A 115,343-nucleotide genomic window follows, 5' to 3' on the forward strand; every position below is an offset into this window, starting at 1 on the left:
GTGCTGCTGAAATTAAGGCGGCAATTAAAGCTGTTCAAAAAGGAACTGGACAAAAAGGTAAGAATCTTTTCATGCCAATTCGTGCGGCTGCAACAGGTCAACTTCATGGACCTGATCTGCCACAAGCAATTCATTTACTAGGAAAAGAAAAAATAATTTCACGCCTAATTAGTTTAATTAGTTAACATCTTGTTGAAAATGTAATATAGTATAGGTAATCAATTATATAATCTAAAAGTGTTGATAAGGAGAGTAAATAAGTGATTGACATTAAAGTATTTGCACGTTTCGGGCAAATATGAACAGAGAGAACCATCACCGGCTGAAAGTGGTTTATGGGAAACGCTTATTGAAATGCACCTTTGAGTCTTTTATCGAACCATTTTTATAATAGTGGTTCAAAAAGGAGGATGAAAAGGACCAAGAAGTTCAAGGCGGCGCAGTTTTGGGTAGCGGAGCGTATGGGTTTAATACGTGAGCAACGGAAAAACAAGCCAACGAAGAAATTCGATGTGTCATTTTCACCGGACTTTTTTGAACTTCCTGTAGTAGATAAAAGCGGAGTCTCACCGTTACGAGATGAAGTTGAGGTAATAGACACCATTGATTACCTAAACAGAGTGGAACCGCGCGATTAAGCGTCTCTGTGTTTTTACACAGGGGCGCTTTTTATTTTGGTGAAAAAGTATTGTCTAGCTTCAGCGCCTAGCCCCTCGAGGTCACAATCCAATCGCTTCTGAAGGCAAAGAGCACCTTCTGTCAGCGCTTGTCTTGTGCTGTTGGGGCTGAGCAAGGCGCTTACGCTTTTCTTATAAGGAGGGTTGATTGTGTTTAAGCGAATGAAAGAGGATATCGAAGTTGTGTTTGAACAGGACCCAGCTGCAAGAACCCATTTTGAAGTGATGCTGACTTATTCCGGATTGCATGCAATTTGGTCACACCGAGTCGCACATTTTCTTTATAAACGTAAGTTGTTTTTCTTAGCTAGAACTGTTTCGCAAATAAGTCGTTTTTTCACAGGAATTGAAATTCACCCTGGTGCAAAAATTGGCCGCCGATTTTTCATTGACCATGGGATGGGCGTGGTGATTGGTGAGACCTGTGAAATTGGGGATAATGTGACAGTGTTTCAGGGTGTAACCCTAGGTGGAACAGGGAAAGAAAAAGGAAAGCGGCATCCAACGATTAAGGACAATGCACTGATCGCAACAGGAGCCAAAGTATTAGGATCGATTACAATTGGAGAGAATTCAAAAGTAGGAGCGGGTTCAGTTGTTCTGCAAGATGTTCCTCCGAATTCCACTGTTGTCGGGATCCCTGGTAGGGTTGTAATCCAGGATGGTATCAAAGTTAGAAATAGCAAGGATTTAAATCACCGTGATTTACCAGATCCGGTTTTAGATAAAATCAGAGAACTAGAAAAAGAAATAGAAAGCCTAAAAGAGGTAATCCAACATAAGGAAGGAGCAACGGATAATGTCCATTCATCTTTATAATACGCTAACTCGGAAGAAGGAAGAGTTTAAACCACTTGAAGAAAATAAGGTAAAAATGTATGTGTGCGGTCCAACTGTTTATAATTATATCCATATTGGGAATGCACGTCCTGCCATTGTATTTGATACTGTTCGTCGTTATTTTGAATTTAGAGGCTACGATGTTCATTATGTATCCAACTTTACAGACGTTGATGATAAATTAATTAAAGCAGCAAATGAGTTAGGTGAAGAGGTACCAACTATTGCGGAGCGTTTTATCGGTGCTTATTTTGAGGATGTGTCTGCATTAGGATGCAAAAAGGCGGATGTTCATCCAAGGGTTACAGAGAATATGGATATTATTATTGATTTTATTCAAGCTCTCATCGAGAAAGGTTTTGCCTATGAATCTGAAGGCGATGTTTACTATCGTACAAGGGAATTCAAGGAGTATGGAAAGCTTTCTCACCAATCCATTGACGAACTGCGCGTGGGTGCAAGAATTGAAGTGGGGGATAAAAAGCAGGATGCCCTTGACTTTGTTTTATGGAAAAGTGCGAAGCCTGGAGAGATTTATTGGGAAAGTCCATGGGGTAATGGTCGCCCAGGTTGGCACATCGAGTGCTCGGCAATGGCTAAAAGATACTTAGGTGAAACAATTGATATTCACGCAGGTGGCCAAGACTTAGCGTTTCCACACCATGAAAATGAAATTGCACAATCCGAGGCAGTGAATGGAAAAACCTTTGCAAACTATTGGATGCACAACGGCTATATTAATATCGATAATGAAAAAATGTCAAAGTCTCTTGGAAACTTTGTATTGGTTCACGATATTATCAAAGACGTGGACCCACAGGTATTACGCTTTTTCATGCTGTCTGTCCATTATCGACACCCAATTAACTATAGTGTTGAATTACTAGAAAGCACAAAAAATGCATTAGAACGATTACGTACTTCTTACGCAAACTTAAAGCATCGTCTGCAAAGCAGTACGAATCTAACAAATGATGATGATACATGGCTAGAAAAAATCACTGCTTTCCGCAATGATTTCATTGAAGCAATGGATGATGATTTTAATACGGCAAACGCAATATCTGTATTGTTTGAGTTATCGAAACAGGCTAATTATTACTTGCAGGAAAAAAACACGGCAGAAAAGGTAATCGAAGCCTTTATCCAAGAATTCGAGGTATTATTTAATACACTAGGTCTTAAATTAGAAGATGAACAATTACTTGATGAGGAAATCGAAGAACTAATTGCAAAGCGAAACCAAGCACGAAAAGATCGCGACTTTGCTTTATCCGATCAAATTCGTGATCAATTAAAGGCAATGAATATTATTCTAGAAGACACTCCTCAAGGAACAAGATGGAAAAGAGGATAATAAATGAAGTTTTTATCAGACAACCAAATTGATAGCCATCAATTAAATAGTCTTGCCCTAGCTTATATGGGGGATGCCGTATACGAAATGTATGTACGGCATTACCTCTTGCAAAAGGGGAGTGTCAGACCCAATCAACTTCATAATCAGGCGAAGCGTTATGTATCGGCTAAAGCACAGTCGGCCGTAATCCATGAGATGCTTGATGAAGAGTTTTTTTCAGAGGAAGAAAAAGCTGTAATCAGAAGGGGTCGCAACGCAAAGAGTGGAACAGTTCCTAAAAATACAGATGTCCAGACATACCGATACAGTACCGCGTTTGAAGCGTTACTCGGCTTTCTCTTTCTACAAAATGATACTGACAGAATCCATTCGATTATTGAAGAGGCATTTCGAATTATCGAATCTTAAGAAAGGAGGAAAAAGAAATGGCTAGTGATTATATTATTGGAAAAAATCCTGTAATTGAAGCATTGAAATCTGAGCGTGACATCAATAAAATTTGGATTGCAGAGGGGTCCAACAGAGGGCAAATGAACCAAATTACTTCTCTTGCTAAAGAAGGTAACGTTTTGGTTCAATTTGTTCCGAAAAAAAAGATTGACCAGATGTTTGAAGGCAACCACCAGGGAGTTGTCGCACAAGTAGCGGCGTATGAGTATGCAGAAGTTGATGATATTTTAACAGCAGCCGAAAAGCGAAACGAAGCACCTTTTATCATCTTGTTAGATGAGCTAGAGGACCCTCATAACCTTGGTTCAATCCTTCGTACAGCTGATGCAGTTGGAGCGCATGGGGTAATCATTCCCAAAAGAAGAGCAGTAGGGTTAACAGCAACCGTTGCAAAGGCTTCAACAGGGGCGATTGAATATATACCAGTTGCACGAGTAACGAACTTAGCAAGAACGATTGATGAATTAAAGGACCGTGGGGTATGGATTGTTGGTACAGATGCGAAAGGAAAAGAAGATTATCGAAATGTTGATGGTAAAATGCCGATTGGCCTAGTTATTGGCAGTGAGGGCAGAGGTATGGGACGCCTTGTAAAAGAAAAATGTGATTTTCTTTTACATTTACCGATGCAGGGAAAAGTAACCTCTTTAAATGCTTCTGTTGCTGCTAGTCTACTTATGTATGAGGTTTATCGTAAGCGGAATCCGTTGGGAGAGTAAATTAAATGGATATTCTGCTGGTAGATGGCTACAACATTATAGGTGCATGGCCAGAACTACGTCATCTTAAAACAAAGGACTTTTCAGCAGCGCGTGATTTGTTAATCGAGAAGATGGCTGAATATCAGGCATATACAGGATTTAAGGTGATCGTTGTATTTGATGCACACCTCGTACCAGGAATTGAATCAAAAATGAAAAGTCGAAAAATCGAAGTTATTTTTACGCGTGAAAATGAAACGGCGGATGAACGGATAGAAAAGCTAGCACAACAATTAAATAATATTAAAACACAAATCCATGTAGCGACTTCTGATTATACCGAACAATGGCAGATATTTGGACAAGGTGCCCTAAGGAAATCGGCCCGAGAATTACTAACTGAGATGGAAGTAGTAGAGTCTGGAATTCAAAAAGACGTCAAGAAAACATATCAAGAAAAAAGTGTATCAAAAATACCACTTTCCGACGAAATTGCAGAAATATTTGAAAAATGGCGTCGAGGACAGCGTTGAGCGGGTTGACGCTTGGAAAAGCACTCCTGTATAATATTTCTAGAAGATGTTTAAAAAGTCGGATAAAAATGACGCGTCCAATTTCTTCGTTGGCTTGCTTTTGCGTTCCTCACGTATTAACTGCATACGTTCCGGTACTCAAAGCTTCACCGCCTCGAAATTCTTGGTCCTTTTCATCCTCTTTTTAAAATCGTAATTTTAGGATAAAGAATTTTACGAACATTACGTATTAACTTTATTCATTAGCGTTTTTGGCAAGAAACAACTTCTAAGGTAGGTCGGAGGGATCGGTGTGAGTTCAAGCTTCGATGATTATGGCAACAGATTATATTATGACCGACTAGATGATGAGGAAGTCGTGGAATTGGTCCATGCTGGTGAAAGTGAAGCATTGGACTATTTGATTAACAAGTATAGAAATTTCGTGCGTGCAAAGGCCAGATCATACTTTTTAATAGGGGCAGATCGTGAAGATATTGTTCAAGAAGGTATGATCGGGCTATACAAGGCAATTCGTGATTTTAAGGAGGACAAACTTTCCTCTTTTAAAGCGTTTGCAGAACTTTGCATTACACGTCAGATTATTACTGCAATCAAAACCGCGACAAGGCAGAAGCACATACCTCTTAATTCTTATGTTTCTTTGGACAAGCCGATATACGATGAAGAATCTGACCGTACATTAATGGATGTTATATCAGGTGCGAAGATTTTGGATCCTGAAGAATTAATCATCAACAGGGAAAAGTTTGATGACATAGAATTAAAAATGGCAGAGCTCCTAAGTGATCTAGAGCGTAAGGTATTATCCTTATATCTGGACGGAAGGTCCTATCAGGAAATATCAGAGGATTTAAATCGTCATGTGAAATCTATAGATAATGCTCTCCAACGAGTCAAACGTAAATTAGAACGGTACTTAGAAATTCAAGAGATTAAGTTATAAACGAAACCGTTTTTAACCATTATTTACAGTCAGGTCCTAGTATTGACATATAAATCATGCCTGTGTTACATTTTTAAGGAAATTGAGACATTTCTCATAAATAAAGATGCAAGCTGCATTTTAACTTTTATTCAGAAGTCCCTATCTTTTTAAGTGAAGGGCCGATAGGAGTAATGATATTCAATTCAGTGGGATGCACATACCATAACTGAATAAAGATAAGCCTCCGGCGGATGCCACGATTTTCATCGGGCGCAAATACGCCAAGGCGTATTTGATAGTGTAGGTGATAAAATGCGTAAAAAGGTAATTTTAGCCTGTGTGGAATGTGGTAGTAGAAATTATACGACCATGAAGAATAGCGCTTCAGCTGAACGACTTGAAATGAAAAAGTTTTGTAAGACTTGCAATTCTCACACGAATCATCGTGAAACGAAATAGATTAGGATTGTTTTGATAAAGTTGGAGGTTACATGGATGAAAAACATAACCAAGTTTTTTCGTGAAATTGTTCGAGAAATGAAGAAAACAAGCTGGCCGAAAAGAAAAGAACTCACACGTTATACAATTGTAACATTAACAACAGTAATTTTTGTATCGGTATTTTTTGCAGTGGTTGATCTTGGAATTTCCGAATTAATTCGTTTAGTACTTGAATAAACCCCGTTCACTCATGGTATAATGATGAATAGAGAACAAAGAGTGTTTACGAAAGCCCGGTTACGGGTTTTTTTAATTGCAAAAAATAGAATGTCAAGAATGTTTAAACCCAGTAAAGGGAGGGAAGGACAAGCAGTCCTAAACTTATGGAAAAGAATTGGTATGTTGTTCATACGTATTCAGGGTATGAAAATAAAGTAAAAGCAAATTTAGAGAAACGTGTCGAATCAATGGGCATGCAAGATAAAATCTTCCGCGTTATTGTTCCGGAAGATGAAGAAACTGATATCAAGAACGGAAAAAAGAAAATTGTTAAGAAGAAGGTATTCCCTGGTTATGTTCTAGTAGAATTAATCATGACAGATGATTCTTGGTATGTAGTACGTAACACTCCAGGAGTTACAGGTTTCGTTGGTTCTGCGGGTTCAGGCTCAAAACCAACACCACTTTTACCTGAAGAAGTAACATTCATCCTTAAGAGAATGGGAATGGATGAAAGACCTATTGATATTGATTTTGAACTAAAAGAAACAGTTCGTGTAAAAGAAGGTCCATTCACAAACTTTACAGGTGCTATCGAAGATTTAGATGTAGATAAGCAAAAGGTAAAAGTACTTGTCAATATGTTTGGTCGTGAAACCCCAGTTGAATTGGACTTTACACAAATTGAAAAAATCTAATGAAGAAAAACTTGATATTGTAAATCAAAAGTGGTAATATTGCATAGGTCAGTATGTCTCAAAATGTTGAGACTAACTATGCTAACGTTCTTTATTGATTATAAAGAATAGATGAGTGGGAGGGTAAAACCCTATTACCACATCACGGACTTTAAGGAGGTGTGTCTCGTGGCTAAAAAAGTAATTAAAGAGGTTAAATTACAAATTCCAGCGGGTAAAGCAAACCCAGCACCACCGGTTGGGCCAGCACTAGGTCAAGCAGGTGTTAATATCATGGGATTCTGTAAAGAGTTCAACGCTCGTACAGCAGAACAAGCTGGTTTAATTATTCCTGTTGTAATCACAGTTTATGAAGATCGTTCATTTACATTTATTACAAAAACTCCTCCTGCTGCAGTTCTTTTGAAGAAAGCAGCTGGTATTGAGTCTGGTTCTGGTGAACCAAACCGTAATAAAGTTGCAACAGTTAAGCGTGATAAAGTACGCGAGATTGCAGAAACAAAAATGCCTGATTTAAATGCAGCAAATGTTGAATCTGCAATGCGTATGGTTGAAGGTACTGCTCGTAGCATGGGAATTGTTATCGAAGACTAATTCCTATTTGTTACAATTTGTTCGGGGGTTGCGGATGGAACATTACTTTTCTTTCGTTCGCAACCTTTGTTCTGTCTAGCGTCAGTACATAAAATGTACTGTCACGCTTGGCGTGGGAGGTTATTCCGTTAAAACCACAATTGAGGAGGAAATTAAAATGGCAAAAAGAGGTAAAAAGTACGTAGAAGCTGCTAAATTAGTAGACCGTACAAAAGCTTACTCAGTTGCAGAAGCAATTGAATTAGTAAAGAAAACAAGTACAGCTAAATTTGATGCGACTGTAGAAGTTGCATTCCGTTTAGGAGTAGACCCTAAGAAAGCTGACCAACAAATTCGTGGTGCAGTTGTTCTACCAAACGGTACTGGTAAAACTCAACGTGTATTAGTTTTCGCTAAAGGTGAAAAAGCAAAAGAAGCAGAAGCTGCTGGAGCTGATTATGTTGGCGATAGCGAGTTCATCAACAAAATCAACCAAGGTTGGTTTGATTTCGATGTAATCGTAGCTACTCCTGACATGATGGGTGAAGTTGGTAAACTCGGTCGTGTATTAGGACCTAAAGGTTTAATGCCAAACCCTAAAACAGGAACTGTTACTTTTGATGTAACAAAAGCAATCAATGAAATCAAAGCTGGTAAAGTTGAATACCGCATTGATAAATCTTCAAACATTCACGTTCCTATTGGTAAGATCTCATTTGATGATCAAAAACTAATTGAGAACTTCACTACAATTTATGAAACTATGCTTAAGGTTAAACCATCTGCAGCAAAAGGAACTTACATGAAAAACGTTGCTGTATCATCTACAATGGGACCTGGCGTAAAAGTTGACGCTTCTACATTCTAATTAGAAAAAAGTGGATATTGACTTTTACAAGAGCATTTCATATAATAGATTTTGTTGTTAACAAATGAATAGCATTTGTACCGTAGACAGTAGGTGCTTCGATAGCTTAATTTTCCTACCGAGGTGTAGTATATATTACTTGATCATTACTACCTCTATGTCTACTCGACATAGAGGTTTTTTAATCTAGAAACGTGTTCTTCATGAACGCCCTCTAACACCGAACGGTTTCAAGTGTTGCGAAAATACTCACAGGAGGTGTAAAAGAATGAGTCATGCAGTAGAACAAAAGAAACAAATCGTAACTGAAATTGCAGACAAATTACGTGAAAGTAAATCAACTATCGTTGTCGACTATCGCGGTCTATCTGTTGCAGAAGTAACAGAACTACGTAAGCAACTTCGTGAGGCGGGCATTGATTTTAAAGTGTACAAAAACACATTAACTCGACGTGCTGCAGAACAAGCTGAACTTGCTGGTTTAAATGATGCATTAACAGGACCAAACGCAATTGCATTCAGTAATGAAGATGTAGTTGCTCCTGCTAAAATTCTTAATGATTTTGCGAAAAAGCATGAAGCATTAGAAATCAAAGCAGGTGTTATTGAAGGAAATGTTGCAACTCTTGAGGAAGTTAAAGCTCTTGCTGATCTACCATCACGCGAAGGTTTACTTTCTATGTTGCTTAGCGTACTTCAAGCTCCGATTCGTAACCTTGCACTTGCTACTAAAGCAGTTGCAGACCAAAAAGAAGAGCAAGGCGCCTAATCGTAATACAATTATACAATTCGAAATTCAAATAGGATAATTAACTAAGGAGGATTTTCTAATGACTAAAGAACAAATCATTGAAGCAGTTAAAAGCATGACTGTTTTAGAACTAAATGACCTAGTAAAAGCAATTGAAGAAGAATTTGGTGTAACTGCTGCTGCTCCTGTAGCTGTAGCTGCTGGTGGCGGAGCTGAAGCTGCTGCTGAGCAAACTGAATTTGATGTTGTATTAGCAGACGCTGGTGCACAAAAAATCAAAGTTATCAAAGTTGTACGTGAAATCACTGGTCTTGGCTTAAAAGAAGCTAAAGAACTTGTTGACAACACTCCAAAAGCAATCAAAGAAGGCGTTTCTAAAGAAGAAGCTGAAGAAGTTAAAGCTAAACTTGAAGAAGTTGGAGCTGGCGTAGAAGTTAAGTAATTTTAAGTAACGTAAGAAAAAGCTCGCTATTAAGCGGGCTTTTTTTATCAAGTATGAATGAAATGGGTATACTGTTCATATACTCTTATGTTGGGAGATATATTAATGGCCGAACATTACTATACTAGTAAACCCACTGTGGCAAGTAATCAAAAAACTCAAGTCTTTGTCTTAAAAGGAAACTCATTTTCTTTTACAAGCGATAGTGGAGTTTTTTCAAAAAATGAAGTTGATTTTGGATCTCGATTATTAGTGGAGGAGTTTAAAGCCCCTACAGTTCCTGGTCCGTTTTTAGATGTTGGTTGTGGGTATGGTCCGATTGGTCTTGCGCTTGCAAAAGTACATAATGATCGTCTTGTAGAAATGATTGATGTGAATGAACGGGCAATCGAGCTTTCAATAAAAAATGCGGAAATAAACAAGGTCACAAATGTTGATATACACCAAAGTGATCTATTTGCAAGCGTGGAAAAACGAGGCTTTGCGGCTATTATTTCAAATCCTCCAATCCGCGCAGGGAAAAAAGTGGTGCATCATATCTTAGAAGAGAGCTATCAATATTTAGTTACTGGCGGTGAATTGTGGGTTGTAATTCAAAAGAAGCAAGGCGCTCCTTCTGCAATTGAGAAGCTTGAGATGGTATTTGAAGAAGTAGAGATTGTTGAAAGAAAAAAAGGTTACCATATTATAAAAGCTAAGAGAACGAAATAATCTATATGGAAATTTCCACTTGACAAATGAAAAAATAGGTTGACTGCGTATTTCTCGTGTGGTAGCATTATATAATGCCGATATGTAGTTTTTCCATGTATAACTAAAAAATTAAATATATGTATAAATATAGTATGTATGGAAAAACTGATAAAATCAATAGTTTGTTTTTTAGAATTGTGGTTTTCATAGTAGAAACCCTTTTTCTTTTTGTCTATAAAATAGGCTTTTTTCGGCTTGAAATAGCTGATTTTGGTCTTTTTAGACAAAGAAGAACAGCATTTATTTGGCTTGGAAAAGTCGGATTTGATAGGCTGCTTTATGTGTCCTATCATTTTGATTTGCGGTTTACTTCTTACTATTTATATTAGTTTATTTGTAGGCTTTTATAACTAGTAAGTATTTATAAAATAGCAAGATTAATAACGCTTGATATGAGGGGTGAATGGGTTGATAGGTCAACTAGTTCAGTATGGACGACACCGCCAACGAAGAAGTTATGCTCGTATTAGTGAAGTTTTAGAATTACCAAATCTTATTGAGATTCAAACCTCTTCTTATCAGTGGTTTCTTGATGAGGGTCTTAGGGAAATGTTCCAAGATATTTCCCCAATTGAAGATTTTACAGGTAACCTATCTCTAGAGTTCATTGATTACAGTTTAGGTGAGCCAAAGTATTCTGTAGAGGAATCAAAGGAAAGAGATGTTACTTATTCAGCGCCACTTAGAGTAAAGGTGCGTTTGATCAATAAAGAAACTGGTGAAGTAAAAGATCAAGATGTATTTATGGGTGACTTCCCACTCATGACAGAAACAGGTACGTTCGTTATCAATGGTGCAGAACGTGTAATTGTTTCACAATTGGTTCGTTCACCAAGTGTTTATTTCAGTGGCAAAGTTGATAAGAATGGTAAACGCGGCTTTACAGCAACGGTAATACCAAACCGTGGTGCATGGTTAGAGTATGAAACAGATGCGAAGGATGTTGTATACGTTCGTATCGACCGTACTCGTAAATTACCGGTAACGGTCCTTTTGCGCGCGCTTGGGTTTGGCTCTGATCAAGAAATCATCGATTTATTTGGTGAAAATGAATATCTACGAAACACGCTTGAGAAAGACAACACAGAAAGTACAGAAAAAGCATTACTAGAAATATATGAACGTCTACGTCCTGGAGAACCGCCAACAGTCGAAAACGCAAAAAGTTTATTGGAATCACGCTTTTTTGATCCAAAACGTTACGACCTTGCGAGTGTAGGACGCTACAAAATCAACAAAAAACTTCATATTAAGAATCGTTTGTTTAATCAGCGTATTGCAGAAACGCTTGTTGATCCTGAAACTGGTGAGATTATCGTGGAAAAAGACACGCTTCTCGACCGCAGAACGCTAGACCGTATCATCCCGTACTTAGAGAATGGTATTGGTTTTAAAGCACTTCAGCCAGCAGGTGGTGTTATAGATGAAGAAATCACACTTCAGTCTATAAAGATTTACGCTCCAAATGACCCAGATGGCGAACAAGTCATTAATGTCATTGGTAATGCCTACATCGAAGAAGGCGTTAAGAATATTACACAAGCGGATATTCTTTCTTCAATTAGCTATTTCTTTAACTTGTTACATCAAGTTGGAGATACAGATGATATCGACCATTTAGGTAATCGTCGTTTACGTTCAGTTGGTGAGCTTCTACAAAACCAATTCCGTATCGGATTATCAAGAATGGAACGTGTTGTTCGTGAGAGAATGTCAATTCAAGATACGAATACAATCACTCCACAACAATTAATCAATATCCGTCCAGTGATCGCTTCTATTAAAGAGTTCTTTGGTAGCTCTCAGCTTTCACAATTTATGGACCAGACAAATCCATTAGCAGAATTAACACATAAACGAAGATTATCAGCATTAGGACCTGGTGGTTTAACACGTGAACGTGCAGGATTCGAAGTTCGTGACGTTCATTACTCTCACTATGGTCGTATGTGTCCGATTGAAACACCAGAAGGTCCAAACATCGGTCTAATTAACTCATTATCATCGTATGCAAAGGTGAATCGATTTGGGTTTATTGAAACTCCGTATCGAAGAGTTGATCCTGAAACAGGTAGGGTTACAGATAGAATTGATTACTTAACAGCAGACGAAGAAGATAACTATGTAACTGCTCAGGCAAATTCTCGTTTGGGTGAAAATGGTGAATTTTTAGATGAAGATGTAGTCGCTCGTTTCAAAGGTGAGAACACTGTTGTACACCGTGACCGAATTGACTATATGGATGTATCGCCAAAGCAAGTTGTTTCTGCAGCGACTGCATGTATTCCTTTCTTGGAAAACGATGACTCAAACCGTGCACTAATGGGTGCGAACATGCAACGTCAAGCTGTTCCACTTATGCAACCGGAAGCTCCATTCGTTGGTACAGGTATGGAGTATGTATCTGGTAAGGACTCAGGTGCAGCAGTAATTTGTAAACACCCTGGTATTGTTGAGCGTGTTGAAGCAAAACAAATCTGGGTTCGTCGCTATCAAGAAGTTGATGGTCAAAAGGTAAAAGGCGACCTTGATAAATACCGTCTATTAAAATTTATTCGTTCGAACCAAGGTACATGTTATAACCAACGCCCGATTGTTACAGAAGGCGATGAAGTTGTTAAAGGAGAAATCCTTGCAGATGGTCCTTCTATGGAAAAGGGTGAACTAGCATTAGGGCGTAACGTTCTTGTTGGTTTCATGACTTGGGATGGATATAACTATGAAGATGCCATCATCATGAGTGAAAGACTTGTAAAAGATGATGTTTATACATCTATTCATATTGAAGAATACGAATCTGAATCACGTGATACAAAATTAGGACCAGAAGAAATTACACGTGATATTCCAAACGTTGGGGAAGACGCATTACGTAATCTCGACGAGCGTGGAATTATCCGTGTTGGTGCTGAGGTAAAAGACGGTGACTTACTTGTAGGTAAAGTGACGCCAAAAGGTGTAACTGAACTTACAGCTGAAGAACGTCTATTACATGCCATTTTTGGTGAAAAGGCACGTGAAGTTCGTGATACTTCTCTTCGTGTACCACACGGTGGAGGAGGAATTGTTCTTGATGTGAAGGTATTCAATCGAGAAGATGGAGATGAATTACCACCAGGTGTAAACCAGCTTGTTCGTGTCTATATCGTTCAAAAACGTAAAATACACGAAGGCGATAAGATGGCTGGTCGTCACGGAAACAAAGGGGTAATTTCAAGAATCCTTCCGGAAGAAGATATGCCATACCTTCCAGATGGAACGCCAATTGACATCATGCTAAACCCATTAGGGGTTCCGTCACGTATGAACATCGGTCAGGTTCTAGAGCTGCACTTAGGAATGGCTGCTAGACAACTTGGTATTCATGTTGCGTCTCCAGTATTTGACGGTGCAACTGAAGAAGATGTTTGGGATACTCTAGAAGAGGCTGGAATGTCACGTGATGCGAAAACAGTTTTATATGACGGGAGAACGGGTGAACCGTTTGATAACCGAGTATCTGTTGGTGTCATGTATATGATTAAACTAGCACACATGGTTGATGACAAACTTCATGCTCGTTCAACTGGACCTTATTCTCTTGTTACACAGCAACCACTTGGTGGTAAAGCTCAGTTCGGAGGACAACGTTTCGGTGAAATGGAAGTTTGGGCGCTTGAAGCTTATGGTGCTGCATACACGCTACAAGAAATCCTGACAGTTAAATCCGATGATGTTGTTGGTCGTGTGAAGACATACGAAGCGATCGTGAAAGGTGAAAATGTACCTGAACCAGGTGTTCCTGAATCGTTCAAAGTATTGATTAAAGAACTACAGTCACTGGGATTAGATGTGAAGATTCTCTCAGGTGATGAAGAAGAGATTGAAATGCGTGATTTAGAAGATGATGAGGAAGCTAGTCAATCAGAGGGAATATCTCTTGATTCTGACCAACAAATCGACCCAGAATTAGAAAAGAACGCAGTAGTTAAGGAATAGATCTCATTATTCAGCAGTGGGTTATACTCCTGCTGAATAATGAATTAAGCCTCCGGCGGATGTCACGATTTTTCAAACAATTTTTCAAGTACGCTTGAAAACAATCGGGCGCAAGTACGCCAAGGCACGTTTTTTGATTGTCATTCAAAGCAAAGGTCAATTAGGGTAATCCTGTAGATCAAAAGGGAGGTAGGCCCCTTGCTAGATGTTAATAATTTTGAATACATGAGCATTGGCCTCGCTTCTCCAGATAAGATCCGTTCATGGTCTTTCGGTGAAGTGAAGAAGCCAGAAACAATTAACTATCGTACATTAAAACCAGAAAAAGATGGGTTATTCTGTGAACGAATCTTTGGACCACAAAAGGACTGGGAATGTCACTGTGGTAAATATAAACGCGTTCGCTACAAAGGTGTAGTCTGTGATCGTTGCGGCGTAGAAGTTACTCGTGCAAAAGTTCGTCGTGAACGCATGGGGCATATCGAACTTGCAGCACCAGTATCACATATTTGGTATTTTAAAGGAATTCCAAGCCGAATGGGACTTGTCTTAGATATGTCCCCTCGAGCTCTTGAAGAAGTAATCTACTTTGCTTCATACGTTGTAACAGAAACTGGAGATACTCCTTTAGATAAAAAGCAACTGCTTTCTGAAAAGGAATATCGTGCATACCGTGAAAAATACGGAAACACATTCCATGCTGCAATGGGAGCTGAAGCAATTAAAAAACTTCTTCTTGATATCGATTTAGAAAAAGAAGTAGATGGTTTAAAAGAAGAGTTGAAAACCTCTCAAGGACAAAGAAGAACTCGTGCAATTAAACGACTTGAGGTATTAGAGGCATTCCGTAACTCAGGCAATGAGCCTTCATGGATGATTCTTGATGTACTACCGGTTATTCCTCCTGAACTTCGACCAATGGTTCAGCTAGATGGTGGTCGTTTTGCAACTTCAGATTTAAACGACTTATACCGTCGTGTAATTAACCGTAACAATCGCTTAAAGCGTCTATTAGACTTAGGCGCACCAAGCATCATTGTTCAGAACGAAAAGCGTATGCTTCAAGAAGCGGTTGATGCACTGATTGATAACGGACGTCGTGGCAGACCTGTAACAGGTCCTGGTAACCGTCCATTAAAATCACTTTCACATATGTTGAAAGGTAAGCAAGGCCGTTTCCGTCAAAACCTTTTAGGTAAGCGTGTTGACTATTCTGGTCGTTCCGTAATTGTTGTAGGTCCGAACCTTAAAATGTATCAATGTGGACTACCAAAAGAGATGGCGTTAGAACTATTCAAACCATTTGTGATGAAAGAACTAGTTGAAAAAGGGCTTGCTCATAACATTAAGAGTGCGAAAAGAAAGATTGAACGTGTGCAACCAGAGGTATGGGATGTGCTTGAGTCAGTAATTAAGGAGCATCCGGTTCTCTTAAACCGTGCCCCTACATTGCACCGTTTAGGTATTCAAGCATTCGAACCTACATTAGTTGAAGGACGCGCAATCCGTCTTCACCCACTCGTATGTACTGCGTATAATGCAGACTTTGATGGTGACCAAATGGCGGTTCACGTACCACTTTCTTCAGAGGCGCAAGCTGAAGCAAGATTATTAATGTTGGCAGCACAAAACATTCTAAATCCGAAAGACGGAAAGCCAGTAGTTACACCATCGCAGGATATGGTATTAGGTAACTATTACTTAACTATGGAGCGTCCCGGCGCAGTAGGTGAAGGAATGGTATTCAAGGATACGAATGAAGCTATTCTTGCTTATCAGAATGGGTATGTGCATCTTCATACAAGAGTTGCGGTTCATGCTAGTTCCTTAAAGAACCCAACATTTACAGAAGAACAGAATAACATGTTGCTAATGACAACAGTAGGTAAGTTGATTTTTAATGAGATTTTACCAAAGTCATTCCCGTATATTAACGAACCTACAAAAACAAACCTTGAAGTGAAAACACCTGAAAAATATTTTGTTCCTAAAGGTGCGAATGTTAAAGAACTAATTCAAAATCTAGAACAGATAGATCCATTCAAGAAGAAAATACTCGGTAATATTATTGCTGAAATCTTTAAACGTTTTAAAATTACTGAAACCTCTAAAATGCTTGATCGCATGAAAGATCTTGGATTTAAGTATTCAACAAAAGCTGGAATCACTGTTGGTGTAGCAGACATTGTTGTATTAGCTGAAAAAGAAGAGATTTTAGCGACGGCACAATCAAAGGTTGATAACGTACTAAAACAATTTAGACGTGGTTTAATTACAGAAGATGAGCGTTATGACCGAGTTATCTCAATCTGGAGTGCGGCAAAAGATACAATTCAAGGTAAGCTAATGGCTTCACTTGATAAGCGCAACCCAATCTTCATGATGAGTGATTCCGGTGCCCGTGGTAACGCATCTAACTTTACACAGTTAGCTGGTATGCGTGGACTTATGGCGAACCCGGCTGGTCGTATCATTGAACTTCCGATTAAATCTAGTTTCCGTGAAGGTCTAACGGTACTAGAGTACTTTATTTCTACGCATGGTGCTCGTAAAGGTCTTGCAGATACTGCCCTTAAGACCGCTGACTCTGGTTACCTAACAAGACGTCTAGTAGACGTAGCACAAGATGTAATTGTACGTGAGGACGACTGTGGTACAGATCGTGGCTTACTTGTGAGCTCTTTAAAAGAGGGAACTGAAATTATCGAACCTCTAGAAGAGCGTCTCAATGGCCGTTATGCAAGAAAGAAAGTTGTTCATCCTGAAACAAATGAAGTGTTAGTAGCGGAAAACGAACTAATTACAGAAGATATCGCAAAAATAATTGTTGATGCTGGTGTTGAAGAAGTTACGATTCGCTCTGCGTTCACATGTAACACACGCCACGGCGTATGTAAAAAATGTTATGGCCGTAACCTAGCAACTGGATCAGAGGTTGAAGTTGGTGAGGCAGTTGGTATCATTGCAGCACAATCAATCGGTGAACCGGGAACACAGCTTACAATGCGTACATTCCATACCGGTGGGGTTGCAGGAGACGATATAACTCAAGGTTTACCTCGTATTCAAGAACTATTTGAAGCGAGAAATCCAAAAGGTCAAGCTGTTATCACAGAAATCAACGGTATTGTTACCGCGATTAATGAAATAAAAGACAGACAGCAAGAAGTTGTAATCCAAGGTGACGTAGAATCTCGTTCTTACACCGCACCATATGGCGCTCGTTTGAAGGTCGCTGAAGGTCAACAAGTTGAAAGTGGTCAGGTGTTAACGGAAGGTTCTGTTGATCCGAAAGAATTATTAAAGGTTACTAATACAACTGCTGTTCAGGAATACCTCTTAAAAGAAGTTCAAAAAGTATATCGTATGCAGGGTGTTGAAATTGGTGACAAGCACGTCGAAGTGATGGTAAGACAAATGCTTCGTAAGGTTAGGGTTACTGATGCAGGCGAGACAGATGTATTACCAGGTTCATTACTTGATATACATCAGTTCACGGATGCCAACACTAAGGTATTACTTGAAGGTAAAGCTCCTGCTACTGGTAGACCGGTACTTCTAGGTATTACTAAAGCTTCACTTGAAACTGATTCGTTCCTTTCTGCTGCGTCATTCCAAGAGACAACTCGTGTCCTAACTGATGCTGCAATTAAAGGAAAACGTGATGAGTTACTAGGACTAAAAGAGAATGTAATTATTGGTAAACTTGTTCCTGCAGGTACTGGTATGAATCGTTATCGACGAGCAGAACCGGTAGTTGTAGAGCAAGAAGAAGACACTGTTGGTGTTGAATAAAGGTTAGAAGAGCATATCTAAGATCACGGATGTCTACTACAAGCCCAAATAATTTTATTTACTTGTAGTTGACATCCCTCTCTTAGGGTGTTAATATATCTAAGGTGCTCCTTAAAACCTGTTACTTTGGAGGATATTTTAGATGTCTTATGAAAAAGTATCACAGGCAAAGAAGATTATTATAGGTACTAAGCAGGCAGTAAAAGCAATCCAAGCTGATATGGTAACAGAGATTGTTGTAGCAGAGGATGCTGATCGGCGTGTGATCAATAAAGTATTACAATTAGCCGAAGCACAACAAATTCCGATATCAAAGGTAGACTCGATGAAGAGGCTAGGAAAAGCATGTGGAATCGAGGTAGGAGCTTCTACTGTTGCGATAATTAATTAAAAACTGTTTTTGTGGAGGAATGAATCTACAAGAACTTTGTTTTTTGTAAAAAAATGAACCACCTGGATATGTGGTCTTGATGAAAGAAGAAGGGAGGAAACAAATAATGCCTACAATTAACCAATTAATTCGTAAGGGTCGCGAAAGCAAAGTTCAAAAATCCGACTCTCCAGCATTAAATAAAGGTTACAACAGCTTCAAAAAGTCACAAACTAATGCAACTTCACCTCAAAAGCGTGGTGTTTGTACACGTGTTGGTACTATGACTCCTAAGAAGCCAAACTCAGCACTTCGTAAGTATGCTCGTGTACGTTTAACGAACGGAATTGAGGTTACTGCTTACATCCCAGGAATTGGTCACAACTTACAAGAGCACAGTGTTGTACTAATTCGTGGTGGACGTGTTAAGGACTTACCAGGGGTACGTTATCACATCGTTCGTGGTGCACTTGACACTGCTGGTGTTAATAACCGTATGCAAGGTCGTTCTAAATATGGTACTAAGAGACCAAAAGCAGCTAAGAAATAATAGACTAACATATTTAAGATTGAAAGGAGGAAATATTAATGCCTCGTAAAGGACCTGTTACTAAAAGAGATGTATTACCAGATCCAATTTATAATTCTAAGCTTGTAACTCGCTTAATCAACAAAATGATGGTTGATGGAAAAAGAGGTAAATCACAAGCGATTTTATATAATGCGTTTGAACTAGTTCAACAACGTTCAGGTAAAGATGCTATGGAAGTGTTTGAACAAGCACTTAAAAACATCATGCCTGTACTAGAAGTAAGAGCACGTCGTGTAGGTGGTGCAAACTATCAAGTTCCTGTTGAAGTTCGCCCTGACCGTCGTACTACTCTAGGTTTACGTTGGTTAGTAAACTACGCTCGTCTTCGTGGAGAAAAAACAATGGAAGAGCGTTTAGCTAACGAAATTCTTGATGCAGCTAACAACTCTGGTGCATCAGTTAAGAAACGTGAAGATACTCACAAAATGGCAGAAGCAAATAAAGCATTTGCTCACTACCGTTGGTAATAATTTGATTCAGCTTTTGCTGGATTAAATTATAACTACGATAAAGGCCTTTAAATTAAACAGCTCTGTTAAGTAGATTAACAGAGCCATTCTTACAATAAAAAAATCATACTTAAACATTAGGAAGGAGAAAGACCCAAATGGCAAGAGAGTTCTCCTTAGAAAAGACTCGTAATATTGGTATCATGGCTCACATTGATGCTGGTAAAACAACAACAACTGAGCGTATCCTTTATTATACTGGTAAAATTCATAAAATCGGTGAAACACATGAAGGTGCTTCACAAATGGACTGGATGGAGCAAGAACAAGAACGTGGTATTACGATTACTTCTGCAGCAACTACTGCACAATGGAAGAATCACCGCGTTAACATCATCGACACACCAGGACACGTAGACTTCACAGTTGAGGTTGAACGTTCACTTCGTGTACTTGATGGTGCTGTAACAGTTCTTGATGCACAATCAGGAGTTGAGCCTCAAACTGAAACTGTTTGGAGACAAGCTACAACTTATGGTGTTCCACGTATTGTATTCGTAAACAAAATGGACAAGATTGGTGCTGACTTCTTATACTCTGTTAGCACATTGCATGATCGCCTTCAAGCGAATGCACATCCAATCCAATTACCAATTGGTGCAGAAGATCAATTCAGAGGTATCATTGACCTTGTTGAAATGAATGCAACATTTTATGGTAATGACCTAGGTACTGATATCGAAGTAGGTGAAATTCCTGAAGAATATCAAGACCAAGCAAACGAATATCGCGAAAAGCTTGTAGAAGCAGTTGCGGAATTAGATGAAGATTTGATGGAAAGATACCTTGGTGGAGAAGAAATCTCTAACGAGGAATTACGTGCAGCTATTCGTACAGCTACACTTAAGGTAGAATTCTACCCGGTAACATGTGGTACTGCGTTCAAGAACAAAGGTGTTCAAAAAGTACTTGATGCGGTTATCGATTACCTACCTGCTCCAACAGATGTTGCATCTATCCAAGGTCACCTGCCAGATACAGGTGAAGAAGTTGAACGTCATTCAGACGACAGTGAGCCATTCTCAGCTCTTGCGTTTAAAGTAATGACTGACCCATTTGTTGGTAAATTAACATTCTTCCGTGTATATTCAGGTACATTAAATTCTGGATCATATGTACAAAACTCAACTAAAGGCAAGCGTGAGCGTATCGGTCGTATCCTTCAAATGCATGCGAATAGCCGTCAGGAAATTTCAACTGTTTTTGCAGGGGATATTGCTGCAGCTGTAGGATTAAAAGATACTACAACTGGTGATACATTATGTGATGAGAAAGATTTAGTAATTCTTGAATCTATGACTTTCCCAGAACCAGTTATTCAACTTTCAGTTGAGCCAAAATCAAAAGCTGACCAAGATAAAATGTCTACAGCTTTACAAAAACTTCAAGAAGAAGATCCAACATTTAGAGCACATACTGATCAAGAAACAGGTCAAACGATCATCGCAGGTATGGGTGAGTTACACTTAGACATCCTAGTAGATCGTATGAAGCGTGAATTCAAAGTAGAAGCTAATGTTGGTGCTCCACAAGTTGCTTACCGTGAAACTTTCCGTCAATCTGCACAGGTTGAAGGTAAATTCGCTCGTCAATCTGGTGGACGCGGACAATACGGACACGTTTGGATCGAGTTCTCACCGAACGAAGAAGGTAAAGGTTTTGAATTTGAAAACGCAATTGTTGGTGGGGTAGTTCCACGTGAATATATTCCTGCTGTACAAGCTGGTCTTGAAGACGCTCTTGATAGAGGGGTTTTAGCCGGTTATCCATTAGTTGATATTAAAGCTAAACTTTATGATGGTTCATACCATGATGTTGACTCAAGTGAAATGGCGTTTAAAATTGCCGCTTCAATGGCACTTAAGAACGCTGCATCAAAATGTCAGCCTGTAATTCTTGAACCTGTTATGAGGGTTGAAGTTGTTATTCCTGAGGAATACATGGGAGACATTATGGGTGGTATCACATCTCGTCGTGGACGTGTTGAAGGTATGGAAGCACGCGGTAATGCGCAAGTAGTACGTGCGATGGTTCCACTATCTGAAATGTTTGGTTATGCTACTTCTTTACGTTCAAACACACAAGGTCGTGGGGTATTCACAATGCACTTCGATCATTATGAAGAAGTACCAAAATCAATTTCTGAAGAAATTATCAAAAAAAATAAAGGTGAATAATTGATTTTCGCCTTTACATCAAGTATAACTACTTATGTAGGCCTCGAAAGTGGGACAAACTCACTTTCGGGATATCATACTTAATATAAAAATAACTAATACTTAAGGAGGCTTTTCAAATGGGAAAAGAGAAATTTGACCGTTCGAAACCACATGCTAATATTGGTACAATTGGACACGTTGACCATGGTAAAACAACTTTAACAGCAGCTATTACAGCTGTTCTTGCTAAAAGAAGCGGTAAAGGTACTGCAATGGCTTATGATCAAATCGATGGTGCTCCAGAAGAGCGTGAGCGTGGAATCACAATCTCAACTGCACACGTTGAGTATGAAACTGACAACCGTCACTATGCACACGTTGACTGCCCAGGACACGCTGACTATGTTAAGAACATGATCACTGGTGCTGCTCAAATGGACGGCGGTATCCTAGTTGTTTCTGCAGCTGACGGCCCAATGCCACAAACTCGTGAACACATCCTTCTTTCTCGTCAAGTAGGTGTACCTTACCTTGTTGTATTCATGAACAAATGTGACATGGTAGACGACGAAGAATTATTAGAATTAGTAGAAATGGAAGTACGTGACCTTCTTTCTGAATATGAATTCCCTGGTGACGACATTCCTGTAATCAAAGGTTCTGCTCTTAAAGCTCTTGAAGGAGAAGCTGAGTGGGAAGAAAAAATTATCGAATTAATGGCAGCTGTTGACGAGTATGTTCCAACTCCAACTCGTGACACTGAAAAGCCATTCATGATGCCAGTTGAGGATGTATTCTCAATCACTGGTCGTGGTACAGTTGCTACAGGTCGTGTTGAGCGTGGACAAGTTAAAGTTGGTGACGTAGTAGAAATCATCGGTTTAACTGAAGAACCAAAATCAACAACTGTAACAGGTGTTGAAATGTTCCGTAAGCTTCTTGATTATGCTGAAGCTGGTGACAACATCGGTGCACTACTTCGTGGTGTTGCTCGTGAAGAAATCCAACGTGGTCAAGTACTTGCTAAGCCAGGTACAATCAAGCCACACACAAAGTTCAAAGCTGAAGTTTACGTATTATCAAAAGAAGAAGGTGGACGTCACACTCCATTCTTCTCAAACTACCGTCCTCAGTTCTACTTCCGTACAACTGATGTAACTGGAATTTGTAATCTTCCAGAAGGTGTAGAAATGGTAATGCCTGGCGACAACATCGAAATGACTGTTGAACTAATCGCTCCAGTTGCGATCGAAGAAGGAACTAAGTTCTCTATTCGTGAAGGTGGACGTACAGTAGGCGCTGGCGTTGTTGCTTCAATCCAAGAGTAATAATTCCAATATGTTTAGAAAACAGGCGGATGATTCCGCCTGTTTTTTTGTGAAATATATTCTATATATAATAGAAGAAACTCACAGCAGATTAGTTTCCAAAATCTAACGTAAAAATATATTGGGACTTTTGTTGAAATGTATACTGATGGTGTGTATAATTGAAAAAGTGCGAAAGACATGCATAAAACAAAGATTTATGTTGCATTTCGTATTTGGTTTCTGTATAATAGTCAATGTTGGTCTTTGACTGCGATGATGTGGAAGGTTGCTGATACACCCGGCCGCTTTGCCATGGCGAGTGTAAGGAAATTTCCACGGAGAAGGTCTATTTTAAAAGTAGGCGATAAAGGAGGGAAAATAATGGCAAAACAAAAAATTCGTATTCGTTTAAAAGCTTATGATCACAGAATTCTTGATCAATCTGCAGAAAAAATCGTAGAAACAGCAAAACGTTCTGGAGCAGCTGTATCTGGTCCAATACCACTTCCAACTGAGAAGTCTGTTTATACGATTCTTCGTGCTGTTCACAAGTATAAAGATTCTCGTGAACAATTCGAAATGCGTACACATAAACGCTTAATCGACATCGTTAACCCAACACCACAAACTGTTGATTCATTAATGCGTTTGGATTTACCATCTGGTGTTGACATTGAAATTAAACTTTAATTTTAAACTGAAATAAATTGTAAATATATTAGGAGGTGTGACTAATGACCAAAGGAATCTTAGGAAGAAAAATTGGTATGACTCAAGTATTTGTAGGTAACGGTGAGCTTATCCCTGTAACTGTAATCGAAGCTTCTCCGAACGTAGTTCTTCAAAAGAAATCAGTTGAAACTGATGGATATGAAGCTGTTCAAATCGGTTTTGATGATAAGAGAGAAAAGCTTTCAAACAAACCTGAAAAGGGTCATGCTGCAAAAGCAAATACTGCACCTAAGCGCTTCGTACGTGAATTACGTGGAGTTAACTTAGATGAGTTTGAAGTTGGTCAGGAAGTCAAAGTTGATATCTTCGCAGAGGGAGATATTGTAGATGTAACAGGAATTTCAAAAGGTAAAGGATTCCAAGGTGCGATCAAGCGCCACGGACAATCTCGCGGACCTATGAGTCACGGTTCACGTTATCACCGTCGTCCTGGTTCAATGGGACCTGTAGCTCCAAACCGTGTATTCAAAAACAAACTTCTACCTGGTCGTATGGGTGGGGACCGTATCACAGTACAAAACTTAGAGATCGTGAAAGTAGATACAGAACGTAATCTTCTTCTAGTAAAAGGTAATGTACCTGGTGCGAGAAAATCAGTTATTACAGTAAAAAGTGCTGTAAAAGTAAAATAATTTACTAGGAAAGGAGGACATTTGAATGCCTAAAGTATCATTGTATAACCAATCCGGTTCAGCTGTAGGAGAAATCGAATTAAACGATTCTGTATTCGGTGTTGAACCAAATAAACAAGTATTATTCGATGCAGTAATTATGCAAAGAGCTTCCTTACGTCAAGGAACTCACAAAACAAAAATCCGTTCTGAAGTAGCTGGCGGAGGACGTAAACCATGGCGTCAAAAGGGTACTGGTCGTGCTCGTCAAGGTTCTATTCGTTCACCACAATGGCGTGGCGGTGGAACAGTATTTGGTCCAACTCCAAGAAGCTATAGCTACAAATTACCTAAAAAAGTACGCCGTTTAGCGATCAAATCAGCATTATCTACTAAGGTGTTAGAGGAAAACATTCTAGTATTAGACAATCTAGTATTAGAAACTCCTAAAACAAAAGAAATGGTTGCGGTACTGAAAGGATTAAACGTTGATCGTAAAGCGTTAATCGTAACTGCAGATGCAAACGAAGCAGTAGAACTTTCAGCACGTAACATTCCTGGAGTAACAGTTGTTGTTGCAAATGGAGTAAATGTTCTTGATGTTCTTAACCATGATAAGCTTGTGATTACTAAAGCTGCGGTGGAAAAAGTAGAGGAGGTGCTCGCATAATGAAAGATCCTCGTGATATTATTAAGAGCCCTGTTATTACTGAACGTTCATCAGACCTTATGGCTGAAAAAAAATACACATTTGATGTTGACGTGAAAGCTAATAAAACCGAAGTTAAAGATGCTATTGAGCAAATTTTCGGTGTGACAGTTGAAAAAGTAAACATCATGAACTACAAAGGTAAGTTCAAGCGTGTAGGACGTTACAGTGGATATACAAATCGTCGCAGAAAAGCAATCGTTAAGTTAACTGCAGATAGCAAAGAAATCGAATTCTTTGAAGTTTAATTTTATAGAGAAGGAGGGAAATAGAGATGGCGATTAAAAAATATAAACCAACCTCTAACGGTCGTCGTGGTATGACAACATTAGACTTCGCTGAAATCACTACTGACAGACCAGAGAAATCATTACTTGCGCCTTTACACAAAAAAGGTGGACGTAATAACCAAGGTAAAATCACAGTACGTCATCAAGCTGGCGGACATAAGCGTCAATATCGTGTAATTGACTTTAAACGCGATAAAGATGGTATACCAGGACGCGTTGTTACGATCGAATATGATCCAAACCGTTCAGCAAATATTGCTTTAATTAACTATGCAGATGGAGAAAAACGTTACATTCTTGCTCCTAAAAACCTAAAAGTAGGTATGGAGGTAGTGTCAGGATCAGACGCTGACATCAAAGTAGGTAATGCACTTCCATTAGTTAACATTCCAGTAGGTACAGTAATCCACAACATCGAATTAAAGCCTGGTAAAGGTGGACAATTAGTTCGTTCAGCTGGAACTTCTGCACAAGTACTTGGTAAAGAAGGTAAATATGTTCTAGTTCGTTTGAATTCAGGTGAAGTTCGCATGATTCTAGCTACTTGCCGCGCGACAGTAGGTCAAGTTGGTAACGAACAACATGAACTAGTTAACATTGGTAAAGCAGGTCGTTCACGCTGGTTAGGTAAACGCCCAACAGTTCGTGGATCTGTTATGAACCCTAACGATCACCCACACGGTGGTGGTGAAGGTAAAGCACCAATCGGACGTAAGTCACCTATGACTCCATGGGGTAAACCAACTCTTGGATTCAAGACTCGTAAGAAGAAAAACAAATCAGATAAATTTATCGTACGTCGTCGTAAAAAATAACGGGATTGTGCTACGGTTCATCGGAACCGTAGGTCAATCACGAAGGGAGGTTCACTTATGGGACGCAGTTTGAAAAAAGGACCTTTTGTAGATGACCACTTAATGAAAAAGGTTGAAAATCAAAATGGATCTGAGAAGAAACAAGTTATTAAAACTTGGTCACGTCGTTCAACGATTTTCCCTCAATTCATCGGTCATACAATTGCGGTATATGATGGTCGTAAACATGTACCAGTCTATGTTACTGAAGATATGGTAGGTCATAAACTTGGTGAATTCGCACCAACTCGTACTTACAAAGGCCACGCAAGTGACGATAAGAAAACAAGACGTTAATGAGAGGAGGATTATCTATGCAAGCTAAAGCTGTTGCGAGAACAGTTCGTATTGCTCCTCGTAAAGTTCGTTTAGTAGCAGATTTAATTCGAGGCAAGCAAGTAGGTGAAGCAATCGCGATCCTACGACACACACCAAAGGCTGCTTCTCCTGTTGTAGAAAAGGTATTAAATTCTGCGATTGCGAATGCAGAGCATAACTACGAAATGGATGCTAATAACTTAGTTATTACTGAAGCATATGTAAATGAAGGTCCAACATTAAAAAGATTCCGTCCAAGAGCTATGGGACGTGCTAGTCAGATCAATAAGCGCACTAGCCACATTACAATCGTGGTATCAGAAAAGAAGGAGGGATAAGTAGTGGGTCAAAAAGTTAATCCAGTCGGACTGCGTGTCGGCATCATTCGTGATTGGGAGTCAAAATGGTACGCAGGTAAAGACTATGCAGATTTATTACATGAAGACCTTAAAGTTCGCGAATATATCGCAAAACGTTTAAGTGATGCTTCTGTATCAAAAATTGAGATCGAACGTGCAGCTAATCGTATTAACGTTACTGTCCATACTGCAAAACCAGGTATGGTTATTGGTAAAGGTGGTACTGAAGTTGAAGCACTTCGTAAAGCATTAAACCAATTAACTGGCAAGAGAGTACACATCAACATCCTTGAAATCAAAAAAGCTGATGTTGACGCAACTCTAGTAGCTGAAAATATTGCTCGTCAATTAGAAAATCGTGTTTCATTCCGTCGTGCACAAAAGCAAGCTATCCAACGTGCTATGCGTGCTGGTGCTCAAGGTATCAAGACACAAACTTCAGGTCGTTTAGGCGGAGCTGATATCGCTCGTGCAGAACACTACAGTGAAGGTACAGTTCCACTTCATACACTTCGTGCAGATATCGACTATGGTACTGCTGAAGCTGATACAACTTATGGAAAGATCGGCGTAAAAGTATGGATCTATCGTGGAGAAGTCCTTCCTACTAAGAAGAAGACTGTGGAAGGAGGAAAATAATATGTTATTACCAAAACGTGTTAAATACCGCAGAGAACACCGTGGAAAGATGCGTGGTCAAGCAAAAGGTGGTACTGAAGTACATTTCGGAGAATACGGTTTACAAGCTCAAGAAGCATCTTGGATTACAAACCGTCAAATCGAAGCTGCTCGTATCGCGATGACACGTTATATGAAACGTGGCGGTAAAGTTTGGATTAAAATTTTCCCATCAAAACCATATACAGCAAAACCTCTAGAAGTACGTATGGGTTCCGGTAAAGGTGCTCCTGAAGGATGGGTAGCTGTTGTTAAACCTGGTAAAGTTATGTTTGAAATTGCTGGTGTATCTGAAGAGATCGCTCGTGAAGCTCTACGCCTAGCATCTCATAAGCTACCAGTTAAAACTAAGTTCGTAAAACGTGAAGAAATTGGTGGTGAATCAAATGAAAGCTAATGAAATCCGTGACCTTACCACTGCCGAAATAGAACAAAAAGTAAAATCATTAAAAGAAGAGTTATTTAACCTTCGCTTTCAATTAGCTACTGGCCAACTTGAGAATACTGCACGTATTCGTGAAGTACGTAAATCAATCGCTCGTATGAAGACAGTAGTCCGCGAAAGAGAAATCGGTCGTAAATAATCGATAACCAGGAAGGAGGTCTACGATAGTGAGTGAACGTAACCAACGTAAAGTCTACACTGGACGTGTTGTATCTGACAAAATGGATAAAACAGTAACTGTTCTAGTAGAAACCTATAAGAAACATTCTCTTTACGGTAAACGCGTAAAGTATTCTAAAAAATTCAAAGCACATGATGAAAACAATGTTGCGAAAATCGGCGACATCGTTAGAATTATGGAGACTCGCCCATTATCTGCTACAAAACGCTTCCGTCTTGTTGAAGTAGTAGAAAAAGCAGTTATTATCTAAATATATATTGTTCGGATCAATCAATAATCCGAAGGGAGGTTTCATGAATGATTCAACAAGAAACTCGTTTGAAAGTTGCTGACAATTCTGGAGCACGTGAAGTACTAACTATTAAAGTATTAGGTGGTTCAGGTCGTAAAACAGCAAATATTGGTGATGTTATCGTATGTACAGTAAAACAAGCAACACCAGGTGGCGTTGTTAAAAAAGGTGATGTTGTTAAAGCTGTAATCGTACGTACTAAGCGTGGTGTGCGTCGTAATGACGGTACTTACATCCGTTTTGACGAAAATGCCTGCGTTATAATCCGTGATGACAAGAGTCCACGTGGAACTCGTATCTTCGGTCCTGTGGCACGTGAATTACGTGATAGCAACTTTATGAAAATTGTTTCATTAGCTCCAGAAGTATTATAATTCGAAATCGACTAGCCTTTAAGGAGGTGCGAAATAGATGCATGTAAAAAAGGGTGACAAGGTACAGGTTATTTCAGGTAAAGATAAAGGTAAACAAGGTGTGATCCTTGAAAGCTACCCTAAGAAAGACCGTGTTCTTGTAGAAGGCGTTAATATCGTAAAGAAACACTCAAAACCGTCTCAAGTGAATCCACAAGGTGGAATCATTAGCCAAGAGGCACCTATTCATGTATCAAATGTAATGCCATTAGATCCTAAATCTGGTACTCCAACACGTGTTGGTTACAAAGATGTTGATGGCAAAAAGGTACGTGTAGCAAAAAAATCTGGTGAAGTTTTAGATAAATAGTAAACAAAGAAAGGAGGTACTTACATGAACCGCCTAAAAGAAAAATTTCAAAAAGAAATTACACCTGCTCTAATGAGCAAGTTTAACTATAAGTCTGTTATGCAGGTTCCGAAAGTAGAAAAAATCGTGATCAACATGGGTGTTGGTGACGCAGTTCAAAACTCTAAAGTATTAGATAACGCAGTAGAGGAGTTAGCAGCTCTAAGTGGTCAAAAGCCAGTTGTAACTAGAGCTAAGAAATCTATCGCTGGTTTCCGTCTTCGTGAAGGTATGCCAATCGGTGCTAAAGTTACATTACGTGGTGAACGTATGTATGATTTCTTAGATAAGCTTGTTTCTATCTCACTTCCTCGTGTACGTGACTTCCGTGGTGTATCAAAGAAATCTTTTGATGGCCGTGGTAACTACACTTTAGGTGTAAAAGAACAATTAATTTTCCCTGAAATTGATTACGATAAAGTAAGTAAAGTTCGTGGTATGGATATCGTTATCGTAACAACTGCAAATACTGACGAAGAAGCTCGTGAGTTATTAACAGCGTTCGGTATGCCGTTCCAAAAGTAAAGGAGGCGAAAACGTGGCTAAGAAATCAATGATTGCGAAACAAAAACGCACACAGAAATTTAAAGTACAAGAGTACACTCGTTGCGAACGTTGCGGCCGTCCACACTCTGTATTACGTAAATTTAAATTATGCCGTATTTGTTTCCGTGAACTAGCTTATAAGGGTCAAATTCCTGGTGTAAAAAAAGCAAGTTGGTAAACCCCGAATTGGGAAGGAGGTAAAAATACTATGGTGATGACAGATCCAATTGCAGATATGCTTACTCGCATCCGAAATGCGAACATGGTTCGTCATGAGAAACTTGAAATCCCTGCATCTAATATCAAAAGGGAAATCGCCGAAATTCTAAAGCGTGAAGGTTTCGTTCGTGACGTTGAATATATTGAGGATGATAAACAAGGTATTATCCGTATCTTCTTAAAGTACGGTGCAAACAATGAGCGCGTAATTACTGGTCTTAAGCGTATTAGTAAGCCTGGTCTACGTGTTTATGCAAAATCTAACGAAGTACCACGTGTGTTAAACGGTTTAGGAATCGCGATCGTTTCAACTTCACAAGGTGTGTTAACTGATAAAGAAGCTCGTCAAAAGCAAGCCGGCGGAGAAGTATTAGCTTACGTTTGGTAATAGCTTGAAAAGAATGGAGGTGTAGTACATGTCACGTATTGGTAAAAAACCAATCGAAATACCATCAGGTGTTACTGTAACATTCAACGGTAATACTGCTACTGTTAAGGGACCAAAGGGCGAGTTAACTCGTGCTTTCCATCCTGATATGCAAATCAATGTTGAAGAGAACGTAATTAACGTTACTCGCCCAACTGATAATAAAGAACACCGTGCTCTTCACGGTACAACTCGTAGTCTTTTAGGGAACATGGTTGAAGGTGTATCCAAAGGTTATGAAAGAGGTTTAGAGCTAATCGGGGTCGGATACCGTGCTCAAAAATCTGGTAACAAACTTGTTCTAAACGTTGGATATTCTCATCCAGTGGAAATCGTTCCAGAGGCTGGTGTAGAAATCGATGTACCTTCTAACACAAAGATCGTTGTTAAAGGTATCGATAAAGAACGTGTTGGAGCGTTAGCTGCTAATATTCGTGGTGTACGTCCGCCTGAGCCTTATAAAGGAAAAGGTATTCGCTACGAAGGTGAATTTGTACGTCGTAAGGAAGGTAAAACTGCGAAGTAAGCCTTTTTAGGTAAAAGAAAGGAGAGACGTAAATGATTACGAAACAGGATAAAAATGCAGTTCGTAGAAAAAGACATGCTCGTGTTCGTTCTCGTGTTTCAGGAACTGCTACTCGTCCTCGCCTAAATGTGTTCCGCTCAAATAAACACATTTACGCTCAATTAATCGATGATGTGAACTCAGTAACAATCGCAAGTGCTTCTACATTAGATAAAGAACTTTCTGTTGAAGGTGCTGGTAACGTAGATGCAGCTACAAAGGTTGGAGAACTAGTTGCAAAACGCGGAATTGAAAAAGGAATCAAAGAGGTTGTATTCGACCGCGGAGGTTACCTATATCACGGACGTGTTAAAGCACTAGCAGATGCTGCTCGTGAAGCTGGATTACAATTTTAATAAAAAAGGAGGGACATTATAGATGCGTCGCATTGATCCAAATAAATTAGAACTTGAAGAACGCGTAGTTACCGTTAACCGTGTAGCTAAAGTTGTTAAAGGTGGTCGTCGTTTCCGCTTTGCAGCACTAGTTGTTGTCGGTGATAAGAACGGACATGTTGGTTTTGGAACTGGTAAAGCTCAAGAAGTTCCAGATGCAATTCGTAAAGCAATTGAAGATGCTAAAAAGAATCTTGTTTCTGTACCAATGGTTGGAACAACAATTCCTCACCAAGTAATTGGTCAGTTTGGAGCAGGTGAAGTACTATTAAAACCTGCATCTGAAGGTACTGGAGTTATCGCTGGTGGACCAGTTCGTGCGGTATTAGAACTTGCTGGTATCGGTGATATCCTTTCTAAATCATTAGGAACAAATACTCCTGTAAATATGATTCGTGCTACAATAGAAGGATTAACTCAATTAAAGCGTGCTGAAGAAGTAGCTAAGTTACGTGGTAAATCAGTAGAAGAACTGTTAGGATAGGAGGGAAAACACATGTCAAAGAAATTAGAAATCACCCTCACTCGCAGTGTCATTGGACGTCCTGAAGACCAACGTGTAACTGTTCGTACTCTTGGATTGAAAAAATTACATCAAACTGTTGTTCATGATGATAATGCTGCGATTCGCGGTATGATTAATAAAGTTGCTCACCTAGTTACGGTTAAAGAACAATAATCGAATTTTTTTCTGAAATAAGGAGGTGCCCAAATGAAACTTCATGAATTACAACCGGCTGAAGGTTCTCGTAAAACACGTAATCGTGTAGGACGTGGAACTGGTTCAGGTAATGGTAAAACATCTGGTAAAGGTCATAAAGGTCAAAAAGCGCGTTCTGGTGGCGGTGTTCGTCCTGGATTTGAAGGTGGTCAAACCCCTCTATTCCAACGCTTACCAAAACGTGGTTTTACAAACATCAATCGCAAAGACTTTGCAATTGTTAACCTAGAAACATTAAACCGTTTCGAAGACGGAACAGAAGTTACACCTGAACTTTTAATTGAAACTGGCGTTGTAAGTAAACTTAATGCTGGTGTTAAGATCCTTGGAAAAGGTACTCTTGACAAAAAGCTAACAGTTAGAGCTCACAAATTCTCCTCTACTGCTCAACAAGCTATTGAAGCTGCTGGCGGAAAAACTGAGGTGATTTAATGTTTCAAACAATCTCCAATTTTATGCGCGTTGGTGATATAAGAAACAAGATTATATTCACCTTACTAATGTTAGTAGTATTTCGAATCGGCACCTTTATTCCAGTACCAAATGTAAATGCCGATGTTTTAAAAGCGACTGATAGCAATACAGCGTTTGGCCTTTTAAATACATTTGGTGGTGGAGCATTGTTTAACTTCTCAATCCTTGCAATGGGGATCATGCCTTACATTACTGCTTCAATTATTATTCAATTGTTGCAAATGGACGTTGTTCCTAAATTTACGGAATGGTCTAAGCAAGGAGAAGTTGGACGTCGTAAATTGGCACAATTTACTCGTTATGGCACGATCGTGCTCGGTTTTATCCAAGCATTAGGTATGTCATACGGTTTTAACAATATGTCAAACGGGATGTTAATTGAAAATCCAAACATAGGTACTTACCTGCTAATTGCTGTAGTTCTTACTGCCGGAACAGCATTTTTAATGTGGTTAGGTGAACAGATTACAGCTAAAGGTGTTGGTAACGGAATTTCAATTATTATCTTTGCTGGTATTGTTGCCGGAATTCCTACGGCTGTAAATCAATACTATGTACAACAGTTTGAAGATGCTGGAGACCAATTATTCTTACGTATCATTACTGTTGTATTATTGTTAATTGCCGTTATAGCTGTGGTTGTAGGTGTAATATTCGTACAACAAGCTTTACGAAAAATTCCAATCCAATATGCAAAGCGATTAGCTGCTAATAGCCCGGTTGGAGGTCACTCTACTCATTTACCTTTAAAAGTAAATGCGGCTGGTGTTATTCCTGTAATCTTTGCAGTTTCCTTCATTATTACACCACCAACGATTGCTTCGTTCTTTGGTCCTAATGCGGTAACTGAATGGATTCAAAAATATTTTGATTATACTCAGCCTGTTGGGATGATCATATATATTGCACTAATCATTGCGTTCACATATTTCTATACATTTGTTCAAGTTAATCCTGAGCAAATGGCTGATAATTTAAAAAAGCAAGGCGGTTATATTCCAGGGATTCGCCCAGGAAGAAATACGCAAGAGTATGTAACGAAAATTCTATATCGATTAACATTTGTTGGTTCTATTTTCTTAGCAGCTATTTCTGTTCTTCCTGTATTCTTTATAAAATTTGCGAATTTACCGGAGTCTTTACAAATTGGTGGAACGAGCTTGCTCATCGTTATCGGTGTTGCACTCGAGACAATGAAGCAACTTGAAAGTCAACTTGTAAAACGCCATTATAAAGGATTTATCAAATAAGGTACTGGGAATACAATTCCCAGCACCTCTAAGATAAAGAGGCTGAGGGGGCAAATCACTTGAACTTAGTATTAATGGGGCTTCCGGGTGCTGGTAAAGGTACTCAAGCTGAAAAAATCGTAGAAAAGTACAATATCCCTCATATCTCTACGGGAGATATGTTCCGTGCTGCAATAAAAGATGGAACAGAACTAGGGCTTCAGGCAAAGTCTTTTATGGATAAAGGTGAGCTTGTTCCTGATGAAGTTACGATCGGAATTGTCCGTGAACGATTAAGCAAAGATGATTGCAATAATGGTTTCTTACTTGATGGATTTCCACGTACAGTTCCACAAGCAGAAGCACTTGAGACAATTCTTACTGATCTCGATAAAAAGATTGATTATGTAATTAACATTGAAGTCAATTCTGAAATCTTACTTGAGAGATTAACTGGTCGACGAATTTGTAAGGAATGTGGTTCTACTTACCACTTAGTATTTAACCCACCGGCTCAGGAGGGTAAATGTGATAAATGTGGCGGTGAACTTTATCAACGTGCAGATGATAATGCGGAAACTGTTGGAACTCGTCTACAAGTAAATATCGAGCAGTCAAAGCCACTTCTTGACTTTTATCAGGAAAAGGGATATCTTCGCAATATCAATGGGCAACAAGAAATAAACAAAGTTTTTGGTGATGTAGAGGAGCTTCTTGGGGGATTACAATAGATGATTATTTGCAAGTCACCAAGGGAAATCGAAATTATGCGCGAGGCTGGAAAGATCGTCGCATTGACGCACCAAGAACTACAACAATATATTACTCCAGGGATTTCTACGAAAGAACTGGATACAATTGCTGAAAAGTTTATTCGTGGATTTGATGCAATTCCTTCTTTTAAAGGGTATAATGGTTTTCGCGGTAGTATCTGTACCTCTGTTAATGAAGAGTTGGTGCATGGTTTGCCAGGTGATCGCGTTTTACAAGATGGAGATATTATTAGTATCGATATCGGGGCGCAATACAATGGCTATCATGGTGACTCAGCTTGGACATATCCTGTAGGTACGATTCATAAGGAAAATCAAAAACTTCTTAGTGTAACCGAAGAATCCCTTTATCGAGGATTAGAGGAAGCAAAACCTGGTGTGCGTCTTTCAAATATTTCTCATGCAATCCAAGTTTATGTCGAAGCGAACAATTTCTCGATCGTTCGAGAATATGTTGGTCACGGTGTGGGCAAAGAATTACATGAGGAGCCGCAAATTCCACATTATGGTCCTCCTAATAAAGGACCACGTTTAAAACCAGGAATGGTACTTGCCGTTGAACCGATGGTAAATGCAGGTAGTCGATACGTGAAGACGTTAGCAGATAACTGGACTGTTGTAACAGTCGATGGCAAAACGTGTGCGCATTTTGAACATACGATTGCTATTACAGAAACAGGGTATGAGATCTTAACAAAATTGTAAGGCACAAACCCTATTCATTAGAATAACATTCATCTAATTTTTGATTACGTATCTCCGGAAGTTCAGAGCAGTATTAAGGAAACTGGTCGATGGCAAACGTAAAGCAATGTTAGTGTGTATCGAGTTTGTCAATGAGCAAGTTACTGATTTGAAGAAGGGAGAACATTCCAATGGCGAAAGACGATGTAATTGAAGTTGAAGGTACTGTTGCTGAAACATTACCTAATGCAATGTTTAAAGTTGAATTAGAGAATGGTCATACTGTTTTGGCCCATGTTTCTGGTAAAATTCGCATGCACTTTATTCGTATTTTACCCGGAGACAAGGTAACGGTTGAATTATCACCTTATGACTTGACTCGCGGTAGGATTACGTACCGTTTTAAATAAATGCGCTCCGAACTATCAAGGAGGTTTGAAAAATGAAAGTGAGACCATCAGTAAAACCTATCTGCGAAAAGTGTAAAGTTATTCGTAGAAAAGGTAAAGTAATGGTAATTTGTGAAAACCCAAAACATAAACAAAAACAAGGCTAATTAATAAGGAGGTGTACGTCTAAATGGCACGTATTGCTGGTGTTGATATTCCGCGTGAAAAACGTGTGGTTATATCTTTAACATATATTTTTGGAATCGGACGTCCAACTGCACAAAAAATTCTTGCAGAAGCTGGTGTTTCTGAAGATACTCGCGTTCGCGATCTTACTGAAGACGAATTAAACAAGATTCGTGACATCGTTGACCGCTACAAAGTAGAAGGTGACCTTCGTCGTGAAGTTTCACTTAACATCAAACGTTTAATCGAAATTGGTTCTTACCGTGGTCTACGTCATCGTCGTGGATTACCTGTAAGAGGTCAAAATACAAAAAATAACGCTCGTACACGTAAAGGACCTCGTCGTACTGTAGCAAACAAGAAGAAATAGTAAGGGAGGTAATGGATAATGGCACGTAAAACGAATACTCGTAAACGTCGTGTAAAAAAGAATATTGAATCTGGTGTTGCACACATCCGTTCAACATTCAACAATACGATCGTAACAATTACAGATGCACACGGAAATGCAATTTCTTGGTCAAGTGCTGGTGCTCTTGGTTTCAAAGGTTCACGTAAGTCTACTCCATTTGCTGCACAAATGGCTGCTGAAACAGCTGCTAAAGCATCAATGGAACATGGTATGAGAACTCTTGAAGTAACTGTAAAAGGCCCTGGTGCAGGACGTGAAGCTGCAATTCGTGCTCTTCAAGCTGCTGGTCTTGAAGTTACAGCTATTAAAGATGTTACTCCAGTACCACATAACGGATGTCGCCCACCAAAACGTCGTCGTGTATAACATAATTACAAATACGACAAGACATATTTGATCTTTTTCTGTATAAGATTTTTTATCCATGGCTATAATGGATTAATGGGTTTTGATAAACTTTTTTACTGTGTAAGGAAGCTTCAAATACTTTCTTATCTTATAAGTGTAACAAAGGCGTGAGTGAGTATTTCTTGCAAATCGCCGTGTTTTCTTTATAAGTTCTTTACAGAATAATCGAGTTGTTGTGCACAGTTAGGGAACTTAACTTTTGGGAATTTCGGTTAGACGTCTTTGATCATGGTCTAGCCGAGGTTTCGACGTTTTGAAGGAGGGTTTATAAATGATCGAAATTGAAAAACCAAAAATCGAAACGGTTGAAATCAGCGAAGATGCCAATTATGGTAAATTCGTCGTCGAGCCACTTGAGCGTGGATATGGAACAACTTTGGGTAACTCCTTACGTCGTATCCTATTATCTTCTCTCCCTGGTGCCGCTGTTACGTCTATCCAAATAGATGGGGTACTGCATGAGTTCTCAACAATCGAAGGCGTCGTCGAAGATGTAACATCTATTATCTTAAATGTGAAGAAATTAGCTCTTAAAATCTACTCAGATGATGAGAAGACTCTTGAGATTGATGTTCAAGGTGAAGGTCCAGTTAAAGCTTCTGACATCACGCATGACAGTGATGTTGAAATCTTAAACCCAGATCTACACATTGCAACACTTGCTAAGGATGCACATTTTCGTGTGAGATTAACTGCAAAGCGCGGACGAGGATATTCTCCAGCTGATGCAAACAAGCGTGATGATCGACCAATCGGTGTTATTCCGATTGACTCCATCTATACACCAGTTGCACGTGTTAATTACCAAGTGGAAAATACACGTGTTGGACAGGTCGCGAACTTTGACAAACTGACTTTTGATGTTTGGACAGACGGCAGTACTGGTCCGAAAGAAGCGATTGCACTAGGTGCGAAAATCCTAACAGAACATTTAAATATTTTTGTAGGATTAACAGATGAAGCTCAAAATGCAGAAATTATGGTTGAAAAAGAAGAGGATCAAAAAGAGAAAGTCCTCGAGATGACAATTGAAGAATTGGATCTCTCAGTTCGTTCATATAACTGCTTAAAGAGAGCAGGAATTAATACGGTTCAAGAGCTTGCTCATAAAACTGAAGAAGATATGATGAAGGTACGTAACCTTGGTCGTAAATCTTTAGAAGAAGTTAAGGCTAAACTAGAAGAGCTTGGTTTAGGCTTACGTAAAGATGACTGACTCGGTTTGAATTATGCGAATTAGAGGCATCTTTCTCATCACGAAAGTCTATTGTTACAAGAGCCTAGTTATCTAATGCTTTGTCTTTCATAATAATTCAACAAAGGAGGGAATACCTCATGTCATACCAAAAACTAGGACGTACAAGCGCGCAACGTAAGGCGTTATTACGTGACCTTACTACTGACTTAATCATCAACGAGCGTATCGAAACAACTGAAGCTCGCGCGAAGGAATTAAAATCAGTTGTAGAAAAAATGATTACATTAGGTAAGCGTGGTGACCTTCACGCTCGTCGTCAAGCTGCATCTTATATCCGTAATGAAGTAGCAAACGAAGAGACTGGTCAAGATGCGCTACAAAAATTATTCAGTGACATCGCAACTCGCTATGAAGAGCGTCAAGGTGGATACACTCGTATCATGAAAATCGGACCTCGTCGTGGTGACGGTGCTCCAATGGTTATCATTGAATTAGTTTAATTTTATTTTTCTTTTAAGGGCGGGACAGTTTTTCAAACTGGTCTAAGCCCTTTTTATTTTACATTCATTATTTTTCGAAAAAGATAGAATTATCTATAAATAGTATACTACAATCCTATTTGAACGTACTATGTATAGCGCTTTTCCTAAAAGTTAGGAATAATGCGTTCTAATTCCCTTGACAGATAAGGAAGAAACGAATAATTTTTAAGGTAGTAAGTTGGATTAAGAAATAATATTATTTCTATGGAAATAATTTTATATAGCGATTAGATTAAATAAAATTAAGACGTCTGCGAATGGCGTGGATTTTTAAATGAGTGTTTTCGAGCAATACCAAGAAGTTTTAGGCGATATTCGCCTAGCGTATTTGATAAGAAGGTAGAGGGGGATGAGAATGGGCGAGAACCTTTTAGTCGTTGACCAGATAAGCTATCAATATGCAGAAAATGCTAGCCCCGCACTAGAAAATCTATCTTTCTCTGTTCAAAAAGGAGAGTGGCTTGCGATTGTAGGTCATAACGGTTCTGGAAAATCAACCCTAGCACGTATTCTCAATGGGTTATTGTTACCTCAAACCGGTGCAGTAACAATTGAAGGAGTACAGCTAAATGAAGATTCAATTTGGGATTTTCGAAGGAAGATTGGGATGGTCTTTCAAAATCCAGATAATCAGTTCGTTGGAACAACTGTACAAGATGATATTGCTTTTGGAATGGAAAACAACGGGATCCCACGAGAAACGATGGCTTCACGAATTGAAAGAGTTATTGATATGGTTAATATGAGGGATTTTCTAGAACATGAACCGCACCAACTCTCAGGTGGTCAAAAACAGCGAGTTGCAATTGCTGGTGTTCTTGCTGTTCAACCAGATTTAATCATCTTGGATGAGGCAACCTCTATGTTAGATCCAATCGGTCGTACAGAGGTTCTAGAAACAATAAGAGAAATTAAAAATGAAAGTCAGATTACAGTTATGTCAATTACCCATGACTTAGAGGAAGCAGCAAGAGCCGATCGAATTATAGTAATGAACCAGGGGCAATTGTTCGCAGAAGGGAAACCTGAAGAGATTTTTGCGTTAGATGATAAGCTTGTAGAAATAGGTTTGGATTTACCCTTTTCTGTAAAAGTATCTAAAAAACTACGAGCAATCGGTGTTCCGCTCTCTAAGAATCATATAACAGAAGAAGGCTTGGTGGATGAGTTATGGACATTACAATTGAAAATTTAGAACATCGCTATCAGATTCGTTCACCATTTGAAATGCTAGCCTTATATGATGTTAATGCACATATCAAATCTGGTTCATACACCGCTATAATCGGTCATACGGGTTCTGGAAAATCAACCATCCTCCAGCATTTAAATGGACTCTTGCAGCCAACCTCAGGATCAATCACCATTGGAGAACGAACAATTAGTTCCAAACAAAAAGAAAAAAAACTTAAGTCATTACGCAAGAACGTTGGGGTTGTATTCCAATTTCCCGAACATCAACTTTTTGAGGAAACGGTTGAGAAAGATATTTGCTTTGGACCGCTGAACTTTGGGGTACCATTAGAAGAAGCTAAGAAAAGAGCTAGACAAACCATAAAAATGGTCGGTCTATCTGATGAATACTTAATGAAGTCACCCTTTGATTTAAGTGGGGGACAAATGCGGCGAGTTGCGATCGCAGGAATATTGGCAATGAACCCACAGGTTTTGGTCTTGGACGAGCCTACTGCCGGGCTAGACCCAAGGGGGCGGTTTGAGATTATGGAGATGTTTTACAAACTTCATAAAGAAAACGGTCTAACAACAGTTCTTGTAACCCATAGTATGGAAGATGCATCCCGTTACGCTGATCAAATACTTGTCATGGAAAAAGGAACGATAAAATTCCAAGGAAGTCCTGTAGAGATATTCTCAAAACCTGAACAAGTTCTTCATTTAGGATTAGATGTCCCTGAGGCAGTTAGATTAAAAGGACTGCTCGAAGAAAAGTTAGGAATTGAAATTCCGCGAGCAGCTAGTCTGTCGGTAGATGAAATTGTTCAATATGTAGGAAATGCCCTTAAAGATAAGGGGGTCCTGAAATGAACATTATTATAGGTCGTTATATACCTGCACATTCTCTGATTCACCAAATGGATCCTAGAGCAAAGCTATTATTAATTTTTTTCTATGTGTTTATCGTCTTTTTAGCTAATTCAGTTCTTACCTATGTACTATTAGGGATTTATACCTTAGGAATTGTATTACTAACAAAGGTTCAATTACGCTACATTTTGTCGGGATTAAAACCAATTTTGTGGGTTATTCTCTTTACATTTATCCTTCATATTTTTTTAACTAAAGAAGGAGACTTATTAGTCGACTTTGGTTGGCTACAAATTTATGAAGGTGGCGTAACACAAGGGATTTTTATTTCGTTACGGCTATTATATTTAATTATTATGACTACAATATTAACATTAACAAGTACTCCGATTGAAATCACTGATGGCATGGAAAGCTTATTAGCACCATTTAAAAAAATCGGCCTCCCTACACATGAGCTTGCGTTAATGATGTCGATTTCACTTCGATTTATTCCGACATTAATGCAAGAAACAGAGAAAATCATGAAGGCACAAGCTGCAAGAGGGGTCGAATTTACGAGTGGACCGATAAAAGATCGCATGAAGGCGGTTGTTCCTTTATTAATTCCGTTGTTTATAAGTTCATTTAAACGGGCAGAAGAACTGGCTATTGCGATGGAAGCAAGGGGTTATCGTGGCGGAGAAGGACGTACAAAATTACGAGTGCTACAGTGGCGAGGCCTCGATACACTTATGTTAGTCTTACTATTTGCAATGGCAGTGGTTTTATTTTTACTACGAGGATAATGAGGAGAAAAATGAGAAGGTACAAATGCATCATATCCTATGATGGAACCCATTTTTCAGGGTATCAGGTACAACCGAATAAACGAACTGTGCAATCTGCCTTTGAACTTGCTTTACAGAAAATGCATAAAGGAGAACAGGTGAAAACAGTAGCTTCTGGTCGAACAGATGCAACTGTACATGCCCGTGGACAGGTTGTTCATTTTGATTCACCATTATCTATTCCAGTCGAAGGCTGGAAACGAGCTCTAAATTCGATGCTCCCTGAAGACATCCGGGTTCGATCTGTTGAGGAAGTTGATCCTGACTTTCATGCACGTTTTGATGTGAAGGCGAAGGAATATCGGTATCGATTGTTGATGAGTGAAGAGCCTTGCGTTTTTAAACGTAATTTTACTTATCATTATACTTTTCCAATAGATCTTCATGCAATGAGAGAAGCGTCATTACGATTATTAGGCACACATGATTTTACGAGTTTCTGTGCTTCAAAAACGGAAGTACAAGATAAAGTTCGAACCATATACGAGATTCATATTGAAAGTCATGATGATGAACTTATTTTTTCGTTTATAGGAAATGGATTCTTATATAATATGGTAAGAATATTAGTAGGCACGTTACTAGAAGTCGGAAGAGGCCAAAAAGACCCAAGTATGATGGAAGCCATTCTTTCCGGAAAAGACAGATCGCTTGCAGGAAAGACCGCGCCAGGTCAAGGATTATACCTTTGGCAGGTTTTCTACGAAGAGTGGAAGGGTATAGGAAGCTGAAAGATCGTTATAACAACTAATCCTGGTGTAACATTTTCTTGACATTACATCCTGAAAGTTATATTATATTTTAGTATGATATTTAAACACCACGTTAAAGCCCCGGAACTTTAATCGTGATTAAATACAAAATGAAACGTTAGTGAAATTAGGAGGGAAATTCATGCGTACAACATTTATGGCTAATGCTAGCAATATAGAGCGCAAATGGTATGTTGTAGATGCTGCAGGCAAAACTTTAGGTCGTTTATCAACTGAAGTTGCAACATTACTTCGTGGAAAACACAAACCAACTTACACACCACATGTTGACACTGGTGATAATGTAATCATCATCAATGCTGAAAAAATCGAATTAACTGGTAATAAATTAAATGACAAGATTTACTACCGTCACAGTCAATTCCCAGGTGGTTTAAAATCAAGAACGGCATTAGAAATGCGTACAAACTATCCAACAAAAATGCTTGAACTTGCAATCAAAGGAATGCTTCCAAAAGGTTCACTTGGTCGTCAAATGGCTAAGAAATTGCACGTTTATGCTGGAAGCGAACATCCACATCAAGCACAACAACCTGAAGTTTACGAACTTCGCGGTTAATTAATAAGGAGGGTATTAATTTGGCACAGGTACAATATTATGGCACTGGTCGTCGTAAAAGCTCCGTTGCACGTGTACGTTTAGTTCCTGGCGACGGACGCATCGTAATCAACGGTCGTGACATTGCAGACTATATTCCATTCGAAGCTTTAAGAGAAGTTGTAAAACAACCTCTAAACGCTACTGAAACTTTAGGTAATTATGACGTTCTTGTTAACGTTAATGGCGGAGGATACACTGGTCAAGCTGGCGCTATCCGTCACGGTATCGCTCGTGCATTGCTACAAGCTGATCCTGAATTCCGTCCAGCATTAAAATCTGCAGGACTATTAACACGTGATCCGCGTATGAAAGAACGTAAGAAATACGGTCTTAAAGGCGCTCGTCGTGCACCTCAGTTCTCAAAACGTTAATTTTGGCGTTTCAAGACTCTTTTCACTTTTGTGGAAAGGGTCTTTTTGTGTGCCAGGCATGTTCATTAACTTGGCGGTGAGAGTCCGCTATGGGCGTTGGGATATGCGAACCATTAGCCAAAGGCAAGGGTGTCCGTGGCGACGCGGAATCTGAAGGAAGCCCAAGGCAAATCCTCGGTCTGAGGTACACGAATCACATTTGAGGTTTACGTTTCAGGACGAGTTTGCAAAACAAAACAAAGTCCAAAATATCCCCAGATGAACCGTAAATAAATGTGGCAGATATATGAGGAGAAAGTGAATGAACTTACCCTGGGAGGTCTCTTGGTATCCTGGAAAGGAACCCACTTAGTGATAAGTAGCTGAATCAAGAGAAGTCAGCTGATGTCATAGTATCAACCTTGCGGTTGAGAAGGACGGAACGAAAGGAGTGGCCATGTTAGACTACTTTACAAAGGAACGAAGACACAGCCAATCGTAAGACTACATTAGAGCTAGAAGGGCGGAAACCGACGAACTCTATTGTAGAGTGGAGTTCTCTTTGTGCAAAGTCAAGAACATGGGAACGATATGGAATATAATAACGAATTAATTGAGAGAATCATAAGCCGAGAGAACATGAATCGAGCCTTTCAGAAGGTAAAGAGAAACAAAGGAGCAGCAGGAGTCGATGAGAAAGATATAGAAGCTACTCGCCTTTATTTGAAAGAACACGGACAAGAAATCATTCGACTTATACGGGATGGGCAATACAAACCTCGAGCAGTTAGAAGGGTAGAAATCCCAAAACCTAACGGTGGTAAGCGTAATTTAGGAATCCCTACAGTAACCGATCGAGTTATCCAGCAAGGAATTATTCAGGTGCTGACCCCAATTTTCGAGAAACAATTTAGCCCTCATAGCTATGGATTTAGGCCTAATAAGAGTGCTCATCAGGCTATTGAGCAAGCTAGATTATACATCGAAGATGGGTACCAATATGTTGTAGATATGGACCTAGAAAAATTCTTTGATAAAGTACAACACGATAAATTAATGTCTATCGTAGCTAAGACCATTACTGATAAACCGACATTAAAACTTATACGTCGGTACTTACAAGCAGGAGTCTTGGAACATGGTGTTGTGTCTGTAAATAAAGAAGGTACTCCACAAGGAGGACCACTTAGTCCACTACTTAGCAATGTCATCTTAAATGAGTTGGATAAAGAACTTGAAAAACGAGGGCATAAATTTGTCCGTTACGCCGATGACTGCAACATATACGTGAAGAGTCAAAAAGCTGGTGAACGAGTTAAAAGCGGAATAACCGACTTCATAGAAAAGAAGCTAAAACTCAAGGTGAATGAAGAGAAAAGTGCGGTGGGAAAGCCCTTAGCACGTATATTCTTAGGGATGAGTTTCTACCGAAGTAAGGGAAAAGTCAGGGTGTACGTGCCAAAGAAATCTAAACAAAGGTTTGAAGGTAAGCTAAAGAAACTTACAAACCGCAATTGGGGAGTAAGTATGGAGTATCGCATTCAAAAGATAAACCGACTAATTCAAGGGTGGGGAAACTATTTCAAAATCGCTGATATAAAGAGATATACATATCTATTAGACGCACATATCAGAAGAAGATTGAGAGCCTGCCGATGGAAAGAATGGAAGAAAACGAGAACCAAATACCGAAACCTAAAGAAATTAGGCATCTACTCAAGAACTGCTTGGAAATGTGCAAACTCCCGAAAGGGATATTGGAGAACGTCTAATAATCCTGTCTTGGATTCAGCTATGAATAAAGAATACTGGTTGAAACAAGGACTGAAACAATTGAATCAAATTATTACATAAACTTTCGAACCGCCGTATACCGAACGGTACGTACGGTGGTGTGAGAGGTCGGCGCGGTAACGCGCCTCCTACTCGATTGTGTATTGATTTAATGAAGTGTATAAAGAGTTCGATTTAATTCGGATATCCTACTCAAGCTCCGAATTTTGGACAGTGAGTCCGATTAGTTTTGTGAATGAGTCCGAATTATGGGTGTATTTTGACACGAATCCCATTATTTCATTAAGTGGTGTATGAATCAGGTGTGTATATTCAGACAGAGTTTGTATATTTTGAGGAAGAGTCCGAATCAAGAGTGTATTTGGACACGAACCTCAATGTTTTATCAAGTGGTCCTAATCAAGGGTGAATTTGGACACGAACTTCAAGGTTTCATCATGCTGTGTCCGAATCAAGCACTTATCCGGACAGAGCGCTAGTTTTTTTTAGAAGAAGTGTCTAAATCAAGTGGTATTTAGACACGAACCCCAGGATTTCATCAAGCTGTGTCTGAATCAATGGAAAACAGCGTGAGGTTTACTAAGTACTCGATCAGAGTGGATATAATAAAGCATGCGACGTTCAACTAATTTTGGAACAAAAAAGTCATGAGTTAGGGGAATAATACAATTATTCTTATAAGATTAGCGATGATAATTAATACAAATAAGCAAGTTATAGCGAAAAAAGCAAAGAGGGCCACTAGTCAAAAAAAGTCTCACTTTTAAATTTGGTAGTTCTTACAATGACCAACTTTCATGAATGTTATGTATAATGAATGTTAAAGGCTTGTAAATAGGAGGTTTGAAAAATGAGTGGGTTTCCTAAAGATGCGATGCGTATGCTAAAAGAGACGAGTCGTACATTTTATATTCCGATTACTTTTTTGCAAAAAGAGTTGAAGTATTCGGTTGCATCTGCTTATTTAGTATTTCGTGCGATTGATGAAATTGAAGACCATGAAGAGATAGACAATGATGTGAAATATACAGTTTTAGCAAAGTTAAGCGATTTATTTAAACAACCATTCGATAATGAAGAATATCTAAGAATACTTGGACCAATAAGAGATAAAATGCCTGAAGTGACAATTCGTTTAGAAGAGTGGTTACAGGCATGTCCGAAGGATGCTTTGACGATAGTTACCAACGCTGCTGGTGAGATGGCATTAGGAATGGCAAAATGGTCAAAAGCAAATTGGAGTATTCGTACACGTGAAGATTTGGATGACTATACATATTACGTTGCAGGACTTGTTGGAGTGATGCTATCAGATCTTTGGGAGCATTACGGCGGAGAAAAAACCGATCGGGAATTAGCGATTGGTTATGGTCGTGGACTTCAGGCTGTAAATATCTTGCGCAATCAGAAGGAAGATTTGGACGAACGTGGTGTAAGTTTTGTTCCTGACGGTTGGAATCGTGCGGACTTATTCGAATACGCTGAGGAAAACTTGGCAAAAGCAGATTTGTATATGAAATCTCTTAAAAGGAAAAGCATTATTTTATTTTGTCGTCTACCTCTTGCTCTGGCACACAAAACGTTACAAGCATTGAAGGATGGTCGGGAGAAAATGACGCGTGCTGAAGTAGAGCAAACAGTGGAAGAAGTACAGACCAAATAGGACAATGGTTCTTTAGACTTAAGACAGTGTTTGCTGTGGCGTAACATGAGTGTGTGATCATTTTGAATTTAGAATAAGGGCAGGTGTTGGTGATGGCCAACTCAATTGAGGAAAGAAAATCTCAACATATTCAAATTACTCTGAACGAGAAGGTTACGGGGGATTCAATTTCAACTGGATTAGAGAAGCTTGTGTTTGTTCATAATGCACTTCCTGAAATTGATTTTGATGAAATCTCTATTAAAACCACATTCCTTGGCTTTGAATGCCAAACTCCGTTTCTCATCAGTTCGATGACGGGTGGGACAGGCCTTGCGGAGGCGATTAATCGAAACTTGGCTATTGCTGCTGAGGAAAGGGGTTGGGCTCTGGCACTCGGATCAACCCGGGCGCTGCTTGACAGTGACGGACATGCTTCCTCTTTTCAGGTAAGGGAGTATGCACCAAGCGTCCCAATCATAGCTAACTTAGGAGCTGTTCAGCTAAATTTCGGATATGGAGTCGAGGAATGCAGGCGAATTATCGAGATCACCGATGCAGATATGCTCGTTCTTCATTTGAACAGTATCCAAGAAGTGATTCAAGATAATGGAGATACGAATTTTAAAGGGTTATTAAAGAAGATTGAACAACTATGCAAAACACTGGAGGTTCCCATCGGGGTCAAAGAAGTCGGATGGGGAATTGATGATCAAACGGCTAGAAAGTTAGTTGATGCAGGAGTTGCGTTTATTGATGTTGCAGGAGCCGGTGGGACTTCTTGGAGCCAGGTTGAAAAATTCAGGTCTAATGACTCCATTCGGCGGGTTGCTGCGGAGGCATTCAGCGAATGGGGGATTCCAACGGTGGAATCAATCAGAATGGTTCGAGGTGAAATTGGTGAACGTTCATTGATTGCTAGTGGTGGAATGCAGACAGGTCTAGATGCTGCAAAAGTCATCGCATTGGGGGCCGATCTTGTCGGGTTCGGACGATCTATCCTGAAAGAAGCGACCCAGAGCGTGGAAGATGTAGTTGAAGTAATGAAAATTCGGGAAATGGAACTAAGAATGTCAATGTTCGGAATCGGTGCGGCAAAGATTCAAGAGCTTAAGGACACCCCAAGGTTAAAGGGGAAATGATCAGACGTCCTGCGATAATGTCATAGTTTCATCTTTTGTTTATAATGAAGGACTCTCAACAATTGGTTGGGAGTCTATTTTGAGTAATTAAAAATTTCTTCTACTTTAGTCGACTAACTGATTTTTGACTGCAAAAAGGGCTGCCTGTGTCCGGTCCGCTAATTCGAGTTTTGCCAATAGGTTTGAAACATGGGTTTTGACTGTTTTTTCAGTGATGAATAAGGAGCTTGCAATTTCCTTATTGCTTTTTCCTTTGGCAATTTCCTTTAACACATCTACTTCCCTTTTAGTTAATGCCTCAAATACATGTTTCGCCTGGTTCCTGTTAGAGGATAAATTGGCCAGGAGGTGCGAGGTTGCTTTTGGATGAATCTGATTTTCACCGCCCATGATTCTTTTAATTGAAGATATCAGCTCATCGGGCTCAATATCTTTTAATTGATACCCAGACGCTCCAGCTTCCAGGGCAGGTATGACGTGGTCTTGATCAGAAAAACTAGTCAACATCATGATTTTGATTTCAGGTTGTTCCTTTTTGATTTCTCTTGTTGCCTGAATACCGTCCATCTCAGGCATTACTAAGTCCATGAGAATTAATTCTGGTTTTAATAATTTCGCTTGTTTAATGGCCTCTTTCCCATTTGCTGCTTCTCCGACAATCATCATATCTCTTTGTGTACGGAGGAAAAAAACGAGGCCCCGCCTGACGACATGATGGTCGTCTACTACTAATATTCGTATACTCATTTACTTATCCCCCTAAAGCGGGATCTGGACCTGTATTTCTGTTCCAATTCCCGGCTTACTTTGTAAAGAAAAAGTCCCGTTTAAGCTTTCCGTCCTTGTTTTCATATTTCGTAACCCCAACGAGAGTATTTCGCGATCTACTTCATAGTGGAAGCCGCATCCCTTATCCCTAATGTTCATTTTTACACCGGCTTCAGAAGCTTGTAATTCTAATTCTACTTCAGTTGTCTGTGAATGTTTTTTACAATTGGCCAGAGCCTCCTGCCCAATACGCCACAAGGATTCTTCTACTTTTCCGGATAGGTTAACTGCACCTGTCAGCTTTGTTTTGATAGAAAGGCCTAACATCTCAGCATAGCTTCGTAAGGCGCTAACAAGACCATTTTCAAGTCCTTCTGGACGTAGCTGCCAGATTAATGCTCTCATTTCTCCAAGTGCTTCTTGTGCCATATCTTGTATATAGGTGAACGTTTGCTGGACTTCATTGATTTCCGTCAACTCAACCCCAGCCCTTGCGGTAAGACTTAATGAAAAGAGGAGTTGATTTACTGAGTCGTGAAGGTCCCGTGCCAAACGGTTTCGCTCAGCAACGAGCGCTGTATTTTGCTCACGTTGGGTAAGTTTAATTCTTTTTAAGGCAGTTCCGATTTGGTAGGCTACTGCTTCTAGCAGTGCGAGTTCATTTTTCTCGAAATTTGTTTTGTTTGGAGCACCTACATTTAAGATCCCAAACCTTTCTTGGCCAGCACGAAGCGGGACGGTGGCGTGATGAGTCAGACCACCTGTTTCTCCGGCTTCTTCATCAAGAGCATCTTCAATTCGTTTACATTCGATAATATTCGTTGCTTTATTGAGTTGTTGATTATTGTACTTGTTTACACACCAGCACTTACCATGGCACATGCGTCGCTTATGATCATTGGCTAAAGCGGGCGGCAGGGCTTCATCAGCAATAAGATGATGTTTGCCATCGTCATCAATTAAAAATATCCAACCTGTTTGAAGGCCAGTTACTTGAAGAAGTTTTTTCAAGACAACCTTCAATACTTCTGTTGTATCTGTTCCTTCGTTTAAAAGCTCAGCTATCTCTTTTAAAATGTTGAGTTGTTGATATCTATCCTTACCAGACATTGTTTCTCCCTCCGCCACGAAGTATCTGCTTCCATTATACAGTATTTCTAATTTTCAGACTCCGGTTTATCTAATAAGTTTACTGTTAGCACTCGAAACCTGCAATAATTCTACTATTTCTTGATTAGGCCCTTCATAGAAGACTGTTTGCCACCCATTATCAAGTTCATAGGGTCCTTCCATTTTACGGAGTGTTTTAGATTTGGCCATTACATCAGTCAAATTATTGACCTCAAAACAGATATGAGTGTTTAACTGATTTTCTTCATTACTAGAGACTAACTCAAGTCGAAAGTCACCTAAAGTTAAAAATACAATTTCTTCTTCCATGAATATAAAATGTGATTCTTCCTCAAAACCGAATTGGCTTTTATAAAATTCAATCGATTTTCTAAGATGACTGACATTAACGCCAATATGATGAAGTTTCATGGCTAAACCTCCATTTATATAATCAAATTCATATCACCGAATTCATGCCATAAATAACCTGCATCAATGGCATGGCCGTAAGCCTGGAGAAGATGCTGTTTAGAAATAAAGGCGGTAAGCATATCAAGATGGCTAGCCTCTGGCTCATGTAACCCCGTTATGATTCCGTCAGCAATTCTTAGAGGAAAGTGCTCATTGATATATAAATTTGTTACCCCTGAAAGTTCACCCGATATCGCATACGTTTCAAGTGTTCTAACTACGGTTGTACCAACGGCTATAATTCTTTTACCAGCAGTTTTTGTCGCAATAATCTTTTGTTGGGTCTGTTCAGATATATGGTATTCCTCTTCGTTCTCTTCTGGAGTTTGGTGCCACTTGTCATCAAGCAAATAACTAAGCCCAGTATGAAGTTGAATAAAATCAACCTGAATTCCTTTTTGCTTTAGTGTAAATAACAGTTCCCAGCTAAAGGCTCTACCAGCTGAGGGCATCTCGACTGAGCCGGGATGGCTTGCGAAAACCGTTTGATAATAATCCAAATCCCAGGGGTGATTGATATATTCGTAACGAACAGGTTCTCCGAGGCTATAGAACATGTTTAATAGGTCGGAACCTTTCTTCTCAAACTTCAATATTGCTAGTGGAGTTTTCTCCTTTAGACCAATTACCATTGCCGAAAGCTCAGGTGCAAATATAAAAATGTCACCAATCTTTGTATAATCCTGAACAATGAGTGCCTCCCATGTATCTTCAGTAATTCGTCTGGCCAGCCTAACTTCGACGTTGGCTCTCATTTTCCCGTTACTTAGATTCTTTGCTTGGAAAACTGCTGGTATGGTGCGGCTATTATTTAAAATAACAAGGTCTCCTGGCTGTAAATATTCAGGTAAATTGAAGAAAAGGTCATGTTGGATCTTACCGTAATTCCGGTCAAGCGCCATCATCCGGACGTGATCTCTTCTGATGCCACGCTCTTCAGGTGGAAGGGATGCATTTAGTTCATTTGGAAGGTAAAAATCTAGAGTGTTGTCTACCATGTCCTACCCCTCCTCCTCAGATTGGGCTGAGAATCGTTTTCCATTAATGCTTTTTGCTCGATCAGATGCTAAATATAAGAATATATCAACGACTTCTTCAGGTTTTGCTAACGGATAATCGCAATCTGGAACAGCGAGTTTGTGCATGTCAGTGTCCATTTCGCCAGGGTCGACCATATTAATCCGAATTCCAGTCTCACTAAATTCATCGGCCCATGTTTGGGTAATGCCTTCTACAGCGAATTTAGAGACCCCATACGCTCCCCAGCCTGCATAACCAATGTGACCAGCCTCTGAAGTAACATTGATAATGGAACCTTGGTTCCGTTCAAGCATACTTAAGGAAACCCTTTTTGTAACTAGAAAAGTTGATACTGCATTTACTCTTAATACTTCAGCAAAGTCTTCTTCAGGATAATCAAGGAGTAGTGGCATTGGGCTCGGGCCTAACATAGAAGCATTGTTAATCAAAACATCAATCTGTCCATAAGCCGCCTCGGTAACTGAAACGAATCGATCTACATCTTGGGAGCGGGAAACATCAGCGGTAACTGCAACTACTTTTGCCCCTAAACTCTCTGCTTCTAGCTTGACTTTTAATAAATCACTTTCTGACCTTGCACAAATTGAAAGTTTTGCTCCTTCCTTGGCAAAAGCTAATGTCAGTGCTCTCCCTAAACCCTTTGAAGCACCAGTAATCATTACAACTTTATTTTTCATTCTTTATCTCTCCTTTTAGCTATCGATGGTTTAAGCATACCGATTTCTGAAAAATCCTTCTTCGTAAAAAAGCTTGAATTTTTCTACGACTTTTGGATGAGATAATCTCCTTATTCAATTGAGGATAGGAGGAATAGTGCCGATATTGGACAACCTTTCGTCAAAATTCAGGTTATTTCGAGCAACCTGGCTACATAAGATTAGTTAAGAATGTACACAAATTGAAAGGGTAGGTGGAGAATGAGTCGAATCCAAAAATCAATGCTAGGTGCTTTTATTGGTGCTTCTTCGGCAGGTATGTGGTTGGTTGTCGATCTTTTACTTCCGGAACCAATCGGGGACTACTTATTGTTTTTCATAATGGGGGTAGTCCATATGGTCATTGGCTGGCAAGTGGCAAGGCTTGTTGGAAAACAAAAAGAAAGTCCATCATTGGAAGGGCAAGATAGTCTTAATACATCCGATATATAGAAGTGAAGGCTCTCAGATTTTATGATTGAGGGCCTTAAACATATCTAACTGCAAGCACCATCGTTTTTTTTGAAAGGTGCACCTTCTGTCAGCACTGTTTGTCGCCAATAAACGAGCTGTGCATATCTTGAGTATGCATAGTTTATTTTGGAAGTTAAGGTAGTTTGTGTTTGGCGCATGTTTACGCGGGTGCGGTAGGAAACTATCTGTCAAAGGGGGTTTCTTATACGATGAATGTAATTACAACCTTCAAGGAAAAGCGGAAAGAGAAGCAGATCAAGTATGAACGGAAAATGTTACGTGAGCTTTCATTAGAAGACTTAAAGAAGAATGTCGTCGACTCATTTAGTAGCTTTTTTAGAATGGACTCTATACTTGGCAGTGCCATTGAAGAAGGCTGTATTGATGTTGCAATAGAAGCATATTTATTAGGAGCTAAATATAGCAAATTTGGTTATTATGGAGAATCAGTAGAAGAAGTGCGGATGCGCTGCTACCGATTTGAAAAGAATCTAATTGATGCGTTATATGAGTTCATTTGCTATTGGGGGCATATTGGCGACCAAGGCTTCGTCAATGAGTCACTTTACTATGCATGCGAATACTATGTAACCTATTGGTGGACGGAAGGTTTTCAGAAAGGAGAAAAAAGATACCGGCTAAAATTGCATTAGAATTTTTAATCATATATACTCTCCTTGTCCCATATATTTAACTTAGGGACATGCAGGAGGTAAATGATGAATAAGAAACTTAAAATTGCTGGTATCCTATTGGGAGCTGTTATTTTATTTTTATTTATACAATATCGATTTATGGACAAAGATGTTTGGGATCCGTGGAGTCTACCCTTATCAGGGAAGGTAATTATAATTGACCCTGGTCACGGTGGCCCAGATGGGGGTGCCGATAATGGCGACGTACAAGAAAAAGACATTGCCCTCGAAATCTCAAAGAAGCTCCGTGACTACCTACAGCAACAGGGTGCTTTTGTACAAATGATACGGGAAGAAGATACAGATTTAGCCCCTGATGGAATGAGAGGATACAGTAAACGGAAGACTGAGGATTTGAAGAAACGAGTTCAAATCATCAATGAATCAGATGCGGATTTATTTATTAGTATTCATTTAAATGCCATTCCATCTCCTCGATGGAGAGGTGCACAAACTTTTTATTTTAGTACTTACAAGGAAAATGAGGCAGTAGCCAAGTTTATTCAAGACGAGCTTCGAAACAATCTCGGAAATACAACACGACAAGCCAAAGCGATCAATGGTGTTTACTTATTAAAAAGTGCGAAAAAACCTGGAGCACTTGTAGAGGTAGGATTCCTTTCAAATCCGGATGAAAAAGCCCTACTAGTTCAAGATAAATACCAAGACAAGGTCGCAGCCTCCATTTACACAGGAATCAACCGCTATTTCTCCAATGAATCAAATCCACCTGAATAAGAAGGTGGTTTTTTTATGTAGCTATGACACTCCTCACACTGTAATTTGGGACAGGTATGGTATAATGAGGTTGAGTGAAACCGAATACAGTAATTAGGTGGTGTTTGTTATGTTAACTGAGCAACAAGTGAAGGAAGTATTATATCAACTGCAAGATCCATTCTTACATAGAACATTCGAGGAAACGAATGCAATCAAAGAAGTTAAAATAAAAGAAGAAAAGAAACATGTTAGCGTAAAAATTGCTTTATCAAAGACTGGTACTGGTGAGCAACTACAGCTTCAATCTACAATTGTAAATGCCTTAAAACAAGCGGGAGCAGAATCTGTAGGTCTTCGATTTACTGACTTATCGCCAGAGGAACTGGCGAAATTTAAGGCTGAATCAGCGGAAGAATCAGCTCCTTTATTATCTCCAGTAAATCAAACGACCTTTATTGCGGTAGCAAGTGGTAAGGGTGGTGTTGGTAAATCTACCGTTTCTGTAAACTTAGCGGTGTCTTTAGCTAGACTTGGTAAAAAGGTCGGTATTATTGATGCAGATATTTACGGATTCAGTGTTCCCGACATGATGGGAATTACAAAGCGCCCTGTCGTTCGTGGCGAAAAGATTATCCCTGTTGAAAGAAAAGGGGTTAAAGTCATTTCAATGGGCTTCTTTGTGGAAGACAATTCACCCGTTATTTGGCGTGGTCCAATGCTCGGAAAAATGTTAAATAACTTCTTTAATGAAGTTGAATGGGGAGATCTAGATTACTTAGTTCTAGACTTACCGCCTGGTACAGGTGATGTAGCACTAGATGTTCATACTATGCTTCCTCATTGTAAAGAAATTATAGTAACAACACCACATCCTACAGCTGCATTTGTAGCTGCCAGAGCGGGTGCAATGGCTTTACGTACAGAACACGAAGTACTTGGTGTTATTGAAAATATGTCTTATTTTGAAAGTAAAGTAACAGGCGAAAAAGAATATGTGTTTGGTAAAGGCGGCGGAGAGAAACTTGCGGAAGAGCTTCAAACATCCTTGCTAGGAAAAATTCCATTAGGTCAGCCTGATTGGAATGATGAGGACTTTGCCCCATCTGTTTACGACGAAAGTCACCCAACTGGAAAGATCTATAACGAAATTGCAAAACGAGTAATTGATGCTATTTAAATTAAAAAGAACCTCCTGAGTTTCAGGAGGTTCTTTTATATAGGAAGGAGGGTTAGCTATTTCCAGTTCCTTCTCCTTCATCTTTTTTCGCTTTTTCTTCTTTTTGCATATCCTCAGCTGCTTTAATGAGAATATCTTCAATTTTAGCTTTATATAACGGACTTTCAAGTGTTTCACTGATGACTGTTTGAAGATGTTTTCTGTATTCTTGGCTTTTCAGAACATCCATGAATTGTTCTTCCATCTCAGGATTTTTCAAGATGTCCATCATCATTTTTTGATAGTCGGGATCCTTCATCAAGTCCTTAATGAGCTTTTCGTGCTCCGTTTGCATACTCTTTGCAAAGTCTTCTACAAACTTGGTATCCTCAAACGTCTTTTTCCAAAACTCAACCCCGTTGTCAGAGGTAAGAGTTTCACGGATGGCATCTTTAACAACGACTTGGTCCATGACGAGATGCTGCTTTATTCTTTCATCTCGCATGAGTTCTTCAACTGCCTTTTTACCGTCATCGGTTTTCAATATATCGACAACCATTTTTTTTGTTTCTTCATAATCCATTCGGTTTTGTTCGACATTTGCTGGGGCACACCCAACTATTACTAATAGAAAACTAAAAATGAGGAGGAGCGACATCCATTTTCTCATTTATAAAGCTCCTTTCATAAGGGATCCTTAGTTGTTAATATGCTTTTTTTTGTTAAAAAATATTCACTGATTGGATGGTGAGAAACTGGCATTTATCCCCGACATTTTGGTACAATCATATTTGAATATAAAGAGTGGGGGATTTTGTCGTGAAAAGTCGAAATTGGGTAAGGTTATTTCTATCTACCTTACTAGTAGGCGCCATTAGTGGAATCATTACTGGATTTGCTGTTAAATGGAGTGAATATAAAGATTTATTTATAGCTTCGGATTACGTCGAAATACTTATGGTTGCATTTTGGCTCGTCGGAGTTGGATTTACTTTTAGTATTATTAGCCAAATGGGTTTCTTTGCCTATTTATCAGTTCACCGATTTGGACAAGGGATGTTTAAAGGTGCATGGAATCCTGCTCAAGTAGTATTGATTGCTTTTGTATTATTTGACTTAATTTATTTCCGTATTCAAGTATTTGCAACCGAGGGTGAGAGTATCTCCTCATATGTATGGGTTCCAATAGGTATATTAGTTTTCTCATTAATCATTGCATTCTTTAAAAGCAGACAGACCAATCGTAAAGCATTCATTCCAGCTGTATTTTTTATGTTTGTTGTTACTGTAATTGAATGGGTGCCAGCAATTAGGGCAAATGATGGAAGTTGGCTGTACCTAATGATTTTTCCTCTCTTAATTTGCAATGCGTATCAATTATTGATACTTCCAAAATTAACAAAACAAAAAAGCTGACCCTATGGGATCAGCTTTTTTACTACAATTCATTCGACAACTTCACTTTTTACATCCGCATTATTTAGCATGTCGCTAACTGTTACAAATGACAGGCCTTTACCTTTAATTCCTTTCAATACTCCAGGAAGTGCTTCCGCAGTCTGTTTAGCTGAATCTGAAGCGTGGAATAAAATAATGTCTCCACTCTTTACCCTGCCTATAACATTGCTTGTTATTTTAGCTACACCTGGATTGTTCCAATCATTTGAATCAATACTCCAGTGAATGAGAGTATATCCAAGAGAATCCAAGACCTTTACTACTCTAGAGTCAAAATTTCCATCAGGTGTTCTAAAGAAGGAAATAGTTTTGACACCCATTTTCTTAAATGCATCTTGGGCCTTATAGACATCCTTTTTAATTTGGACATCCTCTAATTCAGTATAGTTTTTATAATCATATCCTTTAATGCCAATCTGGTGCCCGTCTTTCACAATCCGTTCAACTATCTGCGGGTGGCGCTCAGCCCACGAAGCGGATAGGAAGAAGGTCGCATTTGTTACACCTGAATTCTTTAAGGTATCGAGAATCGGTAAGGCCTTCGTGTCTCCCCAACTAATATTAAAAGTAAGTGCAACTGTCTTTTCGCTTTTTTCTCCTGAATAAATCACTCGTGGGCCGTTTTCGGTTGAAAAAACAGGAGCAATATTGCCTTTTTCTATATAAAAGATACTGGCGGTAAATAATGAAGCGAAAAGAATAATTAATGTTTGCTTAATCCTCTTGCTACTAAGGATGTAGAAAAAATTCATATTTATCCTCCTTGTCCAAAGAATCTTCTGTCTAAATAATATGCTTGTCATCCAATTTTATGTGCAAATATCTTCGTAAAAATCGATTCATAAAATAACTAAATCTGGTAATAACTAGAATTACAACAAACATGAGGTGAAACTATGATTGGATTATTAGTTAATCAGGTGGAAGTCAAAGAATTAGAATACCTTCTAAAAAGAGAGATGGACGAAATATTGTTTGATGTAGAAGATGCACGAATAGACCATATAGTAAAACGTGCAATGGAAGAAAGATATCAGATCTTATTTCGCTTATTTAAAAGAATTGCTGATCCATCAGAGTGCAGTAGGTATATTCGCACAAAGAAACTAAACAGTAAAAAGGGTTAGATAGAGGGGCAGAGGATTATATCAGGCTAATATGGTCCTCTTTTAATATTTAATCATTTTTTTATAAAGATTGTTGACATGAGAATCAGACGATGATATATTAATAAACGTCGTCGCTGACGATAAACATTTTCAAAAAAAGTTTTAAAAAAGTGTTGACTACAAACAGTTGGCATGCTATATTAAAAAGGTCGCTTCTGAGCGACGAGCTAAAAAAGTTCTTTGAAAACTGAACACAATACAAGCGTCAACGTTTAATTCTAAAGTAACAAACTATTGAGCAATCAATACTCTTATTGGAGAGTTTGATCCTGGCTCAGGATGAACGCTGGCGGCGTGCCTAATACATGCAAGTCGAGCGAACTTTTGGGAGCTTGCTCCCAAAAGTTAGCGGCGGACGGGTGAGTAACACGTGGGCAACCTGCCTATAAGACTGGGATAACTTCGGGAAACCGGAGCTAATACCGGATAACATATGAGACCACATGGTCTCATATTGAAAGATGGCTTTTAGCTATCACTTATAGATGGGCCCGCGGCGCATTAGCTAGTTGGTGAGGTAATGGCTCACCAAGGCGACGATGCGTAGCCGACCTGAGAGGGTGATCGGCCACACTGGGACTGAGACACGGCCCAGACTCCTACGGGAGGCAGCAGTAGGGAATCTTCCGCAATGGACGAAAGTCTGACGGAGCAACGCCGCGTGAGCGAAGAAGGTCTTCGGATCGTAAAGCTCTGTTGTTAGGGAAGAACAAGTACCGTTCGAATAGGGCGGTACCTTGACGGTACCTAACCAGAAAGCCACGGCTAACTACGTGCCAGCAGCCGCGGTAATACGTAGGTGGCAAGCGTTATCCGGAATTATTGGGCGTAAAGCGCGCGCAGGCGGTCCTTTAAGTCTGATGTGAAAGCCCACGGCTCAACCGTGGAGGGTCATTGGAAACTGGGGGACTTGAGTGCAGAAGAGGAGAGCGGAATTCCACGTGTAGCGGTGAAATGCGTAGAGATGTGGAGGAACACCAGTGGCGAAGGCGGCTCTCTGGTCTGTAACTGACGCTGAGGCGCGAAAGCGTGGGGAGCGAACAGGATTAGATACCCTGGTAGTCCACGCCGTAAACGATGAGTGCTAAGTGTTAGAGGGTTTCCGCCCTTTAGTGCTGCAGCAAACGCATTAAGCACTCCGCCTGGGGAGTACGGTCGCAAGACTGAAACTCAAAGGAATTGACGGGGGCCCGCACAAGCGGTGGAGCATGTGGTTTAATTCGAAGCAACGCGAAGAACCTTACCAGGTCTTGACATCCCGTGACAACTCTAGAGATAGGGCTTTCCCCTTCGGGGGACACGGTGACAGGTGGTGCATGGTTGTCGTCAGCTCGTGTCGTGAGATGTTGGGTTAAGTCCCGCAACGAGCGCAACCCTTGATCTTAGTTGCCAGCATTCAGTTGGGCACTCTAAGGTGACTGCCGGTGACAAACCGGAGGAAGGTGGGGATGACGTCAAATCATCATGCCCCTTATGACCTGGGCTACACACGTGCTACAATGGATGGTACAAAGGGCAGCGAAACCGCGAGGTTAAGCCAATCCCATAAAACCATTCTCAGTTCGGATTGCAGGCTGCAACTCGCCTGCATGAAGCCGGAATCGCTAGTAATCGCGGATCAGCATGCCGCGGTGAATACGTTCCCGGGCCTTGTACACACCGCCCGTCACACCACGAGAGTTTGTAACACCCGAAGTCGGTGGGGTAACCGCAAGGAGCCAGCCGCCTAAGGTGGGACAGATGATTGGGGTGAAGTCGTAACAAGGTAGCCGTATCGGAAGGTGCGGCTGGATCACCTCCTTTCTAAGGAAACTGAAGTTCTACGAACTTCATAAAAAGACGTTTTGTATTGTGGTCAGTTTTGAGAGTGCTTTTTTGTGCTTTCAATATTGCACTTGCGTCTGCTAGGTTAATCGAAGATGATTGATTCCTCAGCGCAAAGCTGCATGAAGATTACTCACTGATGTTTAATCACGATGTGATTGAAGTCAGTAGCTTCGTTCCTTGAAAACTAGATAACGTAACAAAACATTCATTGAAGTAAAGTTCTTTAAAACTTGAAGGCGCACGAGAAGCAAGAAGTTCGAGGCGATGAGTTTTCGAGCAGCGGAGTGCACTTTAGGGTGCATGAGCAGCAGAGAAAGCGAGTCAACGAAGAAATTCGCAGCTTATCGAAGCCGAATAGGTTAAGTTATGAAGGGCGCACGGTGGATGCCTTGGCACTAGGAGCCGATGAAGGACGGTACTAACACCGATATGCTTCGGGGAGCTGTAAGTAAGCATTGATCCGAAGATTTCCGAATGGGGAAACCCACTGCTCGTAATGGGGCAGTATCCTTACCTGAATACATAGGGTAAGAGAAGGTAGACCCGGGGAACTGAAACATCTTAGTACCCGGAGGAAGAGAAAGCAAACGCGATTTCCTGAGTAGCGGCGAGCGAAACGGAAGATAGCCCAAACCAAGAGGCTTGCCTCTTGGGGTTGTAGGACACTCTATACGGAGTTACAAAAGAGCGAAGTAGACGAAGTGACCTGGAAAGGTCCGTCAGAGAAGGTAACAACCCTGTAGTCGAAACTTCGTTCTCTCTTGAGTGGATCCTGAGTACGGCGGGACACGAGAAATCCCGTCGGAAGCTGGGAGGACCATCTCCCAAGGCTAAATACTCCCTAGTGACCGATAGTGAACCAGTACCGTGAGGGAAAGGTGAAAAGCACCCCGGGAGGGGAGTGAAATAGAACCTGAAACCGTGTGCCTACAAGTAGTCAAAGCACATTTATGTGTGATGGCGTGCCTTTTGTAGAATGAACCGGCGAGTTACGATCCCGTGCAAGGTTAAGTTGAAGAGACGGAGCCGCAGCGAAAGCGAGTCTGAATAGGGCGAAATAGTACGTGGTCGTAGACCCGAAACCAGGTGATCTACCCATGTCCAGGGTGAAGTTCAGGTAACACTGAATGGAGGCCCGAACCCACGCACGTTGAAAAGTGCGGGGATGAGGTGTGGGTAGCGGAGAAATTCCAATCGAACTTGGAGATAGCTGGTTCTCTCCGAAATAGCTTTAGGGCTAGCCTCGAGTATAGAGTCTTGGAGGTAGAGCACTGATTGGACTAGGGGCCCTCATCGGGTTACCGAATTCAGTCAAACTCCGAATGCCAAAGACTTGATTCTCGGGAGTCAGACTGCGAGTGATAAGATCCGTAGTCAAGAGGGAAACAGCCCAGACCACCAGCTAAGGTCCCAAAGTATACGTTAAGTGGAAAAGGATGTGGAGTTGCTTAGACAACCAGGATGTTGGCTTAGAAGCAGCCACCATTTAAAGAGTGCGTAATAGCTCACTGGTCGAGTGACTCTGCGCCGAAAATGTACCGGGGCTAAACGTATCACCGAAGCTGTGGATTGTTCTTACGAACAATGGTAGGAGAGCGTTCTAAGTGCCGTGAAGTCAGACCGTGAGGACTGGTGGAGCGCTTAGAAGTGAGAATGCCGGTATGAGTAGCGAAAGATGGGTGAGAATCCCATCCACCGAATGCCTAAGGTTTCCTGAGGAAGGCTCGTCCGCTCAGGGTTAGTCGGGACCTAAGCCGAGGCTGAAAAGCGTAGGCGATGGACAACAGGTTGATATTCCTGTACCACCTCTTTACCGTTTGAGCGATGGAGGGACGCAGGAGGATAGGGTAAGCGCACTGTTGGATATGTGCGTCCAAGCAGTTAGACTGGTAAGTAGGCAAATCCGCTTACCGTAAGGTTGAGCTGTGATGGCGAGGGAAATATAGTACCGAAGTTCCTGATTCCACACTGCCAAGAAAAGCTTCTAGCGAGGTAAATGGTGCCCGTACCGCAAACCGACACAGGTAGGCGAGGAGAGAATCCTAAGGTGATCGAGAGAACTCTCGTTAAGGAACTCGGCAAAATGACCCCGTAACTTCGGGAGAAGGGGTGCTTTTTAGGGTGCATAGCCCTGAAGAGCCGCAGTGAATAGGCCCAGGCGACTGTTTAGCAAAAACACAGGTCTCTGCGAAGCCGCAAGGCGAAGTATAGGGGCTGACACCTGCCCGGTGCTGGAAGGTTAAGAGGAGGGGTTAGCGCAAGCGAAGCTCTGAATCGAAGCCCCAGTAAACGGCGGCCGTAACTATAACGGTCCTAAGGTAGCGAAATTCCTTGTCAGGTAAGTTCTGACCCGCACGAAAGGTGTAACGATCTGGGCACTGTCTCAACGAGAGACTCGGTGAAATTATAGTACCTGTGAAGATGCAGGTTACCCGCGACAGGACGGAAAGACCCCGTGGAGCTTTACTGCAGCCTGATATTGAATTTTGGTACAGCTTGTACAGGATAGGTAGGAGCCTTGGAAGCCGGAGCGCCAGCTTCGGTGGAGGCATCGGTGGGATACTACCCTGGCTGTATTGAAATTCTAACCCGAAGGCCTTATCGGCCTTGGAGACAGTGTCAGGTGGGCAGTTTGACTGGGGCGGTCGCCTCCTAAAAAGTAACGGAGGCGCCCAAAGGTTCCCTCAGAATGGTTGGAAATCATTCGTAGAGTGTAAAGGCACAAGGGAGCTTGACTGCGAGACCTACAAGTCGAGCAGGGACGAAAGTCGGGCTTAGTGATCCGGTGGTTCCGCATGGAAGGGCCATCGCTCAACGGATAAAAGCTACCCCGGGGATAACAGGCTTATCTCCCCCAAGAGTCCACATCGACGGGGAGGTTTGGCACCTCGATGTCGGCTCATCGCATCCTGGGGCTGTAGTCGGTCCCAAGGGTTGGGCTGTTCGCCCATTAAAGCGGTACGCGAGCTGGGTTCAGAACGTCGTGAGACAGTTCGGTCCCTATCCGTCGTGGGCGTAGGAAATTTGAGAGGAGCTGTCCTTAGTACGAGAGGACCGGGATGGACACACCGCTGGTGTACCAGTTGTTCTGCCAAGGGCATAGCTGGGTAGCTATGTGTGGAAGGGATAAGTGCTGAAAGCATCTAAGCATGAAGCCCCCCTCAAGATGAGATTTCCCATAGTGTTAAACTAGTAAGATCCCTCGAAGATGACGAGGTTGATAGGTCAGAGGTGGAAGCATGGTGACATGTGCAGCTGACTGATACTAATCGATCGAGGACTTAACCAAAATACTTTGAAGATGAATGTACGTACGTTATCTAGTTTTGAAGGAATGAATCCTTCATATAGTCTAGTGGCGATAGCGAAGAGGTCACACCCGTTCCCATACCGAACACGGAAGTTAAGCTCTTCAGCGCCGATGGTAGTTGGGACTTTGTCCCTGTGAGAGTAGGACGTCGCTAGGCTTTTATTCCGCAGTAGCTCAGTGGTAGAGCTATCGGCTGTTAACCGATCGGTCGTAGGTTCGAATCCTACCTGCGGAGCCATTGCTTCCATAGCTCAGCTGGTAGAGCACTTCCATGGTAAGGAAGAGGTCAGCGGTTCGAGCCCGCTTGGAAGCTTAAAAAAGAGAAATTTACAAATTGGCCCGTTGGTCAAGCGGTTAAGACACCGCCCTTTCACGGCGGTAACACGGGTTCGAATCCCGTACGGGTCACCATTTTTGGAGGATTAGCTCAGCTGGGAGAGCACCTGCCTTACAAGCAGGGGGTCGGCGGTTCGATCCCGTCATCCTCCACCATTTTAATATATATTTGCCGGTGTAGCTCAGTTGGTAGAGCAACTGACTTGTAATCAGTAGGTCGTGGGTTCGACTCCTATCGCCGGCACCATCTTCATTTAATGATGGAGGGGTAGCGAAGTGGCTAAACGCGGCGGACTGTAAATCCGCTCCCTCCGGGTTCGGCGGTTCGAATCCGTCCCCCTCCACCATTTACATATCCTTATAAGCCTTTATTCTTTCTTTGGACAAGTTCAAAAGGTTGAAATAGGCTATTTTTATGAAGTGACATATTTTATTTCCTTAGATTCACATAATTTGTATGCTATATGAGCAAGATACTAGGGTAATAAAAAAATATAATTCCGTGTTATGATAACTTTTGAAGATGAAAAAGACATATTAAGTTAAGGATTACATTAATACTTAGTATTGTCGACGATATTTCCTACTGAAATATCCCAAAATATCCTCTTGCGTTGATTTTTCTTGATGTTTATTCAAGGAAGACTAATCACGTAGTAAAATCAATGGGCTATAGCCAAGCGGTAAGGCAACGGACTTTGACTCCGTCATTCGTAGGTTCGAATCCTGCTAGCCCAGCCATTTTAGAGCCATTAGCTCAGTTGGTAGAGCATCTGACTTTTAATCAGAGGGTCGAAGGTTCGAGTCCTTCATGGCTCATTTAAGCGGAAGTAGTTCAGTGGTAGAACACCACCTTGCCAAGGTGGGGGTCGCGGGTTCGAATCCCGTCTTCCGCTCCATGAACTACTTCTTTTTTATATTTGGGGCCTTAGCTCAGCTGGGAGAGCGCCTGCTTTGCACGCAGGAGGTCAGCGGTTCGATCCCGCTAGGCTCCACCAATTACATACAGAACTAACAATAAACCTATTAGGGTTTATTTTTTTTGCATAAACCCTACATTTATGTTCATTCTGTTCCCTTTATTCCTGCATATATATACATGTTTTTGTTGAGTTGAGTCATTCTATTAAAAGTAGGTACAATAGGGTATGGGAGAAGGAGGTTCATATAACATGAAGAAGGATATTTCCATAATTGGTGTGCCCATGGACTTAGGCCAAATGCGTAGGGGAGTAGATATGGGGCCAAGTGCCATCCGCTATGCGGGTGTCGTTGAACGATTAGAAAGACTTGAATATGATATAGATGACTTAGGTGATATTGAAATTACACGCCCCACTCGTGAAGAAATTGCAAAGGATCAGAACTTAAAGAACCTTGAAAAAGTTTCAGAGGCGAATGAAAAGCTTGCTGCAACAGTGGACGAGGTCATTAATGCTGGTAGGTTTCCGCTTGTCCTAGGTGGTGACCATAGTATTGCGATTGGAACTCTTGCGGGTGTTGCGAAGCATTATCAAAATCTAGGAGTTATTTGGTACGATGCCCATGGAGATTTAAATACAGCAGATACTTCACCGTCAGGTAATATCCATGGAATGCCACTCGCTGCAAGTCTGGGCCTTGGTCATAAGAGATTAACAGACATCTTTGGGTATGGTCCTAAAATAAAGCCTGAAAACATTGTCATTATTGGTGCAAGATCACTTGACGATGGTGAGAAGGAGTTAATTAAAAAGTTAGGAATCAAAGTTTATACCATGCATGAGATAGATCGTATAGGTATGACAAAGGTTATGGAAGAAACGATCTCTTATTTAAAAGACAAGACAGATGGTGTTCACTTATCATTGGATTTAGATGGTTTAGATCCACATGATGCACCAGGTGTAGGGACTCCAGTTCTTGGAGGCATTAGTTATCGTGAAAGCCATCTTGCAATGGAAATGTTAGAGGAATCAAAATTGATTACTTCTGCTGAATTTGTAGAAGTGAATCCAATCCTAGATGATAAAAACAAAACGGCTTCTGTTGCAGTTGCTTTAATGGGATCCTTATTTGGAGAAAAACTTTTATAATACTATACAGTATCTCGATACACGGGATGCTGTCTTTTTTTTATTTTTAAAGATTTGATTTCCTAGCACATAAACCAACCAAAATTTGTTAAAATGAAAATTATGGAGAAAATGAAACCTTTTAAGAAATGAATCGTAAATAATGATACCCGCGAGTAGAGCGGAGGTATACAAATGGAGACAATTATAAAAAACAGAATAAGACAGTTAAAAAATGGAGACCAGAATGCATTTGCGGAGATAGTAGAATTTTACAAAGACAAGGTTTTTCAGATATGCTATCGTATGCTTGGGAATCGACATGAGGCGGAGGATATTGCACAGGAAGCCTTTATTCGTGCATATGTAAATATCCATAGCTATGATTTGAATAAAAAGTTTTCAACATGGCTATACCGTATTGCAACGAATCTGTCGATTGACCGTATTCGAAAGAAAAAACCGGATTACTATTTGGATGCCGAGCTTGCAGGATCAGATGGACTAACAATGTATTCGCAAGTTGCCGCAGATGTAACACTACCAGAGGACGAGCTTGAGACAATGGAGCTACAAGAGTTAATCCAAGCAGAAATATTGAAGCTTCCAGATAAGTACCGTTCTGTTATTGTTTTAAAATACATCGAGGAGTTTTCACTAAAGGAAATTGGTGAAATTCTTGACCTGCCAGTAGGTACGGTAAAAACGAGAATTCATAGGGGCCGCGAAGCTTTACGAAACCAACTTCGACATGTATAGGGGTGAGAAAAAAATGAACTGTTCAGAAAAAAGCATGGTTACGTTAATGCATAATTACCTAGATGAGGATATTTCTGAAGAGGAAGAGAAGCTACTACGTGAGCATTTGCATGCCTGCGAATCCTGTAATCAACATTTTCATGAGCTAAAGAAGACAGTTGCGTTGGTACAAAGTACTTCTCATATTTCTGCACCTGACGATTTTACATTAATGGTCATGCAAAATCTGCCGAAGGAAAAACGCACAGTAAGCTTTAGACGTTGGTTCAGGGAACACCCAATGCTATCAGCTGCCGCTCTCTTTCTTGTATTAATGGCAGGAAGTCTCTTTTCCGTCTGGAATGAAAGTGATCAATTTTCCGTTTCGAAACAACCCAATCTAATTGTTGAAAACAATACCGTCATTGTTCCAGAAGGTGAAACAGTGAAAGGGGATGTCGTTGTCAAGAATGGGAAGCTTGTGATAGAGGGAGACGTAGATGGGAATGTCACTGTGATTAATGGTGAGAATTATATGGCCTCTGCTGGAAATGTAACAGGCGAGGTTAAGGTAGTCAATCAAATGTTTGAGTGGCTTTGGTACCATATAAAAAAAGTTGGTATAGATGCTATCCACATTTTTGATAATGAAGAATAGGTCATCGGACACGGTGGCCTTTTTTTCGACGCTAAAATTAAGCTTATCCACCTACCAATTTGTAATCGGTTAGGGAAAGATATATGATATAATATTATAGCTAACTATGTATGTTTGGATTATTTCATAGAGGAAGTGTGAGAATGTCATTTAATGAACTCCCATTACTAGGTTACCTTGGCATTTTTCTAGATGTTCTCCTTGTCTGGTATGTGATATATAAAATTTTATCCCTTATTCGCGGAACAAAGGCTGTACAGCTTTTGCAGGGGATTATTGTTATTGTTTTTATCCGCTTATTAAGTAGCCTGTTAGAGTTACATACTTTGTTTTGGTTAGTAGACCAGGTAATGGACTGGGGATTCTTAGCGATTATCGTTATTTTCCAGCCTGAATTGCGAAGGGCATTGGAACAGCTTGGCCGTGGAAAAATATTTTCAAGAAGTGGTAATGATGAAGAAGATCATCAGGTAAAATTAATTGAGGCTATTACAAAAGCCACTGATTATATGGCCAAACGCCGCATTGGTGCACTCATCTCAATTGAACGACAAACGGGGATGGGGGACTATGTGGAAACAGGGATTCCATTAAATTCAGCGATTTCTTCTGAGTTACTAATCAATATCTTTATACCAAATACGCCTTTACATGATGGAGCCGTGATTATTCAAAGAAATCAAGTAGCGGCTGCTGCGTGTTATCTGCCACTTTCAGAAAGCCCATTTATATCAAAGGAATTAGGAACTCGGCACCGAGCAGCACTTGGGATTAGTGAGGTAACAGACAGCATTACAATCGTTGTATCAGAAGAAACAGGAAGTGTGTCTTTAACAAAGAACGGTGAACTGCACCGGGATTTGAAACCTGATGCATTTCGAGATTTATTAAAACAAGAAATAATTACAAATGAAAGCATTACCTCTCATTCACTATGGCAATGGAGGGGGAAAAAGAATGGATAGATTAATTGATAACCGTTGGGTTACTCGGATTATTGCATTGTTCCTTGCATTACTCTTATTTGCGTCTGTCAGCTTTGAGAACCAACCTGCTACCAAGAGTCCTGCGGGATTGCCACTATTTTCAAATTACACAGAAACATTAACGGAGATTCCGGTAAATACATACTATGACGATCAGAATCTAGTTGTATCTGGAGTTCCTCAATATGTAAATGTAACAATAGAAGGTCCATCTGGGGTTACCAAAAGAGAAGGTCTCCAAAAGGAAATCGAAGTGTATGCAGACCTAACACAGTTATCAGTTGGTACCCATAAAGTAAAACTACAATATCGGAATATATCTGAAAAAATAAAAGTAAAAATTGATCCTGCTGAAATTACAGTCGTCATACAGGAAAAAGTAACAAAGGAATTCCCGGTTGAAGTCGATTTTGTCAACCGTGACCAAGTAGCAGAAGGGTACTCCATTGGAGATCCAGTGGTCTCACCTCGAGTAGTGAAAATAACTGGCGCTTTAGAGGAAATTGAGAGAGTAGCTATTGTAAAAGCTGTTGTCGATCTTAAGGGAGTAACGAAAGACTTTACACAGGAATCAAGGGTAGCTGTTTATGATAAAAATCAAAATGTATTATCTGTAACAGTTGAACCAAACGTTGTGGAAATTGCGGTTCCGATTATTAGTCCAAATAAATCAGTATCTTTTGCCCTTAAGCAAAAAGGAAAACTTCCGGATGGATTAAGTTTAGTGAATATCACACCAACGACTAATCAAGTTACGATATATGGTCCGAAGGATGTGATTGACGAAATTTCATCGATTGAGGCAGAAATTGACTTAGATGATATAAGAGAAGACTCTAAGATTGAAGTGAAGGTTCCGATACCAAAAGGGGTTTTCAAAGTATCCCCTGAAAAAATTGAAGTTGCAGTTGATATCGAAGAAGAGTTATCGGAAACCTTCTCGGATTTATCAATTAGAAGTTTAGGCTTAGGAGACCAATTTGCACTTACTTTTTTAGACCCTGAAGCGGGGACACTTAATTTAGATGTGCAAGGTGCACCAAGTATCTTAGAAGGGACAAGTCCTACAAATTTTGATGTGTTTATTGATGTGACCAATCTCGGGGTTGGTGAGCATGATGTAGATATAGAAATCAAAGGCCCAGACAATGTTACGTGGGCATTACCTCAAGAAAAGGCAAAGATACGAATTACGGAAATGGAAGAGTAATTGGGTATCAGCAAAAGGAGAGATCATTTAAAATGGGAAAATATTTTGGTACAGATGGTGTACGAGGTGTTGCAAATAGTGAACTAACTCCAGAGCTTGCATTTAAGGTTGGAAGATTTGGCGGTTATGTGTTAACAAAGGATAAAGAACGACCAAAGGTAATAATTGGCCGCGATACTCGTATTTCCGGTCATATGCTAGAAGGTGCACTCGTTGCAGGTCTATTATCAATTGGAGCAGAAGTTATGCGTTTAGGTGTTATTTCCACTCCAGGTGTTGCATTTTTAACAAAGGCTCTAGGTGCGGAAGCGGGTGTTATGATTTCTGCTTCACATAATCCAGTACAAGACAATGGGATTAAGTTCTTTGGACCAGATGGCTTTAAGCTTTCTGATGAACAGGAAAATGAAATTGAGGCACTTTTAGATTTACCAGAAGATCAGCTTCCACGTCCAATCGGGGCTGATTTAGGTCAAGTGAATGATTATTTTGAAGGTGGCCAAAAGTATCTTCAATTCTTAAAACAAACAGTGGACGAAGATTTCACTGGAATCCATGTAGCGCTGGATTGCGCTAATGGTGCGACATCATCCCTAGCTACGCATTTATTTGCTGACTTGGATGCAGATATTTCGACAATGGGAACATCCCCAAATGGTCTAAATATTAATGATGGTGTAGGTTCTACACATCCTGAAGCCCTTGCTGCCTTTTTAAAGGAAAAAGGAGCAGATGTTGGACTAGCTTTTGATGGTGATGGCGACCGACTCATTGCGATTGATGAAAATGGTGATATTGTTGATGGTGACCAAATCATGTACATATGTGCAAAGTATATGAAAGAACAAGGTCGTTTAAAGCATCAAACCGTTGTATCAACGGTGATGAGTAATTTAGGCTTTTACAAAGCGTTAGAAGAAAACGAAATCGAAAGTGTTCAAACAGCGGTGGGTGATCGCTATGTTGTTGAAGAAATGAAGAAGAGTGGATATATTCTAGGTGGAGAACAATCAGGACATATCATTTTCCTTGATTACAATACAACGGGTGACGGACTTTTAACAGGTCTACAATTAGTGAATATCATGAAAAGCACAAAGAAACCTTTATCCCAGCTTGCAAGTGAAATGACAAAGTTCCCGCAATTGCTAGTGAATGTAAAGGTAACAGATAAATATCATGTAACCGATAATCCAGTCATTAAAGCGGTTATCGAACAGGTTGAAGCTGAAATGAATGGAAATGGCCGTATTTTAGTACGTCCTTCCGGAACCGAGCCATTAGTAAGGGTAATGGCAGAGGCTCCAACTGAAGAGCTTTGTAAAGAATACGTAGACCGTATCGTTTCTGTAGTAAAAAAAGAAATGGGAACGGAATAAAAAATAATATACGTGTTCAAAAAGGAGGGTGAAAAGGACCGCGTCGACAAAAACGCCACGGCCTCATGTCTTGTCGACACTAGCACGTCCTGTACGTCGAAATTTCAAGGCGGCGCGGCTTTGAGTACCTGAGCGTATGCAGCTAATACGAGAGTAACGGAAAAGCAAGCCAACGCAGAAATTCGATGCGTCATTTTAAGCCGACTTTTTGAACTTCATACATTTTCATTAAAAATATGCAAACTTGACACATAAAGGTCCAAGTTTGCATATTTTTTTAGTATACATGGAAAATATATACCATGTTATGATTGACGAGTATGGAGATTATGTTGTATTATTGTTCTTGTTCAATTTTTTGTAAAGGAGGGTTAACAGTAATAGTTTTAATTAAAGCGCCAGAACTAAACCATGAACGGAAGAAGTAACAATGCATAGGCTATTGTTATAGGTTTAGTTGACGAGGTGGAGGTTTATCGAAAATTCGGCGGATGCCTCCCGGTTGACCTCAATCACGACCGTAAGTCCTTTTCGTCAAAACAGAGGGGTGACTCTCTGCACAAACGGGAGGATATGATTGAGTAAAAGAGATAAATATGGAAAAAAAGGGGCAAGATAGCCCCGTGCTTTCTTGTTCCCTTTTTTAGGGAGGAACTTAATTATGTGCGGAATTGTAGGTTTTATTGGACATCAAGACTCGAAAGAGATTTTGTTAAAGGGACTAGAAAAGCTTGAGTATCGTGGCTATGACTCAGCTGGAATTGCAGTGATGAATGATGAAGGTGTTCACGTTTTTAAGGAAAAAGGTCGTATTGCGATTCTTCGTGAGACTGTAGATCAAAGTTTATTTGCTACTGCAGGGATAGGACACACTCGTTGGGCTACACATGGTGTGCCTAGTAGAGTCAATGCCCACCCACATCAGGCATCAACTGGACGATTTACTCTTGTTCATAACGGTGTAATTGAAAATTACAGTCAGCTTAAGAGTGAATATTTACAAAGTGTTGAGCTACTAAGTGATACGGATACAGAAGTTGTTGTTCAGCTATTAGAGCAATTTGTGAATCAAGGGATGGAAGTTGAAGAAGCTTTCCGAAAGACATTAAGCCTTCTAAAGGGGTCTTATGCAATTGCAATGCTTGATGAGCAAAACAACGAAACAATCTATGTAGCGAAAAACAAAAGTCCACTTCTTGTAGGTCTTGGCGACAACTTTAATGTTGTAGCAAGTGATGCAATGGCAATGTTACAGGTAACCGATCAATATATCGAGTTAATGGATAAAGAAATTGTCGTTGTTAAAAAAGAGTCTGTTACAATTAAAAATTTAGCGGGTGAAACAATCAGCCGTGACCCATATACAGCAGAGCTTGATGCAAGCGATATAGAAAAGGGAACTTACCCACACTATATGCTTAAGGAAATTGACGAGCAACCTTTAGTCATGAGAAAAATTGTTCAAGAATATCAAGCCGAGAGCGGCAAGTTAGCAATTGATCCTTGTATTGTTGAAGCAATGAAGGATGCAGATCGAATCTATATTATCGCTGCTGGTACTAGTTATCATGCTGGTCTTGTAGGGAAACAATTCATTGAAAAAATAGCGCACATTCCTGTAGAGGTTCATATTTCTAGCGAATTCTCATACAATATGCCGTTATTATCGGAGAAACCATTATTTATCTTTATTTCACAAAGTGGTGAAACAGCAGACAGCCGTGCTGTGTTAGTACATGTAAAGGAAATGGGTCACAAGTCTATTACAATTACAAATGTACCTGGTTCAACACTTTCTCGTGAAGCAGATTACACATTGTTATTACATGCAGGACCTGAAATTGCAGTTGCTTCAACAAAAGCGTATACAGCACAGTTAGCAGTCCTTTCAATCCTTGCGTATGTAACAGCTGAATCAAAGGGAATAAAGGTTGGTATGGACCTTGTCAAAGAGCTTGGGATTATCGCAAACAGTATGGAGGCTTTATGTGATGACAAAGAAGTTATGGAAGCTATTGCTTGGGAGTACTTCACAACTACTCGTAACTGCTTCTTCATCGGACGTGCGATGGACTTCTTCGTTGGACTAGAGGGTGCCTTAAAGCTTAAGGAAATCTCCTACATCCAAGCAGAAGGTTTTGCAGGAGGAGAATTAAAGCACGGAACAATTGCCTTAATAGAAGAAGGGACACCGATTATCGCTCTAGCTACTCAAGAGCATGTTAACCTAAGCATTCGAGGAAATGTGAAAGAGGTTGTTGCACGTGGTGCACACCCATGTATCATTTCAATGAAGGGCTTAGAAACAGATGAGGACCGTTATGTGCTTCCAGCAGTTAACGAAATGTTAACACCACTAATCTCTGTTATTCCGTTACAACTTATCTCTTACTACGCAGCACTACACCGTGACTGTGACGTAGATAAGCCACGAAATTTGGCGAAAAGTGTGACAGTGGAATAAAGATTATACACTAAAAATTTTGGTGTTGAAAGACGAAAAAGTTAGGAACTGACTTGACAGTGTCTCATCAGCCTATTTGTAAAATTATCACTGAAGTAAGACTCAATCCAATTAAGGGATTGAGTCTTTTTTGTTTTTTAGTTTTGTGTTACTAAAAGATTGGAGTGTTGCTCACTTCCTTGACTTTGAACGACTTAATATAATTAATATGGCACTACCTAAATATCCGAATCCAACTGAACCAACCAAGATGTTATAGGCATCCATCACTGTTCCAGGATTTTCAAATACACTATTTTTAATGATCATCATGACGATATAGGCAATGATTATGATTCCAAGACCGAGTAGACTTGCCCAAACAGATACCTTTGTCGAATGGACTTCCTTGTTTAATACCTTTGGTGATGAAAGGATGAAAATTAATGATGATAAAATAGCAATGATAAACAGGTACTGTTTCAATGAAAAGGACAAGTAGTGAACGTTCTCGTGAATAGTGCCTTCCTCAACACTAGCTTCATACATAACATTTGAGGTTAAGAAAAGCGAAATGCTAATCACGATGGCGTAAATCCCACTGAAGTTCCCCAGAGGTCTATTACCGCTAGCTTTGCTTCGTAACCAAAATCCATATGTGAAGAATAGGACACTGATAAACATCATAATATACACAGCGTTAACTAACGTCTGATTAGAAACTTCGTCTGAAAATTGATAGGAGATTAATGTTGCGAATGCTGTAAATGCAAAGAATGCCACATTTACAATAAGTAAACTTTTCTTTAGCGTAGCCAGTTGGATATCAGATTGTTTTTGTTTTTTCATTGCGAGTCTCACTTTCCAAAAATCTAGAATGAGTCTAGTCATCCTCTCTGGAAGGCATTGGATTAACGACTTCCTCCGAAGTAATCACTTTAACCAGCTTAAGTATATCAGAATCATTCGCTATTTTTGTGGTGATTGTCTGTAGTGGCTAGTAATATCCCAGCATCTTCTTTTTATTAGTCCTTTTTTTACAATTCTGAATAATATACATGTAATATTAACTTTAAATGGGGGATGTAATGGGGTTAAGAGGGAGAGTAAGTTTAAGTGTGGGTTGGGTAACTTTGTTTCTTATGGGGACTGATTTATTTGTAGTGTCTCCGTTACTACCGTTCATTTCGGAGGCGTATAATGTTAGTTCAGCAATTGCAGGATGGATGGTAACTGTTTTTGCTGTAACATATGCTATTGCAGCACCTTTCTTTGGCTGGCTTTCAGATAAAAATGGAAGGAGAGCATTGATTACATTTGGCTTAGTGTTGTTCTTTATTTCTAACATACTAACAGCTTTTGCACCTTCATTTTTTTTGTTAATTGTTAGTCGAATTTTATCTGGTTTATCGGTTGCTTCAATAACTCCTTTGATATATGCCATCATTGGAGATATTGCCCCACCAAATCGAACAGGGACATGGCTTTCAATTGTTGTTTCAGGGCACCTAACAGCTCTTTGGGCAGGAGCACCATTTGGTACGTTATTAGAGCACTTTCTTGGTTGGCGTTCAGTATTTGTTGTAATGGCTATTATAGGAGCTATGTTGGCGATAGTAAATTTCAGTACTTGGAAATATACTCCTAAAAGCGATTTAACAAGAAATCCAATAGGAGGAAGTCTGCTAAGAATATTGGGTTCGGTAAGTGTTACAACCTTTTGGGCGATATCAATGTATGCTCTATATGTTTACTTAGGTGCATCTCTTTATTCTGAAAATGGATTCTTATCTACACAAATCGGATTAGCTATTACTTTCTATGGTATCGGGGCTGTTTTAGGGAGTCTTATAAGTGGACAATTAACAGATAGATTTGGAGAAAGGAATATATCAAAAGTTACACTCATTTTCTTGTCTCTCATTTTTATTTGTTTAGGTATATTCTTCTCATCTGGTGATTGGATTTATTTATTCTTGTTCCTATGGGCTTTGGTTGGGTATGCAGGATTTACATCATACCAAGCAAGATTAGCGGTTGAATATCCAAACGAACGAGGTATTGTAATGGCGTGGAATAATACAGCTTTGTATATTGGTATTACTATTGGATCAATGGTAGGTGGTTATGTCATAACGAAATGGGGTTACTCTTACCTTCCGTATGTTTGTAGCATTGCGGCGGTCATTAGTTTTGCTCTTAGCACCCAAAAGGTCGAAGAAACAAAAAAACAGCTCTTTCAGTAGATAGATGAACTTTTGAATGAAGTCTTTTTGTTCAACTAACGAAGCATTATTGTTTACGAAAAAATGTACAAATGGGCTTGGATCTAAAAAGGATTTATCCCCATGTTCATTGAATAGCTAAACATGTAAATCAAATATCAAATGGAAGGAAAATTTGGTTGATAGGGTGTGAAAATAAAAACTGCTATTATGCTCTGTAAAGTTTGCCCAGGTTATTTACAATTATTAATTTAGATGTTCGATTACATTTGGTATAAGGGATGGAGTGGACAAAAAACATGCAATATGGAATGTACGCAATTTTACTTGTTATTTTTGGATTGATTCTTTGGAGGCGAACAAGAGCTATGGTCCGACCAATTAAAGGCTCGGGCTTACGAATTTTGCTACCGCTGCTCTATATGTCACCTGCCTTATCTGTGGTGATGCAACCTTCCGTTCACTTCACTTCTATAGAAATTGTCGTAACTGTGATATTTGGAACGATCTTATCTCTTCCATTGATTTATACAACTGGATACGAAATTCGAGAGGATGGGAAAATCTATGCAATAAAGAGCATTGGCTTTGTGATTGCTTTAATATTAGTATTTGTTTGCCGACGCTTAGCTAATTACTTTTTACCAGGCATTGAATGTAAACGATAAACTAGAATCAACAGTTTTCCACAAATAAGGATAAACAGATTTCGACAAATAAGAATCAACAGTTTACCTTAATGAACCCACTTTCTATATACTTAAATCAGTCTATGGAAAGTGAGGAATTAACAGGAGTGGAAAGGCTAATGATTTATAACGAGGTTCATAGGCTTCGCGGTGAAGGGTTTTCAAATAGCGCGATAGCTAGGAAATTGAAGATTTCTAGGAATAGAGTGATAGAATACGGGAGGATGAGTCCAGAAGAGTTTTACTCGTTTGCAATGTCACTACAGAATAGAAGTAAAAAGCTAGATCCCTTTCGGGATGAAATACTTGGATGGTTAAAGGACCATCCTGACTTATCAGGAGCGCAAGTATTGGACTGGTTGGGCGAGAAGTTAAACGTAAGTTCCGTTACAGAAGGAACGGTAAGGAATTTTGTTAATGAGCTACGTGAAGTTTATCATATCCCCAAAATAATCTCAGAAAGAAATTATAGTACAGTACCTGAACTTCCAATGGGGCAACAGTTACAAGTAGATTTTGGTCAAATAAGGGTTCCAACAACGAATGGAGCATTCAAGAGACTCTACTTTATTGGATTCGTTCTGGCCCATTCCAGATACAAATATGTAGAATGGCTCGACCGACCATTTCGAGCATCAGATCTTATTAGAATGCATGAAAATGCCTTCCGTTTTTATGGGGGCATGTCGATTGAAATAGTCTACGATCAAGATCGTTTACTGGCTGTCAGCGAAAACGCAGGAGACCTTATTATGACAGTTGAATTCACTAAGTATCAACAGACAAGAAGGTTTAAGGTCTACCTTTGCAGAAAATCTGATCCAGAGTCCAAAGGAAAAATAGAGCAGGTAGTAAAGTATGTAAAAAATAATTTTACGAAGAACCGTACATTCGATAATCTACTAGATTGGCAGGAATCTTGTTTGAGTTGGTTAAAGAGAACGGGGAATTATAAAGTACATCATAATACGAAAAAGAGACCAGTAGAGGTGTTCGCCCTGGAAAAGCCACACCTACAACGGGTCTCTGGTACTTACATTTTTGAAGATATCTTCGACTCTAGTATAACAAGAACTATTAACAAAGACAATGTTATCCGGTTTGATGGGAATCGGTACAGCGTACCTCGCGGTACTTACCGAAAAGGAGCTCCAAATATTGCTTATGTGGAAACAGACACTGAGTATCTATACATACGCCTCCAGCAAAACGGACAGCTTTTAGCCAAACATAAAATCGCCAAAGGAAGTGGTGCAGTCATTTCAGACCCTTCCCATCGGCAACGTGAACACTCTAAACGTGACTTATTAATACAGCAAATTAAAGAAATGTTAAACGATAAAGAAGCAGCAAATTGGCTTATTGAAATTCTCTCTAAACAATATCCACGTCATTTAATAGATCAGCTTAAAGTTGTACAATCCGTCATCTTGAAATATCCAGCTTTCATTGACGAGGCACTTAATGAAATGAGACGTTTACGGTTGACTAGTGCAAATGATCTTCGCGATATTGCCATCTCATTAGAAATACAGAGTCGAAAGAAACACAAAGAAACTGGAACCCTGAATGAGAAATATAAGGATATAGTTGCCCCCGAACGCAGGGAAGATATTTATTTAAGTGTCCTTCAGGGAGGAGCAAAACGATGAGCCAACCTTACGAATTACTACAGGAAAAATGCCGAACCTTACGTCTGGCTGAGACAGCCAAGGAGTTACCCTCACTTCTTAGAGAAGCAGAAGCAAAGGGCTGGACATATCATGAATTCATCCATGAGTTTCTTAGTCATGAAATGCGTTGTAGGGAAAGGAAAAACAGTGAAAGACTAATGAAATGGGCAGAGTTTCCAGAAGCTTTGACATTTGAGAATTTTCGCATTGAAGAACAGACAGCGATTGGAGAAAAACAACTAAATATATTAAAACAATTATCATGGGTGGATGAGTATTTCACCTTAATTATGATGGGACCAACGGGTGTCGGAAAGACTCATCTGTCCACTGCCTTGGGTATTCACGCTATTGAGCGTGGATACCAGGTTTCATTTATATCAATGGATCGTTTGATTTATGTATTGAAAACAAGAGAGTATATCAGTAAATCTAAGACAAGGTACAACCGTATCACCAAATCCGATCTGATTATCATCGATGATGTCATGTATATGGCATATGAACCGCAGGATGCCCATTTATTCTTCCAGTTTATTTATGAGATGTATGACAAATCTGCATTTATCCTTACATCTAACAAAGGCCCCGGAGAATGGGGAAAGTTTCTTGGTGATACGACACTTACCACAGCAATATTGGATCGACTTTTACATCGGAGTGAAATTTTAACCTTCAGCGAAGAACAAGACAGCATAAGAATGAAATACAGAAAAGCACTATTTAATAATCAAGGTGTTGAATCTTAAATGATGAAAACTGTTTAATCTTATTTATTAAAAACTGTTGATTTCTACTTGACGGTTACACATTGAACCTTTGACATTAAACGCTTTATCTATTATTTCTCTGTTTGTATATGTTGGGTTATGGAGAATCATAAGTTTTATTAAATTCAAAAAGGTATACAACTCACGTGTAGCAGTGTAATAAATGTGTAGAACCCTTGATAAGACGTTAAGAAGTCGACTTGTTTCGGGTCTTCAACCTTTTAATAGAGCTACGGTCCTCAGCAATCAATGAAGGACATGGCGTGTAACGATTTCCCAATAAAAAACACCCCAATGGCTTTATACCTTTCGGGGTGCATGATTTGGGTTATGAAACCTCTTCAAATTGGCTGTTGTATAACTCTGCATAAAAACCATCTTTTTCTAATAATTCCTCATGGTTACCTGCTTCAATGATGTCGCCATCCTTCATTACAAGGATGATATCGGCATTTTTAATCGTCGATAATCGATGGGCAATCACAAACGATGTCTTTCCAACCGTTAGTTTATCCATCGCCTGCTGGATGAGCATCTCCGTCCTAGTGTCTACTGAACTTGTTGCTTCATCCAGGATCAACAATGGCGCTGTTTTCACCATTGCTCTAGCAATCGTTAATAACTGCTTTTGCCCTGCTGACAAACTAGCTTTATCATCCAGAATCGTATCGAAACCTTTCGGTAGAGTTTTAATAAAGTGGTAGAGTCCAACTGCTTTACAAGCTGACTCCAGTTCCTCATCAGTAACTCCCTTGCTGGAATAAATGATATTGTCACGAATGGTTCCCTCAAACAGCCAAGTGTCTTGAAGTACCATACAGAACAATTCATGAAGATTTTCCCTTGTAAGCTGACTAATTGGAACACCGTCAATTAGGATTTCCCCATCATTTACTTCATAGAATCGCATTAATAGATTAACCAAGGTCGTTTTGCCCGCACCAGTAGGACCAACAATCGCAACTTTTTGACCTGCTTTAACGTTTACTGAGAAGTTTTTGATTACAGGTTGATTCTCGTTATATCCAAACCTTACATTTCGAAACTCTACATCTCCCTTGATTGTTTGAAGGCTTGTTGTCTTTTCACTTTCATCTGCAAGCTCCTTTTCCTCCAAAAATTCAAAAACACGTGCACTCGCAGCAGCTGTTGACTGGAGTTGTGTAGCACCCTGTGCAATTTGAGAAAGTGGCTGTGTGAACAAACGAATATACAACATAAAAGAAACAATCACACCAAAGGAGATATAATCATTCACTGCAAGCGCAGCACCAACGATACAAACAACGACATAACCAAGGTTCCCTACAAACATCATAAAAGGCATCATCAACCCAGATAGGAATTGGGATTTCCACGCACTATCGTACAATCCAGTGTTGAATTTGTGAAAGGTTTCCTTAGCTGTATTTTCTCCATTATAGGCTTTAACAACTTGATGTCCTGAATAAATTTCTTCAATATATCCATTTAGCATCCCAAGTTGTTGCTGTTGTTTGACGAAAAAAACTTGGGATTTGGAGATAACAAATGACATCAACCCAAATCCAATAAACGTTGATAATACAGCAGAAATAGCCATAATCCAGTTTGTATAAAACATCATTATTAATGATCCAAAAAACAATGTGAAAGCAGAAGTTAACCCGCTAATACTCTGGTTAAGTGTCTGACCTACCAAATCGACATCATTGGTGACACGGCTTAACACATCGCCGGTACTTGTTGAGTCGAAGTATTTTAACGGAAGACGATTCATTTTTTTCGAAAGGTCTCTTCTTAACGCTTTTGAAATACGCTGTGTGACTGTGGCCATAATAAAACCTTGAGAATATTGAAACAAAAACATCAATCCATAAAGGATTAAAATAACGATTGCCACGTCAACAACCTTTTCCATGTCAATGGTCGTCATCATGCCCTCTACGATCGTATCGGTCATATTTCCAAGCAAATCAGGACCAATGATTGTAAAAATGGCCCCCGCCACGGATAGAATGACTGCTAGAATGATGGCAGGTACAAACGCTCGTGAATAAACGAATAATTGTTTAAAGCTTTTCATGCTTTGCCCCTTTTCTTGGCCTTCTTGGCCCTTGCGGGAACGTGCTGCTTTCTTCGACTTGAGTTTCGTTTTTTGTTTATCCGCCAATTTCAAGTTCCTCCTTTGACAGTTGCGAGTAGGCAATTTCTTGATAAACCTCACATGTTCTCATGAGCTCATGATGAGTACCAATTCCAACTATCTCTCCTTCATCAAGAACAATAATGCGATCAGCGTCGATGACGGTTCCAATACGTTGTGCAACTATTATGGAGGTTGCATCTTGTATTTCTTTCTTCAGACGGGACCGTAACACCCGATCTGTTTTATAATCTAGCGCCGAGAAAGAATCATCAAAGAGATAGATTTCGGGATTTTTATAGATTGCACGAGCAATAGACAATCTTTGTTTCTGGCCACCTGAAATATTCGTACCACTTTGGGCAATTTGTGCCTCATACTGGTTTTCCATTTTTTCCACAAATTCTTTCCCTTGTGCAATTTCAACAGCTCTCTCGATTTGGTTGTCAGTCTTATTTTCCCCTGTACCAAAGGCTACATTAGAAGCAACGCTGCCGCTAAACAAAATAGCTTTTTGGGAAACATATCCAACCTTATTTCTCAGAGCTTCAAGGCTAAACTCCTTAACATTTGTTCCATCTACAAAAATGTCACCTTTCGTTGCGTCGATAAAACGAGGTACCAAGTTTAGGAGAGTACTTTTTCCACTACCTGTTGATCCAATGATGGCAACTGTTTCGCCTCGATGTGCACGAAAGCTTATATTTTTTAAAACATAATCTTCTGCTTCCGGATACTTAAAACTCACATTGCGGAATTCAACTTCTCCTACTGTGTTTGTTTTTTCTGTTAGATTTCCATCTTTGATTTTAATATCAGTATCTAATACCTCATTAATCCGTTTTGCTGAAACTGCAGCACGAGGCATCATAATAAATACCATTGATAACATCATAAAGGACATAATGATTTGCATTGCATAGGAGGAGAAGACCACCATATCGGAAAACAATGATAAGCGATTCGGTACCGAAGCATTGTTAATCAAAATCGCACCTATCCAATAGATGGCAAGATTCATTCCAGACATCATAAGGCCAATTGAGGGAAATAAGATGGCCATCGTCCTACCGGTGAAAAGATTTGTTTTTGTTAATTCATTATTTGCATCTTCAAATTTCTCTTCTTGATATTCCTCTGCATTATAAGCACGCACAACACGAATACCTGACAAATTCTCTCTTGTCACAAGATTCAATTGGTCAGTCAGAGTTTGAATAATCCGGAATTTAGGCAGTGCGATAAAAACGACAATAGCAATTAATACACACAGGAATGCAACGGCAACTCCTGTAGCAACGGTCCATTCCCAAGACTTGCCCATAATTTTCATAACTGCCCATACCGCCATAATCGGAGCCCGAATGACGATTTGCAATCCCATTATGATTAACATTTGAACCTGCATAATATCATTCGTGGATCGTGTAATTAAGCTTGGTGTAGAAAAAAGATTTACTTCCTCCATTGAAAAAGACAAGTTCTTTTCAAATACCATACCGCGCAATCGTACCGAAAATCCAGCTGCTATTCTTGCTGCTAGAAAAACGGTAACCATCGATGCAAGCATACTACCTATGGCACATAAGATCATGAATGCACCTTGTGAAAGCACATCGCTAATCTCACTGCCTTCTGTTTGTACAAGCCTAGTGATTTCTGCCATATAATCGGGAATTTTTAAATCAAGCCATACTTGTGTCACGATGAAAACAAGGCTACATAAAACGAGTAACCAATCTGTCTTCTGAAAATATTTAAAGATTTTCAGCATGTGTGGATTCCTCCTAAGGCATAATGTTGAATAATAAAATTTAAAGTACCAATGGGGTATTTTGAATGCTTTGATTCATTTCACTTATCAGCCATGATAAATAATTCTTCGAATGATTCTAGGTGATCTATCCCGTCTTTTTCCATCTTTCCTTTTACTGCTGTAAGTAATAACCTCATGCCTTCCTCCACAGTTTCCTGTTGTGATGGTGTTAATAATTGTAATGCTTCACTAATCGCGTGATTCACTGGTTTTGGTGAAGCTTTTTTTATTACATTCAGTTTCTCGTCACTGATCGTGATTATGACAGACCTTTTATCTTTCGGATTTGGTTTCTTAAGTAATATACCTCTGGCAGACAATCTTTCCACAATATCTGAAACGGTACTTTGGGTCATCCTCAGGTTATGTGTAAGTTGCTTGATGCTCGTCGAGTCATGAAGAAGCACTTGTTTAATGACCTTTAACTGAGGAACAGTGAGACCATGCTCCTCGGCATATTTTTGTATGCTCTTCGCCATATACCGATGTAAAAAATCAATCGATTCCCTTAAAAAATCTGCCTTTTCATCCAAGTTTTTTATCTCCCTTCAACATCCATCTTGTACGATTCATCGCATACGATATATCTTATCAGGTAATAAATCATATAATCATATAAACACCTTGTCAATTCATTTATTATAAATATTTTCAAAAAAATTACGGCCTCAAAAATCTTCCTACACAGTAACTATCGTTGAATAGTATCAATTGAAGTACCCAGTAAATGAAACTTATCGAACATTAAAAACGTAATTATTAATATCAAGTTTCTAAGAAAGGAGGAATTCGTAGTGCCTACTTGTCAAAACTGTAAAAGAAAGTGGTCTTGGTTTGATTCGATTAAGAAATTACTAGCATTTCGTAAAAAAATGATATGTAATCATTGTGGAGAAATTCAATACCAAAGTACAACTTCGAGAAATACTACTACTTCTTTATTAGTTTTACTCCCCATTAGCACTCTACCATTTTCTATAATGTTTGATTTATCTCCTATTTCTGTACTACTCTTGGGACTTGCCTTAATATTTGTGGCTCTGTTTGTAATGCCATTATTACTGAAATTAACTGATAAAGAAGAACCATTATGGTAAAAGGGGACTACAAGGCTGTCATTAAGAGCAGCTTTTTATTTTTGTACTAACGAAGCAATTTAGTTGAACAAGAAATACTGTTTTAAATGGGGGTTAGAGCAATCACTGTAAAGAATATATTTATAATTGCTGTAAGGTGGGTATGTATTAGAATATAATTTAGGTGTAAATATCGAAAGTTATACCGACACAAAATGAACATGAGGTTTAAATATGACTACATTTCTTTTATTAATCATCTACTTGGCTTTTATCAGTTTAGGTTTACCAGATTCTATATTGGGGGCAGCATGGCCCGCAATGCGGCCAGATTTTGGGGCACCACTCGAGACTGCTGGATACCTTTTTATGACAGTTGCAGGTGGTACAATTATCTCTAGTTTAGTGAGCGGAAAGGTACTTAAACGCTTTGGCACAGGTAAAGTGACAGTTGTCAGTGTCTTAATGACTGCTGCTGCATTGCTAGGATTTTATTTTGCTCCATCGGTTGCTTGGTTACTTGTGTGTGCAATCCCACTTGGGTTAGGGGCAGGAGCAGTTGATGCGGGATTAAATGATTATGTGGCTACACATTATCAGGCACATCATATGAGTTGGTTACATTGTTTTTGGGGAGTAGGAGCTACACTTGGACCAATCATTATGGCTCAATTTATTTTAGAGGAAAATGCTTGGAGAAGTGGATATCTTGTTATCTCTGTTCTTCAGTTTACGTTAGTTATCATCCTGTTCTTTACATTACCTTTATGGAACAGAGTGACAAAAAGCAGCAATATCACCTTAATTGAAGAGGAGGAAGCTGCAAAAATTATACCTAATGGTGAAGATGTTAAAGACGCAAAACCATTACAGATAAAAGGAGTAAAGCTGGCCCTTGCATCTTTCTTGTTTTATTGTGCAGTTGAAGCGACGGTTGGGCTTTGGGGAAGTAGTTTCTTAGTAAATGTCAAAGATTTAAGCCCGGCAACGGCAGCAAAATGGGTTTCCTTTTATTATGCAGGAATAACACTTGGTAGATTGATAACAGGTTTTATTACCTTTAAAATAACTAACCGTACACTAATTCAGCTGGGGCAAATAATTGCATTAACAGGTGCCATTATATTGATAATACCCTTGCCATCCCTTTTCTCACTAATAGGATTTATTATTGTTGGTTTAGGATTAGCACCAATATTTCCTTGTATGTTACATGAGACACCAACACGTTTCGGAAAACAACATTCTCAGACAATAATGGGCTATCAAATGGCAGTAGCTTATACCGGTACTACATTCATGCCGCCACTACTTGGATTTGTGGCGTCTCAAACTACAATTGGAATCTTCCCAGTATGTGTTGCTATGTTTATATTAGCGATGCTTCTAAGTTCCGAAAAACTTAATAGTCTTTTGAAAAACAAGCATTTACTGATAGCTCGACAGTAATCGATATACCACTCAGGCTGGATCCAAGAATGGGTTCAGCCTGGTTCTATAGGTTTTAATCAATAATAACTAATTCATTTTTAGAAGAATATACCATATTAAAGGGGAAGTAGCTTTAGAGAGTGGGACTGTATCCTAAGAAGCGGGTCTATTGGAGCCCGCTTTTTCTATGTGTAGAAAGTAATAGAAAGATGAAAAAGAAATAGTAAAATAGTATTACATTTTACATTTTGTAAAATTAACTAGGGTTATTATTTTACATTACTTCCAATGCAATTGATAACGCTTACATGTTAAGGTTAATTATATTTAGATTATTTGGAAAATTGATATAATGGTGAGGTGATATCGATTTATAAAAATATAGCATCTTTTTTAGGGATATATTATTTGATGCACGAATATTGAAAAAAGGCTTATTACATATCCACCTAAGAAGAAGTGTTGTGTATTGAAATAAAACTATGAAAAATGGGGTGTTGGATAATTTGGAAACAAAAGTAGAAAGAACCTATGAACCTTTAGCTAATCCACCATTAACTCTAAAAGGGAAACTATCGGTAATTGGCCCAGGAATTGTTGTTGCTGCAACTGGTGTAGGAGCAGGGGACTTAATTATGGCTTCTATAGCAGGTGTTAATTACGGTTTAATGTTAATGTGGGCAGTCTTCGTAGGAGCATTAATAAAATTTATTCTAAGTGAAGGGATTGGAAGATTGTATCTAGCGACTGGTACTACATTTCTACAAAGTTGGCATTCGTTAGGATGGGTTGCAACCTCTTATTTTGGAGGGTATGCCATTTTATTTGGGATTATTTATGGAGTCGCAGCACCAACTGTATGTGGAATGGTTTTAGCCGCATTGTTACCTGGTACCCCTGTATGGTTAGGAGCGATTGTATCCTCTATAGCTGGTTTTATATTAGTTTGGTTTGGTAGATATCATTTATTGGAAAAAGTCATGATGGTATTTGTTGGCTTAATGTTTATTACAGTTGTTGGATCGGCAATTATTATTTTGGCTAGTTCAAATGATGTTACGTACCAAGTAATCCCTTCTGTGCCAAAAGGTTCATTTGCGACAATACTCGGATTAATTGGTGGGGTAGGTGGTTCGATCACATTAGCTTGTTATGGGTATTGGTTACAGGCCAAAGGCTGGAGTGGTAAGCGTTGGATGCCAACAATGAGGATAGATAATGGCGTAGCCTATACAGTTACTGGGATTTTTGCAGTGGCAATAATGATTATTGCAGCTGAATTATTATTCGGAACGGGCACAACAATTAATGGAAACCAGGGACTTCTTGGACTTGCAGATGCTTATGGCGAGAGATTCGGAAATGTAGCACGTTGGATTCTATTGCTAGGATTCTATGGAGCGGTGTTTACATCGGTTTTAGGGCCTTGGCAAGGTATTTCTTATCTTTTTGCCGACTTTGTACGAATAGTACGAAATGGTAGAAAGAAGAATAACGATTTAAATCAACCAATCTCTGAAAAAGACCCCGCTTATCGCGCGTACCTTGTTTGGATGACATTCCCGCCTATGTTACTTTTGTTATTTAATGAGCCTGTTGCAATTGTTTTTATTTACGGCATTCTTGGATCCATATTTATGCCCGCACTTTCATTAGGCTTATTATATTTATTAAACTCTAAACAAATTGACCCTGTTTATCGTAATGGTAATGCTACTAATCTATTTTTAGTACTTATTATTTTACTCTTTGTATACCTTGGTGGTAGTGAACTCATTGATATGCTCTTTTAGCTTAACTCATCAAAATGTTATTCTATCTTTTCACACAAAAAAGCAAGGGGAGTGCCCCTTGCTTCTTTTTATATTACACGTGCTGAAATGATTCCGTTAATTTGCTTGATTCTTTCTAATATGCTAGGAACGATTTCCCCATTTACTTCATTATCAATGTCAATCATCGTATAAGCATATTCTCCGCGGCTACGGTTTACCATGTCTGCGATGTTTAACTCATAATTAGAGATAGCCGATGTGATTTGACCCACCATGTTTGGCACATTTTTATGAAAAGCTGTTACCCTTGTTTTTCCTGTATAAGGAAGAGATGCGTTTGGAAAGTTTACAGAGTTCTTAATGTTACCAGTTTCTAAGTATTCCTTCGTCTGACGAGCTGCCATAATCGCGCAGTTTTCTTCTGATTCGTTTGTAGAAGCACCAAGGTGTGGAGTGCAAATGGTATTCTTCATTTTTAATACATTTTCATTCGGGAAGTCTGTCATATACTTTCCAACGATACCATCTTCAAGTGCTACTGCCATATCGATTTCGTTTACAAGCTCTCCGCGTGAGAAGTTAATGATATGAACGCCTGGCTTCATAATGCTGAATGTCTGTTTATTAAACATTTCTTTAGTGTCTTTGGTTAAAGGTACATGAACGGTAATATAGTCAGACTCAGCAAAAAGCTGTTCAAGTGACATGGCACGCTGAACATTACGTGATAAGTTCCAAGCCGTATCAACTGAGATAAATGGGTCAAACCCGATAACATCCATATCTAAATCAAGAGCATCGTTTGCAACAAGTGCACCGATTGCACCTAAACCGATAACGCCGAGTGTTTTACCCTTGATTTCTTTCCCAACGAATTGCTTTTTCCCCTTTTCAACAAGTTGAGGTATTTGCTCACCTTTATCTTCTAATGTCTTTGTCCAAGCAATCCCTGAAAAAACATTACGAGATGTTGCCATTAATGCAGTTAATACCATTTCCTTTACTGCGTTTGCGTTTGCACCTGGTGTATTGAAAACTACAATCCCTTTCTCGGTGCATTTTTGGATGGGGATATTATTAACACCAACACCAGCTCGTGCAATTGCTTTTAAGTTATCGCCAAACTCAAGGTCATGCATATCGAAGCTACGAACAACAATTGCATCTGGGTTCTCACTTTGATTATCAATTACAAAACGGTCATTTTTGAACACCTTTAGCCCGCTTTCAGCAATATTATTTAATGTTTTAACCGTTTTAACCTGATTTTCAATAAGTGTGCTCATCTCGTCTACCTCACTTTTGATTTGAATTTTAGTGACAAACTATTAGTATACAAATTTATGAATCTGGTCTGCTTATATTTGGTGGTTCGCCTAAAGATAAACAGAAAGAGGCAAGGGACTTTCCCTTACCTCTGCCCAGGCGAACGGCTCCGACACTATATGCTCCCTCGCGGTTTATCCGCGTGCGCCAGTCACATATAGCCTTTTTGATTTGTAAGTATGATACCAAGTTTTTTGATATATTTCAAGTTTTAATTAATTTTAAAACTTTGGACGATGGACTTGCGAGTGCTTCATGCTTAAGTATATTTTATAACCCGCTAGAAGTATCCCATTTGAACGGTTAATCTTTCTTCAAACGCGATGCCAAACTATTGCCTAGTGATTGTAGTCCTTGTACTAAGATTATAAGTAATATGACGGTTATATACATAACGTCCACTTCATAACGAAGGTGGCCGTAGCGGTATGCGAGATCTCCTAGTCCACCTCCGCCAACTAACCCTGCCATTGCCGATGCACCAATTAGACCGATGGTCGCAATGGTTAAACCAAGAATAATGGATGAACGGGATTCTCTAACAAGCACATGCCATATGATGTGCCGTGTTTTTATTCCCATTGCTTCATAGGCTTCCAATACTCCACGGTCAACTTCTAATAGAGCTGTTTCCATTAATCTGGCAATGTATGGAGCTGTGTACACAACTAATGGAACAATTACACCTTTAACGCCAATTGATGTCCCAACAATTAGCTTTGTAAAAGGAAGGATAAAGAACAATAAGATGATAAATGGGACAGAACGAATAATATTTATAATGGCGTTTAAAATTTGATATACATACTTATTAGCTAAGGCCTTTTCTGGTCTTGTTAAAACAAGCAATATTCCCAATGGCAGACCAATTAATACGGAAATCCCTAGCGCAATTCCAACCATTTGAAAGGTTTGGAGAGTAGCTTCCCAAAGATCACTGCCCCAAAGCTCAAGAAATTCTTCTATTCTTGTTTTCACTTACTCTCAATCCTTCCACATGTACTTGTTGTTGTTCTAAGAAGTTTAGGGCACTTTCAATCTCAGCCGTGTCACCCTTTAAGTGAATCAAAAGCTGTCCAAAGTTTTCTTCCTTTAAGCGGGTGATGCTTCCCGATAAGATGTTTGGATAAACATCAAATTTCTTACTAACTAAAGCTAATGCAGGTTCACCTGAAGATTCTCCAAAGAAGGAAAGGGTGACTACTTGGCCCGTTTCATTTAAAGTAGCTAGTATTTCATCCGGTATCTTATGTGAAAATAAACTATTAACAAATCTTTTTGTTGTATGATGCTGCGGGGAAGTGAAAATCTCTCTCGTTGTTCCTTCTTCAATAACTTCTCCATCTTCCATAACAGCAACCCGATCACATATACGTTGGATGACATTCATCTCATGAGTAATAAGTAAAATGGTGATCCCTAGTTCTTTGTTAATTTTTAATAATAGTTCCAAAATTGCTTCTGTTGTATCTGGATCAAGAGCACTTGTCGCCTCATCACTCAAAAGAATCTCTGGTTCATGGGCTAATGCACGTGCAATCGCTACTCTTTGCTTTTGTCCACCTGATAGCTCAGAAGGATAGGCATGATGCTTTTCCTCGAGGCCAACAATATTTAGATATTTTGTAACCCGGGCCTCGACTTCCTGCTTACCTAAGCCAGTAAGCTTTAATGGAAGTGCAATGTTTTCATATACGGTTGCTGTTTTTAAAAGATTAAAGCCTTGGAAAATCATCCCGATTTGTCCCCGTGCTTCACGGAGTTTTCCATTTGAGAGCTTTGTCAAATCTACATTATTTACGATTACAGAACCTGAATCAGGCTTTTCTAAAAGATTCACACTTCGGATAAGGGTACTTTTCCCTGCACCGCTGTAACCAATCACACCATATATCTCCCCCTTTTTTACAGAAATGGAAACATTCTTTAACGCGTGAATTGAACCTTGTTTAGCTGTAAAAGTCTTTGAGATTCCCACTAGTTCAATCATTTGTAAAACTCCCTTCTGAGCAGGTATACACCTTCACTTTTTTAATAATGTTTTGCAGTTGGCGTTTAAAGGAGGACGCAGTATAAATAGGGTTACCACGTCCTCCTGTAGCTTTTTTTACCAAGATGGAATAACAGATCCTTTGAATTCTTCTTCAACGAATTTAGCAATTTCCTCACTGCGATAAATATCCGCTAATTTCGTTAAAACTTCATCATCTTTGTTTTCAGTTCTTACTGCAGCATGGTTCACATATGGAGAATCCTTAGGTTCAATAAATATGGCATCCTCGGATGGTGTAAAACCTGCTTCAATAGCAAAGTTCGTATTTATAGCTGCTGCATCAAGTTCTTCCAGTTGACGTGCGATTTGTGCAGAGTCAAGTTCAATGAACTCATAATTATTTTTATTTTCCACAATATCCTTTACAGTTGAATTGATTCCGGTATCTGGATTCAGCTTAATAAATCCAGCTTTTTCAAATAGAAGTAGTGCACGTCCGCTGTTTGTAGGGTCACTAGGTAATCCAATTTTAGCACCGTCTTTTAGCTCTGAAACATCCTTCACCTTTAATGAATAAACACCCATTGGGAATGTAACAGTATCAAACGATTTTATAAGGTCCAAATTACGGTCTTCTTTAAATGCATTAAAGTACGGCTCAGTTTGGAAGATATTTAAATCAAGCTCTTCTTCATCCAAAGCAATATTTGGCATAACATAATCGGTAAAGACTTTTATTTCAATATTTAGGTTTTCTTTTTCAGCAAGTTCTTTTACCTTTTCAAGAATTTGTTCGTGAGGGCCTGCAGTTACACCAATAACCAGCTTTTCGTCACTATATAAACCTTCTGCTTTTTCGTCCTTTGAACCACTTGAACTACTTTCACCGCAGGCTGCAAGAACCGAGATAATTAAAACTAATAAACTAGCAAATAACCACTTTTTCATGTTTATTCCTCTTTTCGTATTATGTTAATATTATGGCTTGTATTTATGCTTATTCTGTTTCTATCAATTGACTCTAGAGAAAGTAAGATTTTCCACCTTACTTATAGCTGATAATAGTGCATCCTTTGAAATAGTTATATCCATAAAATGAATAGATTCTTGTGGGAGAGTTGCCTTTTTAATTATTGCTTCCAAAAGAGTTTTGTTTTCCGGATCAATATTTAAGTCTTTTAAATTTACTGGAAGTCCCCATTCATGATAATAGCTTGATAGTCTTAAAAGCTCTTGTTCTTTATTTTCTAGAGCTAACTGGACCAGAGTTCCATATGCAACAAGCTCACCATGTAAAAAGTTTTTGGCTTGGTTTGCTTCAGTAAGGCCATTATGAATGGAATGTGCTCCTGCTACTCTTCCTGCCTTTCCACCGAAGCCGCCGACCATACCGCCAGTCATAATAATGGCCTCAATTACTCTAACCAGTTCATCAGAGACACTTCCTTCAGAGGTAGATTGGATAGCTGCTGTGGCATCCTGTAGTAGAACATCTCTGCAAATAGATGCTGAGAACCTTGAAACCTTTAGCCAAACCGGTAGCTCTTGATTTTTGAAAAACGCAGAAATTAATGCCTCTGCTTCGTAATACTTCGCTAGTGTATCACCAATTCCTGCTCGTAGGTACTTTACTGGAGCTAAGGCAATAACAGCAGGCTCAATAAGTACTAAGGTATTGGCAAGAGGGAATTCAGTGTAGTGTGTAAAAACTCCATTTTGGTCATAAAAGACACTAAGTGGAGTCCATGCCGCACATGTAGATGCAATGCTTGGAATCAATATTGATTTTATACCTGCATTAATTGCTGAAGCCTTCGCAGTGTCTAGTGCAGTTCCGCCTCCGATGCCAATAACTGCATCAACTGAGTTTACTGATAGCTGATTAGAAATACTTTCAACCTTTTCTAAAGTGCAGTGACCCTCAATGAAAGTAAAGCTCGAAATAGGGGAATTGGTTATTTTCTCAGGCAAATAGGTGGATACTGCATTCCAGGCCTTCTTACCGCATACTATATGAATTTTTTGAACCTTTAACTCAGATAAAAGGGGTTCTAGTTCCTTAAGGATCCCTTCACCAATTCTAAAATGACCGGGTGCTCCTTTTACTGTTTGTGTTGACATATAATTCATCCCTCCATTCTTTTAAGTAATTTACCAGATAATAAAAAATGCCTCTCATAAAGAGAGGCATGGATATACTTTAGAAGTAGCACCTCTCTCATTTTTCAAAATACATTGTATTTTGCAGGATTTAGCACCTGTTCATGTCTTCGTTTAACATGAATGGTTGCCGGGCTTCACAGGGCCAGTCCCTCAGCCGCTCTTAATAAGAGATTGTTATGAAATTTATTATTTTGATATTAAACTTGTTTAAAAGGTAAGTCAATCTTTTTTTTCTAAATTGTCAAAACTCCAATTGACTACCCCATTTTTAAGTAGTAGGGTAATTACAATAAATATGGAAAGAAGGCTTTATACAATGAATATATCAAAAGTTAAAGATGCGTACATAGAGAATATTGTGAAGGATGAATATTTTCCGGTCTCCTATGTGGAATTAGAGGAGGAGGCAAAAAAGAAAATGTCTGCTGGAGGCTTTGGGTATGTTCGTTCAGGAGCAGGTGGCGAAGTGACATTGAGGCAAAACCAAGAATCATTTAACAAGTATTCCATAGTACCAAGGATTTTACGGGATGTATCAAATATTGATACAAGCATCACCTTGTTCGGAAAAACATACCCCCATCCTTTTTTACTTGCCCCGGTTGGAATGTTAAAGCTGGCACATGAAGAGGCAGAATTGGCAGTGTCAAAAGCAGCCGCTGCTTGTCATGTGCCTTTTGTCCAAAGCACTGTTTCAAGCTATTCGATTGAAGATGTAGCAAAGGTATCCGGTAGTAGCTCAAAATGGTTTCAACTTTATTGGTCAAATAATAAGGAGATTTCCTTTAATATGGTTAAACGAGCAGAGGAGGCGGGTTACGAAGCAATTGTTTTAACTGTTGATACAGTTATGATGGGCTGGAGAGAAGAAGATATGAAGAATCGTTTTTCACCATTAAAGCTTGGGGTAGGGAAAGCGAATTATGAACAGGATTCGGTATTCTTATCCTCTTTAGATAGTCAAGATTTAGAGTCTATTATTCAAGGAATCTTAGATAATATTCACCATCCTTCACTTAACTGGACTCATGTCGCTGATTTAAAGGAACGGACCTCATTGCCAATTTTAATAAAGGGGATTCTTAGTTCGGATGATGCTAGACTTGCGGTTAAGAATGGTGTAGATGGAGTTATTGTTTCCAATCATGGAGGTAGGCAGCTTGATGGTGTCATTTCAGCCATTGATGCATTGCCACTTATAGTGGAAGAGGTAAAGGGTGAAATTCCTGTCTTATTTGATAGTGGGATTCGACGAGGTTCTGATATTGTTAAGGCACTTGCGTTAGGGGCGGATGCGGTCTTTATTGGCAGACCGTTTGTATATGGACTTGCAGCTGCAGGACAGAAAGGTGTAGAGAAGGTGCTTGGCAACTTTATTCAAGATACAAAGGTTTCCATCGCATTGGCTGGTGCATCTAGTGTAAAAGACCTTAAAACACTCAGACTAATTAAATCATAATTTGGGTTTGTCTAATATATTTATAGTTTTGTCCGATATCATCAACATTTTGTTTATATCCAAAAATTGAATTAGTTAGAATGCCTTCCGAGCGAATCGGAAGGCTTTTAATATGGCTTGAAAATTGGTTATCTATATTTTTACTAAATTTAATACATTTTATCTTTCAATGATTAGGAAATTTGTAATGGTAACTAATGCTCATGTATTTTTACCTATATAAAAAAGGGATGGGTGTTTTTATGGAGTAATTTTAGAAATAATGGAAAAAGCTTCTATAAAATAAAAAATCACTGATGGGGGAGGTTATCACCCCTATTTTAATAGAAAAAGCAGCTAATAGAAGATAGTAAATACGGACCTTTTATTTTGTAAGTGTTTTCATTAACTTTGTAGGGAGGCATAGAACAGAGGGCATGTTTTAAGCTTCGTTAGATAGAAAAATGAAATGGAAAGGGAGAGATGGAATATGTTTGAAAAAAAGCAGTGTTTCTGGATGGGTATTTTTTTCTGCTTGTGTATTATGATTTTGGCACCAAGTGCAACCTTTGCTAAACAGCCGGAATCATCCTATTGGTATCCGGAACAACTATTAGACTGGGCACCAGATAAGGATCAAGATGCTATTTATAACCGTAGCCAGACTCCATTAGCAGAGCGGGAGGTACTTTATAAAGTAAATGAAAATGCACAGTCAGAAGCAAAATTAGTTGCTTTATCTGCCCTTAACCCTACCACTAGCGGGGTTCCTTCTCAGGGAGGAGAAGACTTTTTTGCCAATACATTTAGTTATTGGCAATATGTAGATCTTATGGTGTATTGGGCAGGTTCTTCAGGGGAAGGAATTATTGTTCCACCAAGTGTAGATGTAACGGATGCTGCTCATAAAAACGGTGTACCTATTTTAGGAAACGTTTTCTTCCCACCTATTGTCTACGGTGGCAAGGAGGAATGGGTGAACCAAATGCTGACCCAGCGGGAAGATGGTTCTTTTCCAGCGGCAGATAAACTATTAGAGGTAGCGAACTATTATGGATTTGATGGTTGGTTTATTAATCAGGAAACAGATGTCAAAGATGTAGAAGTGGCACAAAAAATGCAAAAGTTCCTTGTTTATTTGCAGAAGCATAAGCAGGAAGACATGCATATCATGTGGTATGATTCAATGACAAAAGACGGGAATATCGATTGGCAAAATGCATTGACAGATAAAAACAGTAGCTTTTTACAGGACGGAAAGAAGCGGGTATCCGACAGTATGTTTTTGAACTTTTGGTGGCGGGACCAACAATCATCCTTTAATAAAGCACAGGAAATAGGAAGAAGCCCTTATGATTTATTTACTGGAATCGATGTAGAAGCAAATGGAACAAGTACAAAGGTTCCTTGGCAGGGAATCTTTCCTGAAGGCAAAACACCACTAACATCTTTAGGAATTTACCGCCCAGATTGGGCCTTTAAGACATCCGAAAGTATTGAACAGTTCTATCAAAAGGAAAATGAGTTTTGGGTTGGTGAGTCTAGTAATCCTACAACCACAGCTAACAATGGCTCATGGAAAGGGATTGCTCACTATTTCACAGCCAAAACAGTCATTAAGGAATTACCTTTTGTCACACATTTTAATACTGGTAGCGGAAAGTTTTTCGCAGTTGATGGAAATAAGGTAAGTAACCAATCCTGGAATAATCGTAGTCTACAAGATATCCTGCCAACCTGGCGTTGGATAAAAGAGGGCGGACAAGCAATTGATGTTGGTTTTGATTGGGAAATCGCTTATAACGGGGGAAGTTCATTAAAGCTTTCAGGTGCTATTGATAAAAGCAATCCTACTCATATTAAGCTTTATAAAACCAATCTACCGATTCAAAAAGATACGGAAATCGCTCTAACCTACAAAACAGATATGAAAAAACCTAATATGAAAATAGGAGTCAGCTTCGTTGACAATCCTGACCAGTTTACATTTTTCGATATTAAAAAACAAAGTCATAATCAGTGGATGACTGAAACGATAAAGTTGAAAAAGCACAAAGGTCATAATATCGCAGCTATCTCACTTTTAGTTGACGGTAACGAGAATGTGGAATACTTTACAACGAATATTGGAGAAATTAAAGTTTATAACAAAAAGGACAAACAACATATTTACTCCCCGGAACAAAGCAAAATTAATGAGATCAGCTTTAACAAGGGAATCTATTCTGATATCTCACTTGCTTGGGAGCCGTCTGATTCCGATATTAGTCATTACGAAATTTATCGAGTATTACCAAACAATCAAAAGCAGTTAGTCGGCACAACGCCAAACCATGTGTATTTTCTTTCTAATCTTAAACGAAATGGAAAAGAAAATAGCACAACCTTAGAGATTGTTACCGTAAACAAGGAATTTAATCGAAGTGAGCCAAACACGGTTACGTTTGAATGGCCACCATATCCAAAGCCAGAAGCAGACTTTTCTGCGGAAAAAACCATTGCAGGGCCAGGGGAGGATATCCAATTTTTCAATGCTTCAACAGAAGTTACAGAAGAAGTTGAGTGGCATTTTGAAGGAGGTACACCTTCCGTCAGCCACGAGGAAAATCCGGTTGTAACCTATGTTGAAGAGGGCGTATACCCCGTTACCTTGGTTGCGAGGAACAGCGAGGGAGAAAGTGTTCTGACTAAAGAGGCGATGATAACCATTTCCGAAGCAGCTAAGGATATTGAAAATGTTGCTCTAAACAAAACTGCTACCGCAAGTGGTCAGTGTGCAGCGACGGAAGCTGCAAGCTACGCAGTTGATGGCAAAATAACGGACAACAGTAAGTGGTGTGCCCTAGGTGAAGCACCACATTGGTTAAAGGTTGATCTAGGTAATCAATATGCGCTATCAAAGTTCGTCGTGCGTCATGCACAGGCCGGTGGGGAGCCACAAGCATTCAACACACAGGCATTTCGAATTGAGGCCAGCACGGACGGTGAACATTGGATAGAAGTTATTAAGGTAACGGATAATACAGCGGGTGTTTCAGAACACAGTATATCATTAACAAATGCTCGTTACGTACGATTGTGGACTGACAAACCAACTCAAGGCAGTGACCAGGCTGCAAGAATTTTTGAATTTGAGGTCCATGGATTCTTAAATCGGTAGTTTCCTAAGGAGGCAAGAGATATCCCTTGCTTCCTATAAATCAATAAAAGTATAGTCTACTTTAACTATAATTATCTGATTATTATAATTGATTTGGTTTTCTAACTATGTAAAAACTGTACTTAATAAAGAGGAGGATCAGTATGAGGAGAAGAAGTAGGTTTTACAGTCGTATTTTGACTATAACTGTAGCTTTTATGTTATTTAGTTCGATTGCTGCCACAGGCGTAAAAGCTGACGTTAATGGGGATGGAACAGATGCGGTGAATGAGAATTATATGGACAAGCTTAGTCTGAAGCCTCTTGCACCTGCATTCAGAGTGGATACACTTTTGGAGTGGTCTCCTGAAACGGATCCTGATGCGGAATTGAACCGAGCAAGTGTCCCCTTAAATCAGGAAAGATTTAAAGGAGAGCAAGTAAATCCTCTTGCTAACCCAGAGGCAGGAATAACCTCCGCAGCAATTACAACATGGAATCACGATGAAGCGAGTTCCGTCGGAGGTAATGAGTTTAACGTATACGCTTTTGACAACTGGCAACTTCTTGATTCTTATATTTACTGGTCCGGAACGAATGAGGGAATCTTCGCCATCCCAACACCGGATATTGTTGATGCTGCTCACCGCAATGGGGTACCTGTCTATGCAACACTTGGTTTCCCGTGGGGCCAGTCAGAAGAAGGGGTCAAAGAAATAGAAAAATTCACCAAACAGGCTGCAGATGGAAGTTTTCCGGTTGCGGACAAGATGATTGAGGTGGCAGAATACTTTGGATTTGATGGTTATTTCTTTAATCAGGAAACCTATGGTGTTAGTAAGGAAACGGCTGTACGTATGAATGAAATGATGCATTATATCAAACGAAATTCAAAACTACATATTAGTTGGTATGATGCTCAAGACAACGATGGAAAGATTAACTATCAGGATTCCATCAACAGCAAAAATGACATGTATGTGAAACCAGCAGATGATGGGGTATACGCAGTCGATGAATTCTTTTTAAACTACAACTGGAATACCAGTAAGATTAACACAACAGTTGAAACGATGAATAGTCATAATCGTAACCCTTTTGATGCTTATGCAGGTTTTGAGGTTCAACAAAACTCCTATAACACAAGTGTTAATACGGATGCTCTTTTGGGTGAAAATAAACAGCCAAAGGTATCTATAGCTTTATATACACCGAACTCAACAATGGGATTGGCGGAAAATCCTGCCGACTTCCATGAGAAGGAAAAATATTTCTGGACAGGACCGCAGGGTGATCCTACACTTGCAGATGATTCTTCCAAGTGGAAGGGTATGGCCCGATTTGTGACAGATTCATCTGTCATTCAAAATATGCCGTTTATTACGAACTTTAATAGCGGTCATGGAAAACAATATTTTGTAGATGGGGAAAAAGCTAGTATTCTAGAATGGAATAACCGGTCTATCCAGGATATAATGCCAACCTGGCGTTGGTGGATTCGTGGTGAAGGAAGTAAGTTGAATGTCACTTATGACTTTGATAAAGCATATAACGGTGGAAATTCACTAAAATTCAGCGGTGATCTTGATGCAGGTTCTGTCAACGACACGATGCTTTACAGTACAAAACTTCCAATTACAGATTCAACTAAGATTCGCCTAGTTTATCAAAATCAATTAGGTGCTGATGTTCAGCTTGGTGTGGCATATAGTGAAGATTATTCAGAGGATAAGATGAAGTACTATTCGCTTCCAGAGTCAGGGGAGGGTTGGCAAACAACCGTAGTGGATTTAGGAGAGGATACTGGGAAGACAGCTTATGCGCTTAGTCTTAAGGTAAGTAACACTAATAAGCTTGAGAACTATTCACTTCATTTAGGGCAATTATCCGTATTTGATGGAAAAGCTGAGGCTATTTCCAAGCCTAACAATGTTAAAATTCTTGAAAAGCTAACGAAGACAGCGTTTGAAGCGGAAGCCCGTCTAAGTTGGTCCGCTAAAGAAAACGTATTGCATTATGAGGTTTACCAAGAAAATGCCGATGGGGTGGAAACACTTTTAGGAGTTACACCGAATAATTACTTCTATACACCAAATATCACCCGGACTGCCAAAAACGCATCTAGTGACAACATTACATCCTTAAAAGTTGTCCCAGTCAATCAGGATTATGTTCGTGGAGAAGGTACAATTGTTGCTTTTGATTGGGGTATGGGTACTGATGCTACGGAGATTGAGAATAATCCAACCTCACCTAATGTGGCTCTTAATGCTAAGGTGACATCTGTCTCATTTGAAAACTCCGCAGAGCCTGCCTCCAAAGTATTAGACGGAACAGCGATCGGTAATAGTAAATGGGCAGCAACAAATAAGAAAAGTGGTTACATGACTATTGATATTGGTGAAGAGAAAACAATCCGTCGTTGGCGTGTTGAACATGCCGAATATGGTGGGGAAGCAAGTAATATGAATACTGTTGATTTTGAGTTGCTTTACAAGGATGAAAACGGGGAATGGGTCGGAGCGAAAAGGATTACAAATAATACCAAAGCTGTGACTGATATTATATTAGACGAGCCTATTACAGCAAGTGAATTCAAACTGCAAGTTTATAATAGCGGAACATCCCCTTGGGGTGCTATTCGTATCTATGAATGGCAGATGTTTGAAAGTGCTGCTTTGCCAAGAACGGAAAATATAATGATGCATTTTGTAAATGCAGAAAATAACTTGGGTGCAAAAGACAAGGTAACGATTGAAAGAGTGAAGAAAGGACAAACAGTTCGATTATACAAATCCCTTGATGCAAAAGATGTTTTGATAGAAATGATTGCAGAACAAGATGGAACGATGACGCTTGAAGGGTTAGATTTTGGCGTTGAAGCAGGAAGAATCTATTACACTGTTCAGCAACAGGATGAAAGAGAGAGTCTAAGGTATAGTGTGGCTTACTTGAATGAAAAGGTAACAGAAGTTGTACGTCAAATAAACAATTTACCAAAGCTTGATGAATTAACACTTGATGACAAGAAGGTCGTAAATGAGTGCAAGGTTGCCTATAACAAGCTTCATCCAACATTAAGGAAACAGGTTACAAATTATGACCGCCTCGTTATGGCGATGGAGCGAATTCAGGAGTTAAAGAAGGACTTCAACAACGGGAATAAAAAGAACGGATAAAAAAGAAAGGGGCCATTCTTCATTGTGATAAAGCAAAGGGGAATGCCTCTTTTGGATTTTCTTTAGAATTAGTGAATTATATATATGATTTGCTGGTATTCTATTGCTTCATAGTGCCAGTTTTTTTATTGTTAAAATGAAGTGAAACTTTATTTTTAAATAATGATAGCGTTTTCTATCGCTGATATAAAAGAAAGTGGGTAAGGAAAAGTCTATGAATAAAACAGCACATATTATTTCTCACTCCCATTGGGACAGGGAATGGTATTTACCTTTTGAAAAACACCGCTATTACTATATTCAATTAATGAACAATCTAATTGAACAGTTCAAAAAGGACGGAAATGATTTTCAATCGTTCCATCTTGATGGACAAACTGTTCTTTTGGAGGATTATTTTGCTATACACCCAGAGAATCGTGACATTGTGAAACAAATGATTAAAGAGAAAAAACTGCATATTGGTCCTTGGTATGTACTGCAGGATGCATTTTTAACGAGCTCTGAGGCGAACGTAAGGAATCTTCAAATTGGCTTGAACGACACGAAAATCTATGGTCCTGCCGCAAAAATTGGTTATTTCCCTGATACATTTGGTATATACGGTCAGGCGCCGCAGCTGTTAAAACAAGCGGGGATTGATACAGCTGCGTTTGGTAGGGGAGTTAAACCAACTGGATTTAATAATACTGTATCTGACACACTAAACTTTGAATCTCCTTATTCAGAGATGCTTTGGGAATCCCCAGACGGATCTAGTGTTTTAGGAATATTATTTGCGAATTGGTATTCAAATGGAAATGAAATACCGGTGGATGAGGAAGAAGCAAAGGCATTTTGGGATCAAAAGCTTCAAGATGCTGAGAAATACGCCTCAACGAATCAATTGTTATTTATGAACGGCTGTGACCATCAGCCACTTCAAAAAACAATACCAGAGGCAATTGAAACTGCAACGACCCTTTATCCAGACTATCAATTTAAACATTCTAGTTTTGAAGAATATACAGAGGAATTAAAAGCATCACTTCCCGACCAGCTACAGGTCATTAAAGGGGAACTACGCAATCAGAGAACGGATGGATGGTCGACTCTTGTCAACACTGCATCAAGTCGAATTTATCTAAAACAGTGGAATAACCTTTGTCAGACCCTGTTGGAAAAAATCGCCGAACCTTTGGCTACTATGCAGTATTTAGCGGGTGGAACCTATCCACGGGAATATATTCGTTTTATGTGGAAATCACTTATGAAAAACCATCCGCATGACAGCATTTGCGGTTGTAGTGTCGATGAGGTTCACCGTGAAATGGTCACCCGTTTTGAGACGGTTTCCCAAATGGGGGATGTATTTGTTAAGGAAAAAGCAGGAGAACTAGCTGAATCTATTGATACATCACAGGCGCCTGCGGGAGGAATACCACTTGTTGTCATGAATACAACTGGCTGGGAAAAGAATGAAGTTGTTACAAAAGTAGTTGATCTTGAAAAAGTGTATTTCTCACAAATGCATTTTGAAGAAATACCGGACTATTTGCAGAAAAAGGAAACACCAGGATATAAATTATTGGATGATGAAGGCAATGATGTTGAGTTAATGTTAGGAAACTTAAATATCGAATTTGACTATGACTTACCAAATGATCGTTTCCGTCAGCCGTTCTTTGCTAAACGTGCAGAGCTATCATTCTTTGCAGAGGGAATACCTTCCTTTGGATATAAAACATTCTACATTGTGCCAACTGAAACCCAAGAGCAGAAACATGACGAAGAAACGAAGAATACCGGTGAGATGCATAACACCGTATTCAAAATGGAAAATGAATATGTTCATATGCATTTCCATGAAGACGGCACCTATGACTTAACACATAAGAAAACGGGAGAAAGATTTTACCGACTAGGAATCTATGAAGATACTGGGGATGTAGGCAACGAATACATGTATAAAGAGGCTGAGAATCATGCTCCTATCACAACAAAAGGAGTTCCAGCAGTATTTAACCTGATTGAAAAAGATAATCTAAGAACAGTCCTTGAATTTACGCACACATTATCGATTCCGGTTTCTGCTGATGATTACTTAGCTAGTGAAAGACATAAGTTGATTTGGCATAAAGAAAGAAAAGCAGGCAGATCAGCTGAAATGACAAGTTTAACACTTCGAACTGTTGTCACACTTGAAAAAGGAATGAAGGGTCCATCCTTTAAGCTTATGATTGATAATCAAGCAACTGATCACCGCTTACGTGTCCTTTTCCCTACAGGACTAAAAACAGAAACACATATGGTCGACAGCATTTTTGAAATTGCAACGCGCCCGAATACACCGGAGAAAGAATGGGAAAATCCAAGCTTTTGTCACCATCAGCAGCGATTCAGTAGTTTAGCAGATGACAAAATGGGCTTAACGATTGCAACAGATGGTCTGCAAGAATACGAGATCCTACAAGAGACCGGCACAATTGCTGTAACCGTACTTCGTTCAGTAGCGGAACTTGGGGACTGGGGCTACTTCCCGACACCTGAAGCACAATGCCTTGGTATGCAAACAGCAGAGTGGCAGGTACTACCGCATGAAAAAGATGTCATTCATTCACAAGCATATGTAGATGCTTACCAATATAAAGTACCACTTGTGATTGTTCAGACAACTATTCATGAAGGGAGATTGCAGAACACACATAAATTTGTAAACACAAAATCTAACGGTCTTGTATGGTCATCAATGAAAGTGGCTGAAGATCATGGTGATGTCATAATCCGCTGGTATAACCCTTCTGAAGCAAAGGATAGCTTGAAGGTCACTATAGGGGATTATGAATCTTATAAAAGTACAATTCTAGAGGAAAAAACAAATCAAAAAGAGGATGTTTATAACGTAGGAAAATATGAAATTATTTCACTTGGTTTCATTAAAAAAAGATAGGAGTAAGAACAATGACTTTAGTAATTCCCAATTCAATGCAAAAGTTAATTAACCATGTAAAAGAATTCTTTCCTGGTGATGAAAAGTTACAGCATATGTTTGAGCAATGTTTTATTAATACGTATACGACTACACTGAAAAAAAAGGAAGATGGAAAAACGTTTGTAATTACCGGAGATATTCCGGCGATGTGGCTACGTGATTCTGCTGCCCAGGTTCGCCCTTATCTTCTAGCTGCCGAAGAGGATGAAGAAATGGCAGATTTACTTGAAGGGGTAATTCGCCAACAGTTTGCATTTATCTTGCATGATCCGTATGCGAATGCCTTTAACGAAAGTGCAAATGGAAAAGGACACCAATCAGATTTGACAGATATGACACCACATATTTGGGAGCGGAAATATGAAGTTGATTCATTGTGTTATCCAGTCCAGCTTGCCTACCTATTTTGGAAGTCAACAGGTCGGACAACTTTTATCAAGGAAACATTCCAACAGGTGATTGAAACGATTATTCATGTATGGAAGACTGAGCAGGATCATGAAAATCTTTCTCCTTATCAGTTTGAGCGTGAAGATGTCCGCCAATCTGATACGTTAACTCGTGATGGAAAAGGTGGACGTGTTGTCACAACAGGAATGACATGGAGTGCTTTCCGTCCAAGTGATGATGCATGCACATACGGATACCTTGTACCAGCCAATATGTTTGCTGTTGTTGTTTTGGGATATGCTGCTGAAATCTGCGATGAAGTCCTAAATAATGATGTATTAAAAGAAGAATGCGTGGAGCTTCGTGATGAAATTCAAAAAGGGATAGAGGGATATGCGAAGCTTGATCACCCAGTTCACGGAGAGATGTATGTTTATGAAACAGATGGAGAAGGTCGTTGTAACCTAATGGACGATGCGAACGTTCCAAGCCTATTGTCTGCTCCTTATTTAGGGTATCTTCCATACAATGACACGACCTATTTAAATACACGTCAATTTCTGTTAAGTAGGGATAATCCCTATTATTATGAAGGAAAATATGCAAACGGAATTGGAAGTCCACATACACCTGACCATTATATTTGGCATATTGCCCTAGCAATTCAAGGAATGACCACAACTAGCGAAGAGGAAAAACAGCAAATTTTGACTTATTTTAAGAATACAGACGGTGGAACTAATTATATGCACGAAGGCTTTAACGCCGATTGCCCAGAAGAGTTTACGAGAGATTGGTTTGCCTGGGCAAACACGATGTTCAGTGAATTCGTATTAAGTTTAACTGGAAAAGCCGTTAAAGGAAGTCCACTTCATCAGCAATTAATCAAAAACAACAGCAACAAAGCCTAGAAATCGGGTTAGTAGCTAGAAAGAGGGATGACGTAATGGAAAAAACTCCATGGATGATTGTTGTTTGTGAATGGATATGGAGAGTTATCCTGGCCAATCTGTGTTGGTTTGCTTTTACCATTCTGGGATTAGGAGTTTTTGGTTTTTTTCCAGCATCAGTTGCTCTGTTTACCATTGTTCGGAAATGGATGAAAAAGGATACAGATTTTCCTGTATTGAAAACGTTTAAACAAGTTTATTTTAAAGAATGGAAGAGAAGTAATGGAATCGGCCTTGTATTTTATAGTATCGGCCTGTTCCTTTTTATTGACATCCGTATTGCAGAACAATTCATGTCAGGTGTGTTTGCTAGTTTCCTTTTAGTTATCTTATATGTATTAGTATTTGTGTTATTAATAGCAGTTGGATACTTCTTTGCAACCTACGTTCATTATGAACTATCAACAAAGGGATATATTAAACAGTCGTTTCTGCTGACATTGACCGGTTTACCATACACCATATTGATTGTGACCGGTTTAATATTCATAGGCTACACTATTAATCTATATCTCGGTCTAATACCGTTTGTTTCCGTAGTAGCACCTGCTTACTTGATGATGAGAGTCAGCCTCTATCGATTTATTTCTTTAGAAAAACGGGCACTGCAGCAATAACTATTCTGGATTTGGTAAAACAGGGGGATTTGATATGGAACTGAATTTAAAGGGAGACCTTTTTTCCGTTATAGATGGAATTGAACTTATAGCAAAATATTTAGATGTTGAACTTTCTTCAGAGGGCTACCCAATTCAAGTAAAGAATCAGAAAGGTATGTTAAGGGTTGCGAATAATGAAGGCCAAGGAGAAATTACTTTTGATAAGCCGGTTCACTTTTTTCGTGCATTAGGATTATGGCTTGAACATTATGGCAAAAACAACGTATTTGAAATAGCAGAGGATCCGCAGTTTGAAATGAGCGGTGTTATGCTAGATGCCTCTAGAAATGCCGTGCCTACGGTAGCCGATGTAAAAAGGCTACTCAGAAGAATGGCTGTCATAGGCTTAGATACATTAATGCTTTATACGGAGGATACGTATGAGGTAGAGGAACATCCATACTTTGGGTATATGCGGGGTCGATATAGCGCTGAGGAATTAAAATCATGTGATGAATATGCAGGTAAATTAGGTATCGAGATGATTCCATGTATTCAAACACTGGGGCATCTACGGGAAGCGCTTAAGTGGAATTATGCTTCTGGATTTAGAGATACAGACGATATTCTTTTAGTTGATCAGCCTGAGACTTATGAATTCTTAGAGAATTGTATTAGAGCTGCTTCAGAATCTTTCAAGACTAAGCGTATTCATATTGGTATGGATGAGACCTTTCAGCTTGGCTTAGGTAAGTATTTAGAAAAACACGGCTATGAGAATCATATCGATATCATGAACCGACACCTCCAAAAGGTAGTTTCTATTACTGAAAAATATGGATTCAAACCAATGATTTGGAGCGATATGTATTTCCCTTTGTTTTCCAAAGACAGCAAATATCAGGATGAGTTTGGTCAAATTCGAAAGGATATTCTTGATTCTATTCCTGAGGTTGAACTTGTTTATTGGAATTATTATCGCAATGAGCAAGATGTATATGAAAAGGACTTTCAAAATCATAAGTTACTAGGCCAAACTCCTATTTTTGCTGGTGGTGCTTGGACATGGAATGGAATAGTACCGAACTATGGTAAAGCAATCGCTACTACAGAAGCTGCTATGGCAGCATGCAAAAAAGAAGGGATCAAAGAAGTATTTGTAACACTATGGGGTGATAACGGTGCAGAAACGCCTTTTTCAACATCATTACCAGTCTTGCAATTGTTTGCAGAGCATACCTATCACAAGGAAGTTACATTAGAACAAACGGCTGAACGGTATGCCTTTTGCGGCGAGGGACAATTTGAAGACTTCATGGTTCTGAAAAAACTGGATGAAACCCCTGGTGTCATGAAGGATAACATGAATACGTCAATGACTTCTAAGGTATTGCTGTATCAAGATATCTTAATTGGGCTATACGACGAGAATATTCGCAGTCTGTCCTTAGGTGAGCATTATGAAGAGTTAGTCCATAAGATTGAAAAAGCGAAACAAAACAATCCAAAGTGGGAAACTCTTTTTGACTTTTATGAGCAATTAGCTAGGGTATTGAGCGTGAAAGCGGAAATTGGCATTAAGCTAAAGGGGGCTTATGATCTAAAAGATCACGAGCAAATGAAATCAATCCTTATTAAGCTGGATTGGATTCAAACCCATGTTGATCAATTACGTCAAAAGCATCGAAAAATTTGGTTTGCAGCATACAAACCATTTGGATGGGAAGTTATTGATATTCGTTATGGTGGTGTCATTACACGGATTGATTCAGTCAAATACCGAATCAATGAGTGGCTTGAAGGAAGAATTAGTAGTCTCGAAGAGTTAGAGGAGAAACGTCTACGCCATGACGGACCATGGGAAATAGTCGATGGGCTAGTAGGCGGAAATGTGTATCACCGAATTGTAACAGCAGGTAATTTTTCATTATAGAGGGGTGTAAACATGTTTTTAACCGAAAGAAAATTTGAAGAGCGTATTAGAGAATTAGAAGGTTACCGTTATCGTGAATGTGTTGGCATAGACAAATTTTACACTCATGAAGATGATGGTGAGATTGGTGCCTACCCGCCGTCCGAATACAATGCAACAAATAGTATGCAAATTGGTGACTATTGGAAGGGACGCGATCGCTATCTATGGTTACATGCGTATGTAGATAGCCACATTTCAAAAAATGGTCAACAAATTGTTGGACTTTTCTCATTCGGTAAGACAGGTGGGGGTAATAACTCCGGGTTTGAATCGTTACTATTTGTAAACGGCAAGCCATATCAAGGTGTTGACTCTAATCATGAAGAGGTTCTTTTTGATGAAAAGACTTCACATGAACCAATGCGTTTGGACTTCCGGCTCTGGTCAGGACTCGAAGGGGGAGGGGTTCCAACAGAAAATGAGTTTAAACTACAAATGGCTAAAATTGGTTGGCTTGATAAACAAGTAGATAATTTATATTATACACTTTTAGCTGCATTTGAAGTGTTAAAAGAAACGAAAGAGGCTAATTCCTCCTATTCGATTTTGAAAAAAATGATGCAGGATGCTTTGATGGGTATTAATTGGACTGAACCTGGAAGCGCGGAATTCTATGAATCTTGTTATGAAGCAGAAGCTGGATTAACAGAGGCACTTCAATCTTTCGAAAAAGTATCTGATATTACGATTCATACCGTCGGTCATACGCATATTGATGTTGCTTGGCTGTGGAGGCTAAGAAATACGAGGGAGAAGTCGGCCCGTTCATTCTCGACGGTTCTGCACTTAATGAAGCAATTTCCAGAATATCTATTTTTGCAAACCCAGCCTCAGCTCTATGATTATATTAAAACAGATTATCCTGAGATTTATGAACAAATGAAGGCAAGAATTGCAGAAGGCCAGTGGGAAGCTGGTGGTGCAATGTGGCTGGAAGCTGATTGCAATATCCCAAGTGGTGAATCGCTTGTTAGGCAAATCCTACACGGGAAAAACTTCTTTAAAGAAGAGTTTGGCATCGACTGTGAATATTTATGGCTGCCGGATGTTTTTGGTTACAGCTGGGCACTGCCACAGATCTTGAAAAAGTCAGGTATTAAAACCATGATGACAACAAAGATTAGCTGGAACCAATATAACCGTATGCCACATGATACCTTCTATTGGAAGGGAATCGACGGATCGGAGATTTTAACGCATTTTATTACTACACCTGAGCCATGGAACTCTCCAGATTCTTGGTTCTATACGTATAATGGCTTTATTACTGCCAAAACAGTAAAAGGTGCTTGGAATGGCTATCGCGATAAGGATTTATCCAAGGACTTACTACTATCCTATGGATATGGGGACGGTGGCGGTGGTGTAAATCGCCATATGCTAGAAATGAGACGTAGGTTTGATCAACTGCCAGGAATGCCGAATGTGAAAACTTCCACAGCAGGGGACTTCTTCAAAAAACTACATGAAAATGTTAAGGAATCTACAGGCTATATTCATAAATGGGATGGTGAGTTGTATCTGGAATACCATCGTGGTACCTATACGAGCCAGGCATTTATGAAAAAAATGAACCGAATGCTAGAGTTATTATATAGAAGAGCGGAATTCTTATCTTCTTGGCTGTCCCAAGACGGTGCATGGATTGGGGAAAATGAGCTGAAAGAAGGATGGAAAATCATTCTAAGGAACCAATTTCATGATATTATTCCTGGTTCATCTATTCATGAAGTATATGAAGATGCTAAAGAAGAATACAAAGAGGCACTTCAAATCGTCAATCAAGTGGAGACACAAATTGTTCAAACCGGAATTGAGCAAGCTGACCGTTCTGTCGCTGTTATAAATTCAACACATCATAAGGGTAGAAAAAATGTATTTATCACTATGTTTAATGATTTTTCAGCAGGTAATTGGAAGGATGAAAGTGGTCAAGTGTTAAATCATCAAAAACAAGCGAATGGCTGGCTTGTTGAGGTAGATAGCCTTCCGTCCTTTGGTGCGAAAACATTGTATTTTGAACCGATTGAGGCTAATCAGGAAATGGTAACTTCCTTTACTTACCATGATAGAAAATTAGAAACACCATATTATCTTGTTGAGTGGAATGAGTTTGGTCAGATTACTAAGCTTTATGATAAGGAAGCAGGGCGTCATGTTTTAGCTGAAGGCCAAGTTGGAAACGTACTGCAAATTTTTGAAGATAAACCTCTTGCCCATGATGCGTGGGATATTGATATCTTTTATCAAGAAAAGATGGAGGAAATTCATGATGTTGCTACGTTCGAAGTGGCCGAAAATGGCGAACTTAGCTTTAGTATTCTAGTTACATGGAAATACCATCATTCTGAATTTTCCCAGCGCGTAGTTTTCTATAAAAATGACCGCCGTATTGATTTTGAAACCGATGTGGATTGGTATGAAAAACGAAAATTACTCAAAGTTTCTTTCCCGGTTGATATTCGTGCAACAGAGGCAACCTATGATATTCAATATGGTAATGTAAAACGTCCGAATCATTGGAATACAAGTTGGGAAATGGCGAAGTTTGAATCAGTTGGACATCAGTGGGCCGACATGTCAGAACCAGATTACGGGGTAAGTTTACTGAACGACTCTAAATATGGGTACGACATTAAGGATAATATCATGCGATTAACGCTATTAAAATCTGCCATTCATCCTGATCCGAATGCTGACCAAGGACATCATTCCTTTGTATATTCCCTTTATCCACATTTCGGGGACTGGAGAACGGCGAAGACAGTGGAAAAGGCATGGGATTTAAATGATCCAGTTATCGCTGTAGAAGGCAAATGGATGAAGGAAGAATCATTTATTGAAATAGATAATGAGCATGTTTGGATTGACTCTATAAAGCCAGCTTACGATGGTAACGGAGTGATTGTACGATTACATGAATATGAAGGACGTAGAGGTAAGGTGAGCATGAACATTCAGAAAGAGTTCACCTCATGGGTTGAGACCAATTTGATGGAAGAGCCAATTGGAAATAAATTAGTATCACCTATTGAGTTTGAAATCAAACCTTATGAAATTAAGACCTTTAGAATTCGTTAGTCAAAAAATTGACCGGCTGAATGATTTCAGTCGGTCAATTTTTTTACAAGAAAACTTGGTATTTAATGATACCTACCGATAACTTTTTCATCATTCTTTACTTTGTGTTAAATCCTCGAGAGCGGGCACATTCCCGTAAACGGAATGCTTTTTTTTGATAGGCTCGGCCCATTTCACCGCATTAATGATTACTTGTTGAATTTGTTTGTTATGATAGGTCGGATAAGTTTCGTGTCCAGGCATAAAGTAAAATACTTTCCCATTACCTCGTGTATATGTACAGCCGCTGCGGAATACTTCACCACCTTCAAACCAACTGATAAAGATTATCTCGTCAGGCTTAGGTATATCAAAATGCTCTCCGTACATTTCTTCATTTTCCAATTCGATATATTCAGGAATTTCTACTGTAATTGGATGGCTAGGGTTTATGGTCCATAAGCGCTCCTTTTCACCAACTTCACGCCACTTTAGATCACAGCTTGTTCCCATTAGTACTTTAAATATTTTAGAAAAGTGGCCTGAGTGAAGAACAATCAGCCCCATTCCATTAAGAACACGCTGTTTGACTTTCTCTACAATCTCGTCTTTAACCTCACCGTGAGCAAGATGTCCCCACCAAATTAAAACATCGGTATTGTTGAGGACCTCATCTGTTAAACCGTGCTCACTTTCATCTAAAGTGGCAGTTCGTACCTCAAAGCCCTCCAACTGAAGAAAATCTGAAATCGTTCCGTGAATACCGGTTGGGTATAAATCGCTTACAATTGGATTGCCTTGTTCGTGCCGATTTTCATTCCAGACGGTCACTTTCATCATCAATCCACTCCTTTCTCTACAAAAAATGATGAAATATTCGACTAAATCATAAAGCGTTTACAAATGAATGAACATAGATTTTGTCGATTTCTAAGATTTTTGCACTTAATCCCAAATTAGTCAACTATTAATAGTCCCTCTTTCCCTATAAAATATAACTATGGAAGTGCTTACATGGGCTGAAAGGAGGAAGAAATTATGAAAGGTATATTGAAAGATATCTATAAAAATAGAGTATGGCTTCTAATGATTCTGCCAGGAACAATCTGGTTGCTACTATTCTCTTATTTGCCAATGTTCGGCCAAGTGTTGGCCTTTAAAAAGTTTCGGATTGATCCCGATGGTTTCTTTGCAAGCGTTATAAATAGCGAATGGGTAGGCTGGGATAACTTTAAATATTTATTTAGTACAAACGATGCATGGATTATTACTAGAAATACTTTGATCTACAATCTTATTTTTATTGTTGTGGGGCTAATAGCGGCAGTAGCAACAGCTATCCTACTCAGTGAATTGATTAACAAAAGACTTTCAAAGGTCTATCAGACTTCTATCTTATTTCCACACTTTATTTCATGGGTTATCGGAAGCTACTTTGTATTCACTTTTTTAAGCACTGAGCATGGTTTACTAAATCAATTTCTCGGCTGGTTCAACATTGACTCCATTTCATGGTATAACGAGTCAAAATATTGGCCATTTATTATCGTGTTTATGAGTCTGTGGAAAGGTGTTGGCTATGGTAGTATTGTTTATTTAGCATCTATTGTTGGAATTGATCGAACATATTATGAGGCAGCTATGATTGATGGTGCTTCAAAATGGAAACAGATTAAACATGTTACCTTACCTATGCTTAAACCGTTAATGATTATCTTAACAATCATGAATATCGGTAGAATCTTTAACTCGGATTTCGGATTATTTTATCAAGTTCCAAGAGACTCCGGAGCGTTGTATTCAGTTACAAACGTAATTGATACTTACGTTTACCGAGGTCTTATGAATCTTGGGGATATTGGAATGAGTACGGCTGCAGGTCTTTATCAGTCGGCAGTTGGATTTATCCTTGTTATCATCACTAACTATATTGTAAGAAAAGTTGATGAGGAAAGTGCATTATTTTAATTTTAATCCATCGTGAAGGGAGGAAGTCGCCCGGCGGCTAACGATATGGCAAAACTAGAACGAAATGAATCACCGGTCGTTATTTCAAGTTCACTAGGAGAAATGAAGGGGGGTGGGACAAAGGTTGTAAGGAAAAAACATCGTGATCCTCAGCATATGCATCCAGTCGTTAATGCGATAATTAGTGTACTGCTAGGGATTTTAGCTTTCACGTGCATTTTTCCATTTATCTATGTCATTATTATTTCCTTTACTAGTGAGGAGAGTATAGTTAGAAATGGGTTTCAATTAATCCCTAAGGAATGGAGCCTCGATGCATACCACTATCTATGGAGTATGAAAGAGCAGTTATTCCGCTCTTACGGTGTTACGATTTTCATTACAATTGTTGGAACAATTATCAGCGTTTTAATGATCACCTTTTATGCTTATGCGATTTCAAGACCACAATTCAAATATCGCAAGTTTTTTACATTCCTTGCATTCTTTACCATGCTTTTCAGTGGTGGGTTGGTTCCTACTTATATAGTAGTAACCCAATTCCTGGGTTTAAAAGATACTATTTGGGCGTTGATCTTACCGCTTACTATGAATGCCTTTTATATCATCATCATGAGAACATTTTTCCTGAAATCAGTTTCTGAATCGATTTTGGAATCAGCGAGAATAGATGGAGCAAGTGAATGGAGGATTTTTTTCCAAATCATTTTCCCTCTTTCATTACCAGGGATTGCAACAATTGCATTGTTTAGCACATTGGGTTATTGGAATGATTGGTTTACAGCTTTACTTTACATTGATGACCCAAATCTAGTACCACTCCAATCCTTATTAATGAAAATTGAGGCAAATCTTGAATTTATGAGGCAGAATTTGGATGTGGCTATCATGCAACAAAGCTTATTTGATACCATCCCAGAAGAATCAGCAAAAATGGCAATGGTTGTTATCGCCACTTTACCGATAGCGATTTCGTATCCATTCTTTCAAAAGTATTTTATTAGTGGACTGACTATTGGCGGCGTTAAAGAATAAAAAAAGAAAAGGGGAGAGCTGTAATGAAAAAGAAGTTATGGATTTTGATTGCATTAGTTCTGTCTATTGGAACTATTCTTACTGCTTGTAGCGGTAATGAAGATAGTTCAACAACGGAAAAAGGTGATGGAAATGGAAAGCCATATGAAATTAAATGGTATACCATTGGAACACCACAAAAAGATACTGATAAAGTATTTGAAGAAGTAAATAAGTATCTAAAAGAAAAAATTAATGCCACAGTTGACATGACCCAAATAGATTGGGGAGATTGGGCACAAAAATCTCAAGTCATGATTAACTCTGGGGAACAATTTGATATTATCTTTACGAATGGTACTGACTATGTTCAAAACGCACAAAAAGGTGCTTTCCTAGCCATTGATGAATTGTTAGAAGAGGAAGGCAAGGAATTAAAGCAAGCCATTAACCCAGCCCTTTTAGAAGGAATTAAAGTTGATGGTAAGACTTATGGTATTCCTGCAAATAAAGAAGCTGCTAGACAATCGGTTTATACATTTAACAAACGACTTGTTGACAAATACAACTTTGATATTTCAAATGTGAAAACTCTAGAAGATCTAGAGCCAATGTTAAAGGTTATTAAAGAGAATGAACCTAGCATCACACCAATCGCAACATTTGATGCATTTTTACGCTATGATTATGTCTTTAACGCTGAAATGCCATTTGCCTTCCCATTCGAGGGTGATACAGATCATGTTATAAATCCATTTGAAACAGACGAAGCTATGCAAACGCTTAAAACAATGCACAGCTATTATAAAGCTGGCTACCTAAAAGAGGATGCTGCAACAAGTAAAGACAGCTGGCCGATGGATGTAGAAAACTGGTTTGTCCGCATGGGTGGTTTCCAACCATATGCAGATTTACTATGGTCTCGTTCAGCGAAGTACGAGGTAGTTTCTGTACCTGCGGAGCAGCCAACAACTGTAAACGATTCCGTATCTGGTTCAATTCAGGCAATTTCAGTAACATCTAAAAACCCTGAAAAAACGATGGAATTCTTAAATTTACTTAATACGGATCCTTATCTTCGTAACTTAGTAGATAAGGGAATTGAAGGCGTACATTACAAGAAGAATGAGAATGGCACAATTGAAGATCTGCCTGCACGCATTGAAAGCTATAACATGCCATCTTATTCACTAGGAAACCACTTTATCCTAGACCTTTACAAAGATGACCCTGAAGATAAATGGGAAAAGTTCCAAGAGTTTAATGATTCTGCCGTTAAGGCGCCATCACTAGGTTTCAATTTTAATAGTGATCCCGTTCGTTCAGAACTTGCATCCATTACAAATATTTCGAAGGAATTCTATCCTGCCTTGGCAACAGGATCTGTTGACCCAGAAGAATATTTACCAAAATTCAATAAGAAATTAAAAGAAGCCGGACTTGATAAAGTGTTAGAAGAAATACAAAAGCAATTTGATGAGTGGAAAAGCTCGCAAAAATAACTAAAAACAAATCAAGCTGGGTGGAATATTCCAGCTTGATTTTATTTCATACAATAAAAAAACATGAGATTTTGAACATAAAGTTTGCCTAGCTCCAGTGCCATAACGGCTAGTGTCTTTCGCTTTCCTCCTTATGAAAAGTAAATATTAGATTGTCAATTACTCTTTTTGAGTCCTTTATCCCTATTTAAGCGCTTCTGGCCAAATGTTCCTGACCAGGTAAGAGCGCGAGCGCTATTCTTATCCAGGGATGTATTTACCTGAAGCTGCATAGAAAGATCATGTCTTCGATTCTTTCCACTGTGATAAACTTGAACTGAAAAACTACACATAATTGAGGGATTGGAAATGAATTCGAAACACAACAGCCGTTTTCACCAAAGAATATTTAATAAACTTTTTTTAACCTCTTCCATTACGATTATTGTTACTGTCATCATCTTGATTGTGACAATCACAAACTATTATTCAGAAATCATTATACAAAAGGAAGTCAATGTCAGTACAAGAACGATAGAAAGGGTTGAGGATTACTTTTCCGCCAAAGATTCAGATATTGATAGGGCAATGCGAGATCTTTATATTCAAGGGGAGCTGATTGATGATATTTCCTTTGCCCTTCATAACGGATATGGGAAATATTTGGAATACCGCCTTGATAAATTTACGGAGGACCATACGTATTTTCCTACCAATTTAGATACGTATTTTAATGGCTATTTTAGTCAGGATAATGATATTAACGCCATTAGCTTACGTTCAGAAGATAGCCCTGAAATTGAATATTTGCTCATTAATAATTATCTGAGGTGGAACAAAAGTATTGATAACTCGGAACCAAATTTAAATGATGTACTCCCGGGGGGATACTATAACCTAAGCGGAGATGCTTTGCCAAAAGGGCAGAAGTTAAAAGATACAATTACGAAAAAGGCTGTCATTAATAACCCGGTCACGCTCGAAAAAATAGGTGAGATTTCCGTCTATTACTCTACTGAGCATTTAGATAGGATGGTCAAAAAGGATGAAGGGGCACCGGCTTCTTTCTTTCTAATTGATGCCAATGGCCAAATCGTTTATTCCCATAATAAAGGAGTTCCTCTCCCTCTCGTCCATCAAGTCAAGCAAGAAACAAATGAAACAAAGATAGAGTATAAATCCGAAGAATATTACATTAATACCATTGCGAACAAAGGTGATTATACGTTTGTAAGTGTCATTCCCGATAAAGGGTGGCAAAAGCTATCAATTATCAGGGGAACAATGTGGGTTGTCATCATCTTTCTAATTTTGGCGGCTATTTTAATCAGTTATTCATTTATGCAAAATTATTCTCGGCGAATTAATAGAATTGTGTCAACCATCCGCCGAGTAGAAAAAGGGGACCTGAACGCAAGGATCCCCGAAACGAAACATGAAGATGAGTTATCTAAGATTTCGTTCAATATCAATTCGATGTTAAATGAACTAAATAATTACATTGAACAATTTTATCTGCTCAATATGAAACAACAGCAGGCGGAATTAAAAGCGCTTCAAGCACAAATTAATCCCCATTTTTTATTCAATACGCTTGAAGCAATCCGAATGGTATCTGTCTTGGAGGGTTCCAAAACATCCGGTAAGATGATCTTCCATTTATCTAAATTGTTCCGCTACTCACTGGAATCAAAAGACATCGTACCGCTCTATACCGAAATTGAATATGTCCAACAATATTTAACATTAATGCAGTTTAAACATCCGGATAAACTGCATGTCCATTTTGATATTCCAGATGAGGTGAAACATACATTTGTTTCAAAATTAACCCTACAGCCGATTATTGAAAATTATTTTGTTCATGGTTTTAGAAAAGATCGGTCCAATAA

General features: G+C 39.3%; 111 protein-coding genes, 10 tRNA genes, 3 rRNA genes, 2 riboswitches and 1 other annotated feature (2 of these 127 cut by a window edge). Of the genes, 107 read left to right on the plus strand and 17 right to left on the minus strand.

Features of this window, described 5'->3' with window-relative positions:
- The 62 genes from gltX to fni all read left to right on the plus strand — a co-directional run.
- A protein-coding gene (gene gltX / locus NST91_RS00570; RefSeq protein WP_341329607.1) for a glutamate--tRNA ligase crosses the window boundary here: on the plus strand, positions 1-185 show its 3' portion. The gene continues 1,273 nt to the left of window position 1, outside the view; only the last 185 of its 1,458 coding nucleotides appear in the window; the start codon falls outside the window, past its left edge; it ends in the stop codon at positions 183-185.
- Positions 186-410: 225 nt separating this feature from the next.
- Entirely contained in the window at positions 411-638 is a 228-nt protein-coding gene (locus tag NST91_RS00575) for a hypothetical protein (RefSeq protein WP_341329608.1), read from the plus strand.
- 189 nt (positions 639-827) lie between these two features.
- On the plus strand, positions 828-1,496 hold the full coding sequence (gene epsC, locus NST91_RS00580; protein ID WP_341329609.1) for a serine O-acetyltransferase EpsC: 669 nt from the start codon (positions 828-830) through the stop codon (positions 1,494-1,496).
- On the plus strand, positions 1,477-2,874 hold the full coding sequence (gene cysS, locus NST91_RS00585) for a cysteine--tRNA ligase (RefSeq protein ID WP_341329610.1): 1,398 nt from the start codon (positions 1,477-1,479) through the stop codon (positions 2,872-2,874). The genes epsC and cysS overlap by 20 nt, the downstream gene beginning before the upstream one ends.
- Positions 2,875-2,877: 3 nt before the next feature.
- Complete coding sequence (locus tag NST91_RS00590) at positions 2,878-3,285, plus strand: Mini-ribonuclease 3 (protein WP_341329611.1); 408 nt, start codon at positions 2,878-2,880, stop codon at positions 3,283-3,285.
- A 17-nt stretch (positions 3,286-3,302) separates the two neighbouring features.
- Entirely contained in the window at positions 3,303-4,046 is a 744-nt protein-coding gene (rlmB, locus tag NST91_RS00595; RefSeq protein ID WP_341329612.1) for a 23S rRNA (guanosine(2251)-2'-O)-methyltransferase RlmB, read from the plus strand.
- A gap of 5 nt (positions 4,047-4,051) precedes the next feature.
- Positions 4,052-4,561 (plus strand): NYN domain-containing protein, encoded by a 510-nt coding sequence (locus NST91_RS00600; protein ID WP_121448811.1) that lies wholly within the window; start codon positions 4,052-4,054, stop codon positions 4,559-4,561.
- A 292-nt stretch (positions 4,562-4,853) separates the two neighbouring features.
- The gene (gene sigH / locus NST91_RS00605) at positions 4,854-5,507 is read left to right on the plus strand and encodes an RNA polymerase sporulation sigma factor SigH (RefSeq protein ID WP_121448810.1); all 654 of its coding nucleotides are present in this window, start codon (positions 4,854-4,856) and stop codon (positions 5,505-5,507) included.
- A 294-nt stretch (positions 5,508-5,801) separates the two neighbouring features.
- A complete protein-coding gene (rpmG, locus tag NST91_RS00610; RefSeq protein ID WP_121448809.1) occupies positions 5,802-5,948 on the plus strand; it encodes a 50S ribosomal protein L33 in 147 nt (48 codons plus the stop codon).
- Between the two features lie 36 nt (positions 5,949-5,984).
- Entirely contained in the window at positions 5,985-6,167 is a 183-nt protein-coding gene (gene secE / locus NST91_RS00615) for a preprotein translocase subunit SecE (RefSeq protein WP_099364807.1), read from the plus strand.
- Positions 6,168-6,313: 146 nt separating this feature from the next.
- Positions 6,314-6,847: a transcription termination/antitermination protein NusG gene (gene nusG, locus NST91_RS00620; protein WP_121448808.1), complete on the plus strand. Its 534-nt coding sequence runs from the start codon at positions 6,314-6,316 to the stop codon at positions 6,845-6,847.
- 168 nt (positions 6,848-7,015) lie between these two features.
- Positions 7,016-7,441, plus strand: a complete 426-nt coding sequence (gene rplK / locus NST91_RS00625; RefSeq protein WP_010285014.1) for a 50S ribosomal protein L11 — start codon at positions 7,016-7,018, stop codon at positions 7,439-7,441.
- Positions 7,442-7,598: 157 nt separating this feature from the next.
- A complete protein-coding gene (gene rplA, locus NST91_RS00630) occupies positions 7,599-8,288 on the plus strand; it encodes a 50S ribosomal protein L1 (protein WP_341329613.1) in 690 nt (229 codons plus the stop codon).
- A 62-nt stretch (positions 8,289-8,350) separates the two neighbouring features.
- Positions 8,351-8,480 (plus strand) — a sequence feature (ribosomal protein L10 leader region).
- 76 nt (positions 8,481-8,556) lie between these two features.
- Positions 8,557-9,057: a 50S ribosomal protein L10 gene (gene rplJ, locus NST91_RS00635; protein ID WP_341329614.1), complete on the plus strand. Its 501-nt coding sequence runs from the start codon at positions 8,557-8,559 to the stop codon at positions 9,055-9,057.
- Positions 9,058-9,118: 61 nt separating this feature from the next.
- Positions 9,119-9,481: a 50S ribosomal protein L7/L12 gene (gene rplL / locus NST91_RS00640; protein WP_121448805.1), complete on the plus strand. Its 363-nt coding sequence runs from the start codon at positions 9,119-9,121 to the stop codon at positions 9,479-9,481.
- Positions 9,482-9,586: 105 nt separating this feature from the next.
- Positions 9,587-10,192, plus strand: a complete 606-nt coding sequence (locus tag NST91_RS00645) for a class I SAM-dependent methyltransferase (protein WP_341329615.1) — start codon at positions 9,587-9,589, stop codon at positions 10,190-10,192.
- 450 nt (positions 10,193-10,642) lie between these two features.
- On the plus strand, positions 10,643-14,212 hold the full coding sequence (gene rpoB / locus NST91_RS00650; RefSeq protein WP_341329616.1) for a DNA-directed RNA polymerase subunit beta: 3,570 nt from the start codon (positions 10,643-10,645) through the stop codon (positions 14,210-14,212).
- 198 nt (positions 14,213-14,410) lie between these two features.
- Positions 14,411-18,007: a DNA-directed RNA polymerase subunit beta' gene (gene rpoC, locus NST91_RS00655; protein WP_341329617.1), complete on the plus strand. Its 3,597-nt coding sequence runs from the start codon at positions 14,411-14,413 to the stop codon at positions 18,005-18,007.
- A gap of 142 nt (positions 18,008-18,149) precedes the next feature.
- Positions 18,150-18,398, plus strand: coding sequence for a 50S ribosomal protein L7ae-like protein (locus NST91_RS00660; protein ID WP_121448801.1), 249 nt, complete (start codon positions 18,150-18,152; stop codon positions 18,396-18,398).
- Positions 18,399-18,504: 106 nt separating this feature from the next.
- Positions 18,505-18,927 carry a 30S ribosomal protein S12 gene (gene rpsL, locus NST91_RS00665; protein WP_099352736.1) on the plus strand — a complete coding sequence of 141 codons (423 nt, stop codon included), beginning with the start codon at positions 18,505-18,507 and terminating at the stop codon, positions 18,925-18,927.
- 38 nt (positions 18,928-18,965) lie between these two features.
- On the plus strand, positions 18,966-19,436 hold the full coding sequence (rpsG, locus tag NST91_RS00670; RefSeq protein WP_121448800.1) for a 30S ribosomal protein S7: 471 nt from the start codon (positions 18,966-18,968) through the stop codon (positions 19,434-19,436).
- Positions 19,437-19,576: 140 nt separating this feature from the next.
- A complete protein-coding gene (gene fusA, locus NST91_RS00675) occupies positions 19,577-21,655 on the plus strand; it encodes an elongation factor G (protein ID WP_341329618.1) in 2,079 nt (692 codons plus the stop codon).
- Positions 21,656-21,774: 119 nt separating this feature from the next.
- Complete coding sequence (tuf, locus tag NST91_RS00680) at positions 21,775-22,965, plus strand: elongation factor Tu (protein WP_341329619.1); 1,191 nt, start codon at positions 21,775-21,777, stop codon at positions 22,963-22,965.
- Positions 22,966-23,328: 363 nt separating this feature from the next.
- Positions 23,329-23,637: a 30S ribosomal protein S10 gene (gene rpsJ / locus NST91_RS00685; protein WP_003354783.1), complete on the plus strand. Its 309-nt coding sequence runs from the start codon at positions 23,329-23,331 to the stop codon at positions 23,635-23,637.
- Between the two features lie 44 nt (positions 23,638-23,681).
- Positions 23,682-24,311 (plus strand): 50S ribosomal protein L3, encoded by a 630-nt coding sequence (gene rplC / locus NST91_RS00690; RefSeq protein ID WP_121448797.1) that lies wholly within the window; start codon positions 23,682-23,684, stop codon positions 24,309-24,311.
- A gap of 25 nt (positions 24,312-24,336) precedes the next feature.
- The gene (rplD, locus tag NST91_RS00695; RefSeq protein WP_121448796.1) at positions 24,337-24,960 is read left to right on the plus strand and encodes a 50S ribosomal protein L4; all 624 of its coding nucleotides are present in this window, start codon (positions 24,337-24,339) and stop codon (positions 24,958-24,960) included.
- Positions 24,960-25,247, plus strand: a complete 288-nt coding sequence (rplW, locus tag NST91_RS00700; RefSeq protein ID WP_099352742.1) for a 50S ribosomal protein L23 — start codon at positions 24,960-24,962, stop codon at positions 25,245-25,247. The genes rplD and rplW overlap by 1 nt, the downstream gene beginning before the upstream one ends.
- A 26-nt stretch (positions 25,248-25,273) precedes the next feature.
- Positions 25,274-26,104 carry a 50S ribosomal protein L2 gene (gene rplB, locus NST91_RS00705; protein ID WP_341329620.1) on the plus strand — a complete coding sequence of 277 codons (831 nt, stop codon included), beginning with the start codon at positions 25,274-25,276 and terminating at the stop codon, positions 26,102-26,104.
- A gap of 57 nt (positions 26,105-26,161) precedes the next feature.
- The gene (gene rpsS / locus NST91_RS00710; protein ID WP_121448794.1) at positions 26,162-26,440 is read left to right on the plus strand and encodes a 30S ribosomal protein S19; all 279 of its coding nucleotides are present in this window, start codon (positions 26,162-26,164) and stop codon (positions 26,438-26,440) included.
- Between the two features lie 17 nt (positions 26,441-26,457).
- On the plus strand, positions 26,458-26,799 hold the full coding sequence (gene rplV / locus NST91_RS00715; RefSeq protein ID WP_010285059.1) for a 50S ribosomal protein L22: 342 nt from the start codon (positions 26,458-26,460) through the stop codon (positions 26,797-26,799).
- 3 nt (positions 26,800-26,802) lie between these two features.
- Positions 26,803-27,459, plus strand: a complete 657-nt coding sequence (gene rpsC, locus NST91_RS00720; protein WP_121448793.1) for a 30S ribosomal protein S3 — start codon at positions 26,803-26,805, stop codon at positions 27,457-27,459.
- Position 27,460: 1 nt separating this feature from the next.
- Positions 27,461-27,895 (plus strand): 50S ribosomal protein L16, encoded by a 435-nt coding sequence (gene rplP / locus NST91_RS00725; RefSeq protein ID WP_010285062.1) that lies wholly within the window; start codon positions 27,461-27,463, stop codon positions 27,893-27,895.
- Positions 27,885-28,082: a 50S ribosomal protein L29 gene (rpmC, locus tag NST91_RS00730; protein ID WP_010285065.1), complete on the plus strand. Its 198-nt coding sequence runs from the start codon at positions 27,885-27,887 to the stop codon at positions 28,080-28,082. Before rplP ends, rpmC begins: the two co-directional genes overlap by 11 nt.
- Positions 28,083-28,110: 28 nt before the next feature.
- On the plus strand, positions 28,111-28,374 hold the full coding sequence (gene rpsQ / locus NST91_RS00735) for a 30S ribosomal protein S17 (protein ID WP_341329621.1): 264 nt from the start codon (positions 28,111-28,113) through the stop codon (positions 28,372-28,374).
- A 47-nt stretch (positions 28,375-28,421) separates the two neighbouring features.
- On the plus strand, positions 28,422-28,790 hold the full coding sequence (rplN, locus tag NST91_RS00740; RefSeq protein ID WP_058000134.1) for a 50S ribosomal protein L14: 369 nt from the start codon (positions 28,422-28,424) through the stop codon (positions 28,788-28,790).
- A gap of 37 nt (positions 28,791-28,827) precedes the next feature.
- Positions 28,828-29,139, plus strand: coding sequence for a 50S ribosomal protein L24 (gene rplX / locus NST91_RS00745; protein ID WP_341329622.1), 312 nt, complete (start codon positions 28,828-28,830; stop codon positions 29,137-29,139).
- A gap of 24 nt (positions 29,140-29,163) precedes the next feature.
- On the plus strand, positions 29,164-29,703 hold the full coding sequence (gene rplE / locus NST91_RS00750) for a 50S ribosomal protein L5 (RefSeq protein WP_099352749.1): 540 nt from the start codon (positions 29,164-29,166) through the stop codon (positions 29,701-29,703).
- Between the two features lie 13 nt (positions 29,704-29,716).
- Positions 29,717-29,902, plus strand: coding sequence for a 30S ribosomal protein S14 (gene rpsN / locus NST91_RS00755; protein WP_010285078.1), 186 nt, complete (start codon positions 29,717-29,719; stop codon positions 29,900-29,902).
- A gap of 30 nt (positions 29,903-29,932) precedes the next feature.
- Positions 29,933-30,331, plus strand: coding sequence for a 30S ribosomal protein S8 (gene rpsH, locus NST91_RS00760; RefSeq protein ID WP_099352750.1), 399 nt, complete (start codon positions 29,933-29,935; stop codon positions 30,329-30,331).
- Between the two features lie 28 nt (positions 30,332-30,359).
- The gene (gene rplF / locus NST91_RS00765; RefSeq protein ID WP_121448792.1) at positions 30,360-30,896 is read left to right on the plus strand and encodes a 50S ribosomal protein L6; all 537 of its coding nucleotides are present in this window, start codon (positions 30,360-30,362) and stop codon (positions 30,894-30,896) included.
- A gap of 32 nt (positions 30,897-30,928) precedes the next feature.
- Positions 30,929-31,291, plus strand: a complete 363-nt coding sequence (gene rplR / locus NST91_RS00770; RefSeq protein WP_099364827.1) for a 50S ribosomal protein L18 — start codon at positions 30,929-30,931, stop codon at positions 31,289-31,291.
- A 22-nt stretch (positions 31,292-31,313) separates the two neighbouring features.
- Entirely contained in the window at positions 31,314-31,814 is a 501-nt protein-coding gene (gene rpsE, locus NST91_RS00775) for a 30S ribosomal protein S5 (RefSeq protein ID WP_121448791.1), read from the plus strand.
- A gap of 12 nt (positions 31,815-31,826) precedes the next feature.
- Positions 31,827-32,009 carry a 50S ribosomal protein L30 gene (rpmD, locus tag NST91_RS00780; protein ID WP_010285086.1) on the plus strand — a complete coding sequence of 61 codons (183 nt, stop codon included), beginning with the start codon at positions 31,827-31,829 and terminating at the stop codon, positions 32,007-32,009.
- 33 nt (positions 32,010-32,042) lie between these two features.
- Positions 32,043-32,483, plus strand: a complete 441-nt coding sequence (gene rplO / locus NST91_RS00785; protein WP_099352754.1) for a 50S ribosomal protein L15 — start codon at positions 32,043-32,045, stop codon at positions 32,481-32,483.
- Positions 32,483-33,775: a preprotein translocase subunit SecY gene (gene secY, locus NST91_RS00790; protein WP_121448790.1), complete on the plus strand. Its 1,293-nt coding sequence runs from the start codon at positions 32,483-32,485 to the stop codon at positions 33,773-33,775. Before rplO ends, secY begins: the two co-directional genes overlap by 1 nt.
- A gap of 59 nt (positions 33,776-33,834) precedes the next feature.
- A complete protein-coding gene (locus NST91_RS00795) occupies positions 33,835-34,485 on the plus strand; it encodes an adenylate kinase (RefSeq protein WP_341329623.1) in 651 nt (216 codons plus the stop codon).
- On the plus strand, positions 34,486-35,232 hold the full coding sequence (gene map, locus NST91_RS00800; RefSeq protein WP_341329624.1) for a type I methionyl aminopeptidase: 747 nt from the start codon (positions 34,486-34,488) through the stop codon (positions 35,230-35,232).
- 170 nt (positions 35,233-35,402) lie between these two features.
- Positions 35,403-35,621: a translation initiation factor IF-1 gene (gene infA, locus NST91_RS00805; RefSeq protein WP_010285101.1), complete on the plus strand. Its 219-nt coding sequence runs from the start codon at positions 35,403-35,405 to the stop codon at positions 35,619-35,621.
- A gap of 32 nt (positions 35,622-35,653) precedes the next feature.
- The gene (rpmJ, locus tag NST91_RS00810) at positions 35,654-35,767 is read left to right on the plus strand and encodes a 50S ribosomal protein L36 (protein ID WP_003156543.1); all 114 of its coding nucleotides are present in this window, start codon (positions 35,654-35,656) and stop codon (positions 35,765-35,767) included.
- 23 nt (positions 35,768-35,790) lie between these two features.
- On the plus strand, positions 35,791-36,156 hold the full coding sequence (gene rpsM / locus NST91_RS00815) for a 30S ribosomal protein S13 (protein ID WP_010285107.1): 366 nt from the start codon (positions 35,791-35,793) through the stop codon (positions 36,154-36,156).
- Between the two features lie 18 nt (positions 36,157-36,174).
- Positions 36,175-36,564: a 30S ribosomal protein S11 gene (gene rpsK, locus NST91_RS00820; RefSeq protein WP_099352759.1), complete on the plus strand. Its 390-nt coding sequence runs from the start codon at positions 36,175-36,177 to the stop codon at positions 36,562-36,564.
- A gap of 313 nt (positions 36,565-36,877) precedes the next feature.
- Complete coding sequence (locus NST91_RS00825; protein ID WP_099352760.1) at positions 36,878-37,822, plus strand: DNA-directed RNA polymerase subunit alpha; 945 nt, start codon at positions 36,878-36,880, stop codon at positions 37,820-37,822.
- A gap of 119 nt (positions 37,823-37,941) precedes the next feature.
- The gene (gene rplQ, locus NST91_RS00830; protein ID WP_099352761.1) at positions 37,942-38,304 is read left to right on the plus strand and encodes a 50S ribosomal protein L17; all 363 of its coding nucleotides are present in this window, start codon (positions 37,942-37,944) and stop codon (positions 38,302-38,304) included.
- A 397-nt stretch (positions 38,305-38,701) separates the two neighbouring features.
- The gene (locus NST91_RS00835; RefSeq protein WP_341329625.1) at positions 38,702-39,541 is read left to right on the plus strand and encodes an energy-coupling factor ABC transporter ATP-binding protein; all 840 of its coding nucleotides are present in this window, start codon (positions 38,702-38,704) and stop codon (positions 39,539-39,541) included.
- Positions 39,517-40,392 carry an energy-coupling factor ABC transporter ATP-binding protein gene (locus tag NST91_RS00840; protein WP_341329626.1) on the plus strand — a complete coding sequence of 292 codons (876 nt, stop codon included), beginning with the start codon at positions 39,517-39,519 and terminating at the stop codon, positions 40,390-40,392. Before NST91_RS00835 ends, NST91_RS00840 begins: the two co-directional genes overlap by 25 nt.
- Positions 40,389-41,180, plus strand: coding sequence for an energy-coupling factor transporter transmembrane component T family protein (locus tag NST91_RS00845; protein ID WP_341329627.1), 792 nt, complete (start codon positions 40,389-40,391; stop codon positions 41,178-41,180). Before NST91_RS00840 ends, NST91_RS00845 begins: the two co-directional genes overlap by 4 nt.
- An 11-nt stretch (positions 41,181-41,191) precedes the next feature.
- The gene (gene truA, locus NST91_RS00850) at positions 41,192-41,953 is read left to right on the plus strand and encodes a tRNA pseudouridine(38-40) synthase TruA (protein WP_341329628.1); all 762 of its coding nucleotides are present in this window, start codon (positions 41,192-41,194) and stop codon (positions 41,951-41,953) included.
- Positions 41,954-42,116: 163 nt separating this feature from the next.
- Positions 42,117-42,554, plus strand: a complete 438-nt coding sequence (gene rplM, locus NST91_RS00855; RefSeq protein WP_341329629.1) for a 50S ribosomal protein L13 — start codon at positions 42,117-42,119, stop codon at positions 42,552-42,554.
- A 20-nt stretch (positions 42,555-42,574) separates the two neighbouring features.
- Entirely contained in the window at positions 42,575-42,967 is a 393-nt protein-coding gene (gene rpsI / locus NST91_RS00860) for a 30S ribosomal protein S9 (protein WP_099352767.1), read from the plus strand.
- A gap of 570 nt (positions 42,968-43,537) precedes the next feature.
- Complete coding sequence (gene ltrA, locus NST91_RS00865) at positions 43,538-44,800, plus strand: group II intron reverse transcriptase/maturase (protein ID WP_341333456.1); 1,263 nt, start codon at positions 43,538-43,540, stop codon at positions 44,798-44,800.
- A gap of 790 nt (positions 44,801-45,590) precedes the next feature.
- Entirely contained in the window at positions 45,591-46,403 is an 813-nt protein-coding gene (locus NST91_RS00870) for a squalene/phytoene synthase family protein (RefSeq protein WP_341329630.1), read from the plus strand.
- A gap of 92 nt (positions 46,404-46,495) precedes the next feature.
- Positions 46,496-47,524, plus strand: coding sequence for a type 2 isopentenyl-diphosphate Delta-isomerase (gene fni, locus NST91_RS00875; RefSeq protein ID WP_341329631.1), 1,029 nt, complete (start codon positions 46,496-46,498; stop codon positions 47,522-47,524).
- Between the two features lie 105 nt (positions 47,525-47,629).
- On the opposite strand, the gene NST91_RS00880 is transcribed toward fni, so the two are convergent.
- The 5 genes from NST91_RS00880 to NST91_RS00900 form a co-directional block, all read right to left on the minus strand.
- Positions 47,630-48,271, minus strand: a complete 642-nt coding sequence (locus NST91_RS00880) for a response regulator (protein ID WP_341329632.1) — start codon at positions 48,269-48,271, stop codon at positions 47,630-47,632.
- Between the two features lie 12 nt (positions 48,272-48,283).
- Complete coding sequence (locus tag NST91_RS00885; RefSeq protein WP_341329633.1) at positions 48,284-49,402, minus strand: GAF domain-containing sensor histidine kinase; 1,119 nt, start codon at positions 49,400-49,402, stop codon at positions 48,284-48,286.
- A gap of 66 nt (positions 49,403-49,468) precedes the next feature.
- Positions 49,469-49,834, minus strand: a complete 366-nt coding sequence (locus tag NST91_RS00890; RefSeq protein ID WP_341329634.1) for a VOC family protein — start codon at positions 49,832-49,834, stop codon at positions 49,469-49,471.
- A gap of 14 nt (positions 49,835-49,848) precedes the next feature.
- Positions 49,849-50,874, minus strand: a complete 1,026-nt coding sequence (locus NST91_RS00895; protein ID WP_341329635.1) for an S-adenosylmethionine:tRNA ribosyltransferase-isomerase — start codon at positions 50,872-50,874, stop codon at positions 49,849-49,851.
- 3 nt (positions 50,875-50,877) lie between these two features.
- The gene (locus tag NST91_RS00900) at positions 50,878-51,594 is read right to left on the minus strand and encodes an SDR family NAD(P)-dependent oxidoreductase (protein ID WP_341329636.1); all 717 of its coding nucleotides are present in this window, start codon (positions 51,592-51,594) and stop codon (positions 50,878-50,880) included.
- Positions 51,595-51,834: 240 nt separating this feature from the next.
- Here NST91_RS00900 and NST91_RS00905 point away from each other — a divergent pair, with 240 nt between their 5' ends.
- The 4 genes from NST91_RS00905 (at position 51,835) to salA (ending at position 54,678) form a co-directional block, all read left to right on the plus strand.
- On the plus strand, positions 51,835-52,065 hold the full coding sequence (locus tag NST91_RS00905; RefSeq protein WP_121448775.1) for a hypothetical protein: 231 nt from the start codon (positions 51,835-51,837) through the stop codon (positions 52,063-52,065).
- A 230-nt stretch (positions 52,066-52,295) separates the two neighbouring features.
- The gene (locus NST91_RS00910; RefSeq protein ID WP_121448774.1) at positions 52,296-52,739 is read left to right on the plus strand and encodes a DUF2521 family protein; all 444 of its coding nucleotides are present in this window, start codon (positions 52,296-52,298) and stop codon (positions 52,737-52,739) included.
- 66 nt (positions 52,740-52,805) lie between these two features.
- The gene (gene cwlD, locus NST91_RS00915; protein WP_341329637.1) at positions 52,806-53,519 is read left to right on the plus strand and encodes an N-acetylmuramoyl-L-alanine amidase CwlD; all 714 of its coding nucleotides are present in this window, start codon (positions 52,806-52,808) and stop codon (positions 53,517-53,519) included.
- A gap of 109 nt (positions 53,520-53,628) precedes the next feature.
- Positions 53,629-54,678: an iron-sulfur carrier protein/transcriptional regulator SalA gene (salA, locus tag NST91_RS00920; protein ID WP_341329638.1), complete on the plus strand. Its 1,050-nt coding sequence runs from the start codon at positions 53,629-53,631 to the stop codon at positions 54,676-54,678.
- Positions 54,679-54,730: 52 nt separating this feature from the next.
- Here salA and gerD read toward each other — a convergent pair whose 3' ends face one another.
- Positions 54,731-55,327 carry a spore germination lipoprotein GerD gene (gene gerD, locus NST91_RS00925; protein WP_121448771.1) on the minus strand — a complete coding sequence of 199 codons (597 nt, stop codon included), beginning with the start codon at positions 55,325-55,327 and terminating at the stop codon, positions 54,731-54,733.
- Positions 55,328-55,476: 149 nt separating this feature from the next.
- Here gerD and NST91_RS00930 point away from each other — a divergent pair, with 149 nt between their 5' ends.
- The gene (locus NST91_RS00930; RefSeq protein WP_341329639.1) at positions 55,477-56,073 is read left to right on the plus strand and encodes a KinB-signaling pathway activation protein; all 597 of its coding nucleotides are present in this window, start codon (positions 55,477-55,479) and stop codon (positions 56,071-56,073) included.
- Between the two features lie 29 nt (positions 56,074-56,102).
- On the opposite strand, the gene pdaB is transcribed toward NST91_RS00930, so the two are convergent.
- Complete coding sequence (pdaB, locus tag NST91_RS00935) at positions 56,103-56,867, minus strand: polysaccharide deacetylase family sporulation protein PdaB (protein WP_341329640.1); 765 nt, start codon at positions 56,865-56,867, stop codon at positions 56,103-56,105.
- A gap of 144 nt (positions 56,868-57,011) precedes the next feature.
- On the opposite strand from pdaB, the gene NST91_RS00940 reads away from it, so the two are divergent.
- From NST91_RS00940 to glmS, 21 genes are all read left to right on the plus strand, one after another.
- On the plus strand, positions 57,012-57,242 hold the full coding sequence (locus tag NST91_RS00940) for a hypothetical protein (RefSeq protein WP_341329641.1): 231 nt from the start codon (positions 57,012-57,014) through the stop codon (positions 57,240-57,242).
- A gap of 293 nt (positions 57,243-57,535) precedes the next feature.
- Positions 57,536-59,087: ribosomal RNA gene (locus NST91_RS00945) — 16S ribosomal RNA — on the plus strand.
- Between the two features lie 381 nt (positions 59,088-59,468).
- Positions 59,469-62,400 (plus strand): 23S ribosomal RNA (locus tag NST91_RS00950).
- A 62-nt stretch (positions 62,401-62,462) separates the two neighbouring features.
- A 5S ribosomal RNA gene (gene rrf / locus NST91_RS00955) occupies positions 62,463-62,578 on the plus strand.
- Together the 16S, 23S and 5S rRNA genes with 10 tRNA genes alongside form the textbook arrangement of a ribosomal RNA operon.
- Positions 62,579-62,584: 6 nt before the next feature.
- A tRNA-Asn gene (locus tag NST91_RS00960) sits at positions 62,585-62,659 on the plus strand.
- Between the two features lie 2 nt (positions 62,660-62,661).
- Positions 62,662-62,734 (plus strand) — tRNA-Thr (locus NST91_RS00965).
- A 23-nt stretch (positions 62,735-62,757) separates the two neighbouring features.
- Positions 62,758-62,832 (plus strand) — tRNA-Glu (locus NST91_RS00970).
- A 5-nt stretch (positions 62,833-62,837) separates the two neighbouring features.
- Positions 62,838-62,913 (plus strand) — tRNA-Val (locus tag NST91_RS00975).
- Between the two features lie 15 nt (positions 62,914-62,928).
- Positions 62,929-63,004, plus strand: a tRNA-Thr gene (locus NST91_RS00980).
- Between the two features lie 15 nt (positions 63,005-63,019).
- Positions 63,020-63,104, plus strand: a tRNA-Tyr gene (locus NST91_RS00985).
- 319 nt (positions 63,105-63,423) lie between these two features.
- Positions 63,424-63,498, plus strand: a tRNA-Gln gene (locus NST91_RS00990).
- A gap of 5 nt (positions 63,499-63,503) precedes the next feature.
- A tRNA-Lys gene (locus tag NST91_RS00995) sits at positions 63,504-63,576 on the plus strand.
- 5 nt (positions 63,577-63,581) lie between these two features.
- Positions 63,582-63,656: transfer RNA gene (locus NST91_RS01000), tRNA-Gly, on the plus strand.
- Between the two features lie 23 nt (positions 63,657-63,679).
- A tRNA-Ala gene (locus NST91_RS01005) sits at positions 63,680-63,755 on the plus strand.
- 174 nt (positions 63,756-63,929) lie between these two features.
- The gene (gene rocF, locus NST91_RS01010; protein WP_341329642.1) at positions 63,930-64,832 is read left to right on the plus strand and encodes an arginase; all 903 of its coding nucleotides are present in this window, start codon (positions 63,930-63,932) and stop codon (positions 64,830-64,832) included.
- A gap of 174 nt (positions 64,833-65,006) precedes the next feature.
- A complete protein-coding gene (sigW, locus tag NST91_RS01015) occupies positions 65,007-65,570 on the plus strand; it encodes an RNA polymerase sigma factor SigW (protein WP_121448404.1) in 564 nt (187 codons plus the stop codon).
- A 13-nt stretch (positions 65,571-65,583) separates the two neighbouring features.
- Entirely contained in the window at positions 65,584-66,207 is a 624-nt protein-coding gene (locus tag NST91_RS01020; RefSeq protein ID WP_341329643.1) for a zf-HC2 domain-containing protein, read from the plus strand.
- Between the two features lie 143 nt (positions 66,208-66,350).
- The gene (cdaA, locus tag NST91_RS01025; protein ID WP_341329644.1) at positions 66,351-67,172 is read left to right on the plus strand and encodes a diadenylate cyclase CdaA; all 822 of its coding nucleotides are present in this window, start codon (positions 66,351-66,353) and stop codon (positions 67,170-67,172) included.
- A complete protein-coding gene (locus NST91_RS01030) occupies positions 67,165-68,403 on the plus strand; it encodes a CdaR family protein (RefSeq protein WP_341329645.1) in 1,239 nt (412 codons plus the stop codon). The genes cdaA and NST91_RS01030 overlap by 8 nt, the downstream gene beginning before the upstream one ends.
- A gap of 32 nt (positions 68,404-68,435) precedes the next feature.
- On the plus strand, positions 68,436-69,782 hold the full coding sequence (gene glmM / locus NST91_RS01035; protein WP_341329646.1) for a phosphoglucosamine mutase: 1,347 nt from the start codon (positions 68,436-68,438) through the stop codon (positions 69,780-69,782).
- Positions 69,783-70,443: 661 nt separating this feature from the next.
- Positions 70,444-72,246, plus strand: coding sequence for a glutamine--fructose-6-phosphate transaminase (isomerizing) (gene glmS, locus NST91_RS01040; protein ID WP_341329647.1), 1,803 nt, complete (start codon positions 70,444-70,446; stop codon positions 72,244-72,246).
- A gap of 171 nt (positions 72,247-72,417) precedes the next feature.
- Here glmS and NST91_RS01045 read toward each other — a convergent pair whose 3' ends face one another.
- Positions 72,418-73,074, minus strand: coding sequence for a hypothetical protein (locus NST91_RS01045; RefSeq protein ID WP_341329648.1), 657 nt, complete (start codon positions 73,072-73,074; stop codon positions 72,418-72,420).
- A 239-nt stretch (positions 73,075-73,313) separates the two neighbouring features.
- Here NST91_RS01045 and NST91_RS01050 point away from each other — a divergent pair, with 239 nt between their 5' ends.
- The 4 genes from NST91_RS01050 to istB all read left to right on the plus strand — a co-directional run bounded on the left by NST91_RS01050 (position 73,314) and on the right by istB (position 77,561).
- Positions 73,314-74,471 carry an MFS transporter gene (locus NST91_RS01050; protein ID WP_341329649.1) on the plus strand — a complete coding sequence of 386 codons (1,158 nt, stop codon included), beginning with the start codon at positions 73,314-73,316 and terminating at the stop codon, positions 74,469-74,471.
- A gap of 278 nt (positions 74,472-74,749) precedes the next feature.
- On the plus strand, positions 74,750-75,118 hold the full coding sequence (locus tag NST91_RS01055) for a CcdC protein domain-containing protein (protein WP_341329650.1): 369 nt from the start codon (positions 74,750-74,752) through the stop codon (positions 75,116-75,118).
- A gap of 140 nt (positions 75,119-75,258) precedes the next feature.
- Positions 75,259-76,791, plus strand: coding sequence for an IS21 family transposase (gene istA, locus NST91_RS01060; RefSeq protein ID WP_341329651.1), 1,533 nt, complete (start codon positions 75,259-75,261; stop codon positions 76,789-76,791).
- A complete protein-coding gene (istB, locus tag NST91_RS01065; protein WP_341329652.1) occupies positions 76,788-77,561 on the plus strand; it encodes an IS21-like element helper ATPase IstB in 774 nt (257 codons plus the stop codon). Before istA ends, istB begins: the two co-directional genes overlap by 4 nt.
- Before the next feature lie 349 nt (positions 77,562-77,910).
- On the opposite strand, the gene NST91_RS01070 is transcribed toward istB, so the two are convergent.
- The 3 genes from NST91_RS01070 to NST91_RS01080 all read right to left on the minus strand — a co-directional run bounded on the left by NST91_RS01070 (position 77,911) and on the right by NST91_RS01080 (position 82,056).
- The gene (locus NST91_RS01070; RefSeq protein WP_341329653.1) at positions 77,911-79,734 is read right to left on the minus strand and encodes an ABC transporter ATP-binding protein; all 1,824 of its coding nucleotides are present in this window, start codon (positions 79,732-79,734) and stop codon (positions 77,911-77,913) included.
- Complete coding sequence (locus NST91_RS01075; protein ID WP_341329654.1) at positions 79,724-81,481, minus strand: ABC transporter ATP-binding protein; 1,758 nt, start codon at positions 81,479-81,481, stop codon at positions 79,724-79,726. Before NST91_RS01075 ends, NST91_RS01070 begins: the two co-directional genes overlap by 11 nt.
- Positions 81,482-81,561: 80 nt before the next feature.
- A complete protein-coding gene (locus tag NST91_RS01080) occupies positions 81,562-82,056 on the minus strand; it encodes a MarR family winged helix-turn-helix transcriptional regulator (protein WP_341329655.1) in 495 nt (164 codons plus the stop codon).
- A gap of 261 nt (positions 82,057-82,317) precedes the next feature.
- On the opposite strand from NST91_RS01080, the gene NST91_RS01085 reads away from it, so the two are divergent.
- The 3 genes from NST91_RS01085 to NST91_RS01095 all read left to right on the plus strand — a co-directional run bounded on the left by NST91_RS01085 (position 82,318) and on the right by NST91_RS01095 (position 85,823).
- Positions 82,318-82,620 (plus strand): TIGR04104 family putative zinc finger protein, encoded by a 303-nt coding sequence (locus tag NST91_RS01085; RefSeq protein WP_341329656.1) that lies wholly within the window; start codon positions 82,318-82,320, stop codon positions 82,618-82,620.
- 213 nt (positions 82,621-82,833) lie between these two features.
- A complete protein-coding gene (locus NST91_RS01090) occupies positions 82,834-84,048 on the plus strand; it encodes an MFS transporter (protein WP_341329657.1) in 1,215 nt (404 codons plus the stop codon).
- 488 nt (positions 84,049-84,536) lie between these two features.
- Positions 84,537-85,823, plus strand: coding sequence for an Nramp family divalent metal transporter (locus tag NST91_RS01095; RefSeq protein WP_341329658.1), 1,287 nt, complete (start codon positions 84,537-84,539; stop codon positions 85,821-85,823).
- Between the two features lie 68 nt (positions 85,824-85,891).
- Here the strand turns inward: NST91_RS01095 and NST91_RS01100 are convergent, their stop codons facing one another.
- The 5 genes from NST91_RS01100 to NST91_RS01120 all read right to left on the minus strand — a co-directional run bounded on the left by NST91_RS01100 (position 85,892) and on the right by NST91_RS01120 (position 91,245).
- Positions 85,892-87,091 (minus strand): phosphoglycerate dehydrogenase, encoded by a 1,200-nt coding sequence (locus NST91_RS01100; RefSeq protein ID WP_341329659.1) that lies wholly within the window; start codon positions 87,089-87,091, stop codon positions 85,892-85,894.
- A gap of 126 nt (positions 87,092-87,217) precedes the next feature.
- A riboswitch (ZMP/ZTP riboswitch) is annotated at positions 87,218-87,296 on the minus strand.
- A gap of 138 nt (positions 87,297-87,434) precedes the next feature.
- Positions 87,435-88,097, minus strand: a complete 663-nt coding sequence (locus NST91_RS01105) for a methionine ABC transporter permease (RefSeq protein ID WP_121448472.1) — start codon at positions 88,095-88,097, stop codon at positions 87,435-87,437.
- On the minus strand, positions 88,081-89,121 hold the full coding sequence (locus tag NST91_RS01110) for a methionine ABC transporter ATP-binding protein (protein WP_341329660.1): 1,041 nt from the start codon (positions 89,119-89,121) through the stop codon (positions 88,081-88,083). Before NST91_RS01110 ends, NST91_RS01105 begins: the two co-directional genes overlap by 17 nt.
- A gap of 117 nt (positions 89,122-89,238) precedes the next feature.
- Entirely contained in the window at positions 89,239-90,072 is an 834-nt protein-coding gene (locus tag NST91_RS01115) for a MetQ/NlpA family ABC transporter substrate-binding protein (RefSeq protein WP_341329661.1), read from the minus strand.
- 63 nt (positions 90,073-90,135) lie between these two features.
- Entirely contained in the window at positions 90,136-91,245 is a 1,110-nt protein-coding gene (locus NST91_RS01120; RefSeq protein WP_341329662.1) for an iron-containing alcohol dehydrogenase family protein, read from the minus strand.
- 94 nt (positions 91,246-91,339) lie between these two features.
- A riboswitch (SAM riboswitch) is annotated at positions 91,340-91,457 on the minus strand.
- A 146-nt stretch (positions 91,458-91,603) separates the two neighbouring features.
- Here NST91_RS01120 and NST91_RS01125 point away from each other — a divergent pair.
- The 8 genes from NST91_RS01125 (at position 91,604) to NST91_RS01160 (ending at position 109,009) form a co-directional block, all read left to right on the plus strand.
- Complete coding sequence (locus NST91_RS01125) at positions 91,604-92,746, plus strand: alpha-hydroxy acid oxidase (RefSeq protein ID WP_341329663.1); 1,143 nt, start codon at positions 91,604-91,606, stop codon at positions 92,744-92,746.
- A gap of 469 nt (positions 92,747-93,215) precedes the next feature.
- The gene (locus NST91_RS01130) at positions 93,216-95,885 is read left to right on the plus strand and encodes an endo-beta-N-acetylglucosaminidase (protein ID WP_341329664.1); all 2,670 of its coding nucleotides are present in this window, start codon (positions 93,216-93,218) and stop codon (positions 95,883-95,885) included.
- A gap of 143 nt (positions 95,886-96,028) precedes the next feature.
- Complete coding sequence (locus NST91_RS01135; protein ID WP_341329665.1) at positions 96,029-99,043, plus strand: endo-beta-N-acetylglucosaminidase; 3,015 nt, start codon at positions 96,029-96,031, stop codon at positions 99,041-99,043.
- Between the two features lie 214 nt (positions 99,044-99,257).
- Positions 99,258-101,972 carry an alpha-mannosidase gene (locus NST91_RS01140; protein ID WP_341329666.1) on the plus strand — a complete coding sequence of 905 codons (2,715 nt, stop codon included), beginning with the start codon at positions 99,258-99,260 and terminating at the stop codon, positions 101,970-101,972.
- Positions 101,973-101,983: 11 nt separating this feature from the next.
- Positions 101,984-103,315, plus strand: coding sequence for a glycoside hydrolase family 125 protein (locus NST91_RS01145; RefSeq protein WP_341329667.1), 1,332 nt, complete (start codon positions 101,984-101,986; stop codon positions 103,313-103,315).
- A gap of 35 nt (positions 103,316-103,350) precedes the next feature.
- Positions 103,351-103,971 (plus strand): YesL family protein, encoded by a 621-nt coding sequence (locus NST91_RS01150; protein WP_341329668.1) that lies wholly within the window; start codon positions 103,351-103,353, stop codon positions 103,969-103,971.
- Positions 103,972-104,005: 34 nt separating this feature from the next.
- Positions 104,006-105,886, plus strand: a complete 1,881-nt coding sequence (locus tag NST91_RS01155) for a beta-N-acetylhexosaminidase (RefSeq protein WP_341329669.1) — start codon at positions 104,006-104,008, stop codon at positions 105,884-105,886.
- A gap of 12 nt (positions 105,887-105,898) precedes the next feature.
- Positions 105,899-109,009, plus strand: a complete 3,111-nt coding sequence (locus tag NST91_RS01160) for an alpha-mannosidase (RefSeq protein WP_341329670.1) — start codon at positions 105,899-105,901, stop codon at positions 109,007-109,009.
- A 90-nt stretch (positions 109,010-109,099) separates the two neighbouring features.
- Here the strand turns inward: NST91_RS01160 and NST91_RS01165 are convergent, their stop codons facing one another.
- On the minus strand, positions 109,100-109,828 hold the full coding sequence (locus NST91_RS01165) for a ThuA domain-containing protein (protein ID WP_341329671.1): 729 nt from the start codon (positions 109,826-109,828) through the stop codon (positions 109,100-109,102).
- 198 nt (positions 109,829-110,026) lie between these two features.
- On the opposite strand from NST91_RS01165, the gene NST91_RS01170 reads away from it, so the two are divergent.
- The 4 genes from NST91_RS01170 to NST91_RS01185 form a co-directional block, all read left to right on the plus strand.
- The gene (locus tag NST91_RS01170) at positions 110,027-110,956 is read left to right on the plus strand and encodes an ABC transporter permease (protein ID WP_341329672.1); all 930 of its coding nucleotides are present in this window, start codon (positions 110,027-110,029) and stop codon (positions 110,954-110,956) included.
- Between the two features lie 156 nt (positions 110,957-111,112).
- Positions 111,113-111,991, plus strand: coding sequence for a carbohydrate ABC transporter permease (locus NST91_RS01175; protein WP_341333457.1), 879 nt, complete (start codon positions 111,113-111,115; stop codon positions 111,989-111,991).
- A gap of 23 nt (positions 111,992-112,014) precedes the next feature.
- Positions 112,015-113,472: an ABC transporter substrate-binding protein gene (locus NST91_RS01180; protein ID WP_341329673.1), complete on the plus strand. Its 1,458-nt coding sequence runs from the start codon at positions 112,015-112,017 to the stop codon at positions 113,470-113,472.
- Positions 113,473-113,820: 348 nt separating this feature from the next.
- Positions 113,821-115,343 carry the 5' portion of a sensor histidine kinase gene (locus NST91_RS01185; protein ID WP_341329674.1) on the plus strand. It continues 274 nt past the right edge of the window, so 1,523 of the gene's 1,797 nt are visible here — the first part of the coding sequence; it begins with the start codon at positions 113,821-113,823; its stop codon lies beyond the right edge, outside the window.

Origin of the sequence: Ferdinandcohnia sp. FSL W7-1320 (genome assembly GCF_038050315.1) — a bacterium.
Taxonomy (GTDB): Bacteria; Bacillota; Bacilli; order Bacillales; family Bacillaceae_L; genus Ferdinandcohnia; species Ferdinandcohnia aciditolerans.

Bases quoted from the DNA above. Each gene is read 5' to 3' on its own strand.
- NST91_RS00575 (WP_341329608.1), top strand. From the start codon at position 411: ATGAAAAGGACCAAGAAGTTCAAGGCGGCGCAGTTTTGGGTAGCGGAG.
- cysS (WP_341329610.1), top strand. From the start codon at position 1,477: ATGTCCATTCATCTTTATAATACGCTAACTCGGAAGAAGGAAGAGTTT.
- NST91_RS00590 (WP_341329611.1), top strand. From the start codon at position 2,878: ATGAAGTTTTTATCAGACAACCAAATTGATAGCCATCAATTAAATAGT.
- rlmB (WP_341329612.1), top strand. From the start codon at position 3,303: ATGGCTAGTGATTATATTATTGGAAAAAATCCTGTAATTGAAGCATTG.
- NST91_RS00600 (WP_121448811.1), top strand. From the start codon at position 4,052: ATGGATATTCTGCTGGTAGATGGCTACAACATTATAGGTGCATGGCCA.
- rpmG (WP_121448809.1), top strand. From the start codon at position 5,802: ATGCGTAAAAAGGTAATTTTAGCCTGTGTGGAATGTGGTAGTAGAAAT.
- secE (WP_099364807.1), top strand. From the start codon at position 5,985: ATGAAAAACATAACCAAGTTTTTTCGTGAAATTGTTCGAGAAATGAAG.
- nusG (WP_121448808.1), top strand. From the start codon at position 6,314: ATGGAAAAGAATTGGTATGTTGTTCATACGTATTCAGGGTATGAAAAT.
- rplA (WP_341329613.1), top strand. From the start codon at position 7,599: ATGGCAAAAAGAGGTAAAAAGTACGTAGAAGCTGCTAAATTAGTAGAC.
- rplJ (WP_341329614.1), top strand. From the start codon at position 8,557: ATGAGTCATGCAGTAGAACAAAAGAAACAAATCGTAACTGAAATTGCA.
- rplL (WP_121448805.1), top strand. From the start codon at position 9,119: ATGACTAAAGAACAAATCATTGAAGCAGTTAAAAGCATGACTGTTTTA.
- NST91_RS00645 (WP_341329615.1), top strand. From the start codon at position 9,587: ATGGCCGAACATTACTATACTAGTAAACCCACTGTGGCAAGTAATCAA.
- NST91_RS00660 (WP_121448801.1), top strand. From the start codon at position 18,150: ATGTCTTATGAAAAAGTATCACAGGCAAAGAAGATTATTATAGGTACT.
- rpsL (WP_099352736.1), top strand. From the start codon at position 18,505: ATGCCTACAATTAACCAATTAATTCGTAAGGGTCGCGAAAGCAAAGTT.
- rpsG (WP_121448800.1), top strand. From the start codon at position 18,966: ATGCCTCGTAAAGGACCTGTTACTAAAAGAGATGTATTACCAGATCCA.
- fusA (WP_341329618.1), top strand. From the start codon at position 19,577: ATGGCAAGAGAGTTCTCCTTAGAAAAGACTCGTAATATTGGTATCATG.
- tuf (WP_341329619.1), top strand. From the start codon at position 21,775: ATGGGAAAAGAGAAATTTGACCGTTCGAAACCACATGCTAATATTGGT.
- rpsJ (WP_003354783.1), top strand. From the start codon at position 23,329: ATGGCAAAACAAAAAATTCGTATTCGTTTAAAAGCTTATGATCACAGA.
- rplC (WP_121448797.1), top strand. From the start codon at position 23,682: ATGACCAAAGGAATCTTAGGAAGAAAAATTGGTATGACTCAAGTATTT.
- rplD (WP_121448796.1), top strand. From the start codon at position 24,337: ATGCCTAAAGTATCATTGTATAACCAATCCGGTTCAGCTGTAGGAGAA.
- rplW (WP_099352742.1), top strand. From the start codon at position 24,960: ATGAAAGATCCTCGTGATATTATTAAGAGCCCTGTTATTACTGAACGT.
- rplB (WP_341329620.1), top strand. From the start codon at position 25,274: ATGGCGATTAAAAAATATAAACCAACCTCTAACGGTCGTCGTGGTATG.
- rpsS (WP_121448794.1), top strand. From the start codon at position 26,162: ATGGGACGCAGTTTGAAAAAAGGACCTTTTGTAGATGACCACTTAATG.
- rplV (WP_010285059.1), top strand. From the start codon at position 26,458: ATGCAAGCTAAAGCTGTTGCGAGAACAGTTCGTATTGCTCCTCGTAAA.
- rplP (WP_010285062.1), top strand. From the start codon at position 27,461: ATGTTATTACCAAAACGTGTTAAATACCGCAGAGAACACCGTGGAAAG.
- rpmC (WP_010285065.1), top strand. From the start codon at position 27,885: ATGAAAGCTAATGAAATCCGTGACCTTACCACTGCCGAAATAGAACAA.
- rplN (WP_058000134.1), top strand. From the start codon at position 28,422: ATGATTCAACAAGAAACTCGTTTGAAAGTTGCTGACAATTCTGGAGCA.
- rplX (WP_341329622.1), top strand. From the start codon at position 28,828: ATGCATGTAAAAAAGGGTGACAAGGTACAGGTTATTTCAGGTAAAGAT.
- rplE (WP_099352749.1), top strand. From the start codon at position 29,164: ATGAACCGCCTAAAAGAAAAATTTCAAAAAGAAATTACACCTGCTCTA.
- rpsH (WP_099352750.1), top strand. From the start codon at position 29,933: ATGGTGATGACAGATCCAATTGCAGATATGCTTACTCGCATCCGAAAT.
- rplF (WP_121448792.1), top strand. From the start codon at position 30,360: ATGTCACGTATTGGTAAAAAACCAATCGAAATACCATCAGGTGTTACT.
- rplR (WP_099364827.1), top strand. From the start codon at position 30,929: ATGATTACGAAACAGGATAAAAATGCAGTTCGTAGAAAAAGACATGCT.
- rpsE (WP_121448791.1), top strand. From the start codon at position 31,314: ATGCGTCGCATTGATCCAAATAAATTAGAACTTGAAGAACGCGTAGTT.
- rpmD (WP_010285086.1), top strand. From the start codon at position 31,827: ATGTCAAAGAAATTAGAAATCACCCTCACTCGCAGTGTCATTGGACGT.
- rplO (WP_099352754.1), top strand. From the start codon at position 32,043: ATGAAACTTCATGAATTACAACCGGCTGAAGGTTCTCGTAAAACACGT.
- secY (WP_121448790.1), top strand. From the start codon at position 32,483: ATGTTTCAAACAATCTCCAATTTTATGCGCGTTGGTGATATAAGAAAC.
- map (WP_341329624.1), top strand. From the start codon at position 34,486: ATGATTATTTGCAAGTCACCAAGGGAAATCGAAATTATGCGCGAGGCT.
- infA (WP_010285101.1), top strand. From the start codon at position 35,403: ATGGCGAAAGACGATGTAATTGAAGTTGAAGGTACTGTTGCTGAAACA.
- rpmJ (WP_003156543.1), top strand. From the start codon at position 35,654: ATGAAAGTGAGACCATCAGTAAAACCTATCTGCGAAAAGTGTAAAGTT.
- rpsM (WP_010285107.1), top strand. From the start codon at position 35,791: ATGGCACGTATTGCTGGTGTTGATATTCCGCGTGAAAAACGTGTGGTT.
- rpsK (WP_099352759.1), top strand. From the start codon at position 36,175: ATGGCACGTAAAACGAATACTCGTAAACGTCGTGTAAAAAAGAATATT.
- NST91_RS00825 (WP_099352760.1), top strand. From the start codon at position 36,878: ATGATCGAAATTGAAAAACCAAAAATCGAAACGGTTGAAATCAGCGAA.
- rplQ (WP_099352761.1), top strand. From the start codon at position 37,942: ATGTCATACCAAAAACTAGGACGTACAAGCGCGCAACGTAAGGCGTTA.
- NST91_RS00835 (WP_341329625.1), top strand. From the start codon at position 38,702: ATGGGCGAGAACCTTTTAGTCGTTGACCAGATAAGCTATCAATATGCA.
- NST91_RS00840 (WP_341329626.1), top strand. From the start codon at position 39,517: ATGGACATTACAATTGAAAATTTAGAACATCGCTATCAGATTCGTTCA.
- NST91_RS00845 (WP_341329627.1), top strand. From the start codon at position 40,389: ATGAACATTATTATAGGTCGTTATATACCTGCACATTCTCTGATTCAC.
- truA (WP_341329628.1), top strand. From the start codon at position 41,192: ATGAGAAGGTACAAATGCATCATATCCTATGATGGAACCCATTTTTCA.
- rplM (WP_341329629.1), top strand. From the start codon at position 42,117: ATGCGTACAACATTTATGGCTAATGCTAGCAATATAGAGCGCAAATGG.
- ltrA (WP_341333456.1), top strand. From the start codon at position 43,538: ATGGAATATAATAACGAATTAATTGAGAGAATCATAAGCCGAGAGAAC.
- NST91_RS00870 (WP_341329630.1), top strand. From the start codon at position 45,591: ATGAGTGGGTTTCCTAAAGATGCGATGCGTATGCTAAAAGAGACGAGT.
- fni (WP_341329631.1), top strand. From the start codon at position 46,496: ATGGCCAACTCAATTGAGGAAAGAAAATCTCAACATATTCAAATTACT.
- NST91_RS00880 (WP_341329632.1), bottom strand. From the start codon at position 48,271: ATGAGTATACGAATATTAGTAGTAGACGACCATCATGTCGTCAGGCGG.
- NST91_RS00885 (WP_341329633.1), bottom strand. From the start codon at position 49,402: ATGTCTGGTAAGGATAGATATCAACAACTCAACATTTTAAAAGAGATA.
- NST91_RS00890 (WP_341329634.1), bottom strand. From the start codon at position 49,834: ATGAAACTTCATCATATTGGCGTTAATGTCAGTCATCTTAGAAAATCG.
- NST91_RS00895 (WP_341329635.1), bottom strand. From the start codon at position 50,874: ATGGTAGACAACACTCTAGATTTTTACCTTCCAAATGAACTAAATGCA.
- NST91_RS00900 (WP_341329636.1), bottom strand. From the start codon at position 51,594: ATGAAAAATAAAGTTGTAATGATTACTGGTGCTTCAAAGGGTTTAGGG.
- NST91_RS00905 (WP_121448775.1), top strand. From the start codon at position 51,835: ATGAGTCGAATCCAAAAATCAATGCTAGGTGCTTTTATTGGTGCTTCT.
- NST91_RS00910 (WP_121448774.1), top strand. From the start codon at position 52,296: ATGAATGTAATTACAACCTTCAAGGAAAAGCGGAAAGAGAAGCAGATC.
- cwlD (WP_341329637.1), top strand. From the start codon at position 52,806: ATGAATAAGAAACTTAAAATTGCTGGTATCCTATTGGGAGCTGTTATT.
- salA (WP_341329638.1), top strand. From the start codon at position 53,629: ATGTTAACTGAGCAACAAGTGAAGGAAGTATTATATCAACTGCAAGAT.
- gerD (WP_121448771.1), bottom strand. From the start codon at position 55,327: ATGAGAAAATGGATGTCGCTCCTCCTCATTTTTAGTTTTCTATTAGTA.
- pdaB (WP_341329640.1), bottom strand. From the start codon at position 56,867: ATGAATTTTTTCTACATCCTTAGTAGCAAGAGGATTAAGCAAACATTA.
- NST91_RS00940 (WP_341329641.1), top strand. From the start codon at position 57,012: ATGATTGGATTATTAGTTAATCAGGTGGAAGTCAAAGAATTAGAATAC.
- rocF (WP_341329642.1), top strand. From the start codon at position 63,930: ATGAAGAAGGATATTTCCATAATTGGTGTGCCCATGGACTTAGGCCAA.
- sigW (WP_121448404.1), top strand. From the start codon at position 65,007: ATGGAGACAATTATAAAAAACAGAATAAGACAGTTAAAAAATGGAGAC.
- NST91_RS01020 (WP_341329643.1), top strand. From the start codon at position 65,584: ATGAACTGTTCAGAAAAAAGCATGGTTACGTTAATGCATAATTACCTA.
- cdaA (WP_341329644.1), top strand. From the start codon at position 66,351: ATGTCATTTAATGAACTCCCATTACTAGGTTACCTTGGCATTTTTCTA.
- NST91_RS01030 (WP_341329645.1), top strand. From the start codon at position 67,165: ATGGATAGATTAATTGATAACCGTTGGGTTACTCGGATTATTGCATTG.
- glmM (WP_341329646.1), top strand. From the start codon at position 68,436: ATGGGAAAATATTTTGGTACAGATGGTGTACGAGGTGTTGCAAATAGT.
- glmS (WP_341329647.1), top strand. From the start codon at position 70,444: ATGTGCGGAATTGTAGGTTTTATTGGACATCAAGACTCGAAAGAGATT.
- NST91_RS01045 (WP_341329648.1), bottom strand. From the start codon at position 73,074: ATGAAAAAACAAAAACAATCTGATATCCAACTGGCTACGCTAAAGAAA.
- NST91_RS01050 (WP_341329649.1), top strand. From the start codon at position 73,314: ATGGGGTTAAGAGGGAGAGTAAGTTTAAGTGTGGGTTGGGTAACTTTG.
- NST91_RS01055 (WP_341329650.1), top strand. From the start codon at position 74,750: ATGCAATATGGAATGTACGCAATTTTACTTGTTATTTTTGGATTGATT.
- istA (WP_341329651.1), top strand. From the start codon at position 75,259: ATGATTTATAACGAGGTTCATAGGCTTCGCGGTGAAGGGTTTTCAAAT.
- istB (WP_341329652.1), top strand. From the start codon at position 76,788: ATGAGCCAACCTTACGAATTACTACAGGAAAAATGCCGAACCTTACGT.
- NST91_RS01075 (WP_341329654.1), bottom strand. From the start codon at position 81,481: ATGCTGAAAATCTTTAAATATTTTCAGAAGACAGATTGGTTACTCGTT.
- NST91_RS01090 (WP_341329657.1), top strand. From the start codon at position 82,834: ATGACTACATTTCTTTTATTAATCATCTACTTGGCTTTTATCAGTTTA.
- NST91_RS01100 (WP_341329659.1), bottom strand. From the start codon at position 87,091: ATGAGCACACTTATTGAAAATCAGGTTAAAACGGTTAAAACATTAAAT.
- NST91_RS01110 (WP_341329660.1), bottom strand. From the start codon at position 89,121: ATGATTGAACTAGTGGGAATCTCAAAGACTTTTACAGCTAAACAAGGT.
- NST91_RS01115 (WP_341329661.1), bottom strand. From the start codon at position 90,072: ATGAAAAAGTGGTTATTTGCTAGTTTATTAGTTTTAATTATCTCGGTT.
- NST91_RS01120 (WP_341329662.1), bottom strand. From the start codon at position 91,245: ATGTCAACACAAACAGTAAAAGGAGCACCCGGTCATTTTAGAATTGGT.
- NST91_RS01125 (WP_341329663.1), top strand. From the start codon at position 91,604: ATGAATATATCAAAAGTTAAAGATGCGTACATAGAGAATATTGTGAAG.
- NST91_RS01130 (WP_341329664.1), top strand. From the start codon at position 93,216: ATGTTTGAAAAAAAGCAGTGTTTCTGGATGGGTATTTTTTTCTGCTTG.
- NST91_RS01135 (WP_341329665.1), top strand. From the start codon at position 96,029: ATGAGGAGAAGAAGTAGGTTTTACAGTCGTATTTTGACTATAACTGTA.
- NST91_RS01140 (WP_341329666.1), top strand. From the start codon at position 99,258: ATGAATAAAACAGCACATATTATTTCTCACTCCCATTGGGACAGGGAA.
- NST91_RS01145 (WP_341329667.1), top strand. From the start codon at position 101,984: ATGACTTTAGTAATTCCCAATTCAATGCAAAAGTTAATTAACCATGTA.
- NST91_RS01150 (WP_341329668.1), top strand. From the start codon at position 103,351: ATGGAAAAAACTCCATGGATGATTGTTGTTTGTGAATGGATATGGAGA.
- NST91_RS01155 (WP_341329669.1), top strand. From the start codon at position 104,006: ATGGAACTGAATTTAAAGGGAGACCTTTTTTCCGTTATAGATGGAATT.
- NST91_RS01160 (WP_341329670.1), top strand. From the start codon at position 105,899: ATGTTTTTAACCGAAAGAAAATTTGAAGAGCGTATTAGAGAATTAGAA.
- NST91_RS01165 (WP_341329671.1), bottom strand. From the start codon at position 109,828: ATGATGAAAGTGACCGTCTGGAATGAAAATCGGCACGAACAAGGCAAT.
- NST91_RS01170 (WP_341329672.1), top strand. From the start codon at position 110,027: ATGAAAGGTATATTGAAAGATATCTATAAAAATAGAGTATGGCTTCTA.
- NST91_RS01175 (WP_341333457.1), top strand. From the start codon at position 111,113: ATGCATCCAGTCGTTAATGCGATAATTAGTGTACTGCTAGGGATTTTA.
- NST91_RS01180 (WP_341329673.1), top strand. From the start codon at position 112,015: ATGAAAAAGAAGTTATGGATTTTGATTGCATTAGTTCTGTCTATTGGA.